98 protein-coding genes and 1 pseudogene (1 of these 99 cut by a window edge) are annotated in these 115,343 nt (G+C 69.2%); 47 read left to right on the plus strand and 52 right to left on the minus strand.

Annotated features, from left to right (window positions below; translation table 11 throughout):
* The first annotated feature begins 401 nt into the window (after positions 1-401).
* Positions 402-1,163, plus strand: coding sequence for a phosphotransferase (locus tag C8D81_RS17030; RefSeq protein WP_133626449.1), 762 nt, complete (start codon positions 402-404; stop codon positions 1,161-1,163).
* Here the strand turns inward: C8D81_RS17030 and C8D81_RS17035 are convergent.
* Positions 1,111-2,361 carry an MFS transporter gene (locus tag C8D81_RS17035; protein ID WP_133626450.1) on the minus strand — a complete coding sequence of 417 codons (1,251 nt, stop codon included), beginning with the start codon at positions 2,359-2,361 and terminating at the stop codon, positions 1,111-1,113. The genes C8D81_RS17030 and C8D81_RS17035 overlap by 53 nt on opposite strands.
* An 82-nt stretch (positions 2,362-2,443) precedes the next feature.
* Here C8D81_RS17035 and C8D81_RS17040 point away from each other — a divergent pair, with 82 nt between their 5' ends.
* The 5 genes from C8D81_RS17040 to C8D81_RS17060 all read left to right on the plus strand — a co-directional run bounded on the left by C8D81_RS17040 (position 2,444) and on the right by C8D81_RS17060 (position 8,872).
* Positions 2,444-3,313: a LysR family transcriptional regulator gene (locus C8D81_RS17040; protein WP_166646865.1), complete on the plus strand. Its 870-nt coding sequence runs from the start codon at positions 2,444-2,446 to the stop codon at positions 3,311-3,313.
* Positions 3,314-3,430: 117 nt separating this feature from the next.
* Complete coding sequence (mptB, locus tag C8D81_RS17045; RefSeq protein WP_094432450.1) at positions 3,431-5,038, plus strand: polyprenol phosphomannose-dependent alpha 1,6 mannosyltransferase MptB; 1,608 nt, start codon at positions 3,431-3,433, stop codon at positions 5,036-5,038.
* A gap of 24 nt (positions 5,039-5,062) precedes the next feature.
* Positions 5,063-5,962, plus strand: a complete 900-nt coding sequence (locus C8D81_RS17050; protein ID WP_094432452.1) for a TIGR01777 family oxidoreductase — start codon at positions 5,063-5,065, stop codon at positions 5,960-5,962.
* A 300-nt stretch (positions 5,963-6,262) separates the two neighbouring features.
* A complete protein-coding gene (guaB, locus tag C8D81_RS17055; RefSeq protein WP_094360107.1) occupies positions 6,263-7,747 on the plus strand; it encodes an IMP dehydrogenase in 1,485 nt (494 codons plus the stop codon).
* Between the two features lie 21 nt (positions 7,748-7,768).
* The gene (locus C8D81_RS17060) at positions 7,769-8,872 is read left to right on the plus strand and encodes a GuaB3 family IMP dehydrogenase-related protein (RefSeq protein WP_094432454.1); all 1,104 of its coding nucleotides are present in this window, start codon (positions 7,769-7,771) and stop codon (positions 8,870-8,872) included.
* Positions 8,873-8,899: 27 nt separating this feature from the next.
* On the opposite strand, the gene C8D81_RS17065 is transcribed toward C8D81_RS17060, so the two are convergent.
* The 3 genes from C8D81_RS17065 to C8D81_RS17075 form a co-directional block, all read right to left on the minus strand.
* Positions 8,900-9,940 carry an aminotransferase class V-fold PLP-dependent enzyme gene (locus tag C8D81_RS17065; RefSeq protein ID WP_094432456.1) on the minus strand — a complete coding sequence of 347 codons (1,041 nt, stop codon included), beginning with the start codon at positions 9,938-9,940 and terminating at the stop codon, positions 8,900-8,902.
* Between the two features lie 665 nt (positions 9,941-10,605).
* Entirely contained in the window at positions 10,606-11,154 is a 549-nt protein-coding gene (locus C8D81_RS17070) for a universal stress protein (RefSeq protein WP_094432458.1), read from the minus strand.
* Between the two features lie 33 nt (positions 11,155-11,187).
* Positions 11,188-12,708, minus strand: coding sequence for an MFS transporter (locus C8D81_RS17075; protein WP_094427426.1), 1,521 nt, complete (start codon positions 12,706-12,708; stop codon positions 11,188-11,190).
* A gap of 126 nt (positions 12,709-12,834) precedes the next feature.
* Here C8D81_RS17075 and C8D81_RS17080 point away from each other — a divergent pair, with 126 nt between their 5' ends.
* Positions 12,835-13,134, plus strand: a complete 300-nt coding sequence (locus tag C8D81_RS17080; protein WP_094432460.1) for a chorismate mutase — start codon at positions 12,835-12,837, stop codon at positions 13,132-13,134.
* Positions 13,135-13,150: 16 nt separating this feature from the next.
* Here C8D81_RS17080 and C8D81_RS17085 read toward each other — a convergent pair whose 3' ends face one another.
* The 3 genes from C8D81_RS17085 to C8D81_RS17095 form a co-directional block, all read right to left on the minus strand.
* A complete protein-coding gene (locus tag C8D81_RS17085) occupies positions 13,151-13,879 on the minus strand; it encodes a FadR/GntR family transcriptional regulator (protein ID WP_094432462.1) in 729 nt (242 codons plus the stop codon).
* Positions 13,880-14,004: 125 nt separating this feature from the next.
* Positions 14,005-14,793, minus strand: a complete 789-nt coding sequence (locus tag C8D81_RS17090; RefSeq protein WP_094432464.1) for a DNA-formamidopyrimidine glycosylase family protein — start codon at positions 14,791-14,793, stop codon at positions 14,005-14,007.
* The gene (locus C8D81_RS17095) at positions 14,780-15,301 is read right to left on the minus strand and encodes an HXXEE domain-containing protein (protein WP_094432467.1); all 522 of its coding nucleotides are present in this window, start codon (positions 15,299-15,301) and stop codon (positions 14,780-14,782) included. The genes C8D81_RS17090 and C8D81_RS17095 overlap by 14 nt, the downstream gene beginning before the upstream one ends.
* Before the next feature lie 75 nt (positions 15,302-15,376).
* Between C8D81_RS17095 and C8D81_RS17100 the strand changes: the two genes are divergently transcribed.
* Entirely contained in the window at positions 15,377-15,937 is a 561-nt protein-coding gene (locus tag C8D81_RS17100; protein WP_094432469.1) for a TetR/AcrR family transcriptional regulator, read from the plus strand.
* Positions 15,938-16,013: 76 nt separating this feature from the next.
* Here the strand turns inward: C8D81_RS17100 and epsC are convergent, their stop codons facing one another.
* Together epsC and cysK are read right to left on the minus strand one after the other, a co-directional pair.
* Positions 16,014-16,661, minus strand: a complete 648-nt coding sequence (gene epsC / locus C8D81_RS17105; protein ID WP_229119675.1) for a serine O-acetyltransferase EpsC — start codon at positions 16,659-16,661, stop codon at positions 16,014-16,016.
* A gap of 32 nt (positions 16,662-16,693) precedes the next feature.
* Positions 16,694-17,623 (minus strand): cysteine synthase A, encoded by a 930-nt coding sequence (gene cysK / locus C8D81_RS17110; RefSeq protein WP_094432471.1) that lies wholly within the window; start codon positions 17,621-17,623, stop codon positions 16,694-16,696.
* 132 nt (positions 17,624-17,755) lie between these two features.
* Here cysK and C8D81_RS17115 point away from each other — a divergent pair, with 132 nt between their 5' ends.
* Positions 17,756-19,906: a hypothetical protein gene (locus C8D81_RS17115; protein ID WP_094432473.1), complete on the plus strand. Its 2,151-nt coding sequence runs from the start codon at positions 17,756-17,758 to the stop codon at positions 19,904-19,906.
* Between the two features lie 97 nt (positions 19,907-20,003).
* On the opposite strand, the gene C8D81_RS17120 is transcribed toward C8D81_RS17115, so the two are convergent.
* On the minus strand, positions 20,004-20,687 hold the full coding sequence (locus C8D81_RS17120) for a TetR/AcrR family transcriptional regulator (protein ID WP_166646866.1): 684 nt from the start codon (positions 20,685-20,687) through the stop codon (positions 20,004-20,006).
* Positions 20,688-20,751: 64 nt separating this feature from the next.
* On the opposite strand from C8D81_RS17120, the gene C8D81_RS17125 reads away from it, so the two are divergent.
* Genes C8D81_RS17125 through C8D81_RS17135 form a run of 3 tightly spaced genes read left to right on the plus strand, consistent with a single transcriptional unit; the run spans position 20,752 to position 23,349 of the window.
* Positions 20,752-21,153: an HIT family protein gene (locus C8D81_RS17125; protein WP_094360111.1), complete on the plus strand. Its 402-nt coding sequence runs from the start codon at positions 20,752-20,754 to the stop codon at positions 21,151-21,153.
* Positions 21,154-21,175: 22 nt separating this feature from the next.
* A complete protein-coding gene (gene guaA, locus C8D81_RS17130; RefSeq protein WP_094359906.1) occupies positions 21,176-22,771 on the plus strand; it encodes a glutamine-hydrolyzing GMP synthase in 1,596 nt (531 codons plus the stop codon).
* Positions 22,772-22,785: 14 nt separating this feature from the next.
* Positions 22,786-23,349, plus strand: a complete 564-nt coding sequence (locus C8D81_RS17135; protein WP_094432477.1) for a dihydrofolate reductase family protein — start codon at positions 22,786-22,788, stop codon at positions 23,347-23,349.
* 74 nt (positions 23,350-23,423) lie between these two features.
* On the opposite strand, the gene C8D81_RS17140 is transcribed toward C8D81_RS17135, so the two are convergent.
* From C8D81_RS17140 to C8D81_RS17155, 4 genes are all read right to left on the minus strand, one after another.
* Complete coding sequence (locus C8D81_RS17140; protein WP_208109364.1) at positions 23,424-25,085, minus strand: DUF885 domain-containing protein; 1,662 nt, start codon at positions 25,083-25,085, stop codon at positions 23,424-23,426.
* A 27-nt stretch (positions 25,086-25,112) separates the two neighbouring features.
* On the minus strand, positions 25,113-26,018 hold the full coding sequence (locus C8D81_RS17145) for a DUF4862 family protein (RefSeq protein ID WP_094432479.1): 906 nt from the start codon (positions 26,016-26,018) through the stop codon (positions 25,113-25,115).
* Positions 26,019-26,177: 159 nt separating this feature from the next.
* The gene (locus tag C8D81_RS17150; RefSeq protein ID WP_094432481.1) at positions 26,178-26,954 is read right to left on the minus strand and encodes an SDR family oxidoreductase; all 777 of its coding nucleotides are present in this window, start codon (positions 26,952-26,954) and stop codon (positions 26,178-26,180) included.
* A 20-nt stretch (positions 26,955-26,974) separates the two neighbouring features.
* Positions 26,975-28,057 (minus strand): 2,3-butanediol dehydrogenase, encoded by a 1,083-nt coding sequence (locus tag C8D81_RS17155; protein ID WP_208109365.1) that lies wholly within the window; start codon positions 28,055-28,057, stop codon positions 26,975-26,977.
* Between the two features lie 76 nt (positions 28,058-28,133).
* Here C8D81_RS17155 and C8D81_RS17160 point away from each other — a divergent pair, with 76 nt between their 5' ends.
* Positions 28,134-28,571, plus strand: a complete 438-nt coding sequence (locus C8D81_RS17160; RefSeq protein WP_133626451.1) for a DUF6153 family protein — start codon at positions 28,134-28,136, stop codon at positions 28,569-28,571.
* 129 nt (positions 28,572-28,700) lie between these two features.
* Entirely contained in the window at positions 28,701-29,333 is a 633-nt protein-coding gene (locus tag C8D81_RS17165) for a DUF305 domain-containing protein (RefSeq protein ID WP_094359916.1), read from the plus strand.
* 127 nt (positions 29,334-29,460) lie between these two features.
* Here the strand turns inward: C8D81_RS17165 and C8D81_RS17170 are convergent, their stop codons facing one another.
* The 3 genes from C8D81_RS17170 to C8D81_RS17180 are packed head-to-tail and all read right to left on the minus strand — an operon-like array spanning position 29,461 to position 31,428.
* The gene (locus C8D81_RS17170) at positions 29,461-29,814 is read right to left on the minus strand and encodes a PspC domain-containing protein (RefSeq protein ID WP_094359918.1); all 354 of its coding nucleotides are present in this window, start codon (positions 29,812-29,814) and stop codon (positions 29,461-29,463) included.
* A gap of 55 nt (positions 29,815-29,869) precedes the next feature.
* Entirely contained in the window at positions 29,870-30,085 is a 216-nt protein-coding gene (locus C8D81_RS17175) for a hypothetical protein (RefSeq protein ID WP_094359920.1), read from the minus strand.
* On the minus strand, positions 30,082-31,428 hold the full coding sequence (locus C8D81_RS17180; RefSeq protein ID WP_166646867.1) for a PspC domain-containing protein: 1,347 nt from the start codon (positions 31,426-31,428) through the stop codon (positions 30,082-30,084). The genes C8D81_RS17175 and C8D81_RS17180 overlap by 4 nt, the downstream gene beginning before the upstream one ends.
* A gap of 128 nt (positions 31,429-31,556) precedes the next feature.
* Between C8D81_RS17180 and C8D81_RS17185 the strand changes: the two genes are divergently transcribed.
* Entirely contained in the window at positions 31,557-32,942 is a 1,386-nt protein-coding gene (locus tag C8D81_RS17185; protein ID WP_094359924.1) for an ATP-binding protein, read from the plus strand.
* Positions 32,939-33,679, plus strand: coding sequence for a response regulator (locus tag C8D81_RS17190; protein ID WP_094400552.1), 741 nt, complete (start codon positions 32,939-32,941; stop codon positions 33,677-33,679). Before C8D81_RS17185 ends, C8D81_RS17190 begins: the two co-directional genes overlap by 4 nt.
* Positions 33,680-33,703: 24 nt before the next feature.
* Here C8D81_RS17190 and C8D81_RS17195 read toward each other — a convergent pair whose 3' ends face one another.
* From C8D81_RS17195 to C8D81_RS17220, 6 genes are all read right to left on the minus strand, one after another.
* Positions 33,704-34,960 carry a hypothetical protein gene (locus C8D81_RS17195; protein WP_133626452.1) on the minus strand — a complete coding sequence of 419 codons (1,257 nt, stop codon included), beginning with the start codon at positions 34,958-34,960 and terminating at the stop codon, positions 33,704-33,706.
* Positions 34,957-36,171 carry a hypothetical protein gene (locus tag C8D81_RS17200; protein ID WP_133626453.1) on the minus strand — a complete coding sequence of 405 codons (1,215 nt, stop codon included), beginning with the start codon at positions 36,169-36,171 and terminating at the stop codon, positions 34,957-34,959. Before C8D81_RS17200 ends, C8D81_RS17195 begins: the two co-directional genes overlap by 4 nt.
* A gap of 104 nt (positions 36,172-36,275) precedes the next feature.
* Positions 36,276-36,548, minus strand: a complete 273-nt coding sequence (locus C8D81_RS17205) for a GlsB/YeaQ/YmgE family stress response membrane protein (RefSeq protein ID WP_094359932.1) — start codon at positions 36,546-36,548, stop codon at positions 36,276-36,278.
* A gap of 72 nt (positions 36,549-36,620) precedes the next feature.
* Positions 36,621-37,856, minus strand: coding sequence for a phospholipase D-like domain-containing protein (locus tag C8D81_RS17210; RefSeq protein WP_133626454.1), 1,236 nt, complete (start codon positions 37,854-37,856; stop codon positions 36,621-36,623).
* 41 nt (positions 37,857-37,897) lie between these two features.
* Complete coding sequence (locus C8D81_RS17215) at positions 37,898-38,914, minus strand: LacI family DNA-binding transcriptional regulator (protein WP_133626455.1); 1,017 nt, start codon at positions 38,912-38,914, stop codon at positions 37,898-37,900.
* A 10-nt stretch (positions 38,915-38,924) separates the two neighbouring features.
* On the minus strand, positions 38,925-40,469 hold the full coding sequence (locus C8D81_RS17220) for an alpha-amylase family glycosyl hydrolase (protein WP_133626456.1): 1,545 nt from the start codon (positions 40,467-40,469) through the stop codon (positions 38,925-38,927).
* A 30-nt stretch (positions 40,470-40,499) separates the two neighbouring features.
* Between C8D81_RS17220 and C8D81_RS17225 the strand changes: the two genes are divergently transcribed.
* Both C8D81_RS17225 and pcrA read left to right on the plus strand, forming a co-directional pair.
* Positions 40,500-41,684 carry an MFS transporter gene (locus C8D81_RS17225; RefSeq protein WP_166646868.1) on the plus strand — a complete coding sequence of 395 codons (1,185 nt, stop codon included), beginning with the start codon at positions 40,500-40,502 and terminating at the stop codon, positions 41,682-41,684.
* Positions 41,681-44,167, plus strand: coding sequence for a DNA helicase PcrA (gene pcrA, locus C8D81_RS17230; RefSeq protein ID WP_133626458.1), 2,487 nt, complete (start codon positions 41,681-41,683; stop codon positions 44,165-44,167). The genes C8D81_RS17225 and pcrA overlap by 4 nt, the downstream gene beginning before the upstream one ends.
* Positions 44,168-44,281: 114 nt before the next feature.
* Here the strand turns inward: pcrA and C8D81_RS17235 are convergent, their stop codons facing one another.
* Together C8D81_RS17235 and C8D81_RS17240 are read right to left on the minus strand one after the other, a co-directional pair.
* A complete protein-coding gene (locus C8D81_RS17235) occupies positions 44,282-45,010 on the minus strand; it encodes a YceI family protein (RefSeq protein WP_133626459.1) in 729 nt (242 codons plus the stop codon).
* 143 nt (positions 45,011-45,153) lie between these two features.
* Entirely contained in the window at positions 45,154-46,314 is a 1,161-nt protein-coding gene (locus tag C8D81_RS17240; protein WP_094359948.1) for a M23 family metallopeptidase, read from the minus strand.
* A gap of 276 nt (positions 46,315-46,590) precedes the next feature.
* Between C8D81_RS17240 and C8D81_RS17245 the strand changes: the two genes are divergently transcribed.
* The 3 genes from C8D81_RS17245 to sucD all read left to right on the plus strand — a co-directional run bounded on the left by C8D81_RS17245 (position 46,591) and on the right by sucD (position 49,341).
* Positions 46,591-47,001, plus strand: a complete 411-nt coding sequence (locus C8D81_RS17245; protein ID WP_094359950.1) for a cobalamin B12-binding domain-containing protein — start codon at positions 46,591-46,593, stop codon at positions 46,999-47,001.
* A 228-nt stretch (positions 47,002-47,229) separates the two neighbouring features.
* Positions 47,230-48,435 carry an ADP-forming succinate--CoA ligase subunit beta gene (gene sucC / locus C8D81_RS17250; RefSeq protein ID WP_133626460.1) on the plus strand — a complete coding sequence of 402 codons (1,206 nt, stop codon included), beginning with the start codon at positions 47,230-47,232 and terminating at the stop codon, positions 48,433-48,435.
* An 18-nt stretch (positions 48,436-48,453) separates the two neighbouring features.
* Positions 48,454-49,341, plus strand: coding sequence for a succinate--CoA ligase subunit alpha (sucD, locus tag C8D81_RS17255; protein ID WP_133626461.1), 888 nt, complete (start codon positions 48,454-48,456; stop codon positions 49,339-49,341).
* Between the two features lie 93 nt (positions 49,342-49,434).
* Here sucD and C8D81_RS17260 read toward each other — a convergent pair whose 3' ends face one another.
* The 3 genes from C8D81_RS17260 to C8D81_RS17270 form a co-directional block, all read right to left on the minus strand.
* Positions 49,435-49,941 carry a VOC family protein gene (locus C8D81_RS17260; RefSeq protein ID WP_229117868.1) on the minus strand — a complete coding sequence of 169 codons (507 nt, stop codon included), beginning with the start codon at positions 49,939-49,941 and terminating at the stop codon, positions 49,435-49,437.
* Positions 49,942-50,001: 60 nt separating this feature from the next.
* Positions 50,002-50,274 carry a helix-turn-helix transcriptional regulator gene (locus C8D81_RS17265; RefSeq protein ID WP_133626462.1) on the minus strand — a complete coding sequence of 91 codons (273 nt, stop codon included), beginning with the start codon at positions 50,272-50,274 and terminating at the stop codon, positions 50,002-50,004.
* A gap of 96 nt (positions 50,275-50,370) precedes the next feature.
* The gene (locus tag C8D81_RS17270) at positions 50,371-52,056 is read right to left on the minus strand and encodes a hypothetical protein (RefSeq protein WP_133626463.1); all 1,686 of its coding nucleotides are present in this window, start codon (positions 52,054-52,056) and stop codon (positions 50,371-50,373) included.
* A gap of 130 nt (positions 52,057-52,186) precedes the next feature.
* On the opposite strand from C8D81_RS17270, the gene C8D81_RS17275 reads away from it, so the two are divergent.
* Positions 52,187-53,701: a cell division protein PerM gene (locus tag C8D81_RS17275; protein ID WP_133626464.1), complete on the plus strand. Its 1,515-nt coding sequence runs from the start codon at positions 52,187-52,189 to the stop codon at positions 53,699-53,701.
* 51 nt (positions 53,702-53,752) lie between these two features.
* On the opposite strand, the gene C8D81_RS17280 is transcribed toward C8D81_RS17275, so the two are convergent.
* Together C8D81_RS17280 and C8D81_RS17285 are read right to left on the minus strand one after the other, a co-directional pair.
* Complete coding sequence (locus tag C8D81_RS17280; RefSeq protein WP_133626465.1) at positions 53,753-54,865, minus strand: substrate-binding domain-containing protein; 1,113 nt, start codon at positions 54,863-54,865, stop codon at positions 53,753-53,755.
* Positions 54,865-56,844 carry a heparinase II/III domain-containing protein gene (locus C8D81_RS17285; protein WP_133626466.1) on the minus strand — a complete coding sequence of 660 codons (1,980 nt, stop codon included), beginning with the start codon at positions 56,842-56,844 and terminating at the stop codon, positions 54,865-54,867. Before C8D81_RS17285 ends, C8D81_RS17280 begins: the two co-directional genes overlap by 1 nt.
* A gap of 179 nt (positions 56,845-57,023) precedes the next feature.
* Between C8D81_RS17285 and C8D81_RS17290 the strand changes: the two genes are divergently transcribed.
* The 5 genes from C8D81_RS17290 to C8D81_RS17310 all read left to right on the plus strand — a co-directional run bounded on the left by C8D81_RS17290 (position 57,024) and on the right by C8D81_RS17310 (position 62,225).
* On the plus strand, positions 57,024-58,307 hold the full coding sequence (locus C8D81_RS17290; RefSeq protein ID WP_133626467.1) for an ABC transporter substrate-binding protein: 1,284 nt from the start codon (positions 57,024-57,026) through the stop codon (positions 58,305-58,307).
* A gap of 135 nt (positions 58,308-58,442) precedes the next feature.
* Positions 58,443-59,315 (plus strand): carbohydrate ABC transporter permease, encoded by an 873-nt coding sequence (locus C8D81_RS17295; RefSeq protein WP_208109366.1) that lies wholly within the window; start codon positions 58,443-58,445, stop codon positions 59,313-59,315.
* A gap of 1 nt (position 59,316) precedes the next feature.
* Positions 59,317-60,222, plus strand: coding sequence for a carbohydrate ABC transporter permease (locus tag C8D81_RS17300; RefSeq protein WP_133626469.1), 906 nt, complete (start codon positions 59,317-59,319; stop codon positions 60,220-60,222).
* A 92-nt stretch (positions 60,223-60,314) separates the two neighbouring features.
* On the plus strand, positions 60,315-60,950 hold the full coding sequence (locus C8D81_RS17305) for a hypothetical protein (protein WP_133626470.1): 636 nt from the start codon (positions 60,315-60,317) through the stop codon (positions 60,948-60,950).
* 57 nt (positions 60,951-61,007) lie between these two features.
* Complete coding sequence (locus C8D81_RS17310; protein ID WP_208109367.1) at positions 61,008-62,225, plus strand: glycoside hydrolase family 88 protein; 1,218 nt, start codon at positions 61,008-61,010, stop codon at positions 62,223-62,225.
* Between the two features lie 21 nt (positions 62,226-62,246).
* Here C8D81_RS17310 and C8D81_RS17315 read toward each other — a convergent pair whose 3' ends face one another.
* Together C8D81_RS17315 and C8D81_RS17320 are read right to left on the minus strand one after the other, a co-directional pair.
* The gene (locus C8D81_RS17315) at positions 62,247-63,494 is read right to left on the minus strand and encodes an MFS transporter (protein WP_133626471.1); all 1,248 of its coding nucleotides are present in this window, start codon (positions 63,492-63,494) and stop codon (positions 62,247-62,249) included.
* Positions 63,495-63,498: 4 nt separating this feature from the next.
* Positions 63,499-64,095: an ArsR/SmtB family transcription factor gene (locus C8D81_RS17320; RefSeq protein WP_133626472.1), complete on the minus strand. Its 597-nt coding sequence runs from the start codon at positions 64,093-64,095 to the stop codon at positions 63,499-63,501.
* Positions 64,096-64,256: 161 nt separating this feature from the next.
* Between C8D81_RS17320 and purN the strand changes: the two genes are divergently transcribed.
* The 7 genes from purN to C8D81_RS17355 all read left to right on the plus strand — a co-directional run bounded on the left by purN (position 64,257) and on the right by C8D81_RS17355 (position 69,112).
* The gene (purN, locus tag C8D81_RS17325) at positions 64,257-64,835 is read left to right on the plus strand and encodes a phosphoribosylglycinamide formyltransferase (protein WP_229117869.1); all 579 of its coding nucleotides are present in this window, start codon (positions 64,257-64,259) and stop codon (positions 64,833-64,835) included.
* Positions 64,832-66,388, plus strand: coding sequence for a bifunctional phosphoribosylaminoimidazolecarboxamide formyltransferase/IMP cyclohydrolase (gene purH, locus C8D81_RS17330; protein ID WP_094405624.1), 1,557 nt, complete (start codon positions 64,832-64,834; stop codon positions 66,386-66,388). The genes purN and purH overlap by 4 nt, the downstream gene beginning before the upstream one ends.
* A gap of 51 nt (positions 66,389-66,439) precedes the next feature.
* The gene (locus C8D81_RS17335) at positions 66,440-66,643 is read left to right on the plus strand and encodes a DUF6290 family protein (protein ID WP_172421935.1); all 204 of its coding nucleotides are present in this window, start codon (positions 66,440-66,442) and stop codon (positions 66,641-66,643) included.
* Positions 66,640-67,014 carry a type II toxin-antitoxin system death-on-curing family toxin gene (locus tag C8D81_RS17340; RefSeq protein WP_133626474.1) on the plus strand — a complete coding sequence of 125 codons (375 nt, stop codon included), beginning with the start codon at positions 66,640-66,642 and terminating at the stop codon, positions 67,012-67,014. Before C8D81_RS17335 ends, C8D81_RS17340 begins: the two co-directional genes overlap by 4 nt.
* A gap of 112 nt (positions 67,015-67,126) precedes the next feature.
* Complete coding sequence (locus tag C8D81_RS17345; protein ID WP_133626475.1) at positions 67,127-68,026, plus strand: bifunctional methylenetetrahydrofolate dehydrogenase/methenyltetrahydrofolate cyclohydrolase; 900 nt, start codon at positions 67,127-67,129, stop codon at positions 68,024-68,026.
* 10 nt (positions 68,027-68,036) lie between these two features.
* Positions 68,037-68,342 carry a DUF3017 domain-containing protein gene (locus C8D81_RS17350; RefSeq protein ID WP_208109368.1) on the plus strand — a complete coding sequence of 102 codons (306 nt, stop codon included), beginning with the start codon at positions 68,037-68,039 and terminating at the stop codon, positions 68,340-68,342.
* A gap of 20 nt (positions 68,343-68,362) precedes the next feature.
* On the plus strand, positions 68,363-69,112 hold the full coding sequence (locus C8D81_RS17355) for a PIG-L deacetylase family protein (protein WP_229117870.1): 750 nt from the start codon (positions 68,363-68,365) through the stop codon (positions 69,110-69,112).
* Between the two features lie 30 nt (positions 69,113-69,142).
* Here C8D81_RS17355 and C8D81_RS17360 read toward each other — a convergent pair whose 3' ends face one another.
* The 6 genes from C8D81_RS17360 to C8D81_RS17385 all read right to left on the minus strand — a co-directional run bounded on the left by C8D81_RS17360 (position 69,143) and on the right by C8D81_RS17385 (position 76,675).
* On the minus strand, positions 69,143-69,742 hold the full coding sequence (locus C8D81_RS17360; protein WP_133626476.1) for a DUF4190 domain-containing protein: 600 nt from the start codon (positions 69,740-69,742) through the stop codon (positions 69,143-69,145).
* 96 nt (positions 69,743-69,838) lie between these two features.
* A complete protein-coding gene (locus C8D81_RS17365) occupies positions 69,839-72,025 on the minus strand; it encodes a sialidase family protein (protein WP_166646869.1) in 2,187 nt (728 codons plus the stop codon).
* 139 nt (positions 72,026-72,164) lie between these two features.
* Positions 72,165-73,154 (minus strand): malate dehydrogenase, encoded by a 990-nt coding sequence (locus tag C8D81_RS17370; protein WP_094432522.1) that lies wholly within the window; start codon positions 73,152-73,154, stop codon positions 72,165-72,167.
* Between the two features lie 143 nt (positions 73,155-73,297).
* On the minus strand, positions 73,298-74,920 hold the full coding sequence (locus C8D81_RS17375) for a solute symporter family protein (protein WP_094359981.1): 1,623 nt from the start codon (positions 74,918-74,920) through the stop codon (positions 73,298-73,300).
* Complete coding sequence (locus C8D81_RS17380; protein ID WP_229119677.1) at positions 74,917-75,243, minus strand: DUF485 domain-containing protein; 327 nt, start codon at positions 75,241-75,243, stop codon at positions 74,917-74,919. Before C8D81_RS17380 ends, C8D81_RS17375 begins: the two co-directional genes overlap by 4 nt.
* A gap of 154 nt (positions 75,244-75,397) precedes the next feature.
* Positions 75,398-76,675, minus strand: a complete 1,278-nt coding sequence (locus C8D81_RS17385; protein WP_094405630.1) for an MFS transporter — start codon at positions 76,673-76,675, stop codon at positions 75,398-75,400.
* A 98-nt stretch (positions 76,676-76,773) separates the two neighbouring features.
* On the opposite strand from C8D81_RS17385, the gene C8D81_RS17390 reads away from it, so the two are divergent.
* Positions 76,774-77,082 carry an ArsR/SmtB family transcription factor gene (locus C8D81_RS17390; RefSeq protein ID WP_094359987.1) on the plus strand — a complete coding sequence of 103 codons (309 nt, stop codon included), beginning with the start codon at positions 76,774-76,776 and terminating at the stop codon, positions 77,080-77,082.
* A gap of 10 nt (positions 77,083-77,092) precedes the next feature.
* Here C8D81_RS17390 and purU read toward each other — a convergent pair whose 3' ends face one another.
* Positions 77,093-77,971: a formyltetrahydrofolate deformylase gene (gene purU, locus C8D81_RS17395; RefSeq protein WP_094405631.1), complete on the minus strand. Its 879-nt coding sequence runs from the start codon at positions 77,969-77,971 to the stop codon at positions 77,093-77,095.
* A gap of 105 nt (positions 77,972-78,076) precedes the next feature.
* Between purU and C8D81_RS21045 the strand changes: the two genes are divergently transcribed.
* A complete protein-coding gene (locus C8D81_RS21045) occupies positions 78,077-78,892 on the plus strand; it encodes a hypothetical protein (protein WP_094432524.1) in 816 nt (271 codons plus the stop codon).
* 9 nt (positions 78,893-78,901) lie between these two features.
* Here the strand turns inward: C8D81_RS21045 and C8D81_RS17405 are convergent, their stop codons facing one another.
* From C8D81_RS17405 to C8D81_RS17415, 3 genes are all read right to left on the minus strand, one after another.
* Positions 78,902-79,489, minus strand: coding sequence for a hypothetical protein (locus tag C8D81_RS17405; protein ID WP_094359993.1), 588 nt, complete (start codon positions 79,487-79,489; stop codon positions 78,902-78,904).
* A gap of 138 nt (positions 79,490-79,627) precedes the next feature.
* A complete protein-coding gene (locus tag C8D81_RS17410; RefSeq protein ID WP_094432526.1) occupies positions 79,628-80,818 on the minus strand; it encodes a nucleotide sugar dehydrogenase in 1,191 nt (396 codons plus the stop codon).
* Positions 80,819-82,006: 1,188 nt separating this feature from the next.
* Complete coding sequence (locus C8D81_RS17415; RefSeq protein WP_133626477.1) at positions 82,007-83,140, minus strand: GNAT family N-acetyltransferase; 1,134 nt, start codon at positions 83,138-83,140, stop codon at positions 82,007-82,009.
* A gap of 118 nt (positions 83,141-83,258) precedes the next feature.
* Between C8D81_RS17415 and C8D81_RS17420 the strand changes: the two are divergent.
* From C8D81_RS17420 to C8D81_RS17430, 3 genes and pseudogenes are all read left to right on the plus strand, one after another.
* Positions 83,259-84,621 (plus strand): annotated as a pseudogene (locus tag C8D81_RS17420) (hemolysin family protein); the annotation flags it as partial.
* Positions 84,622-84,667: 46 nt separating this feature from the next.
* Positions 84,668-85,687, plus strand: a complete 1,020-nt coding sequence (gene trpS, locus C8D81_RS17425; protein ID WP_324252526.1) for a tryptophan--tRNA ligase — start codon at positions 84,668-84,670, stop codon at positions 85,685-85,687.
* Between the two features lie 16 nt (positions 85,688-85,703).
* Positions 85,704-86,942, plus strand: coding sequence for a phosphotransferase (locus C8D81_RS17430; RefSeq protein WP_094405635.1), 1,239 nt, complete (start codon positions 85,704-85,706; stop codon positions 86,940-86,942).
* Positions 86,943-87,132: 190 nt separating this feature from the next.
* On the opposite strand, the gene C8D81_RS17435 is transcribed toward C8D81_RS17430, so the two are convergent.
* Together C8D81_RS17435 and C8D81_RS21985 are read right to left on the minus strand one after the other, a co-directional pair.
* Positions 87,133-88,071, minus strand: coding sequence for a type IV toxin-antitoxin system AbiEi family antitoxin domain-containing protein (locus C8D81_RS17435; RefSeq protein ID WP_094432530.1), 939 nt, complete (start codon positions 88,069-88,071; stop codon positions 87,133-87,135).
* Between the two features lie 210 nt (positions 88,072-88,281).
* Complete coding sequence (locus C8D81_RS21985; protein WP_133626478.1) at positions 88,282-91,725, minus strand: ExeM/NucH family extracellular endonuclease; 3,444 nt, start codon at positions 91,723-91,725, stop codon at positions 88,282-88,284.
* Between the two features lie 166 nt (positions 91,726-91,891).
* Here C8D81_RS21985 and C8D81_RS17445 point away from each other — a divergent pair, with 166 nt between their 5' ends.
* The 7 genes from C8D81_RS17445 to C8D81_RS17480 all read left to right on the plus strand — a co-directional run bounded on the left by C8D81_RS17445 (position 91,892) and on the right by C8D81_RS17480 (position 104,148).
* Positions 91,892-93,472 carry an acyl-CoA mutase large subunit family protein gene (locus C8D81_RS17445; RefSeq protein ID WP_094360007.1) on the plus strand — a complete coding sequence of 527 codons (1,581 nt, stop codon included), beginning with the start codon at positions 91,892-91,894 and terminating at the stop codon, positions 93,470-93,472.
* Positions 93,462-94,772, plus strand: a complete 1,311-nt coding sequence (locus C8D81_RS17450; RefSeq protein ID WP_094405638.1) for an amidohydrolase — start codon at positions 93,462-93,464, stop codon at positions 94,770-94,772. The genes C8D81_RS17445 and C8D81_RS17450 overlap by 11 nt, the downstream gene beginning before the upstream one ends.
* Positions 94,773-94,884: 112 nt before the next feature.
* A complete protein-coding gene (locus tag C8D81_RS17455; RefSeq protein ID WP_133626479.1) occupies positions 94,885-97,419 on the plus strand; it encodes a hypothetical protein in 2,535 nt (844 codons plus the stop codon).
* Between the two features lie 138 nt (positions 97,420-97,557).
* Complete coding sequence (locus tag C8D81_RS17465) at positions 97,558-99,141, plus strand: hypothetical protein (protein ID WP_166646870.1); 1,584 nt, start codon at positions 97,558-97,560, stop codon at positions 99,139-99,141.
* Between the two features lie 236 nt (positions 99,142-99,377).
* Positions 99,378-100,577, plus strand: a complete 1,200-nt coding sequence (locus tag C8D81_RS17470) for a TerC family protein (RefSeq protein ID WP_094360015.1) — start codon at positions 99,378-99,380, stop codon at positions 100,575-100,577.
* A gap of 13 nt (positions 100,578-100,590) precedes the next feature.
* The gene (locus C8D81_RS17475; RefSeq protein ID WP_094432540.1) at positions 100,591-101,823 is read left to right on the plus strand and encodes a DUF2207 domain-containing protein; all 1,233 of its coding nucleotides are present in this window, start codon (positions 100,591-100,593) and stop codon (positions 101,821-101,823) included.
* Between the two features lie 735 nt (positions 101,824-102,558).
* Positions 102,559-104,148, plus strand: coding sequence for a TROVE domain-containing protein (locus tag C8D81_RS17480; RefSeq protein ID WP_133626481.1), 1,590 nt, complete (start codon positions 102,559-102,561; stop codon positions 104,146-104,148).
* Between the two features lie 46 nt (positions 104,149-104,194).
* Here the strand turns inward: C8D81_RS17480 and C8D81_RS17485 are convergent, their stop codons facing one another.
* Genes C8D81_RS17485 through C8D81_RS17495 form a run of 3 tightly spaced genes read right to left on the minus strand, consistent with a single transcriptional unit; the run spans position 104,195 to position 107,058 of the window.
* Positions 104,195-105,688 carry a CYTH and CHAD domain-containing protein gene (locus C8D81_RS17485; RefSeq protein WP_133626482.1) on the minus strand — a complete coding sequence of 498 codons (1,494 nt, stop codon included), beginning with the start codon at positions 105,686-105,688 and terminating at the stop codon, positions 104,195-104,197.
* Positions 105,685-106,449 carry a 3-hydroxybutyrate dehydrogenase gene (locus tag C8D81_RS17490; RefSeq protein WP_094360027.1) on the minus strand — a complete coding sequence of 255 codons (765 nt, stop codon included), beginning with the start codon at positions 106,447-106,449 and terminating at the stop codon, positions 105,685-105,687. Before C8D81_RS17490 ends, C8D81_RS17485 begins: the two co-directional genes overlap by 4 nt.
* A gap of 9 nt (positions 106,450-106,458) precedes the next feature.
* A complete protein-coding gene (locus tag C8D81_RS17495) occupies positions 106,459-107,058 on the minus strand; it encodes a DNA-3-methyladenine glycosylase I (RefSeq protein WP_133626483.1) in 600 nt (199 codons plus the stop codon).
* A gap of 52 nt (positions 107,059-107,110) precedes the next feature.
* On the opposite strand from C8D81_RS17495, the gene C8D81_RS17500 reads away from it, so the two are divergent.
* Complete coding sequence (locus C8D81_RS17500; RefSeq protein ID WP_094360029.1) at positions 107,111-107,806, plus strand: DsbA family oxidoreductase; 696 nt, start codon at positions 107,111-107,113, stop codon at positions 107,804-107,806.
* A gap of 606 nt (positions 107,807-108,412) precedes the next feature.
* Here C8D81_RS17500 and pntB read toward each other — a convergent pair.
* From pntB to C8D81_RS17525, 5 genes are all read right to left on the minus strand, one after another.
* Entirely contained in the window at positions 108,413-109,840 is a 1,428-nt protein-coding gene (pntB, locus tag C8D81_RS17505; protein ID WP_094427478.1) for a Re/Si-specific NAD(P)(+) transhydrogenase subunit beta, read from the minus strand.
* A gap of 9 nt (positions 109,841-109,849) precedes the next feature.
* Positions 109,850-111,385 (minus strand): Re/Si-specific NAD(P)(+) transhydrogenase subunit alpha, encoded by a 1,536-nt coding sequence (locus tag C8D81_RS17510; protein WP_094427480.1) that lies wholly within the window; start codon positions 111,383-111,385, stop codon positions 109,850-109,852.
* Between the two features lie 6 nt (positions 111,386-111,391).
* Positions 111,392-111,766, minus strand: a complete 375-nt coding sequence (locus tag C8D81_RS17515; RefSeq protein WP_094427482.1) for a GNAT family N-acetyltransferase — start codon at positions 111,764-111,766, stop codon at positions 111,392-111,394.
* Complete coding sequence (locus C8D81_RS17520) at positions 111,763-112,263, minus strand: carboxymuconolactone decarboxylase family protein (protein WP_094355956.1); 501 nt, start codon at positions 112,261-112,263, stop codon at positions 111,763-111,765. Before C8D81_RS17520 ends, C8D81_RS17515 begins: the two co-directional genes overlap by 4 nt.
* A 76-nt stretch (positions 112,264-112,339) precedes the next feature.
* Positions 112,340-115,343, minus strand: the 3' portion of a protein-coding gene (locus C8D81_RS17525) for a cytochrome P450 (RefSeq protein ID WP_208109370.1). It continues 80 nt past the right edge of the window; 3,004 of the gene's 3,084 nt are visible here — the last part of the coding sequence; its start codon lies beyond the right edge, outside the window; its stop codon occupies positions 112,340-112,342.

Raw genomic sequence — 115,343 nt, forward strand, 5'->3', positions numbered from 1 at the left:
GCCCTGCTGTTTCTCGTCGGCTCGCGCGCGGCGCGCCCCATCACCCCCACCCCCGCCGCAAGATGTCAGGGGTTATGCACACTTCCGCTGCCGCACACTGTCAGATCGGCCGTAAGCGTTCGCCGGCTCGAATCGCGATCGATCGACAACGAGGGGCTGCAGAACCCGTCCTGGCAGACCGTGCTGGATCGGCCCCACGATCCCCGGCCGGAGAATCATCTGGTGATTGACACCTGGAGGCTTCGCCGACCGAGACCGTCCTGACCGCATGGTCGAACCCCAGAATGCGTCCCTCGTGATCCACGTCCGACGAGAGCATGCGGGTCTGCGGCTTGCGGCGGAGTACGCGGGGTGGATTCTGGGGTTCGACCACTCGGTAACTGCGGCCTAGCATGGCGACGGTGGACGAGGAGGAGGGCGTACGCCTGCCCGGCGGCAATGTTGCCGGGGCGTACCGGGTCGGCGACACGGTACGCCGGGAGATCGGCCCGTGGACCCCCGCGGTGCACGCGCTCCTGGACCACCTCGCGGCCCGGCGTACCCCATGCGTGCCGCGGGTGCACGGGATCGACCACCGGGGCCGGGAGATCCTCGACTTCCTGCCCGGCCGCATCATCGACGTCGACCAGGACCGGCTCACCGATGCCCAACTGATCGAGCTCACCCGGTTCGCCGTGCGCCTGCACCGCGACACCGCCGACTTCACCCACCCCGGCCCCTGGCGATTTCCCGGGCCGCCGCAGGCGAGCGGTATCGGACACAACGACCTGGCGCCCTACAACGTCTGCTTCGACGGGGACCGGCTCACCGGGGTGTTCGACTGGGACCTGGCGGGCCCGACCACCCCGGCGCTGGAACTGGGCATGATCGCCTGGACCGCGGTCCCGCTGTTCACCCCGGACCCGCTCGAGGAGCAGGCGTACCGGCTCCAGCTGATCGCCGACACCCACGGCGGGATCACCGCCCACGAACTCATCGACGCGACCTTGGAGCGCACCCGGCTCGCGATCGAGGGCATCACCGCCGCGGTCGCTGCCGGTGATGCGGGGATGATCCACCTGGCCGAGACGGCCGGTGAGCCGACCCGGATGAGCCGGGCGCGCCAGGCACTCATCGAACGGTGCCCGCAGCTTCGCCGCGCGCTCGGCCGCCGCGGACGCTGAGCAGCGTGAGCCAGCCGGCGACCAGGGCGCCCAGCCCCGCGAGGCCGGCGGCGGCCGTGATGAACCCCGCCGACCCGAGGGCGAGGGTGCCGAGCAGCGCGGTGCCGACCGCGACACCGGCGTTCATCGAGGCGTTGTTCCAGCTCACCGCGGCGGCCCGGCGGTCGCTGAAGGTGATCCCCAGCATGGCCTGCGCGGTGCTGTAGCACGCCCCACCGGCTGCGCACCAGATCAGCAGACCGAGCACCGCCGGTACCACCGCATCGACCGCCAGCGTGCCGACGATCGCGGCCGCGAGCAGCACCGCCCACCCGATCAACGGCGCAGCCAGCGGCCGGCCGGTGGTACGCCACCGATCGATCACCGGGCCGGCCAGCAGCGACCCGGACATCGACCCCGCACCGACCGCCGCACCCAGCGCACCGAGGGCGGCCAGGCCGAAGCCGTAACGCTGACCGAAGATCACCCCGACATAGCTGTACGCCCCGATCCGCGCCGCCTGGGTCAACGTGGTGGCGGCCAGTGTCCCGAGGAAGTCCCGGTACCGCCACAGCCCCAGCGAGGCCCGGATCGCCGCGCCCCGGGTCCGTCGCGGGCGCGCGGCACCGGCCGGGTCGCGGAGGCGTACCGCGATCGCCAGCCAGCTGATCGCCAACCAGCCGGCGATCACCACGAACGGCAGCCGCCACCCGGTGGCCGCCGCCAGCAGGCTGCCCAGCGGGACACCGACGATCTGCCCGCCGGCATACAGCGCCGCACCGACCGAGATCGCCCGACCCTTCTGGTGGGCGGCCGCGGTCTCCCCGAGCAGGGCCCAGATCGCCGGCGCGGCCAGCCCGCCACCGATCCCGCTGACCGCATGGGCGGCCACCAGAACCGGCAGGGTCGGCGCCAGCGCACAGCCGAGATCGCCGAGGGCGAAGATGGCGACGCCGGCCAGGATCACCCGGCGGGGGCTGAGCCCCTCGGTCAGTGCGGCGAGCAGCGGACTGGACACCGCGTACCCGAGCACGTAACCGCTGATCACCCAGGCCGCGCTCGCCTCACCCACCCCGAAATCGCGGGCGATCAGCCCCAGCAGGGGAGGGACCAGGAAGAGCTCGGCGCCCATCGCGAAGAAGACCGCATGCACCAGCGCGTGCTGTGGCCAGGGGGTCCGCTCGGCGGCCGTGGGGGCATTCGACGCAGTGAGTTCCATGCCTCAACCGTGTGCCGGTGACACCGCCCGATGCCAATACCGATTGCTACCGCTGCGATTAGCTGTGCTTATCATGGCGCTCATGCAGCTGGAACGCCTGCAGTACTTCGTCGCCCTTGCCGAGGAGCTGCACTTCTCCCGCGCGGCCGAGCGCCTGCAGCTCAGCCAACCCGCGCTTTCCCAACAGGTGAAGCGATTGGAGCGCCAGCTCGGCGTGCAGCTGTGCGAGCGCGGTCCGCACGGGGTCACCCTGACCGCCGCCGGACAGCGGCTCGCCGACGGCGCCCGGGATCTCGTCACCTCCTACGAGGCGCTGATCGCCGAGGTGACCGCCGTGGGTCACGGCGAGGCCGGCGTGCTGCGGATCGCCCACACCCGCTCCGACGGCGCCGGTGTCGCCCGGGCGGCGCTCGCGGCCTTCGGCCGGCAGCACCCCGGTGTCGAGGTGCGCGCCGAGGTCGGTTGGACGGCCTGGAATCTGGACCGGCTGGCCACCGGTGATCTCGACGCCGCGATCGTGCGTACGCCGATCGAGCGGCCCGGTCTTCGGGTCGAGCCGCTCGCCGAGTCCGAGGTGGTCGCGGTCCTGCCCACCGGCCACCGGCTGGCCCGCTCACGGCGGATCCGGTCTGCATGGTTGCTCGAGGAGGTGGTGCTCTGCTGGCCGCGCCGACAGGCCCCCGCCGCCCATGCCGCGCTGCTGGCCCAGCTCTTCGGGGCCGGGCCGTTCCCCACACTGCACGACGAACCGGATGCCGACCATCTGCTCGCGGCCGTTGCCGAGGGGGCCGGGATCGGGCTGCTGGACCGCGCCCGGGTACCCCGCCTTCGCGGCCTGCTGATGCGACGCTTCACCGCCCCCGAACCGCACCTCGGCATCGGGCTGGCCTGGCGCCCGGACCACCCCAGCCCCCAACTCCGGGCCCTCCTCGCCACCCTGCGACGCGCCTGATCCGGCGTACCCCCAGATTGCAGTTCCGACACAGAATCGGTGCGAGACCCGCGGCCGCTCGAACCACCGGCGCGGCGCGGCTAGCATCACAGGCGGGAGCGGACAGGAAGGAAACACGTGCAGCAGTCGGGGTCGGTGCAGACGGTTGACGCGCGCCCCCCGGGGCTGGTGGCCACCTTGCGCATTCCCGGTGTGCTGCTCGGCATGCTCGGCATGCTGTGCATCGGCATCGCGGTGATGACCCCCGGTTTCGTGCCGAACGCCTCCCTGGACCAGATCGCCCCGCTGCGGATCCTGCGCAGCGTCCTGAAATATCAGGTCGGCCGGGCGCTGATGGCGATCGGCCTGGCGCTGCTGATCTGGGCCTGGCTCAAGCTCCGCCCCGCCCGCGTGCCGCTGCTGAACCACTCCTGGGTCCTGGTGCTGTGGAGCCTGCCGGTGCTGCTGGCGCCGCCGATCTTCTCCTCCGACGCCTTCCTCTACGCCGACCAGGGCTGGATCATCCATCAGGGCCTCGACCCCTACAAGGTCGGGTTGACCGAGGCCGGCGGGCCGTTCGCGATCAACGTGCACAAGGTCTGGCGCGGCACCACCTCGATCTATCCGCCGTTCGCGCTGCTGGTGCAGTACTGGGTCGCGGTCGCGACCGGGTTCCAGGGGCTGATCTCGGTGATCGCGATGCGCATCCCGATCCTGATCGCGGTGGCCGTGATCGCCGCCTTCGTGCCCATGGTCGCCCGGCAGCTCGGCGCCGATGTCCAGCTCGCGAAGTGGTTCGCCATCCTCAACCCGCTGCTGCTGATCCACTTCGTCGGCGGCATGCACAACGACGCGATGATGGTCGCGCTGGTGCTGGTCGCGATCTGGTGCACCCTGCGCTTCGGTACGCCCGGGATGATCGTCGGTGCGCTGCTGGTCGGCGTCGGCGCCACCTTCAAGCAACCCGGCATCATCGCCGCGTTCGCGATCGGGCTGCTGCCGGTGGCGGCCCGGCTCAAGGACCTCGCCCCCGGCCGCCGGTTGCTGGTGATCATCGGTCGCAGCCTGGTCAGCTGCGGCCTGGCCGCCGCCTCGTTCACCGCCGTCTCGCTGGCCATCGGTTTCGAGTTCATGGGCTGGCGGCACGCGGCCAACATCGGTGAGCTGACCTGGGGAATGTCACCGGCCAGCATCGTCGAGCAGTTCATCGGGCCGGTGCTGAACTGGGTCGGGATCCGCCACGGCCTGCTGCCGTTCCTGTCCCGGGTGACGACCGTGCTCAGCGTACTGATGCTGGGGGTGCTCGCCTGGCGCTACTTCTTCCCCGACGTCTGGATCGGACGGCGGGTACGCAACCATTCGGTGCAGCAGGTCGCCGGTGCCGAGCTGCCGGAGACCGACCGCAGCTGGCGCGACCACCCGATCCGCTGGCTCACCTGGGGCTTCTCCGCGATCGCCTTCAGTGGTGCCGGATATCACGTCTGGTATCTGCTCTGGGGCGGTATCTATGTGGGCATGCTGCGGTACCCGAATCGGCTGTTCCGGGCGCTCATCGGGGTGATGATCCTGTTCATCGTCGTCGAGGGCGGCCTCGAGTACTACGGCATGCGCCCGATCGTCGGCTACCTGGTCGGCGCGGCGCTCGGCTGGATCTTCTGGGCCAACAGCACCCGGTTGCAGATCGTGCCGGAACCGGCCCCCGAGGCCGAGACGGCCGAGGAGCGGCCGGCCGCCGTCGTGGGATGAGGTCGTGGGGATGAGGAGTGTCGGATGAGCATCGAACGGATCGCGATCGCCGGTGCCTCCGGGCTGATCGGCACGGCGCTGGCATCTCGGCTGGAGAACCGGTTCGAGGTGGTACGCCTGGTCCGCCGGCCCGCGTCGACGACCACCGAGCGCCGCTGGGATCCGACGGCGGGTTACGTCGAGGGCCTCGGGCTGTCCGACATCGACGCGGTGGTGAACCTGTCCGGGGCCGGGATCGCCGACCGCCGCTGGACCGCCAGCCGGCGCCACGAGTTGCTCGCCAGCCGACTGAACAGCACCCGTACCCTGGCCAGGCTGATGGCGACCGAGGATCGGCCCTCGGTGCTGCTCTCCGGTTCCGCGGTCGGTTTCTACGGCAACACCGGTGACCGCGAGATCGATGAGTCCGCGCCCGAGGGGGAGGGTTTCCTCGCCGATGTCTGCCAGCGCTGGGAGGCCGCCACCGCCGAGGCCGTCCGCGCCGGCGTACGCACCGCACTGCTGCGCACCGGGCTGGTCCTCGACCGCCGCGGCGGGTTCCTCGGCAAGCAGCTGTCGCTGTTCCGCGCCGGGCTCGGCGGCCGGCTCGGGGACGGCAGCCAGTGGCTGCCCTGGATCACCCTCGCCGACCACGTCGCGGCCTGCGAGCATCTGCTCATCAATGACGTCTCCGGGCCGGTGAATCTGACCGCGCCGTTCCCGGTGACCAACGCCGAGCTGACCGACGAACTGGGCCGGCAGCTGCACCGGCCCACCAAGCTGCCGGTCCCGCTGCCGGCGCTGCGGCTCGCCTTCGGCGACCAGCTCGTCGAGGAGGCACTGCTGACCAGCAACCGGATCCGCCCGGCGGCCCTGCACGCGAACGGATTCGCCTTCCGGCACCCGAAGCTGCCGGAGGCCCTGGCGGCCGTGCTCGCCGTCTGATCTGGCCTGCCTGTCGGCTCGCGCCCGCGCGCCCAATCCCCGCTCTTCATCGCAGTCGTCGAAATCCACGCGGGATTCGGCGTCGCGGAGGATTGCTACGCGGGATTTCTCCTTGGTGCTCTTCCAGAGCGGGGGCGCGCTTGCCGACGCTCGCCGACTCGGCGACGCGCGGTAGGATGGGTTGACACTGTTCTCCAGGCCGCAGCGTCAGCGGTCTCCCCACTGATCGCGTGAAAGGGTGCTCGCGTGGCTGATGAGCTGTCCGCCGGCAATGTTCTGGATCCGACGGGCGTGCCGTCGATGTTCGCCGAGATCGGCCTGACCTTCGACGATGTGCTGCTGCAACCCAACGAATCCGATGTCATCCCCTCGGGTGCCGACACCACCTCCAAGGTGTCCCGGAACGTCTCGGTGAAGATCCCGCTGCTGTCCTCGGCGATGGACACCGTCACCGAGTCCCGGATGGCGATCGCGATGGCCCGTGAGGGTGGCCTGGGCATCCTGCACCGCAACATGTCGATCGCCGAGCAGGCCTCGCAGGTCGATCAGGTGAAGCGGTCCGAGGCGGGCATGATCGCCGAGCCGATTACCATCTCCCCCGACGCCACCATCGGTGAGGTCGACGAGATGTGCGGCCACTTCCGCATCTCCGGTGTCCCGGTCGTCGATGAGAACCTGAAGCTGCTCGGCATCGTCACCAACCGTGACATGCGCTTCGAGAGCGACCCCAACCGGCTGGTCCGCGACGTGATGACCAAGATGCCGCTGGTCACCGGTGAGGTCGGCATCAGCAGCGACGAGGCGATGAACCTGTTGGCCGCCAACAAGATCGAGAAGCTGCCGCTGGTCGACTCTGACGATCGGCTCAAGGGCCTGATCACGCTCAAGGACTTCGTGAAGTCCGACAAATATCCCAATGCCAGCAAGGATTCCCAGGGCCGGCTGCTGGTCGGTGCCGCGATCGGCTTCTTCGGTGACTCCTGGGAGCGCGCGATGGCGCTCGTCGAGGAGGGTGTCGACGTGATCGTGGTGGACACCGCCCACGGCCACTCCCAGGGTGTGATCGAGATGATCCGCCGGTTGAAGGCCGAGAAGGCGGCGGCCGGGGTGGACATCATCGGCGGCAATGTCGCGACGTACGCCGGGGCGAAGGCGCTCTGCGAGGCCGGTGCGGACGGGGTGAAGGTCGGTGTCGGGCCGGGTTCGATCTGCACCACCCGGGTGGTCGCCGGTGTCGGCGTACCCCAGGTGACCGCGATCCACCACGCCGCCCGCGCTGCGCGCGAATACGGGGTGCCGGTGATCGGCGACGGCGGCCTGCAGTATTCGGGCGACATCGCCAAGGCGATGGTGGCCGGCGCCGACACCGTGATGCTCGGTTCCCTGCTCGCCGGCTGCGAGGAGTCCCCGGGTGAGCTGACCTTCATCAACGGCAAGCAGTACAAGACCTACCGCGGGATGGGTTCGCTCGGTGCGATGGCCGCCCGTGGCCGCAAGGCCTCCTACTCCAAGGACCGCTACTTCCAGGGCGATGTCACCTCCGATGACAAGCTGGTGCCCGAGGGCATCGAGGGGCAGGTCGCCTACCGCGGTCCGCTCGCCGCCGTGGCGTACCAGCTCGTCGGCGGCCTGCGGCAGTCGATGTTCTACACCGGCGCCTGCTCGATCCCCGAGCTGCACGCCAAGGGCCGGTTCGTGCGGATCACCTCCGCCGGGCTGCGGGAATCCCATCCGCACGACATCCAGATGACCGTCGAAGCCCCGAACTACACCGCCAACAACTGAATCTCTGCGAGGATCTCCTTCATGTATGACATCGGTCGCAGCAAACGTGCCCAGCGCGCCTTTGCCTTCGACGACATCACCATCGTCCCGTCCCGGCGCACCCGGGGGATCGAGGAGGTGTCGCTGCGCTGGAAGATCGATGCCGTCGAGTGCGACTTCCCGATCCTGGCCGCGCCGATGGACTCCATCATGTCGCCGGAAACGGCGATCCTGATGGGAAAACTCGGTGGTCTGGGGGTGCTCAACCTGGAGGGTGTCTGGACCCGCTACGACGATCCGGTGCCGCTGCTGGCCGAGGTGGTCGCGGACAAGGACCCGATCGCCGCGACCCGTCGGATGCAGCAGATCTATGCCGAACCGATCAAGGCCGAGCTGATCACCGAGCGGATGAAGCAGATCCGCGATGCCGGCGTACCGGTCGCGGGATCGCTGTCCCCGCAGAACACCGCCGAGTTCGCGCAGACCGTCGAGGCGGCCGGCGTGGACTTCTTCGTGATCCGTGGGACGACGGTCTCGGCCGAACACGTATCGAGCCGCAGCGAACCGTTGAACCTGAAGAAGTTCATCGGCGCCCTGGATGTGCCGGTGATCGTCGGCGGCTGTGCCACCTATCAGGCCGCCCTGCACCTGATGCGGACCGGGGCCGCGGGCGTGCTGGTCGGCTTCGGTGGCGGCGCCACCCACACCACCCGTGACGTGCTCGGCATCTCGGTGCCGATGGCGACCGCGGTGGCCGATGTGGCGGAGGCCCGGCGGGACTACATGGACGAATCCGGTGGGCGCTATGTGCACCTGATCGCCGACGGTGCCGTCGGCCGCTCCGGCGACATCGCCAAGGCGATCGCGTGCGGTGCCGATGCGGTGATGGTCGGTTCCCCGTTGGCCCGCGCCAGCGAGGCGCCCGGCCGCGGCTGGCACTGGGGCGCGGAGGCCTGGCACGCCGACCTGCCGCGCGGTGAGCGGACGCACTTCGGCACCCTCGGTTCGCTCGATGAGATCCTGCACGGCCCGAGCACCGTCGCCGACGGGTCGATGAACCTGGTCGGCGCGCTGCGGCGTACCCTCGCCACCACCGGCTACACCGAGGTCAAGGAATTCCAGCGCGTCGAGGTCGTCGTCAACTGACGGTGCCCGGTGAGTACGCCCGATGAATCAGTACGCCGCCCGGAGCGCGCGGACCGCGGCGTCCACATCGGCCTCGGTGTTGTAGAGGGCGAAGGAGAATCGGAGCCGGCCACTGCGCGCGGTGCCGACGACACCGGCCTCCCGGAGCCGCTCGATCGCCGCCGGGTCGGGGGAGTCGATCGCCACGATCGCCGAGCCCTGCGGCGGGAGATCCAAGCGGGCAAGGAAATCATCGGCCAGGCCTACACAGTGATCGCGGACCGCGGGGAGGTCCAGACCGGCCAGCCAGGGCAGTGACACACTCGCCCCGACGTGGCTGTACCAGGCCGGTGAGACGTCCAGCCGTCGGGCGTCGTCGGCCAGTCGCAGCGGCATCCCGTACATCGAGGTGGCCCGGTCCGCGCCGGCGTACCAGTTGGCGGCCACCGGACGAATCCGGTCCAGCCGTTCGGAGAAGGCGCCCCAGGCGCAGCCGCGCGGGCTGAGCAGCCATTTGTACCCGGCCGCGATCACCGCATCGGCCCAGTCCAGCGGGTCCGGCAGCCAGCCCACCGCCTGGGTCGCGTCCAGGACGACGATCGTGTCGGTATCACGGACGGCCGCCCGCAGCCCCTCGAGGTCGACGACCCGCCCGTCCAAGGACTGCACCACGCTGACCGCGACCACGTCGGCCTCCCGAGCCGCCTCCGCAATGGCGTCCAGCGGCACCTCCCGTACGCCGATCCCGCGCTCGGCCTGCGCGGCGAATGGCCAGGGCACGCTGGTGAAGTCGCCCTCGGCGACCACCACCCGGGCCCCGTCGGGGAGACTGGCCGCGACCAGACCGATCAGCGCGGACGCCGACGGCCCGATCGCCACCCGGTCCACCGACACCCCGACCAGGTCGGCGTACGCCTGCCGCGCGACCCGGACCGGTTCGTCGAAATCACCGGACAGGGCGCCGCCGCGACCCCAGGCCGCGACGGCCTCGGTGACCGCGGCCAGGGTCTGCTGCGGCGGGATCGCGATGCTCGCCGAGTTCAGATAGCCGACCCCGACATCGAACCGCGCTCCGAAGGCCTCTCGCATGCGGCTCACGATAGGCCCCTGCCCACGCTCCTCGAGTAGTACGCGCAGCGAGCGGGTCAGTGATCACTGGTCGAGCACCGGTTTGCACCCCTGGAGCAGCGCACGGGACCACCGGGGGTCACGCGGACAGCCCGCGGACGCACATTCTCGCTCGCTCAGCCCACCGAAATCTGCGGCTCGATTCCCAATCGGCGCCCAGATCGGTCGATCCTGCGATCGAGCCGCAAATTTCACAGGCCCGCTGATCGGGGTGGGTCCCGCCCGCCGGGGCCGGCCGATCCCACTCCGCGGCTCATCTCCCACTTCGCGGACTGTATGCAGGCCGCAGAGTGAGAGTTGAACCGCGAAGGGGAGCGAACCCGATCAGACCTGCCCCCGGTAGCCGACCTCGGGGCACCGGGATGAAGTTGGTGGGAGGGGCTCTGCTTCATCTCGACACGGCCGCCATTGCTCCGCTCCGCTGCGCATGGCGGCCTACTCGATGAGCGTGGGAACACGGCCGGCATTGCTCCGCTCCGCTGCGCATGGCGGCCTACTCGATGAGCGTGGCGACACGGCCGCCATTGCTCCGCTCCGCTGCGCATGGCGTCCTACTCGATGAGCGTGGGAACCCGGCCGCCATTGCTCCGCTTCGCTGCGCATGGCGGCCTACCCGCTGAGCGTACTCAGCCGCGCGGTGGCACCCGATAACCCGGCCGACCGGCGGTGCCCGCGGCCCGCAGTGCCGCCGAGCCGACGGCCCGGCCGAACCGGCTGAGCGCCGAGGGTGGGGTGTCGGCGCTGGTGAGGGCCGGCGGCATCACCACCACCGGGCAGTCGGCGGCGTACACCAGCCGGTGCGCGAACATCGGCCCGGCGATCAGCTGCCGCGGCGCGTCGACGACCAGCAGATCCGCATCCCGCGAGGATTCCAGCAGCACCTCTAAGGTGCTGCCGCGGCGGACCAGGGTCTGCACCCCATGCTGGGCGCCGAGCACCTCCTCGACGTCGCGGGCGAGCTGCACCTCGGCCTCGTGCCCGACCCCGGCGGGATCCTCCAGCAGGCCGGTGGCCGGCCCCGAGGGTGTCGCCATCGGCGAGTGCACCCGCCAGGCACGGACCGCCAGCACCCGCCCACCGGCGGCCGCCGCCTGGGCCACCGCCCACTCCAGTGCGTGCGGTGACTTGGAGGTGGCGCTGACCCCGACCACCACCAGATAGGGCTTGTCGATCATCGCGAACTCCTGCCTGTGAAGGGATTCATGGGATCAGACGGGCAACCGGGTGGTCTCATTGCCGTGCTCGTCATAGGAGCTCAGTGGGGGAGCGATCTCCTCCAGCGCCTTGCCCTCGGCGTCCACCCCGAACCGGAAGGCCACCAGCGAACCGATCAACGTCACCACCGAGGCGGCGATGTAACCCCAGAACATCGGGGTGCGGCTGTTGGCCTCCTCCGAGGCGGTGATCAGTGCACCGAAGATCGCCGGACCGGTCGCACCGACCGCCTGGGCGACGGAGAAGAAGTAGGAGATCGCCTGCCCGCGTACCTCCAGCGGAAAGATCTCCGAGACCGTCAGATAACCGGCCGAGGCACCCGCGGAGGCGAAGAAGAAGGACACGCACCACAGCGCCACGTGCCCGCCCGCGCTCAACATCTCCGCGCGGAACAGGAACGCCGAGATCAGCAGCACGATCGCCGCCACCGCGTACGTGCCACCGATCATCTTGCGCCGACCGATGGTGTCGAAGAAGTGCCCGAGCAGCAACGGGCCGAGCAGGTTGCCGGCCGCGAAGGGCAGGAAATAGACCGCCGCGATGTTCGCCGGCTTGCCATAGAACTGATCCAGCACTCCCTCGTAGGTGAAGAAGAATGCGTTGTAGAGAAAGGATTGCGTGATCATCAGCGTGATGCCGAGCACCGTGCGAGTGGGGTAGAGCTTGAAGAAGACGTACGCCAACTGCTTGGGCTTCAGGCCCTCGCGCGGCTTCACCCACTCGGCGGTGGAGTCGTCGATCTTCGGCAGCTGCCGCCCGGAGGAGGTGACCTCCGACTCGATGCCGGCGACGATCCGCTCGGCCTGCTCGGCGCGACCGTGGGTCACCATCCAACGCGGGCTCTCCGGGATGTGTCGGCGCATGAAGATGATGATGATGCCGAGCACCGGGCCGATGAAGAAGGAGATCCGCCAGCCCCAGTCGTGCGGCACGTAGTCGGGGTTGAGCAGGAAGAAGCTGGCCGCGGCGGCGATCAGCGCGCCACCCCAGTAGGTGCCGTTGATGGCCAGATCGACGCGGCCGCGGTACTTGCCGGGGATCAGCTCGTCGATGGCAGCGTTGATCGCGCTGTACTCGCCGCCGATGCCCATGCCGGCGATGAACCGGCAGATCAGGAAGATCCAGATCCCCAGATGCGGGCCGGAGGTCTGTCCGGGGGGCGCGGCCGGGGCGAGGCCGGCGAGTCCGGAACCGATCAGATAGACCGCCAGGGTCAGGCTGAACAGCTTCTTGCGGCCGAGGGTGTCGGCCATCCGGCCGAAGATCAGCGCGCCGCTCACCTGACCGAGCAGATAGGCGGTACCGGCGAATCCGACCCAGGTCGGGTCCATCCCGAGGGTCTGCTTGTAACCGGCCAGGGAGACGAACTGCACCTCCAGGCCGTCGAGGATCCAGGCGGTACCCAGGCCGAGGATCACCATCCAGTGGAACCTCGACCAGGGCATGTTGTGCATCCTGGCTGGGATCTGACTCTTGATCGGGCGGTCGCTCGTGGTGCTGGCCGTCGATGACATCCGCGTCACCTCCTGTGGGGCTGGTTCGGGACGCTTGTTGCCCATTACATTGACTGACTATAAGTCTGTGTCGAGGCATTTGGGCAAGCCCCCCGATTCCGGGACCCGGGGCCTACAGTGGCGTCCATGAGTGACCCGTACGCCGAGCTGCACCGACTGCGCGGCAGCATCGACAACATGGACTCCGCGCTGGTCCATCTGCTGGCCGAGCGCTTCAAGGTGACCCAACGGGTCGGCGAGCTGAAGGCGGCGTACGGTCTGCCCCCCGCCGACCCGGAACGGGAGCAGCAGCAGATCGCCCGGTTGCGGGCACTCGCCGAGGAATCGAAGCTCGACCCGGAGTTCGCCGAGAAGGTCCTGAATTTCATCGTCGGCGAGGTGGTCCGCCACCACCAGAAGATCGCCGCGGAACTCCGGCCGGACTGATCGCCGGTATCGCCCCTCAACCGGTCGGTCGTCGGGTGAGCTGCTCGGGATTCTCGGTCGCGGCGGCCCGGGCGGCCTGGATGTGTGCGTATGAGGCGGCCGCGGCGGCCTCGGGGTCGCCCGCCTCCAGTGCGGCCAGGATCGCCGCATGGTCGGCGCGGGAGGCCTCCAGTCGGCCGGGTGCCAGCAGGGTGGAGCGCATCCCGTCGAGGATGAGGTCGTAGATCACCGATTGGGTCTGCACCAGCAGGTTGTTGCCCGAGGCCTGCACGATCCGGGTGTGGAAGGTGATGTCGAGCCGCTGCAGCTCGTCGAAGTCGATCGCGTCGCTGCGGGTGTAGCTGTCCAGGGCGTCGAAGGCCCGGCGTACCTCGGCGAGCTCGGGCAACTGGCGCTCGGCCGCCCACCGGGCCGCCGGCACCTCCAGCACCTCACGCATGTCATAGAGCAGGTCGAGATCGGTCGCGGGGGAGAGCTGCCGGCGCAACCGCTCCTGGGTCTCCGGTTCGGTGACGAAGACGCCGGATCCGTGCCGGACATCGAGCCGACCCTCGGCCTGCAGCAATCTGATCGCCTCGCGTACCGACGGCCGACTGACTCCCAGCAGGGCCGCCAGCTCCCGTTCGGCCGGGAGTCGGTCACCGGATCTGAGCCGGCGTTCGGTCATCACTCTGAGGATCTCACCCTTGATTCTGGCGGTCAGCCCGCGCTGGCCGACAATCCGCCAGGCGTTCTCTTCAGCCATGGTCCTCCTTGGTGAGCCGGCGGGGGGTGTGCGCGGCTCGATCAGATCAGCCTAGCCGCGGGAGAGGGCCGATACCCCGAGATTCACACAGATCGTTGGTCACACGACCCACTTGCCTGTGGAGCTCAGCGACGATCCGGCTGGCAGCTCGGGCACCAGTAGCTGAGCCGCTCCTTGCCCACCGGGCCGAACCGTTCCTCGGCGATCCGGGTGCCGCAGCGTCGGCAGGCCCGGCCCGTTCGTTCGAAGACCCAGGTCCGCTCACCGGATCGGTTCCGGCCGGTGGTCACCTGGTAGGGCCGGGCCGCGTTTGCCTGCAGCAACTGCCGGGCGCGGGTCACCAGCCGCGGCAACCGCTCGATGTCAGCGACCGGCGTACGCGGATGGATTCCCTGCAGGAAAAGGACTTCCGCGCGATAGAAGGTGCCGATCCCGGCCAGATTCCGCTGGTCCAACAGGGCCTCGCCGATCGGCACCGCGGGGTCGGCGCGCAGCCTGCGGAGCGCCTCGTCGGCGTCGAAATCGTCGGCGAGCAGGTCGGGGCCGAGATGCCCGACCACCCGGTCCTCGTGGGCGGTCTCGATCACCTCGGTGACCCCCAGGCGCAGCCCGAATGCCGTCTGGGTGGGGTTTCCAAGGATCGCCCGGATCTGGTACGCCGGATCGCGCGGGGTGCGGCCGGTCCGGACGACCCGCCAGCCGCCCTCCATCCGCAGATGGGTGTGCAGGGTGAGCCCGTTGTCGAAGCGGGTCAGCTGGTGCTTGCCGCGCGCGACCACCTCGAGCACCGTCGCTCCGACCAGCGGCACGGTCGCGTACTCGGGTACGCGCAACTCCGCGCGGGTCAGCTGCTGCCCGGCCAGTGCGGCATGCAGGGCCGCGCAGGAGCGCTTGACGACATCACCCTCGGGCACCGGCCCAGCCTAGGCGGGACCGGCTGGCGAGCTGCCCCAGGGTGTGCGCGCCGACCAGTGCTCCCAGGAGCAGGGCGACGGCCCGACCGTGGCGCGGTCGCTGAGTCGCGCCCGCGGTTTCGAGGGTGCGGGTGGCCCACCACCAGAAGGGGATCACCACGGTCGGTGCGGTCAGCACGCCGGTGGTGTAACCGCGGGTCAGCGCGCTGAGGGCCAGATGCCCGAAACCGTGCATGCCGAATGCCCACAGGGAATCCTGGAAGAACTGTGACCTGCCACCGGTGCGTACGCCCTGTACGGCGGCAGCCGACACGACCGTCCCCATCGCGGCCACTGCGACGTTCACCTGGAGCTGGTCCGGAACCGGCGGGGTCGGCAACCAGCCGGGCAGTCGCCGGTGCAGCCGGCGGGTGCTCTCGACGTAGGTGATGACTTCTTCGAGGTCGTGGGCGAGCCAGGCGAGAAAGAACCCGGCGGTGCTGGTGGTGCTGCGGTTCATGGCTTTCATGGCGACCTCATTTCGCGACCATTAGTAGCGCTACTGACAGTAGCGTAAATCGTCGCGCGGTTCTAGGGTGGACCGGTGACGTCTCCAGCTGGCCGGCCACGTGACCCCGGTCTCGATGCCAAGGTGATCGATGCCACGGTGGACCTGCTGCGGGAGAAGGGATTCCGCGGGTTGCGGGTGGCCGACGTGGCGCGCCTGGCCGGCGTACCGAAGTCGAGCATCTATCGACGTTGGCCGTCGCTCACCGAGCTGGCGGTCGATGCGATGGCGCACACGGTCGGACATCTGGACCCCACACCCAGCACCGATCCCGGTGCGGACCTGGATGCGCTGCTGGTGGCCGTGCACGCCGCGCTGACGGCTCCGCTGGGGCCGGCGCTGCTGCAGGTCGGCATCGATCTGCTCGATCGACCGGAGGTTGCCGCGAGCTATCGGCGGCGCCTGATCGACCCGCTCCGCGATGCCGCGATCGATGCGCTCCGCCGGGGCAATGACCAGGGCCGGTGGCAGGTCGCCGACCCGGCGCTGACGGTGGACATGGTGGCCGGCGCGCTGGTCTACCGGCTCCTGGTCCTGCACGAGGAGCCCGCATTGGACGAACTGAGGGCAGGACTCCAGCGACTCACCCAGGGGTGAGCGCGATCATCTCGACACGCGAGCCACTGCTCCGCAGGCTCCGCATGGCTCGCTACTCGATGAGCGTGAGTGTGGCTCAGATGATGTATTCGGGCTCCGCGAGCGCCATCTGGGCACGGCTGCGGGCGCTGGCCGGGACACCGACCGCGGTGTGCTCGGCCGGTACGTCCCGGGTCACCACGGCGTTCGCGCCGACCGCGGCGCCCTTGCCGACCACCACCGGGCCGAGGATGCGGGCGCCGGCGCCGACGACCACGCCGTCCTCGAGGGTGGGGTGCCGCTTCACCTTCTGCAGGGTGCGGCCGCCCAGGTTGACGCCGTTGTAGAGCATCACGTCATCGCCGATCTCGGCGGTCTCGCCGATCACCACGCCCATCCCGTGGTCGATGAAGAACCGCCGACCGATGGTGGCGCCGGGGTGGATCTCGATCCCGGTCAGCCCACGATTGACGTGCGAGAGCACGCGCGCCGGCAGCTTGCCGGACTCGCCGGACTGCCAGAGCGCATGCGCCGCGCGGTGCATCCAGATCGCGTGCAGCCCGGGATAGGCCAGCACCAGTTCCGCGGTGGAACGCGCGGCCGGGTCGTTGCGCCGGGCCGCCTGCAGGTCCTCGGTGAAGCGGTCCGCGAGCCGCCGCAACAACCCCGGGCGCGGGGTCTGCTCGCCCGCGTTCGAGGCGCTGGGGCGGCCGGGGTCGCCGTCTGCTCGCTGGTGCATGGTCATGTCCGCTCGTCAGGCTGCGTCGGGCTGATGGGTCACTCCACCAGGCCCTCGAAGAGGACCGTGGACAGGTAGCGCTCGCCGAAGTCGGGCACGATCACCACGATGGTCTTGTCGGCGTTCTCGGGCCGGTTGGCGACCTCGACGGCGGCCGCCACCGCGGCGCCACCGGACAGGCCGGCGAGGATGCCCTCGTCGGTGGCGAGCTTGCGCGCGTACTCCTTGGCGGTCGCCACGTCCTCCGGGATCACCTCGTCATAGATGTCGCGGTCCAGGATGTCGGGCACGAAGTTGGCGCCGATGCCCTGGATCTTGTGCGGGCCGGGCTGGCCGCCGGACAGGATCGGCGATTCCTTGGGCTCGACGGCGATCATCTTGACCTCGGGCTTGCGCTCCTTGAGCACCTGGCCCACGCCGGTGATGGTGCCGCCGGTACCGATACCGGCGACGACGATGTCGACCTTGCCGTCGGTGTCGGACCAGATCTCCTCGGCGGTGGTCTTGCGGTGGATCTCGACGTTGGCCGGGTTGGCGAACTGGCGGACCAGCACCGCGCCCTCCTGGGCGCCGAGCTCCTCGGCCTTGTTCACCGCGCCCTTCATGCCTTCGGAGCCCGGGGTCTGCACCAGTTCGGCACCGTACGCCCGGAGCAGCGCCTTGCGCTCGGCGGACATGGTCTCCGGCATCGCCAGCACGACCTTGTAGCCGCGGGCGGCGCCGACCATGGCCAGCGCGATCCCGGTGTTGCCGGAGGTGGCTTCGACGATGGTGCCGCCCGGCTTCAGTTCACCGGAGGCCTCGGCGGCGTCGATCATCGCGACACCGATCCGGTCCTTCACGCTGTTGGCGGGGTTGTAGAACTCCAGCTTGGCGACCAGGTTCGCCTGGGAATCGCCGGCCACCCGGTTCAGCTTCACGAGCGGGGTTCGTCCGATGAGCTTGGTCACGTCCTCGAAGATCGTCATAGCTCCATAAACAACCGCAATGACGGGTGCTATTCCAAGTCCGTCCGGAATCTGGACATTTTCTGCCCGCGGTGCGGTGGGCAGGCCCCTGTCGGATGGGTTCGGTGGGGGTCGTTTGGTTCACTGGAGCGCGTGCGTTCTCCCGGTCTGCTTCCCCGCCGGCTGCTGCTGGTGCTGTCGGTGCTCGCACTGTTCGTCGCCGGCTGCACGATCACCCCGCCGACCCCGCCGGACCAGGGGCTGATCGACCCGGCCACCTGGGCCGCCCGGCAACGGGCGTACCTCCAGCAGGCCACGCAGCGACTGGACCGATCGAATCTGGAGAGCGTCACCGCCAACCTGGCCCGGGCGGCTCTCGAACCAGACTTCCGGATCGACCCGGCCGAGTTCCGACCGGCCGACCTGCGCGAGATCTTCGCCAAGATCGACCAGAACCAGGACACCAGCGACTTCGACCTGATGCGGGTCTTCCTGCTCTGGCGCAGCCAGGGGGACAAGCTGTCACCCGAACTGTCGGATGCGCTGAAGCAGCGGCTGCTGGGATTCCGCTACTGGTACACCGATCCGCGGCCGAACGGGATGATCGACCACAAGTGGTTCTGGTCGGAGAACCACCGGATCATCACCCACACGCTGGAATACCTGGCCGGCTCCGCGCTGCCCGAGGAACGGTTCGCGGTCACCGGGGAGACCGGGCGCAGCCACGCCGATCGCGGCCGGGAGCGGGTCGTGCGCTGGCTGGATGAGAAGGCCCGCTGGGGGTTCAGCGAGTGGCGCTCCGATGTCTACTATCCCGAGGACATCCAGCCGCTGCTGCTGCTCGCCGAATACGGCGACCCCGAGATCGCCGCCCGCGCCACCGCGATGCTGGACGTCTTCTTCCTCGATCTGGCGACCGGGCAGCTGCAGGGCAACTTCGGCGTCACCCACGGCCGCTCCTACATGAAGGACAAGTCGCGGGCCGCGGATCAGAACACCCGCGACATCGTCCACTTCCTCTTCCAGAGCAATCCACAGGGGTACGCCGACTGGGTCGATTTCGGCGCGCTGCTGCTGGCCACCGGCACGAAGTATCGGCTGCCGATCGCGATCGAGCGGATCGCCCGCACACCCCAGGCGTTCACCGACAAGCAGCGGATGGGGGTGGCGCTCGACCCGTCGCAACCGGTGACGACCACCCCGAAACCGCCGCCGGGGACGAGCTTCTCCCGGCCCGAGGACGTCGAGTTCTGGTGGGACCGGGGGGCGATGACGGCCTGGCAGGTCGTGCCGATCTCGCTGCAGACGATCCGTGAGCAGGAGCTGTGGCGGACCCAGCTGTTCGAGCCGATCCGGCCGCTGCTGCGCCAGCCCGGTACCGCGAATGTCGAGGGCGCGCAGTACGTGGCATACGCGCTGGCCTGTCAGGTCAACGCCGGTCTGCTGTCGGAGGTCTCGACGGTGACCTGGCGCAGTGCGAACGCGATGCTCTCCTCCGCGCAGGACTATCGGCCCGGCTGTGTCGGGCGGCAGTACCACGCCTGGCAGGCGACCCTCTCGCCCGATGCGGTGGTCTTCACCACCCAGCCGGGCAATCCCGACCGGGCGGGTGCGAACCGCGGCCGGTGGGCCGATGACGACCTCTACTGGAACGGCGGGCTGACGATGCCGCGCACCGCCCAGCAGGATCGCGCGGCGATCAACATCTATGCACCGCGGTTCCCGCCCGGGCAGGACGCCGCGAACGCCGATGCGAACTATCTGCCGATCACCCACGCCTACTTCCCGACCCAGCATTTCGAGGAGGTACGCCGGGTCGGCGGTTGGACGATCGGCCGGGTCGGCGACGGCTACGTCGGGCTCTGGTCCTATCGGCCCACCGAGTTCGCCCCGGTCGCCCCGAACCCCGCCGGGCTGAACCGGCCCTACGACCTGGTCGCCGCGGGCGGTGCGGACAACGTCTGGATCACCGAGGTGGGGGACCGGGGCCAGTGGGGGTCCTTCGACGCGTTCGTCACCGCCCTGGAGAACTCCCAACCCGCGGTGACCCCGCGCGGGTCGGCCAATGGCGTCGCGCTGGGCTTCGACGTGCAGTTCCGCTCACCGTCGGCCGGGTTGATGGCCTATGGCAGCAGCGGCTTCTTCACCGTCGACGGCCGCTCGGTGGACCAGCGGGCCCCCGGCCGGATCGACAATCCCTTCGTCAAGGTGGCCTCCGGGGATCCGGTGTGGAACGTCTCGATCGACGGTGCCACGCTGGAGATCGACCTGCAGCGCGGTACCCGGACGGCCCGCGTCTCCTGAGCGACCCCACCCGTCGGCTGAGCGAGCGCCAGCGAGTCGAAGCCCGGGTGCGTGGGTCACCAAGTGGTCGAACCGACCGGGCCGGTGGCGGGCAGACTCAGCCGTCCGGATCGGCGAGTCCCAGTTCGTGGGCGAGCTCCTCGACCAGCCAGGACCAGTACGCCTCGGCGGGCTCGGCGGTACCGACCAGGTGGCCGGAGAGCTCCAGGCTCAGCGTGCCGACCAGTCGGGTGAGCGCCGAGATCAGGGCGAGCATGGTGGCACCGTCCAGTTCGGTGTCGAAGAGCGCCGCCGCCTGCTCGAGATTGCCCAGCAATCGCCGTTCGGGTCGGGCCATCGGCGGTCTCGGCCGGGCCCCGGCGTCCTGCAGCAGCATCGCCAGCACCCGCGCGACCCGGCCGGCGGGGGCCAGGGTGTCCTGCGGGGCCTGGTAACCGGGCACCGGCGACCCGTAGATCAGCGCCCAGCGGTGCGGGTTCTGCTCGGCCCACTCGCGCATCGCGGCACAGCAGCGGCGCCAACGGGCCGACGCACTGCCACGGCTCGCGCCCGCGTGCTCCACCGCCTCCCCGAGGGAGTCATAACCGTCGACGATCAGCCGGGTCAACAATTCGTCGCGGTTCGCGACATAGCGATAGACGGCCGAGGAGGACACGCCCAGCTCCCGGGTCAGCGCGCGTACCGACAACCCGGCGGCCCCGACCTCGGCCAGCTGGCGGCGGCCGAGCTCCAGGATCCGCTCGTTCATCTGCTCCCGGGCGAGCTCCCGTGCGGTTGCCATGTCGGCGATCCTGCCATGCCGGGCGGGTGGCGTAGGCGGGGATGCTCGGGCATAGGCTCGGGCCATGGCAACGATCTTCAGTCGCATCATCAACGGCGAGCTCCCCGGCCGCTTCGTCTACCGCGATGACCGCGTCGTGGCGTTCCTCTCCATCCAGCCGATGTCGCTGGGCCACACCCTGGTCGTCCCGATCGAGGAGATCGACCAGTGGACCGACTGCGATCCCGAGCTCTGGCAGCACCTGAGCGCTGTCGCCCAGCGGGTCGGTCAGGCGGTGAAGCCGGTTGCCGGCACCGCACGGGCCGCCACCCTGGTCGCCGGCTTCGAGGTGCCGCACCTGCACATCCATGTGTTCGGCGCCGACGACATGTCCGGATTCCAGCTCAGCGAGTCCGCCGCGAAGCAGTTCGACGACGCCGAACTGGACCGTGCGCAGGCCGAGATCGCAGCGGCATTGGAGCGGTGAAACCTTCACTAGACTGACCGCCATGTCGGTCCCCGAGAACCAGCCCGCACCCGAGCAGGCAGTCGCCGAGCAGAACCACGACCTGGTGATCGTGGTCGACTTCGGCGCCCAGTACGCCCAGTTGATCGCCCGCCGGGTCCGCGAGGCCCGCGTCTACTCCGAGATCATGCCGTCCACGGCGACGGTCGAGGAGATCCTGGCGAAGGGACCCAAGGCGGTCATCCTCTCGGGTGGACCGAGTTCGGTGTACGCCCCTGGGGCGCCCCAGGTGGATCCGGAGCTGTTCGGCCAGGGCGTACCGGTCTTCGGCATCTGCTACGGCTTCCAGGCGATGGCCCTGGCCCTCGGCGGCGACGTCGCCAAGACCGGACTGCGGGAGTTCGGGCGTACGCCTGCTGCCATCACCGACGCCGGCCGGCTGCTCGCCGACCTGCCCGCCTCGCTGAACGTGTGGATGAGCCACGGGGACTCGGTTTCCGTGGCACCACAGGGATTCCGCACGCTCGCGAAGAGCGAGGGTGCGGAGGTCGCCGCGTTCGAGGACACCGAGAAGAAGCTCGCCGGCGTGCAGTGGCACCCCGAGGTCGGGCACTCCGAACGCGGCCAGGACGTGCTCGAATCCTTCCTCTTCGACATCGCCGGCTGCAAGCCCGACTGGACCCCGGCGAACATCGTCGCCGACACCGTCGAAGCGGTGCGCGCCCAGGTGGGCGACCGCAAGGTGCTCTGCGCGCTCTCCGGCGGTGTGGACTCCGCGGTCGCCGCGGCGCTGGTGCAGAAGGCGATCGGCGACCAGCTGACCTGCGTCTTCGTCGACCACGGCCTGCTCCGCAAGGGCGAGGCCGAACAGGTCGAGCAGGACTACGTCGCCGCGACCGGGGTCGACCTGGTGGTCAAGGAGGTCGCCGACCAGTTCCTCGGCAAGCTGGAGGGGGTCAGCGACCCGGAGCAGAAGCGCAAGATCATCGGCACCGAGTTCATCCGGACCTTCGAGGCCGCCGCCCGCGAGATCGCCGACGACCAGGGCATCGACTTCCTGGTCCAGGGCACCCTCTATCCCGACGTCGTCGAATCCGGCGGCGGCGAGGGCGCGGCCAACATCAAATCCCACCACAACGTCGGCGGCCTGCCCGACGACCTGCAGTTCACCCTGATCGAGCCGCTGCGGGCGCTGTTCAAGGACGAGGTGCGCGCGGTCGGCGCCGAGCTCGGCCTGCCCGAGGCGATGGTCTGGCGGCAGCCGTTCCCCGGCCCCGGGCTGGCGATCCGGATCGTCGGTGCCGTCACCCGCGACCGACTCGAACTGCTCCGCGATGCCGACGCGATCGCCCGCGAGGAACTCACCCGGGCCGGCCTGGACCGCGACGTGTGGCAGTTCCCGGTGGTCCTGCTCGCCGACGTCCGCTCGGTCGGGGTCCAGGGCGACGGGCGCACCTACGGGCACCCGGTGGTGCTCCGCCCGGTCTCCTCGGAGGACGCCATGACCGCCGACTGGAGCCGGCTGCCCTATGAGTTGCTGGAGAAGATCTCCACCCGGATCACCAACGAGGTCCCTGAGGTGAACCGGGTCGTCCTGGACGTCACCTCCAAGCCGCCGGGCACGATTGAATGGGAGTGAACAGGTAGCCGGCCATGGGCACCTTGAGCTACACCGCAACGATGTCGATCGACGGGTACGCCGCCGACGCCAGCGGTGACTTCCAGTGGTCGGCGCCGAACACCGAGGTCTTCGACGTCCACGTCGAGCGGATCGCCGCAGTGTCCACCGAGGTGCTCGGCCGCAACACCTACCTGCTGATGAAGTACTGGGAAACCGATCCCAGTGACGAGACCTGGCAGCCCGCCGAGCAGGAGTTCGCCCGTCGCTGGCGCGACCTGGAGCGGGTCGTGGTGTCCTCGACGCTGACCGATGCCGACCTCGCGCCCGAGCGGGTACGCCTGCTGCCGACCCTCGAGCCGGGTGAGTTGCAGCGGATCGTGGCCGCGGCCCCCGGTGAGGTGGAGATCTTCGGACCCACCACCGCCGCCCCGGCGATCCGGGCAGGCCTGGTGCAGGATTTCCGGTTCTTCATCGTGCCCAAGGTCGTCGGCGGCGGGCTGCGCGCGCTGCCGGAGGATGTCCGACTCGACCTCGAACTCGTCGAACAGCGGATCTTCGGCAACGGCACGGCGTACGTGCACTACCGAGCGAGCTGACGGGTTCATCTCGACACGCTCCGCATTGCTCCGCTGCGCTTCGCATCCGGAGCTACTCGATGAACGTCGGTGGGTCAGACCCGGGCGCGGACCACCTGATCGAGCACGTTCAGCGGGAGCGCGCCGCCGTCGAGCACGGCGGAGTGGAACTTCTTGATCTCGAACCCCTCCCGGGATTCGGCCTCGGCGCGCATCCGCTGGATCTCCAACCGGCCGATCATGTAGGAGCAGGCCTGGCCGGGGGAGACGATGTAGCGGTCGACCTCCGGTCGACAGATGCCCTCGGTCATCGGCGAATTCTCAACCATGTAGTCGATCGCCTGCTGCCGCGACCAGCCGAGCGCGTGCAGGCCGGTGTCGACGACAAGTCGGCAGGCCCGCAGCGAATCCGCCGACAGCATCCCGAGCCGCTGCACCTGCGATGAATAGAGTCCCATCTCGTCGGCGAGCCGCTCGGTGTAGAGACCCCAGCCTTCGGCGTACGCCGCATTCTCGCTGTACCTGCGGATCGCCGGCACCGAATCCGGCAGCTCGGAGGCGATCGTCAACTGCAGGTGATGCCCGGGAATCCCTTCGTGGAAAGCCAAAGACTCCAGCTCGAAGATCCCCCACGAGGTCGGATCGTCGATGTTGATGAAGAAGGTGCCACCGCGACTGCCGTCCGCGGCCGGCGGGAAATAGTACGCCTTCGCACCGGTGGTCACCCCCTCGACCGCACACGGCGCCTGGGGCAGCGTCTCGAACCAGTCCGGCATCGCTTCCCAGGCGCGTGCCATCGCGACCCTGGACTGTTCGACCAGTTCCTCACCGGTCTTGAAGTGCAGCGCCGGATCGGTCCGCATCGCGTCGAAAATCCCTTGCAGGTCGTCGGTTCCGGCGACCTCCGGCCCGAGTGCCCGGTACTCGTCGGCGAGCGCTGCGATCTGATCCAGCCCGATCTGATGGATCTCCTGCGGCGTCTTGTCGGTGGTGGTGAAGAACCGCAGCGTGCGGGCGTACGCATCGTCACCGCCGGGAAGAAATGTGAGGCCGACCCGGTCGTCGGGCCGCGCCACCGGGAGCACCTCGTCGCGGAGCACATCGCGGTAGGCCGCCAGCCCCGGGCGTAACTGCTCCTCCAGCACCTGCGCGAAGCGGCGCCGCCAGTGCTCGGCGTCGACCTCCGCGGGCAGGTTGATCGCGGTCAGCACCGGATCCTCGGCGACCGGGGTGGCCAGCAGGGCATCGAGCTGCTCGATCGTCGCCTGCACGGCAAAAGCCGGCGACACGCGCCCTGCCGCGACGCCCTCGCGCTGCCGTTCGGCGAGCTCGGTGAAGTAGCGGCCCACACCCTCGGCCTTGGTCAGCATCGCCTCGGCCACCGTCGCATCGGGTACGCCGAGCATCCCGGCGACCACCGGCAGCGACGCCTGCATGCCGAACACCGGGTCGGCCGCATGCTCGGCCAGTCGGGCCTCCAACAGATCGGCCCGGGTGCCCGCCTCGAAGATCAGGTTCTCCCGAGTGACCCGCTGGTCATCGCTGAGCCCGTCGGTCGGCACCGCAGCGGCCCGTTCGGCGAAGTCGCGGAACGTCGTGACGTGCTCGTCCTCGGCCTGGCGGCCGGCGGACTCGAAATCGCCGACATGGGTGAGCTCACCCTGCAGATGCCGCCAGGTCGGTTCGGCGACCATCAGCGCCTCCCAGTAGTCGGCCGCCAGCTGGTCGATGTCCTCGGACGTGGGGTTCTCGCTCATGGCCGCAGCCTAGGGGAGGGGTACGCCTCAGCGGCTGCCGGCCTGCGCGACCAGGTCCAGCGCCTGCTCGAAGCGCCGCACCCGCTCACCGATCTCGATCCCGTCGGGGTCCCCGCTCACCCGGATCTTCAACCCGAGCAGGGCATCGGCGGGCAGCTCGGCGAGGCAGCGGGTCATCTCCGCGGCATCCATCAGCGAGGCCGCCTCCATCGCTGCCGGTGGCAGATGGCCGTCGGTCCAGGCCGCCCCGAACGGATTGTCGATCGCGGCCGCACCGGAGAGGACCAGCCCGGCTAGCTTCCCGGCCTGCTCCGCCGACCGCAGGTGGGCGAGCGGGGTCCCGACACTGCGGCCCTCCAGTGCGGAGCGCCCCCAGTTGATCAGCATCCCGACCTCCGGATGCTTCGCCAGCACCGTCAGTTCTTCGGCCAGGCCGAGGAATCCCTTCTCCGCCGGGTGATCCGGGGCCGCGGCATCGCAGTGTTCGATGGCCAGCCGGGCCCCGCTCCAGTCGAATTCGGACAGCTCACCCAGCGAGCGGTCGAGAGCCTCGGCGCTGCCACCCCGGGGTGCCGAATGCAGCAGCACCCGGCTCACCGTGCCACCCCGCGCCACGAAGTCGGCGATCTGGTCGGCCAGCCGCCGCGTCGCGTCGACCGCTCGCCGGCGACCGGTCTCGTCGGCTGATGCCAGCCCGACCACCGGATCTGCGGCCATCGCGAGCATGGTCTCGGGGAAGCTGGTCACCACGTGCCGCCAGGTCGGCGGGCAGACCGCGGCCAGCACCGCGCGGGCGGCCGGGTCGGCCAGGTGATGTGTGGGCAGCTCCAGGCCGGACACCCGCGTCAACCCGGTGAGCAGTCGGTGGAACTCCGCGAAGTCGTCCGAATCCGGCGCAGGGCTCGCGGGATAGGCCCCCAGCACAATCGTCATGGAACTTCATTCCACACCATCGGGCGGGATCGGCCAACCCTGCCCCACGCCCTCGGCGATCCAGCGAACCCTGGGTCCATCCAGCGAGCCCTGTAGGACTGGGGGCATGCACTCAGGATTCGCTGGATCGCGATGAGTGGGCGAGGTGGGGGCTCCGACTCAGACGAAGAGCATCCCACCGTCCACCAGGATCGACTGACCGGTGACGTAGTCGGAGTCGGGGCCGGCGAGATAGGAGACCAGGCCGGCGACGTCCTCACCCGTGGACACCCGGCCGAGCGTGATCCCAGCTGCCATCGCGGCCATCGATTCACCCTTGCCGACCTGATTGATCGCACCCAGGTCGGAGTCGATCTGCTCCCACATCGCGGTGTCCACGATGCCGGGGCAGTAGGCGTTGACGGTGATGCGGTGCTCGGCCCATTCCTGCGCGGCCGCCTGGGTCAGCGCCCGCACAGCGAACTTGCTGGAGCAGTAGACACCCAACAGCGGGAATCCTTTGTGGGCGGCGATCGACGCGGCACCGATGATCTTGCCGCCGGTGCCCTGCTGGATCATCTGGCGGGCGGCTTCGGTGTAGCAGAGGAAGACCCCGCGACCATTGACCGCATGCACCTGGTCGTACTCCGCCGCGGACACCTCCAACAGCGCCTTGGTCTGTGCGATACCCGCGTTGGCGACCATCACATCCAACGAGCCCAGCGCCGCCGCGGTGTCACTGACCAGCGCCCGCACCGAATCGGGGTCGGATACATCCCCGGTCAGCGCGACGTGCTCGCCGTTCTCGACGGTGGGCAGCGAGGCGCGGGTCGCCTCCAACTCCTCACTCATCGAGGGCAGGTCGGAGACGGCGACGCGATGCCCGTCCCGGGCGAGGCGGGTGGCGATCGAGCGGCCGATGCCGCGGGCCGCTCCGGTGACGTGGACATTGCTCATCGGGGGTGGTCCTCTCGGGGTCAGGGGTGGACGAGGATCTTGACGTTCTCGTCCTTGTTCTCGATCAGCTGGCGGAAACCGCCGTCGACGATGTCCTCGACGCCGATCCGGCCGGTGATGAACTGCTCGGCGTCGATCCGCCCCTGCTGGAGCAGCTCGATCACCGCGGCGTGATCGCCGCAGTAGGCGCTCGTGCCGATCAGGTTCAGCTCGCGCATCACCAGGCCGAACATGTCGATCTCCGCCTTGTGACCCCAGATCGACACGTTGACCACCGTGCCGCCGTTGCGGGTCGAGTCCAGTGCCGCCTGCAGGGCCGGGGAGAGCCCCACGCACTCGAAGGCGACATCGGTACCGAGGCCACCGGTCTGCTCCCTGATCCGGGCGGGGATGTCGTCGGTGCTCGGGTCGAGCACCAGCGTCGCACCCGCGGCGGGCGCTTTCTCCTTGCGGATCGCCGACATCTCCACCGAGATCACCTGCTCCACCCCGATCGCCCGCAGGCAGGCCATCGTCACCAGTCCGATCGGACCCGCGCCGAAGACGACGGCGGTCTGGCCGGGTTCGATCCCGGAGCGTCGGACGGCGTGGTAACCGACCGCGATCGGTTCGACCAGCGCACCCACCTCGGTCGACAGGTCGCCCAGCGCGTACACCCGCTCGACCGGCGCGACCACAAACTCACTGAACCCGCCACCGCCGCCGGAGAGCCCGATGAAACCGCCCCGCACGCACAGGTTGTAGTCACCGGCGGTGCAGAACTCGCACTCGCCGCAGACGATGAAGGGTTCCACCACCACCCGATCACCGGGGCTGAAGCCCTCCACCCCGGCACCGACCTCGGCCACCACCCCGGCGAACTCATGGCCCAGGGTGAGCGGCACCGACTCCCCGGAGATCGGGTGCGGTGCGTCTGGCGTCGGCGCGAAGATCGGACCGTCCTCGAACTCGTGCAGGTCGGTGCCGCAGATGCCGCACCACTCGACGCGCACCTTGACCGTGCCCGGCTGCACGGCGGGCACCGGCACCTCCTCGATCCGCAGGTCGCGGTTGCCGAAGTAGCGGGCGGCGCGCATGGTGGCGGGTGCTGTGGTGGTGGTCATGCCGCGACGTTAGGCAGTGCCGCCGTCGCTGGGGAGGGTTGCATCGGGTTGCGTGGCCGGTCACTAGACTGGCCGGGTGCCGATCCGCCCCAGCCGTCGCCCCGGGAACCGTTCCCGGTTGGTGCTGCTGGCCGGCGGCATCATCGCCGCCCTGGTGTTCGGGCTGCTGGCCATGCACCAGCTCTCCAGCCATCACCGGATGGTGACCGGTGACACTGCGGCCGCATCGACCGGTACGCACGGGTCGATGGCGATGTCGATGGTGGGCGAGTCGGCTCCGATGGCGATGCCCGCCACGGACGCTCCCGCTCCCGAGCAGGATCATCAGCAGTCCGGCGGGATGTTCTGGAGCTGCCTGCTGGTGCTCGTGCTGGGTCTGCTGCTCTGGCTGGTACGCCCGCGGCTGCGGGTGCTGACCCGGCTCCACCCGGTACGCCTCAGTCGGCACCTGCCGGCGTACCGACTCCTGCTGCGGCCACGCAGCCTGGCCGAACTCTGCGTACTGAGGACCTGAGGGGTCGCGCTGTTGCGCGCAAAACCGTTCGCGCTGTCGCGCGCGAAAAGTTTCGCGCCGGCACGCGCGCAACACCCTCGCCCGGCTGGGCGTACCGGCCAGATCCTCAAGCACACAAGGAGTTTTCCCATGTTCGATCGTTCCCGATCCACCCGACCCCGGACGCTGCTGGCCGGCGGTCTCATCGGTCTCGCCCTGCTCGGTGCGGGGTGCAGTTCCGGCGAATCGGCCCAGCCCGGATCCGGTGGTGGCGGTCACTCGATGCCGGCCAGTGCGGCCCCATCGGCGAAGCCGCTGCCCTCCGACGTCGCGCCGAGCGATGTGATGTTCGCGCAGATGATGATCCCGCACCACAAGCAGGCGGTGCAGATGAGCGACATCCTGCTCGGCAAACCCGGCGTCCGCCCCGACCTCGCCGAGCTGGCCAATCAGATCAAGGGTGCCCAGCAGCCCGAGATCGACCAGATGACCGGTTGGCTCAACGACTGGGGCCAGCCGCTGGAGATGGGCCACTCGATGGGCGGCATGGAGGACGGCATGCTGTCCCCGGAGAAGCTCGATGAGCTGCAGAAGGCGGACACGGCGACCGCGCAGCGGCTCTATGTGGAGGGCATGATCGCCCATCACCAGGGCGCGGTGAAGATGGCCGAGAATGCGCGCCGCACCTCGAAGAATGCCGCCGTGCAGAAGCTGTGCGACGACGTCATCCGGACCCAGAACGCGGAGATCCAGACCATGCAGGGAATGCTCCCCACGCTCTGATCGTCGACGCTCTGATCCTCGCCCCTCGACACGGGCGCGGAGCGCCCTGCTCGGGGATCGTGGGAGATGAGGAGGCGCCCGGTGCGAGTGCACCGGGCGCCTTCGTCATCCGCGGGATCGCAGGCCGTCAGCGCAGGTCGTCACCGTTGTAGACGCCCTGGCCCGGCTGGGTGCCGGTGCCGGTGCCGCCGTAGGGCTGGCCGCCGCCGTTGGCGTTCTTCTTCTGCTGCTGCTGGGAGTACCAGCTGTTGGCCTTCTTGCCCCAGTCCTCGGCGATCGCCTTGCCACCGTCGGCGGGCATCAGCACCCAGGCGAGCAGATAGACCAGCGGCCCGATGCCGGTGAAGATGATCAGCGCGGCCGCGACCAGCCGGACGATGGTGGCATCCACGCCGAGGTACTGGGCGAGGCCCCCGCAGACGCCGCCCAGCATCTTGTCGGTCGAGCTGCGCGTGAGTCGCTTGGATCCGAAGTTGTTCATTGGTGGTGTCCTCTCGATTCGGTTGTCCGGGTGGATCTTCGGGGGATCGGGGAAATCAGTTGCCGCGGCCGCGCACCATCAGGCAGCCGGCGCCGACGAGCACCAGCAGCAGCGGGATGGCCACGCCGAGCACGCCACGGTCCATCCGGCCGCCGTAGGCGCCCCACAGGACCATCGCGGCGACGGCGATGCACAGCGCACCCGCGGCGAGGGGGACGACATCGGGAGTACGCCCGGGGCGGCGCTGCGGTTCCAGCTGTTGTGCACTCATCGTCGCACCTCCAGTTCGCCGACATCGACATGGGTGTCCAGGGTCAGGGTGGGGGAGCCGGGTGGCCCCTGCTGCACGGTCGAGGACCCCTTCAGATCCACCCCGCGCTGCGGACCGCTGGGCAGGGTGGCGGCGCCGGCGTCGACCGACCACTGCAACCGGACCGTGGTGTCCTCGGGCAGGATCACCTGCAGCTGACCGGCGTCGACCGCGATCGTGTGGCTGGTGTCATCGTTCATCCGGAACTCGGACAGATCGACGATCATCGGGCCGACATCGGCCCGCGTCCCACCGGGGGGCAGGTCCGCGGCGCTGCGATAGACGATCTGTGTCGGTTCGGTGGTCAGTTCCTGATTGCCGGCGGCGGTACCGACGGTGGACACCGCGAGCAGCAGGCCCAGGGCGATCAGCCCACGCGGCCGCGGCCGCCAGGCGCCGAACACCAGCGCCACCCCCGTACCGAGCAGGGCCGCCGCCAGGTAGGCGTGGAACGGCGGGTTCAGCCAGACATCGCTCGCTGCTACACCGATCACGGGCAGCAGGATCAGCAGCAGGGTCCGCCAGCGGGCGCGCCGGCGGTCGCGGCGGGTCGGCCGGGTCGGGGCCACCTTGGTGGCGACCGGTTCGGTCGCCGGTTCGGGATCGGCGGGCCCGTAGAGCCCGACCGGATCCGGGTGGGCCAGGAAGGCCTCCAGCGAATAGCCCGGATCCTGCTGCGGCGGCAGGCCGAGGGTGGGGTCTTCGGGCTCCTCGACCGGGCGGCTGGGGCGTACCGGCTCGGCGGGCGGGAAATCGGCGGGATCCACCGGCTGCGACCGACCGACCCGGTCCAGATGCTCCTGGACGCGGACCTGCCAGGCGTACGCCGCCCGGGTGAAGCGGGTCTGTTCGCTGAACGGCGCCGGCGGGATCGCCGTCCGGTCGTCGGGTTGCTCGGTGACCTCGGCCTGCCTGTCCCGGCGGCCGAGCCGCCCGGAGCGCTGCAGACCCAGATAGCAGACCACGCCGACCACGATCGCCGGGCCGATGCCGAACGGGAGCAGGCTGCCGACCGCCATCGCGGTGAGCAGGGCCGCGACGGCCAGCGCGAGCAGCCACAACGTCCGCGGGGCGCGCCGGGCGCCGGGGATGAACTGATCGATCGCGGCCCGGTCGCTGCCCTGGCGGGGCACCGAGAGCCACGCGGCGGCGTACAGCACCAGGCCGATGCCGCCGGAGAGGGCGAGCAGCACGGTCATCAACCGGACCAGCAGCGGGTCGACCCGCCAGCGATCGGCGAGTGCCACGCACACCCCGGCCACCCGGGCCTCGGTGGTGCTGCGGCGCAGCGTGCTCAGGTCCATGGGTGCCATCCTCCCCGCTCAGCGAAACCCAGACCATCGGGGATCACCCCCAAAAGGCTCGGACTCAGGGCCGGGTCGGGGGAGTCCCGGTTGGCAGGGGGCGGTACGCGTGTGAGGCTGGATGCATCATGGCCACAGAACCGTCCGACACCGTCCCCGGCGGCCGGGACAAGCTCCCCGAGCCGACCGTGCCGGTGTCCACCGACGGCTCCTCGACCAGGCCCGGTGAGCACCCGGCCGACGGTTCGACGGCGCTGCTGCCCACCGAGGACAAGGGCCGTCGCCGCGCCACCCGGGTCGCCGACGGTGCCTGGCTGGGCGGGGTCTGCACCGGACTCGCCGCCCACCTCGGCTGGCCGGTGATGGTGATCCGGATCGGATTCGTGGCGCTCACCCTGCTGCAGTTCATCGGGGCCGTGGTCTATGCGGTGCTCTGGCTGACGATGCCGCCGGCGCCGACCGAGGAGAAGGCACCCGGTCTCGAATCGGCCAGTCGCAGCAACATGCGCCCCGGCAAGCGCCGGCACGGTGCCGATGTGGGGGCCGTGGTCGCGCTCGGCCTCTTCGGTACCGGGTTGCTCTGGTTGGTCCAGGGCAGCGGACTGGGCGTCTCGCAGAAGATCTTCTGGCCACTGGCCTTCGCCGGCGCCGGTGTCGCGCTGGTCTGGCGGACCGCCGACAACCCCGCCGACACCGACGGCAAGGACTGGCGTCGGGAGACCGAGGGCCGGGTCTGGCTGGCTCCGCTGGTCGCCCGCGGCCGGTTGCTCTCCCTGGCCCGGATCATCTTCGGGATGGCGCTGGTCGGCGCCGCGGTCGGCATGGTGATCGCCTCCCAGGCCGGGCTGGCGGAGATTCCGCGGATCCTCGGTATGGCGGGGTTGGCGCTCGCCGGTATCGGGCTGGTGATCGCACCCTGGGCGTACCGCTCCCGGATCGCCCTGCAGACCGCCCGCGAGGAGAAGGTCCGCGCCGACGCCCGCGCCGACATGGCGGCGCACCTGCACGACTCGGTGCTGCAGACCCTGGCGCTGATCCAGAAGCGCGCCGACGAACCCAAGACCGTCGCCACCCTGGCCCGCAAGCAGGAACGCGAACTGCGCACCTGGCTCTATGGCGACGAGATCCGCGAGCAGACCCTGAAGGCGGGGCTGGCCGCGGCCGCCGCCGAGATCGAGGACGAGCGCGGGGTGCCGATCGAGGTCGTCTGCGTCGGCGATCTCGACCTCGACGAGCGGATGGAGGCGTTGCTGCGCGCCACCCGCGAGGCGATGATGAATGCGGCCAAGCATTCCGGTGCGGCGCGCATCGATGTGTACGCCGAGGTGGACGATGAGTTCGTGGAGATCTTCGTCCGCGACCGGGGGCGTGGCTTCGACATCAACGCCATCGGGGATGATCGGATGGGCGTGAAGGGCAGCATCATCGGGCGGATGGAACGGCACGGCGGCAAGGCGCGGATCCGTTCCTCGGCCGAGGATGGCACCGAAGTGAAACTGGAGATGAGTAGATGACCGAGCAGACCGGACCCGAAGCAGACCAGCCCTCCGGGTTGGGCAGCGGCAACACCAGCGCCTCGCCCACCCCGACCGGTACCGACTCGGGGTCGACCCAGGGCCTGCGGGTCGTGATCGTCGATGACCACGCGATGTTCCGCGCCGGGGTGAAGCACGAGATCGGCAGCGCAGTGACCGTCGTCGGCGAGGGCGAGGACGTGCCCACCGCGGTGAAGGCGATCACCGAGACCAGACCCGATGTGGTGCTGCTCGATGTCCACCTGCCCGGCGGCGGTGGTGCCGAGGTGATCAAGCAGGTGCATGCCGTCGACTCGGACCAGAAGTTCCTGGCGCTCTCGGTCTCCGATGCCGCCGAGGACGTGATCGGCGTGATCCGCGCTGGCGCCCGCGGCTATGTGACCAAATCGATCAGCGCCGATGAACTGATCGACGCGATCCGCCGCGTCGCCGATGGGGACGCGGTCTTCTCGCCGCGGCTGGCCGGGTTCGTGCTGGACGCCTTCTCCGGTTCGATCGACATCGCCTCGGTCGATGAGGATCTGGACCGGCTCTCCCAGCGCGAGCGCGAGGTGCTGCGGCTGATCGCCCGCGGGTACGCCTACAAGGAGATCGCCCGGGAGCTGTTCATCTCGATCAAGACCGTCGAGACCCATGTCTCCTCGGTGCTGCGCAAGCTCCAGCTCTCGAACCGGCACCAGCTCACCCGCTGGGCCACCGACCGCCGGCTCGTCTGAGCCGACCGTCGGGCCGCGCGCTGCTCACGACCGCTGCGCGTCCAGCAACTCGGCGATGGTGACGGCCTCCGGCAGCGTCCAGGTCGCTGCCTCGTCGGCGAGCAACTCCTGCCACGACGGGGCGCCGTCGACCGCGCGGGCCCGGTCCGCGCGGACCTGCAGCGCCAGCATTCCGATCCGGAGCAGCACCGGCAGGTTGAGATGCCTGATGGCGAAAGCGGTTTCGCCACCCACCGCCGCGGCGGCGGTCCGGGAGACGCTGACCGCGCCTGCGGCGGCATGTGCGGCCAGGAGCATCTCGGTACGCCGGGCCACGCCGGCAGCGCTGAGACGTGCGTTCCCGGTGCTGCGGTACCCCGACAGCTGCGCATGGGTGCGGACGATCACCTCGGTCGCGACCATCCCGAGACCAGGGGTGAGGGCACCCGAGCGCAGGTTCAGACCGTCACCGGGCTTCGTACCGGCATATGCGGCGTGGGCGAACTTCCGCAGTTCGCGGTCGGGCAGTTCGTAGAGCAACGACCAGCCCGGAAGCGGGAGCCCCATCGGAGTGACGAAGTCGGCGGCCCAGTGCTTGAGCAACAGGGCGATCGCGAGGTGCGGATCGGGAGCCCGGGCGAACGGTGCCCCGCTGCGGGTGGTCGACACCCGCTCGATCATCCGCTGACCGTCCTCCCACCAGGTCCCCTCGAACGTACCGGTTCGGACCTGCTGCAGGGCGGCGAAGAAGCGGCCGATGTCGTGGCCTGGGGAGCGCAGCCGGTGGGCGGGACCACCGAACTTCGGGCCGGTGTAGTCGATCGACAGGCGCGCCGCATCTCTCTCCCAGCCGCGCAGCAACTCGCTCGTCTTCAACCAGGACAGGCCCTGCAACACGGCCGTGTCGACCTGCGAATCGAAGATCGTCGCGACCGCACCGAGCGTTCCAGCGAGGCCCACCACCAGGAGATCGGTGCGCTCCCACGGGATCCGCTGGGCCGTCCGCCAGCCGTCCAACTGGCTCAGCGCGCCCGGGTCGAGGAGGTCCGCGAGCTGGGTTTCACTCCACCCCTCGGCCACCCGCCGTTGCCGATGGTGGTCGGTGAGTTCGGCATGGTCGAGCCCACCCGGGGTGTTCGCGATGCGCTCCAGCACCGTCTGGTCCACCGGTTCGCCCGCGAGAGCCGCATCGGCCAATGACTCGATGTCGGTCAGATCGCGGGACAGTGCGTCCAGATTGGTCACGAGGTCATCGTCGACCGGGGAATCTCGCTCGCTGCGATCCTCCCCGGGTCGGGTCATGATGCCGCCTTCTCCAGGTCGTCCGCCAACCCGGTGACGCCCTTGGCCAGGGTCTCGAAGGTTTCTTTCTCACCCTCCAGCTCGTCCAACTCCGTGAGCAGTTCCTTGACCGCATCGTTGTCGGGACCGGTGACCCGCTGCTTGAGCCGGTCGGTCGCGGCCCGCAACCGCGTGGCCCGAGCCTCGGTGTCCAACCGTAGCGCGCGTTCGGCCTCCAGTTCGGCCTGCGTGCTCGCCAGCTCCGCCCGCAACCCGTCGATCCGCGCGGCCAACGTCGCAACAGTTCGGCCGAGGGTGGTCACCCGCTCCCGGAGGCTGACGATGACCGCCTTGGCCGCCTCCTCGTTGCCGTCCACATCCCGCAGCACCAGCTGGGTCACGACATGCAGCTCGATGGCGTCGGCCGCCACTCGAGCCGCGGTGAAACCAGCGAGCCGGCCGCCCAGGGTTGCGGCACCGATACCGGCCGCTCCGCCGACACCGGTGATCAGGGCGGCCCCGCCGGCCATCCCCAGACCCCCGGCGGCGATCGAACCGCCGCCGAGTGCGGCCATCCCGGCCGAGGTGGCGACCGCTCCCGAATAACCGAGAACCAGAGTTCCGTACGCTCCCGCTATGGCTGGTGCCGCCAACCCACCGGTCAGTACTCCGAGACCCAGACCGGCCCCGGCCAGGATGGCGTACCTGGTCCAGCGGCGGGATCGGGCGGTCAGCGACCGGGACAGTTTCTTGCGGGCGTCCCGATAGGCCCTGTCGACCGCGTCCAGATCCTCCGGGTGCAGCTGATCCAGCGCGCGATGGGCCTCGGCGAGTGTGTCGGCGCGGGCCGACTTGTCCCACTTGCCTTCGATCCACGGCTCGAAACCGTAGAGGTCGATCAGCAGCAGGAGCGCCCGGGAGCGCTTCCCCACGACCGCGGAGATCTCGGGTCCGGCGTCCTCCAGCTCTCCCAGATCCGGCCGACCGTCGGTCGGAACGACCCGGCGTACCCGCTCGGCCACGACCGGGGATGACCACTCGGTGCCGGGGCGTGCGGCGAATGCGGACACCGCGGCGGTCCGGAACGCGTTTCGCACCTCGCGCTTCGCCAGCAGGTGCCGGGTCTTCGACGCGGCGATATCGCGCTGCATCATCCGGTATTCCCAAGCGGTGAGTACGAAATCCTCGTCCGCGGAGAGTTCGAGCTTCTGCTGGATCTGCGCACCGTCCACGCGCCTGACGCTAGCGCCAAACAGCGGTCGGTGGGTGGGAACGGGAATGCGAAAAGGGCCCGACTCCCGCAGGAGTCAGGCCCTTTTCCGGGTCGGGGGACCGATCAGGCAGCGGTTCCACGCCGCTTGGTGACCAGCCCGTAGATGATCAGGATGATGAGCGCGCCGATGATGGAGGTGATCAGGCCCTGCCAGGAGAAGACACTGGAGTAGCTGACCCCGAACAGGGCGCCGCCAATGAAGCCACCCAACAGGGCACCGACGATGCCCAGGATCATGGTGACGACGATGCCGCCACCCTGCTTGCCCGGCAGGATCGCCTTGGCGATTGCGCCACCGAGGAGTCCGATAACGATGTAAGCGATGATGGTACCCATGTCTCAAATGGTACCCAATGTCGATCTGGACATACGGAGACCACGCGGTGGCCACTGCCCTCAAAAATATGGTCAGAAGAGCGGACCGAGGGGTTTCAGCAGGGCCTCGGAGAACTTCACCATCAGCGGCCGGCGCACCCATTCCTCGAGCGTCAGTTCGCGGCAGTTGGTGAGGTCCAGTTCGAACACCTCGGCCATCTTGGAGTTCATGTCGGCGTCGGTCACCTCGAGGTTGACCTCGTAGTTGCCGATCAACGACAGATTGTCGAGGTTCGCGGTGCCGACGGTCGACCAGGCGTCATCGATCAGGGCGGTCTTCGCGTGCACCATCGCACCCTGGTAGAGGAACAGGCGTACCCCTCCGGACAGCAGCGCGCGGTAATAACCCCGGCTGATCCAGTCGGCGACGATGTGGTTGGAGCGCTCGGGCACGATGATCCGGACATCGACCCCCCGCCGGGCCGCCTCCGTGAGCGCGTGCACCATGTCCTCATCCGGGATCAGGTACGCGTGGGTCATCCAGATCCGCTCGGTCGCCCGGTCGATCGCCTCCAGGTACATGTAGCGGATCGGATAGACCAGCTGCCGCGGCACATTGCGGTGCACCTTGATCGGCGAATACCAGGAGCGGGGCGCGATGGACTCCAGCTCGTGACGGTTCCGGCCGACCACCAGATTCCAGTAGTCGACGAAGGCGTTCTCCAGCTCACCGACCGCCTCACCGGTGACCCGGCAGTGGGTGTCGCGCCAGTCGGTGGCGTAGAGCGAGCCGATGTTGTAGCCGCCGATGAAGCCGACCTTGGCGTCCACGATCAGCAGCTTGCGGTGATTGCGGCCGGTGTTGCGGGGATGCAGGAAGTCCCAGGTGGGGAAGACCAGCGGGTGCTTCAGCACATGCACCCGGTCGCCGCCGAACCGGTAGAACCGCCGCGGCACGACCAGGTTCGCGAACTCGTCGACCACCACATAGACCTCGACGCCGCGCTGCGCCGCGCGCAGCAGTGCCCGGCGGAACTCGCGGCCGGTGCGGTCACCCTTGAAGATGAACGACTCCAAGTAGATGTGGTCCTGGGCCGAGTCGATCGCGGCCAGCATGTCGGTGTAGAGGTCCTGGCCGTAGGTGTAGACGGTCAGCTTCGAACCGCCCGCGGTGACCGGAACCGGTGGGGACTTGGGGAAGACGACCGGCTTGCGATCCCGTTTGCGGTGGTTGTCGATCAGCAGCAGCACCAGCATCGTGCCCAGCTGCGCTCCGAAGAAGCCGAGAAGCACGCGGCGCGTCCATTGTCTGATTCCGCGCCACCACATGGCACCAATGTATAGGGCAGCACCGACCAAGTGGCGCGGCATCACCACCGACGCCCGGCCATCAGGCTCCAGGACACCTCACCGGCCGGTCGGCCCAGCAGCACCTCGACCGCCTGCCGCCCCTGATCGTGCAGGTCCTGGCTGATCGTCGGAATGCCCTGCGCGGCGGCCTCCGGGCTCCCGTCGAAGCCGGTGACCAGGACCATCTCGAGCCGGTCGCGCTCGGCCAGCGCGGTCAGCGCACCGAGGGCGATCTCGTCGCTGAGGCAGATCAGGGCGTCGAGGCCTGGCCGGCCGGCCAGCAGCTCATGGGTCGCGGCGGTGGCCTGCTGCCGGTTGTTCTCGGTGAGCACGGCGCAGGGGGTGCTGGCGGGGTCGAGCCCCTGGTCCCGGTGCGCGGCGCGGATCCCGGCCAGTCGATGGGCGGTCACCGGCAGGGTTGCCCGGGCCTGATCCAGCGGGATGGTCCGGGCCTGCCGGGATGGGTGGGTGGGGAAGCTGATCACCCCCGGATGCCGGGCGGTGGCCAGGGCCACGGCCGCGATGGCCCGGGCTGCGGCCCGGTCGTCGATGCTGAGGCAGGTGAGCCCGGGCAGGTCGGGCCCACCCTGGACGACGATCGGCAATCCGGTGGCCAGGGCGGCCGCCAGGGCCGGGTCGTCGGGGGCGGTGGTCCAGAAGACAAAACCGTCGACATCGGCGGCGCCGACGGCGGCGACCGGTTCCAGCTGGCCGCCCGTCGGCAGCAGTACCATCCCCCGGCCCGCCGCGGCACAGGCGTCGGCGACCCCGGACAGGAAGCTGGTGGCACCCGGGTCGCGGAAGGCATAACCGAGGTGCTCGCTGACGACGATCCCGATCAACCCGCTGCTGCCGGTACGCAGGCTCTGCGCGGACCGGTGCGGTCGATAGCCCAGGTCCGCCGCGGCACGCAGGATCTTCTCGCGGCTGGCTGCGGAGACCCGCTCGGGGCGGGAGAAGGTGTAGGAGGCGACCATCACCGACAGGCCGGCCCGGGCCGCCACATCCTTCAGCGTGGGTCGGCGAACGGGCGGCACGGGTGCCACCCTAGTCCGCGCGCAGCACGACGCCTTCCAGCGGCTGCAGGTCCAGCCGCTCGATCCGTCCGTGCGGTCGGAGTCGGTCGGTGCCGAGCAGCAACTCACCCCCCGGGCAGCACACCGGTTCCGCGCCGAGGTTGAGGATCGTCTGGTAACGCCCGGTGGCGGTGGTGTTGGTGACCTGCAGCGCACCGGGCGGCAGGTACGCCACGCGGTGCGGTGCGGTGGGGGTGTGCAGGTGCTCCCGCCGGAAGGCGATCAGGTCGCGATAGAGGTGCAGGGTCGAAGCCGGGTCGGATCGTTGGGTCGCGACATTGCGGGTATCGGCCTCGGGTGGCATCGGCAACCACGGTTCGCCGGTGGTGAAACCGGCCCCCGGGCCGCTCTCGGCGGGTGGCAGCCAGGGGATGGGGGCCCGTTGCGGATCCCTGCCGTTGCGGTCCACCACCCGGTCGGCCGGGACGCAGGCATCGGCGAGGCCGAGTTCCTCGCCCTGATAGAGGAAGGTGGTGCCGCGCAGTGACAGCAGCAGCATGGCCAGCAGCTCCGCGCGGGCCAGGCCGAATCCGTCGTCGTTGAAGCGGCTCACCAGTCGGGGTTCGTCATGGTTGGAGAAGAACCAGGCGGCCCGCTCGGGATGCGGCACCAAACCGGCGTATTCCTCGATCACCGATGCCAGCAATCGGGCGTCGGCCCGGGCCCGGGCGAAGACGAAGTTGTGGGCCAGGTGCAACTCGTCATCGACCAGATAGGGCACCAGCTGGGCCTGGTCGAACAGCCAGGTCTCCCCGACGGCGACGGTCCCGGGATAGTCGGCCAGGATGCGGCGGACCCCGGCCAGCCGCGGGTGGATGCTGGGCCAGTCCTGCTGCCGCAGCGGCAGCCCGTCGACGTTGTCACGCAGCTGGGGATCCTTGCCGAGCCGATTGATCGAGTCCAACCGGACCCCGTCGATCCCGCGGTCCAGCCAGTGCCGCAGCACCCGTTCCTGAGCCGCCACCACCGCCGGGTTCTCCCAGTTGAGATCGGGCTGCTCGGGCAGATGGGAGTGCAGATACCACTGGGCGGTGGTCTCATCGAAGGTCCACGCCGGGGCTCCGGGTGGGAAGCCGGCGACCCAGTTGTTGGGTCGCCCGCCGTCGGCGGAACCGGGGACGGGGCCGTCCCGCCAGACATAGAAGTCGCGCAGCGGGTCGGTCCGCGAGGACCGCGACCGCCGGAACCACTCATGCTGGTCACTGGTGTGGCCGAGCACGATGTCGAAGAGCACCTTGATGCCCCGCTCATGTGCCTGCGTGATCAGGGTCTCGGCGTCCTCATCGGTCCCGAAGAGCGGATCGATCGCGCAGTGGTCGCTGATGTCGTAGCCGAAGTCGGCCATCGGCGAGGCGAAGATCGGCGACACCCACACCGCGTCCACTCCCAGCCACTGCAGCTGGTCCAGGCGGCTGGTGAGACCGGGCAGGTCGCCGATCCCATCGCCATCGGAGTCGGCGAAGCTGCGCGGATAGATCTGATAGACGACGGCCTGCCGCCACCACTCATCATTCATATGTGTAACGATACATGTATCGTTACGCAGGTGGCCAGTAGACCTTCCGTCGCACCGGTGGTGCTGATGTACAGCGCATTCGTCTTCGTCTCGTCCGAACTGTTCCCGCTCAGCGCCCTGGCCACGATCGCCGCGGACCTCGGCGTCAGCGAGAGCCGCGTGGGTCTGCTGCTCAGCGGGTACGCCGTGGTGGTCGCGGTGACCGTGGTTCCGGTGACCCGATGGGCCAGCCTGCTGGACCGGCGTACCGCCCTCGGGTTCACCCTCGCCTGCCTGGCCCTCAGCGGCCTGGGCAGCGCACTGGCGCCGTCCTATGCCGTGCTGATCGTCTGCCGACTCGTGATGGCGCTCGGGCACGGGTTGTTCTGGGCCAGCGTCGGCTCGGTCGCAGCCCGGTTGGCGCCCGCGGGCCGCCAGGGCCGCGCCACGGCCACGGTCTTCACCGGTAACGCCCTGGCCCTGATCCTCGGCGTACCCCTGCTCAATGCCGGCGCCACCGCTCTGGGCTGGCGCTGGGCGGCCGGGCTCAGCGCGGTCGCCGCCGGAATCGCCGCGATCGCCCTGTGGCGTGCACTGCCGAGCCTGCCACCGGTCCGGCGTACCGACACTCCGAATGAGCCGACCCGCGCGGGCCGGCGGCAGGTGTTCGCGCTCAGTGCCTCGACCCTGCTGGTGGTTGCCGCCTACTTCGCCACCTATACCTTCGTGACCCCGCTGCTGGACGGCGCCGGCATCCGCGGGGCCGCCCAGTCCGGTGTGCTGCTGGGACTCGGCGCGCTCGGGCTGGCCGGGATCCGGCTCACCGCGGCGGTCGCCGACGGGTGGCCGCTGCCGACCCTGGTGATCCAGTCGCTGGTCACCACCGCCGCCTTCGGCTGGGCCCTGGTCGCAGCTGGTCAGGCCTCGACCCTGGCTTGGCTCGGGTTGCTGGCCCTGAGCTATTCGGGGTTGGCGGTGAGCTGGCAGGGCATCGTGCTGAAGCTGGCCCCCGATTGGCCCGACGAGGCCTCGTCCATCTATATCGTCGCCTTCCAGATCGGCATCGCCACCGGCCCGGCCGTGGGTGGCCTCGTCCGGGTGATGGGGGACTGGGTGATGTTCGCGATCTCGCTGGCGCTGGCCGCCGGGGGCGTCCTGGCGGCGGCTCTGATCCGGCACCCCGGGTTGCGCTCGGTCGGCCGTCGGTCCGGGGACGTAGGCTGCCGGGTGAGATGAACGCGTCCGAGATCGAGTCCCTGTTCCCGCAGCTACCGGCTGATCCACAGCAGCAGTCCGAGGCCCCCGCGTCGGTCGCCGAGGGCGGTGAGAAGCGCCGCCGAGGCGTACCCAGGGCCGAGCGTGAGGCCACCCTGCTGGAGGGGCTGAACGAGCCCCAACGGGCCGCCGTGCTGCACACCGGCGCCCCGGTGCTGGTGGTCGCCGGCGCCGGCTCCGGCAAGACCCGGGTGCTGACCCGCCGGATCGCGTACCTGGTCTCGATCCGCGACGTCCATCCCGGCTCGATCCTGGCGATCACCTTCACCAACAAGGCCGCCGCCGAGATGCGGCACCGGGTCAGCGAGATCGTCGGCAACCGGGCGAAGCTGATGTGGGTCTCGACCTTCCACTCGGCCTGTGTCCGGATCCTGCGCGCCGAGATCGCCCGGTTCGGCTATCAGCGGCAGTTCTCGATCTATGACGACACCGACGCCAAGCGGCTGGTGCAGCTGGTCTGCAGCGATCTCGAGCTGGACCCGAAGCGATTCCCGGTGCGCACGGTGATGAACTGGATCTCCGACTGCAAGAACGACCTGGTCGACTTCGAGTCCACCGCCTCCCGGGTGAACACCGTCGACGACCAGTCACTGGCCGAGGCGTACGCCGAGTACCAGCGCCGGCTGAAGGCCGCCAACGCCGTCGACTTCGACGACCTGATCATGCTCACGGTGCATCTGCTGCAGGCCTTTCCCGAGGTCCGCGAGCAATACCGGCGGCGCTTCCGGCATGTGCTGGTCGATGAATACCAGGACACCAACCACGCCCAGTACGCCCTGATCCGCGAGCTCTGCGGGGAGCCCGCCGGTGCCCCGGTCCCGGGGCAGGAGGGTCACGAGATCGACCCCCCGGAACTGATGGTGGTCGGTGACTCGGATCAGTCCATCTATGCCTTCCGCGGGGCCACGATCCGCAACATCCTCGACTTCGAGCACGACTTCCCCGGGGCCGAGACGATCCTGCTGGAACAGAACTATCGCTCCACCCAGACCGTGCTCAGCGCCGCCAACGCGGTGATCTCACACAACCCGAACCGGCCGGCCAAGAACCTCTGGTCCGAGGCCGGCGACGGGGACCGGATCGTCGGCTACGTCGCCGACAGCGAGCACGACGAGGCCACCTTCATCGCCGCCGAGATCGACAAACTGTCCGATGCGGGTGTCTCCCGCTATGGCGACACCGCGGTCTTCTATCGCACCAACAACCAGTCCCGGGCGCTGGAGGAGGTCTTCATCCGCGTTGGCCTGCCCTATCGGGTCGTCGGCGGCGTACGTTTCTATGAACGCAAGGAGATCCGGGACGCGATCTCCTATCTGCGGGCGATCGCCAACCGCGCCGACGACGTGTCGGTACGCCGCATCCTGAATGTGCCGAAGCGGGGGATCGGGGACCGGGCCGAGGCGACCATCGAGGCGCTCGCCCAACGCGAGCGGATCCCCTTCGCCGAGGCGCTGCGTCGGTGGGACCAGACCCCGTTGGCGACCCGGTCGGCCAACCAGATCGCGAGTTTCGTCGAGCTGATGGACGAGCATGAGTCGCTGGTCACCGAGGGCCGGCCCGCCAACGAGGTGCTCGCCTCGATCCTGGAGCGTTCCGGATATCTGGCAGAGTTGCAGGCCTCGGAGGACCCGCAGGCCGAGACCCGGCTGGAGAACCTGGCCGAGCTGTTGTCGGTGGCCGAGGACTTCGTCCGCAGCGCCGCCACCGTCGACCTGGCGCCGGAGACCGGGGCCGCCGACCGCGGCGACGAACTGCTCGGGGCGCCCGAACCGGACCCGTCGCTGCCGGCCTTCCTGGAGCGGATCGCGCTGGTCGCCGACTCCGACCAGATCCCCGACTCACCCGATGCCGAGCATGCCGGCACGGTCACCCTGATGACCCTGCACACCGCCAAGGGGCTGGAGTTCGACACCGTCTTCCTGACCGGGGTCGAGGACGGGGTGTTCCCGCACCAGCGCGCCCTCGGCGACAGCAAGGAGCTGGAGGAGGAACGCCGGCTCGCCTATGTCGGGATCACCCGGGCCCGCAAGCGGCTCTACCTCTCCCGGGCGATGACGCGGACCGTCTGGGGCGCGCCGCAGCAGAATCCGCCGAGCCGGTTCCTGGAGGAGATCCCCGCGCACCTGCTCGACTGGCGCCGGCTGCCGTCGGCGGTGACCAGCTGGCGGAACACCTCGGCCACCTCGCAGTGGCAGAACCGCCGCCGGGACCGGGCCGGTTCCGGTGCCTCGGTGGGCGGCTTCGCGCAGCGGGTGGAGTCCACCCGCCGGCCCAAGGAGGTCGGCAACTTCGCGATCGGCGACAAGGTGCTGCACGACAGCTTCGGGCTGGGCACCGTGATCGCCAGCACCGGCAGCGGCGACGGGGTACGCATCGACGTCGACTTCGGCTCCGCCGGGTTGAAGCGGCTGGCGCCACGGTTCGCCCCGCTCGAGAAGCTCTGACCCGGAACCGCGATCCATCGAACCCTGGGTGCATCCATCGCGTGCTGCGGGGCTCGATAGATGGCACGAAGGATCGATGGATCGCCGCCCAGCGCGTACGCCGCCCAGCCGCGCTCAGCCGCGGGCCAGCTGCAGTGAGAACTCGATCTGCCCGGTGGGCTCCACCTTCACGAAACCGAGATCAGGTGGTGTGACACCGAAGTCGGCGAAGGTGATCGGGGCGGTTCCCGCGACCTGGACCCGGCCGTCGGCGTGCGCGGCCTGCAGCTCGAGGGTGACCGGGCGGGTGACCCCGTGGATCGTCAGCTCACCGGGCACCTGGACCCGGCTCGTCCCGCCGCTGGTCATCGCCGCCACGTCGACCGGGGTGGTGCTGGCGAAGGTGGCCTGCGGGAACCGGTCGGTCTGCAGCGCGGTGGAGCGGAAATAGTTGTCGCGGCGCGAGGAGTCGGTGCTGATCGAGGCCATGTCGACGGTGATCCGCGCCGAGGTCAGCTGGGTCCGGTCGACCTGGACCTCGGCGGTCACCTGCTCGGTACGCCCGGTGACGGTGACATCGGCACCGTTGAGCACCTCATCGACCCGGTAGCCGGCGTACGAACCAGGCTGGGCGGTCCAGCGACCCGACAGCGCCTCCACCGAGGCCGGGGTACCGGTCGCCGCATCGGGCGCGACGGTGGGGGAGGCCAGCGAGACCGCCGGGGCGGCCTCGGCGTTGCTGTTCTCGGACGCGGCATAGATGCGCGGGCCGATGATCGCCGCGAGGAGCAGCACCACCAGCAACGGCAGCCCGATCAACAGGGCGGTCCGTGATCGGCGTCGGTTCGGGTTGGACTCGGACATCGGCGCTACCTCCGCGGCGGAAATGGGTCAGGCGTTCAGAAAGTTGAACGCTCAAGTTCCACCGCGAGTTCCGCCGGCAACGCAGCGGGCCCGGAACTCCGCGAAGAGTTCCGGGCCCGTGCTGGGTCCCCGTGGACCGAGGCTCAGAGGCGTACGCCGAGGCGCAGCATCCAGCTGTAGGGGTCGTCGGTCACGTACGGGTTGCCGACGACACCGCCTGGGTAGTGCTCGAAGTGCAGGTGCGGGCCGAAGGTGCGCCCGGTCATGCCGACCGCGCCGATCTGCTGACCGGCCTGGACCATCTGGCCCGGCCGGACCAGGCTGGTGGACATGTGCGCGTAGAGGGTCGCGGAGCCGTCGGCGTGCTTGATCACCACGTGGGTGCCGGCCCAGCCGCCACCGTTCGGGGCGAGCACGACGCCACCGGAGGCGGCGCGGATCGGCGTACCGATCGGGGCGGGCAGGTCCTGACCGGTGTGGTAGCGCGACCAGGAGCCGACGGCACCCCAGCGGGCTCCGAGGGTGTAGCCGGAGGCGATCGGCTTGGCGCCGCCGCCACCGCTGACGCCGGCATCGCCGCCGCCCACCTGCGGTGCCGGGGCCGGGGCGGCAGCCGGAGCCGGCGCCTCGAGGCTGCCCGCGCCGGTGCCGGAAGCGGCATTCGCCGACGCGGCGTCGGCCTCCTGCTTCTTCTTCAGCGCCTCTTCGGCCTTCTTCTTCTCCTCGGCCAGTCGGGCCTGCTCACGCTTGGTGGCCTGCTGGTTGTTCACCAGGTTGGTGGAGCGGGCATCGGCGATCGCGTTGCCGGAGGCCTCGCTGGCCTGCTCGCCGGTGGCGACCAGCTGGTCGCCGCGCTCCTTGGCCTTCTGATCGGCGACCGCGCCGTCGATGGCCGCGCGGACCGCGTTGCGGGAGGTGCCGTCGGCCTGGCGGGCGAAGACGTCGAGCGCGCCGTCGACGGACTCGTCGTTCTGCTGGGTGTTGGGCTTCGGGTCGTTGACCGCGGCCGGCTGCTGCTGCTGGGCGGCGACCGGGGCCGGCTGGGCCTGGGTCTGATCCTGACCGGTGGCGGCGGTGGCGCTGGTGGCGGTCTCGACGGCCTGCGCGGACGAGGTCATGGCGACCGATCCGGCCACTGCGAGGCCGAGCGCGGAGATCGCGAGGGCGGCGAGGCCGTGTGTGACGAGGCCCCGGATGGAGAGGTCCTCATCGATCGTCGAGCGGTTGGCTGCGAGTGCGTCCTCTTGGGACTCGACACCCAGTGCCCGACGGGCCTTGGCCCTGCGGAACGAGCGTTGTGACACCGTGTGAACTCCTAGACACCCAGACTTGGTCTGACGCCCAGGGTGATGGACGCCTTCACGAACATAACGGATGGATAACCGGTCCTCAACCTGAAGTTGGGAATTTTCCTTAAGAAATCTCAGCAACTCCCGGTCTGACTGGGGTCATCGGGGCCCTTTGTGAGCAAGGTCACTCAGGAAACCCCTTAATGGTCCTCAGTGAAACCGCTCGGTAGGGAACCCCTCCGATGATCCTTGTGATGGTAGCTCGGCGACCCTGATGAGTACGCTGAGCGGGTGGATAACAACGCCCCGATCCGAGTGGTCGTCGCCAAGCCCGGACTGGATGGGCACGACCGTGGCGCCAAGGTTGTCGCCCGCGCCCTGCGTGATGCCGGCATGGAGGTGATCTACACCGGGCTGCACCAGACCCCGGAGCAGATCGTCCAGACCGCCATCGCGGAGGACGCCGACGCGATCGGCATGTCGGTGCTCTCCGGAGCGCACATGACCCTGTTCGCCAAGGTGCTCGAACTGCTCAAGGCCGAGGACGCCGACGACATCGTCGTCTTCGGCGGCGGCATCATCCCCGAGGACGATCGGGAGCCGCTCGCCGCGCTCGGTGTCGCCCAGGTGTTCACCCCCGGTGCGACGATGGCCGACATCGTCGAGTGGGTGCGCGCCAACGTGCGCCGCGCCGCCGTCTGATCCCGGCGTACGCCCGCACCCGCGTCGGCGTACCCGTTCCATGGGCCGGTATGCACCCGACCGCCTCGACCCACTAGGCTCCATCGCGGGTGCGCCACGACGAATCGGGCGGCATCGCCCGGGGTGACGCGCCCGGCCGGGTCGATCCGGCCTACCCATTCCGCAGTTCGCGGGAGTGCACACCCCGTCGGGGAGACCCGGCGGACTGAAACCAAGGATGGAGCCGTCGTGGATCTCTACGAATACCAGGCGCGCGACGTATTCGAGTCGCATGGCGTCCCGGTGCTTCGGGGCATCACTGTCACCACAGCAGAAGAGGCCGGCAAGGCCGCCGAGACCCTGGGTACGCCCGTCGTGGTCGTCAAGGCGCAGGTCAAGACCGGTGGCCGTGGCAAGGCCGGCGGCGTGAAGATCGCCAAGAGCCCCGCCGAGGCCGCGGAGAAGGCCGGCGAGATCCTGGGCATGGACATCAAGGGCCACACGGTCAACAAGGTGATGATCGCCGAGGGTGCGGACATCGCCGAGGAGTACTACTTCTCCATCCTGCTGGACCGCGCGAACCGCTCCTACCTGGCGATGGCCTCCAAGGAGGGTGGCGTCGAGATCGAGCAGCTCGCCGTCGAGCGCCCCGAGGCGCTGGCCCGCATCGAGATCGACCCGGTCAAGGGCCTGGACGAGGCCAAGGCCCGCGAGATCGCCGAGGCCGCCGGCTTCGACGCCGCCGACATCGACCAGCTGGTGACCGTGTTCACCAAGCTCTACGACGTCTACACCGGTGAGGACGCCACCCTGGTCGAGGTCAACCCGCTGGTGAAGACCGGTGAGGGGAAGATCATCGCCCTGGACGGCAAGGTCACCCTGGACGACAACGCCGAGTTCCGGCACCCCGAGCACGCGGAGCTGGACGACAAGTCCGCCACCGATCCGCTGGAGATCAAGGCCCAGGAGAAGGGCCTCAACTACGTGAAGCTGGACGGTTCGGTCGGCATCATCGGCAACGGTGCCGGCCTGGTCATGTCCACCCTGGACGTGGTGGCGTACGCCGGCGAGGAGTTCGCCGGCCAGCCCAGGCCCGCCAACTTCCTCGACATCGGCGGCGGTGCGAATGCCGAGGTGATGGCCGGTGGCCTCGAGGTGATCCTCGGCGACGAGCAGGTCAAGTCGGTGTTCGTGAACGTCTTCGGCGGTATCACTGCTTGTGATGAGGTCGCCAACGGCATCGTGCAGGCCTTCGGGATCCTCTCCGCCGACGGCGTCGAGCCCAAGCCGCTGGTGGTCCGCCTGGACGGCAACAATGCCGAGCTCGGCCGCCAGATCCTCGACGATGCGAAGCTGCCGAAGCTGGAGCGGGTCGACACGATGGACGGCGCGGCCAAGCGGGCCGCCGAGCTCGCAGCAAGCACAACGGCCCCGGCTGACGCCGACCGGAACTGACAAGGGGACGACGAACAAATGGCAATCTTCCTGAACAACGATTCCAAGGTCATCGTCCAGGGCATGACCGGCTCCGAGGGGATGAAGCACACCCAGCGGATGCTCAACTCCGGCACCAACGTGGTCGGCGGGGTGAACCCGCGCAAGGCCGGTCAGACCGTCGAGTTCGACGGCGGCATCCAGGTGCCGGTCTTCGGCACCGTCGCGGAGGCGATGCAGGAGACCGGTGCGAATGTCTCGGTGATCTTCGTCCCGGCCAAGTTCACCAAGGCCGCCGTCGAGGAGGCGATCGAGGCCGAGATGCCGCTGGTGGTCTGCATCACCGAGGGCGTCGCGGTCAAGGACACCGCCGAGTTCTACACGATGACCAAGGGCTCCAAGACCCGGCTGATCGGCCCGAACTGCCCGGGCCTGATCTCGCCCGAGCAGTCCAATGCCGGCATCATCCCGGCCGACATTGCGCCCAAGGCCGGCAAGATCGGGCTGGTGTCCAAGTCCGGCACGCTGACCTATCAGATGATGTATGAGTTGCGGGACTTCGGCTTCTCCACCGCGGTCGGGATCGGCGGTGACCCGGTCATCGGGACCACCCACATCGACTGCCTGCAGGCCTTCCAGGACGACCCGGAGACCGCGGCGATCGTGATGATCGGCGAGATCGGCGGCGACGCCGAGGAGCGGGCCGCCGAATACATCAAGGCCAACGTGACCAAGCCGGTCGTCGGCTACGTCGCCGGCTTCACCGCCCCCGAGGGCAAGACGATGGGCCACGCCGGCGCCATCGTCTCCGGCTCCTCGGGCACCGCGTCCGCGAAGAAGGAGGCCCTCGAGGCCGCCGGGGTCAAGGTCGGCAAGACGCCGTCGGAGACCGCGGCCCTGATGCGGGAGATCATGCAGGACCTCTGATCGTCCTCGTCCCCGCTCCCTGAGCGAGGAGCGCAGTACGCGGCCCCCACCGGTTTCCGGTGGGGGCCGCGTACGTGTTCCGGGTCGGGGGGGTCACCCCTGCCAGTCGGGCTGGGCCGGTACCTGGTCGGCGGGCAGGTCCTGCTTGAAGCGGACCATGTTGCCGACCGGGTCGCGGAAGGCGCAGTCGCGTACCCCGTAGAACTGGTCGGCCGGTTCCTGCAGCACCTCCGCACCCGAGGACTGCACGTGGTCGAAGACGGCGTCGACGTCCTCGACGTGGAAGATGAGCGCCGAGAGCAGACCCTTGGCGAGCAGATCGTGGAGGGCGTCGGCGTCGCCGTCGGACATCGGCATCGCGCCGCCGCCGGTGTAGTTGTGCAGGGTGATCTCGAGGTTCGGCTGGGCCGGGGGTGTGAGCGTGACCCAGCGGAAGTCGCCGTTGGTGACATCGGTGCGGATGGCGCAGCCGAGGGCGTCGCGGTAGAAGCCGAGCGATGCCTCGGTGTCGTTGGTGAAGACGAAGACATTGGCGATGGCGAGCGAGGCCATCGCGGCCGCGGGAGCGGTGTTGCCGGTGGTGTTCTGTGTGGTGGTCATGGCACCGACGGTAGGGCGCCCGAGCGCCCCGGCGCTTCTCCGATCCTGATCGGTTGCCGATCAGCTCCGGCGTGGCCGGGTGACCTGTTTGGCGATGCACCCGGGAACGCCGACGAGCCCGTCATGGGAGCGTGCCGCGTACGCGCTGGGCGTCTCGCCGACGAGCTCGGTGAAGCGCGAACTGAACGAGCCCAGCGAGGTGCACCCGACCTCCATGCAGGCATCGGTGACGCTCATGCCGCCCCGCAGCAGCCACATGGCCCGCTCGATCCGTCGGGTCATCAGCCAGGCGTACGGCGTCTCGCCGAAGGCGCTGAGGTCAGCACGGTCCATACCGGCAGTGACCCATCCGGTTCGGCCGAACGGAACGACCGCGGCCCCCACCGGAAACCGGTGGGGGCCGCGTACCGCTTCGGCTGCGGGACCGACTCAGCGGACCTGGGTGGCGCGCTCACCGGCGCGCAGGTTCACCCCGATCCAGGAGTCGTCGGTGAAGTCGAAGGTGTCGGTCGGGTTGGCGCGGAGGTAGATGACCTTCTGACCGGCGGAGAAGATGCCGACGCGGTACTTCTGCGTCTTCGTCTGGTCCAGCTTCTGGGTGATGATGTACCAGTTGCCCTTCACCGTGGTGCCCTGTGCCGGGGTCTCCAGGGCGGCCTGCTTGGTCACCTTGGCGGTCAGCACCCGGCTCTCACAGCCGCGGATGTTGGTGGAGATCTTGTCCACCAGCTCGGTCGCGGCACCCGGATTCTCCATCTGCAGCACGATCTGGTCGATGCCGAACTGCGGCGGCGCCTGCGGATCGTTGCGCAGCAGGTAGGTGCGCTGCTGGCGGTTCTCCGCACCGCTCACGGTGCCGAAGTCGATCGCCTCACACCCGGTCCCGTCCTGGATGTCGACGCGGGTGGCGGGGGCATTGCCCTTCCACTGGCCGACACCGGGGGAGACCCGCGGGATGTCGCCGGAGGCCAGCAGACCGGGCTGGTCGCCACCGGGCGGCGGGATGGTGATCGACACCGAGGTGTTCGGTGCGGTGCACAGTCCGACCGCGGGGCCGCACTGCCGGTTGACCACCTGGCTGAGCGCCTTCACCATGCCGTCCATCTCGACCGGCTTGCCCTGCCGGGCGACGTCCAGGATGTTGAGCACGCGGCCGGTGCGGACCAGCACGATCGAGTGGTACTCGTTCACCTTGTCCTGCAGCACCAGGCGTACGCCGATCGCCTGGTCGCCGATCCCGGTCACCTGCATGCCCTTCTCGACATACAGCGGGGAGTCGACGCAGCCGCCGATCTCGGTGCTGCGGAAGTTGAACATCTGCGCCGCCTCTTCCGGGGTGGCGTACGCGTCCGCGCGGTGCAGCGCGGCGGTCTTGTCGTCGCCGCTGGCCGAGATCTGGCGCAGCTCGGTGATCTGCGGGCTGGGCTGGCCGCTCGGCTGCGGGTTGATGCAGGCCGCACCGGGGGAGGAGTCGTTGACGCCCTCCTGGGTCAGACCCTGGGTCCAGGTGCGGGAGGGATCGATGTCCTTGGCCATCCCGTCGGTGAGCAGCCCGTTCTGGGACAGCACCGGTCCGGGGGTGGCGGCGACGCCGGCCATCGGGGTGGACTGCTCGGTGGGCCGGTTCAGTGCCCACAGGGCGTACGACACCAGCACCGCGACCACGCAGATGGCCGAGATCCCGGCGATGGTGAGGGCGGTGGTGTTGCGCCGGTCGAAGCGGCGCTTCGCCTTCGGCTCGGCGGCCCGCCGGCCCACCGGGGCCTCCTCGACGGGCTGCTTGCGGCCCAGGATGCCCTTGCGCTCGGTGCTGGTGGCCTTCGGGGCGAACGGGTTCTCCGGTCGCTCGGCCGGCTCGTCCGCGGTGGACTGCTGCTCGGGCGCCTCCTCGCGGGCGACCAACTGCTCGCGGGAGAAGGACGGCCCGGGGTGGTCGGCCTCCTGGTTCCCGGTCACGGTCTCCGCCGAAGCGTCCTCCGAGGCCCATCCGCGGCGTGCCTGATCGCCCTGCGGTTCGGTCGACGAATCGCCCTCCGGACGGGGGCCCCGATCCGGGGTCTCCTCCTCCGAGGGCAGCGCCGCCCGCTTGGGCCGGTACTCCGCGTCGTTCGACAAACTCTCTCCTCCCGAAACCTGACCGGAATGGTCCCCGAGCCGGTCAGTGGTCACAGATCACCAAACTTTACCTGCTGCTCGCGTGTCTTTGCGATTCGCGAAGGTCGGATGGGGGAGCATGGTCCAGATCATGCCCAGCCTGCTGTCGAGTCGCCGCGCCACATCCGCACTCACCCTGCGGGTGCGCTCCGCCGACGAACTCGACGATCACGACGCCGGGCCGGAGGAGCCGCCGCAGCCCCAGCTGCCGTGGTACGCCGCCGGGGCACTGGCGGGTGCGTTGGCCGCCGTGGGTGGGTGGCTGCTGCTCTGCGGTCTGGTCGTGCTGATCTGGTTCACAGCCCGTGCTGGCGCGGTTCTGGACGCCGTGCGGGCCGGTACCGAGGTCTGGCTGCTGGCCAACGGCGGGGGACTGGAACTCGGCGGACAGCGATGGACCTTGACACCTCTGCTGCTGACCGCTCTGTTGGGAGTGTTGATCGCCCAGGGGGCCGGGCACACGGCCCGGCAGGGGCTGCGCGCGGACGTCGCAGCAGGCGTACAGCACGAACCGCGCGACCTCGCACGAATTGTGCGCAATGTCACGTTCGTGACCGCGGCCGGGTACGCGGTGCTGGTCACGATCACCGGCAGCATCCTCGGCGGTTCCGATCAGGGGGTGCGGGCGCTGGTCGGTTCGGCGGTGCTCGGGGTGCTGGCCGCCTATCTGGGGGCCGCCCGCGCGGTCGGGCATCGGCTCGCCGATGTGCTGCCCGGTTGGGCGAAACCCGTGCCCGGTGCGGTCGGCTGGGCGCTGCTGGTGATGACGGTGGCCGGCATCGCGGTGCTGGTCACCGCACTGGTGCTCGGATTCGACCAGGTGCGCACGATCACGACCGGTCTGGGTGCCGGTGCCGGGATCGGCGCCATCATCGTGCAACTGCTCTATCTGCCCAACCTGGTGCTGTGGGGCGGGTCGTGGGCGCTGGGCGCCGGATTCCGCTTCGGCGAGGGCAGCGTGATCTCGCCGCGGAACACCGACCTCGGACTGCTGCCCTCGATCCCGGTCCTCGGGGCGCTGCCGGCGGAGGGGCCGGGCAGTCCGTGGAGCCTGTGCTGGTTGGCCTCGGGTGCGGTCGCGGGTGCGATCGCGGCCTGGTGGGTGATGCGCCGTCGCCCCCGGGCGCGGTTCGACGAGACCGCGATCGTCGGCGGACTGAGCGGCATCCTGGCCGGCTTGGCCTACACCCTGCTGGCGGCCTTCTCCGGTGGCGACCTGGGCACCGACCGGTTGCGCGGGGTCGGGCCCCGATTGACCGAGCTGGCGGTGATGTCGGGTGCGCTGATGGGTATCACCGGACTGGCCGTCGGGCTGGTCTGGGGACTGGTACGCCGCCCCGGTGCCGAACCGGATGCGGATGAGCTGGACGATGACGGGCCCGACGAGACCGACGACGATCCGACCGAGGTCGTCGGTGACGAACCGACCACGCAGTTGGGACGCCCGCGGGCCGCCGAGCGGCCGGCGACCGACGCGATCGATCCGGATGACGACCTCGACCCCGACGATGAACCCACCGAGGTGGTCGAGGAGGAGACGGTGGTCGTCGACGAGGAGACCGAGGTCATCGCACCACGGAAGCGCTGGAATCCTTTTTCTCGGTAGATCCCGAGCAGGTCAGCACCGATCACCAGGGCAGGACCTGTACCGCCCGATTCACCCGCGGTTGAGCGGTGCGGCGGTCGTCGACGCCCGGATGGTCAACGACGGGGTCAGGGTCATGCGTCGCACCGGGCGACCGGCCTCGTTGACCCGCTGACTCAACAGGTCGACGGCCGCTGCACCGAGTGCGGAGCGTGGCGGACAGACTGCGGTCAATGCCGGGGTGAAATTCTCGGCGACCACGTCGTCGTAGGCGACGATCGACAGGTCCTCGGGCAGTGAGATTCCTTGGGAGAGCGCGAGATCGGCCAGTGCCATCGCCTGGTGATCGGAGTGCACGAGCAGACCGGTCACCTGCTCGGTCTGGATCCGTTCCAGCACGGCCTGCAGCTCGTCGGCGAACCGTGGATCACGCAGTGGCGGGAACTCGCTCTCGAAATGGTCGGTCGGCGTCAGGTCGAGGTCAGCACAGGCCTGCTGCCATCCGGTGAAGATCTTCCGCGAGGTCGGTGAGTCACTGGTCACCACCAGCCCCACCTTGCGGTGTCCGAGTCGAGCCAGGTGACGAGCAGCCAGGATGGCTCCGAACCCATGATCGGTGACCACCGACTCGAGCGGGGTGTGATCCTCCCCGGTCACCCCTTCACGTTCGATCAGGACGCTCGGGATCGTGTTCTCAGCAAGGAAATCAATGACCTCCTGGGCGTGTGCGCTCTCGGAGTTGGGGGCGACGATCAGCCCCCGGATGTCACCGGACTCCATCAGTCTGGTGAGCAACGGCCGCTCATCCTGCAATTCGTAGGAGGCCGACCGCACCACCAGCTCCCAACCGAGCGCCCGCGCGTGCTGACGCATCCCGGACACCACCTGTGGCCAGTAGTTCTCCAACGAGGGCAGGAGAACTCCGAGGCTGCGCGGAGGTTTGGCGGAGTTGCTGGTGAGCGACACCCCATAGCTGGTGGCCGCCGCCGCTGGCACCGCACCGCCATGCACCCGGACCAGTCGCCCGGCGCGCTCCAGTTGTGCCAGGTCCCGGCGGAGGGTGATGCTCGAGGCGCCCAGCTCGGCACTCAACTCGGAGATCCGCACGGCACCGTTGAGTGCCAGGGCGTCCAGAATCTTCGCCCGCCGGGCCGGCGCGAGGAGCGAGGGCTTCGGCTCGGGCATCACGCCACCTCCTGGTCATCGATCTGTTCGATCTGCACCGTGCACGAGCGTGCCCGATCGACGTGGATCTCGATCCTGCTCAGTCGGTCACCCCAGACTCGGGTGAGCAGCGGGTCGTCGATCGTCATCTCGGTGATGGTCATCTCCAATCCGGCGGGCCAACGCAGCAGCACCCTGGGCGCACCGTGCAGCGGATCGATCCGCACGGCCGATTCAGTCTCGCACCGGATGAGCCGACCGGCCACGATGTAGTGGATTCTGGTCCCGGCGCCGACGTCCGCCGAGGGGTCGGCCTCGGCGAAGGCCCAGTCGTCGTCGATGGTGACGGTGCCGGTGGTCCGGTCCAATCGGGCGCTCCGGGACCAACGCAGCAATGCATCGACGGGGTACGCCGCGGTGAGGTCGGTCTCGAAGCTGGCCTCGGCATCAGTGATCTCAGCGCCCGTTCCGCGAGCGTGGTACTCGCGTCCCGGGGGTTGTGCCGTCCCGGCCACCTCGGGGGTCGAGTGCCATGAGCTCTGCATCATCCACAGTTGATAACGATCGGGGCCGAAAGTGGCCGCGGTGTACCGCGGCCGTCCCGGATCGACCAGAACCGGGATGCCGTCACTGGCCACCATCACCGAGCCCAGGTCGTTGTGATTGTGCTGTTCGTCGTTGTGGCCACCCTTGGCTGCGAGTGTCAGGCCGCGCGAACTGCCGGCATCGCGACGCGCCAGGAACACTCCGAGCGAGGGATAGAAGACGTCGCGGGGCAGTGGGGGACCGTGGTCTTCGGGCTGCTGCCAATCGGGGTCGATGATGGCCTGCAGCAACCGGCCGAAGCCGAACCGTTCACCTGCGGCGTGACCGGGAATCCGTTGCCCGGCGGCAAAACTCGCGGCATCGGTTGCCCCGCTGGCACGGGCGACGCGGTACAGGGAGTGCCATGGGTGCACATCGGGGGAGGTCGCCTGTCCATCGGCCACGCTGTAGTACCAGGCACCGCCCAGATGCATCGAATGCGGATAGGACAGCGTGGCGCGAAGAGCGGGCGATTCGGGGATCAGGTGCAGATCGCCCCCGGTGGCGTACCGCAGGATCTCCAACGCCTCCAGGGCGCGACAGGCTCCTGCCCACCAGTAGTCGATGCCCTCATCGATGGCGCCGTCGGTCGGCAGGGAGGCGATGTAGGGGTCCATCCCGGTGACCGCCCGCGTCACGACCCGATGGCGCAGCGCCTCCTCGGTGGGATCATCCAGCAGCCGCAATCCCGCGACCAGGAGATTCCCGAGGATCCACGGGTTCCAGTTGTTCACGGGGCGTTCGTGCCCCAGCCACCACCAGTCCTCGGTGGCCAGGAACGGATCGAAGATTCTGCGGCGCGCTTCGGCGCGGATCCGGGACCGGAGCCCCGGGATGCGTCGATCGAGTTGGGCACCGAGCAACTGATCGAGCCACGCCAGGGTTGCGACCATCTCACCGGCGCCGAGATCGATCCGCGGCCTGGCCACGTCGGTGAGGACGGTGCCCCCGGTGAAGAGATCGTGTGCCGGCCAACACCAGGTCGACTGCTCCAGCAGCATCCAGACCCCATCGGCCACCTCATCGACCCACTGGTCCTGCTGTGTCACCGCGGCAACCAGTGCGGCCCGGGCGGTGCGTTCGATGCGCTCGAAGGTGCGGTGCTCCCAGGCTGAGCGGTCCCCGGTGCGGTGGTACGCCGCGGCGAGGCTGGCGGTGGGTGTCGGCCACGCAGTGGCCCGGTCCTGTTCGGCGACCGCGGCGATCCGATCGAAGCTGAGCAGGTCGATCCTTCCGGAGTCGCGATCCCAGACCTTGCGATCGGTGGCGGCGGGGACCGGGAGCGCCGAATCCGGTGGTGACAGCCGGTGTGCCAGGGCTGCGGCCGGTGTTTCACCGGTGAGCCGTTGGATGGCGTGCGACAGCGGTCCGGAGGGATCGCCGTCGGTTCGGCTGGTCGGCTGGGCGGACGTCATCGAGCTTCTCTCCCTTGCAATCACCGCTGATCGCTTTTGATCGATTATGCCAGATAAGACTGATTTGATCGATAGCTATTGCTACGACTGTATCTGTTGGTTAGTGTCCTGACCACGATCCATCTTGGCGTCAGTGCTGACTACCGCGCGGGGCGCCAGGTCTGCAAAGGAGCAGCACTATGAAGCGCAAGTGGGGTGCGGTGCTGGCCGCAACCGCGGTGGTTGTCGCGAGTCTGTCCGCCTGCTCGAGTGACGGGGCCGGGCAGGACAGCAATGAACTGACCCTCTCGGCCTGGGGCGCGTCCAAGAGCGTCGAGTTCACCACCCTGGTGGACGGCTTCAACCGGTCCAACGCCGGTTTCACGATCAAGGTCAAGGACTACGACCCCGCCGAGTACAGCACCCAGCTGACCGCCGATCTTGCCGCGGGCACCGGAGCTGACCTGCTCACCATCAAGGAGCAGAAGTCACTGCCACCACTGATCGACGGGAAACAGCTCCAGGACCTCTCCGATGTCCAGGTCTCACCCAACCTGAGCCGCGTCAGTGACTACCGGATCGACGGTAAGGTCTATGCCATTCCCTACCGCTCCGATTCGGTGTATCTCTTCTACAACAAGGATCTCTTCGACCGGGCGAAGATGAGCTATCCCGACGGAAATTGGACCTGGCAGGACTACCAGGCCGCCGCAGTCAAGATGAGCGGTGCCCTGAAGGAGGGCGGGTCCGATGCCTCGGCAACCTATCTGCACCCGTGGGCGAACCTGATCCAGGGGTCCGCGAATGCCCAGGTCCCGGGTGCGGATGTGCTGTCCGGGAAGTTCGGATATTTCAAGCCCTATTACGAAACCGCGCTCGCACTCCAGGATCAGGGCGCCCAACCTTCGTTCAACACCGCCAAGGCCACCAAGCAGGATTACACCGCCACCTTCGCCAAGCAGAAGACCGCCATGATGCCGATGGGCAGTTGGTTGATCTCCGGGCTCGTCCGGGATCAGAAGTCCGGCGTCGCTGACAAGTTCGCCTGGGGAGTCGCGCCGCTGCCGCAGTACGACGCGTCGACCACGAACAGGGCGAAGGCCCCGGTGACATTCGGCGGCCCGACGGCGATCGCGGTCAATGCCAAGGTGAAGGGCCAGAAGCTGGAGAAGGCCAAGACCTTCCTTCGCTATGTCGCCGAGGTTCAGACCCAGCAGCAGTTGGCAGAACGCAGTGTCAGTCCGGCGCTGATCGAGGATGCCACCACCAAGGCGTATCTCGGTGTCCAGGGCATGCCCAATGATGAGGTGACCGCCTACACGCTGGGCAATCGCGATACCCGGCCGGAACTGCCGATCGCCACCAAGGCCTCCGCGGTGCAGACCATCCTCGACGACATGCACACCGCGATCATGTCCGGATCGACACCGATCGACAAGGCCATCGCCGATGCTGAGGCGCGCTATGCCAATGAGATCAAGTGACGCGGCCGTGATCGTCCGGTTGACCCGGTCCGGGAGTTGGCGATGAAGGCGGCGCCCGTATCGACCCCCCCACGGTCGATGGCCACCGCGCCACAGCCGAGGCCCGCCGAACCCCGGTCCCCGGACCGAGCGGGTATGTCACTGCGGGTGCGGAACGGGTTGGTCGGGTGGAGTTTCATCCTGCCCAACTTCCTCGGATTCGCGCTGATGACCCTGGTTCCGGTCATCGCCCTGTTCTATCTGTCATTGACCGACTGGAACATCTTCGGAACAGCTGACTGGGTGGGTCTGGACAACTTCACCCGGCTCCTGGGGGACAACAGTTTCCGGATCGCGCTGGTCAACACGCTGTACTACTCGGTGCTGCACGTGCCCCTCACCATCGCCGCATCACTCGGGCTCGCCCTGTTGCTGAACACCAGGCTCCGCGGGCGTACCTTCTTCCGTACCGCGGCCTTCTTCCCCTACATCACGTCGATCGTGGCGATCGCCCTGGTCTGGAATCTGATCTTCAGCCCCGATTACGGACCGATCAACTCGATCCTGCGACAGCTCGGCATGGCGAATCCGCCGGGCTGGCTCACCTCGACGACCTGGGCGATGCCCGCGGTGGTGATCATCGCCACCTGGCGGGACATGGGTTACTACATGATCCTCTTCCTGGCGGGACTGCAGACGATCCCCAAGGACCTCTACGAAGCAGCGAAGGTTGACGGAGCGAGCGCCGGACAACGGTTCTGGAACGTGACGCTGCCCGGGCTGCGGCCGACGATGTTCTTCGTGACCATCATCTTGACGATCAACTCGTTCAAGATCTTCGACCTGATCCTGGTGCTGACCGAAGGCGGCCCCGGTCAGTCGACCTTCGTGCTGTCCCAGTTCATCTACAAGAAGGGTTTCGCCGAACATCAGTTCGGGTACGCCTCCGCGGCGGCGGTGGCCCTCTTCGCCCTCTGCGTCCTGGTGACGATCGTGCAGTTCTCCATCAACAAGAGGCGGTCGAGCTGAGATGGCGATTCTCGAGAAGGGTCAGGAGCCAGCGGTGCGACCGGTGATCGACACGACCGGGCCCAGAACCCCGGCAGGTAGAGGAAAGCTGGGGATCCGATTCCTCGGATACGCGGCCCTGCTGGTGTTCGCGGCCACCTTGTTGCTGCCGTTCTTCTGGATGGTGACGAGCTCGTTGAAGGACAACAACGAGATCTTCTCCAACCCGGTGCGGTGGTTGCCTTCCCGGATCGTCTGGGAGAACTACGTCAATGTCTGGTCGCAGACCAACATCCTGGTCTGGTTGCGCAACACGTTGATCCTGTCGGTCGCGGTGACCGTGCTGCAGCTGCTGACCGGATCCTTCGCCGCATATGGCTTCGCGAAAGTACGGTTCCCCGGCCGGGACCTGCTCTTTGTCGCCTACATCGCGACGATCGCGGTGCCGTGGCAGTCCTACATGATCCCGCAGTTCATCCTGTTCTCGAAGATGGGCGTGGTCGACAATCTGGCGGCGATCATCCTCCTGCATGCGTTCAGCGCATTCGGAGTGTTCCTGATGCGCCAGTACTACCTGACGATTCCCGAGGAGTTGTCCGAGGCGGCCCGGGTGGATGGGTTGAGTGAATACGGCATCTGGTGGCGGATCATGCTGCCGCTGTCGGCACCAGCACTGGCGAGCCTGGCGCTGCTGTCCTTCGTCAGCACCTGGAACGACTATCTCGGCCCGCTGATCTACCTGCGGGAGCGGTCGCTGTGGACACTGCAACTCGGCCTGCGGAGCCTGGTCAGCAACCTCTACGATCGCGCCGATTATGCGGTCCTGTTCGCCGGGTTGACCCTGTCGGTGATCCCGATCGCCATCATCTTCGCCTTCGGGCAGCGCTACTTCGTGCAGGGCATCGCCGCCACCGGGGTGAAGGGGTGATGTCGATGCGGTCCACCCAGTCAACCCAGCGAACGTCCGTGATCGGGGGGACGTTCGCTGGGCTGGTGATGACACACGCCGCGGCGGTCCTGGTGACCAATCTGTTGCTGTGTCTGGTCTGTCTTCCCCTGCTCGTGGTGCTGCTGACGACCGACCCACGAGTCTCCTGGCCTCTGCTGGCGCTGCTGATGCCGATCGGTGGGCCGGCGCTGTCGGGTGTCTTCACGGTCTGTGCACTCATCGGTGACCGAGATGGACCTGATGGGGTGCGGTCGATCGTGATCGCCTTCTTCTCGGGCTGGCGCGCCGGCTGGCGTCGTTGCTTCGGTATCGCAGTCGGAGCGACAGCGCTGGTCACGATCGCCGTTCTCGATTTCGCATTCCTTTCCGGCAAAGGGATCGGGGCCCTGCTCGGACCGCTCCTGCTTCTCGTCGCCGGGTTGGCCGCATTCGGTGGAGTTCAGGCGATCGCCGTTCAGACGATGTTGCCGAGCGTGCGGCTCGGTGCGCTGCTGAAGCTCACCACGGCCGCCACCGGGTGCCAACCGTTGTTGATGCTGGTGAGTCTGATCGCGATCGGAACCCAGCTTGCACTGTTCTTCCAGTTTCCGGCACTGGCCCTGGGCATCTCGGGATCGCTCATGGCCTATCTCTGCTGGTCGCACGTGCGGCACGGGCTGGTCCACCTCAACGCCATCGAGCGTCCCGAACCCGCGGGTGACCACTGACGCCGCACCACTCCCTGGTCTCCACGAACGATCAATCAGTCCATCGAAAGGCGCAGCATGAGCATGCCCGGATCCCAGACCGCGGATCGACCTCGACCTCCGGTGGCGACGATGTCCCAGGCCGAGGTCCAGGCCGCGCTCGCCCGGGCCGTGGCGACGGTCCGGGCCACCATTCCCGCATTCCGGGAGGTGTACCCCGACGACACCACCGTGGGTGGGAGATACCTGCCGCGGTCGGCGCGGGACGGTTTCCCGCAGGGGGCGAATGTCGGTTGGACGACGGGGTTCGTTCCGGGCATGCAGTGGATCGCGGCCGAGATCGGTGACGACCCGGTCTTCACCGCGGCCGCGCTGGAGCATCTCGACAATTTCGAACAACGGGCCCGTGCTCACCAGGACCTCGATCACCACGACCTCGGGTTTCTCTACCACCTGGCGGCGGTCACCGCGTGGCGCCAGGTTCAGCAACGGGGCGGCCGAGAGGCCGGCCTGTTGGCGGCCGAGGCGTTGATGACCCGCTTCGTCGAACCTGCCGGGGTGTTCCAGGCCTGGGGATCGCTGCAGGATCCGCAGCAGTCCGGCCGGACGATCGTGGACAGCTTGATGAACATGCCGTTGTTGGTCTGGGCGTCGCAGACCACGGGCGAACCGCGCTATCGCGAAGCTGCCCTGCGCCACATCAACCAGTTGGCCACCCACATGGTCCGTGACGACGGTTCGACCTACCACACCTTCACCTGGGATGCCGTCACCGGTGTGCCGCTGCACGGCAACACCGCCCAGGGAGCTGGTGACGGTTCGTGCTGGGCGCGTGGGCAGGCATGGGCGATCTACGGATTCGCGCTCGCGTACCGGATCTTCGGTCTCCGTGAGTTCCGGGTGCTGGCCGAACGCTGCGCCGAGGTGTTCTGGGTGCGGTTGCCGCCGGATCTGGTTCCCTACTGGGACCTGGACTTCGGCGCCGGCAGTGGCGAACCCCGGGACAGCTCCGCCGGTGCCATCGCCGTCTGCGGACTGCTGGAGCTCGCATCGACCGCTGGGGATCCGGCCTCGGCCGAGTTGGCCCGGAACCGGGCCGGGCGGTTGCTGGCGGCGTTGGTCCGGGACTGCGCTCCCGCCGCCGAGCAATCCGACGCGCTGCTGCTGCACGGGGTCTACAGCAAACCGGGCAATGCCGGTGTCGACGAGGGCAACCTGTGGGGTGACTACTTCTATCTCGAGGCCCTGGCCCGAACCGCCGATCCGGGGTGGGAACCGATCTGGTGCGCCGACTGAAGCCCGCGGCGGGCACCGAGGTCATCGCACCACGGACGCGCTGGAATCCTTTTTCTCGGCGCTGAGTGCCGGCAGGTAGCAGAGCGCACCGAGCACGCTGAACAGGCCGCCGGCCACCATCGCGACCTGGGTCCCGGCGTACGCCGCCAGCTGGCCGAGCAGCGGGCCGATGGCGGCACCGGCGCCGAGGGCGACCAGTGAGTTGAGCGAGAGCACGGTGGCCCGGCTGCCCTGCGGGGCGCGGCGGTGCAGCAGCGCCCGGTGCACCGGACCGCAGGCGCCGTGCAGGCCGTAGGTGACCAGGTAGGCGCCGATCAGCCCGGCCGGTCCGTACGCCAACCCCATCACCACGGCACCCAGCCCGTTCAGGATCCGGGCGAGAATCGCCGCGCGGGCCACCCCGATCCGTCGGGCCGACCGGCCCACCAGCGCCGCACCGATCGCGAAGCAGCCCCAGCCGGCGGCCGCGGTCGGCCCGACCCAGGCACCGGCCCGTGCCGCGCCACCCAACAACTCCGCGAGTCGGATCGGCTGGAAGGTCTCGAAGACCGACATCGCAGCCACCCAGAACAGCTCCACCGCGACGATCCCGGCCAGCACCCGGTCGGTGCGCAGCAACCACAGGCAGGACGCGACCGCTGCCGGCGTACCCCGCACCGAGGCCAGGGCGGCACCGGGTTGCACCGAACGATCGGTGGGCAGCAGCAGCCAGGTCGCGAGCAGGTGCACGACCGTGGTGCCCAGCAGCACCAGCATCGGCAGCAGCAGCGCACTCTGCGCGGTGAACGGATGCCAGGCGGCGAGCAGGCCCGCGGCCAGGGCGCTGCCGGCGATCGCCAGGCCGACCAGCGTCGACTCCTTCGCCAGCAACTGGTCCGCGTCGGCCCGCGGATCCAGCTCGTGCAACCGGTCCACCGCCCAGGCCTCCAACGGCCCGGAGTCCAGGGCCCGGTAGACACCCATCGAGAACGCCGCCAGCGCGAACCCGGTGAAGCTGTCGGCGCGCAGATAGAGCAGGGCGGTACCGACGTTGATGACCGCCGCCACCAGCAGCACCGGCTTGTAGCCGAAGCCGTCGGCGAACCCGCTGGTCGGCAGTTCCAGCAGCAGCACACCGATGCCCTGGAAGGCCAGGTACGCGGTGATCTGGGCGGGGGAGAGACCGCGCTCCAGGGCCCAGAGGGTGAAGACGCCGATGCCCATCCCGGACGGCAGCCAGCGGGTCACGGTGAGGATCAGGAAGATCCGCGTGACCTCGCGGGTGGTCATCTGCTCAGCTCCAGCGCGGATCGGCGGGGCTGAAGATCAGATTCACCCGCACCCTGCGGGCCCGCGGGGTGTCGCTCGCGCTGCGGTAGCGGGCGACCACCTCGTCCAACTCGGCGTGCATGGCCCGGAGTTGCTCGGGCTCGACGACCACCGCGTCGTCGTTGACCGAGAGTGCGTCCCGCCAGTCCTGTGGCCAGTCCTCCTCGCGGTCCAGATAGCGCTCGTGCCCGTCGGCCGCCTGCCGCAGATAGTGCCGGCCCAGCCAGGCGACCGCGGCCTGGGTCTGCTCGTCGGCCGGGTAGTCACCCCCGGTGAAGGAGTGGCTCCGCGAGGCGGCCCGCCACTGCCGCCGCCGGCCCTCGCCCTCCCCGGTATCGGTGACCAGCCCGACCTCCGCCAGCTTGCGCAGGTGGTACGAGGTGGCGCCGGTGTTGGTGTCGAGTGCCTCGGCCAGCTCGGTCGCGGTCGCCGGCCCCTCCCCGCGCAACCGGGAGAGCAGTAGCGAACGCATCGGATGGGCGAGTACGCGGACAGCGGTCGCGTCGAGCCGCACGTTCTCCGGCCGCTCGTTGGGATCGGCCCGGTTCTGATCATCAGCCATGCGTACACAATTATCATGCACAACTTCTATGCACAATAGTTATGCATCCCATCCCGCGAAGATGTCAGCAGTTATGCACCCTTGCGCGCGCCGGAACTGGCACATCTCCCTCAAGAGTTCGGTTTGGGGGAGGACCGGTCGCCGTCGGTAGAGTCTTGGCCGTGACCTTCCGCCTCGCCGTGCTCGTCTCCGGTTCGGGCACCCTGTTGCAGGCGCTGCTGGACGCGATCGCCGCGGGGGAGTGCGCGGGTGAGGTGGTCGTCGTCGGCTCCGACCGGGCCGGCATCGAGGGGCTCGCGCGGGCCGAGCGCGCCGGCGTACCGACCTTCACCCACCCCTACGCCAAGGGTTCCGATCGGGCCGCCTGGGACCAGCAGCTCACCGCCCTGATCGCCGCCCACGAGCCCGACCTGGTCGTCAGCGCCGGTTTCATGAAGCTCGTCGGCCCGGCCTTCCTGGACCGCTTCGCCGGCGCGATGATCAACACCCACCCCGCGCTGCTGCCCAGCTTTCCCGGCATGCACGGCGTCCGCGACGCCCTCGCTTACGGGGTGAAGGTCACCGGTGCCACCGTCTTCACCGTCGACGCCGGTGTGGACACCGGCCGGATCCTCGCCCAGGCGCCGGTCGAGGTCCACCCGGGTGACACCGAGGAATCCCTCCACGAACGGATCAAGGTCGCCGAACGGCGGCTGCTGATCGACACCGTCAACCACCTGGCAACCAAGGAGCAGCAGTGACCGAAGCGCAGAGCCGACAGCCGATCCGGCGCGCCCTCGTCTCCGTCTATGACAAGACCGGACTGGAAGACCTCGGCCGGGCGCTGGTCGCGGCCGGTGTCGAGCTGGTCTCCACCGGTTCCACCGCCAAGCGGCTGGCCGACGCCGGTCTGCCGGTCACCGCGGTCGAGCAGGTCACCGGTTTCCCCGAATGCCTGGACGGCCGGGTGAAGACCCTGCATCCGATGGTGCATGCCGGCATCCTCGCCGACCGGCGACTGCCCGCCCACGTCGAGCAGCTCGAGCAGCTCGGGGTCGCGCCCTTCGACCTGGTGGTCTCCAACCTCTACCCGTTCGCCGAGACCGTCGCCTCCGGTGCCAGCACCGACGAGGCCATCGAGCAGATCGACATCGGCGGCCCCTCGATGGTCCGCGCCGCGGCCAAGAACCACCCGTCGGTGGCGATCATCACCGCGCCGGAGCAGTACGCCGAGCTGATCGACGCGCTGGACGCCGGCGGCACCACGCTGGCCCAGCGGCAGCGGCTCGCCACCGACGCCTTCCGGCACACCGCCGCCTACGATGTCGCGGTCGCGTCCTGGATGGGGCGTACGCTCGCCGGCGACGAGGGTGCCCCGGCCTGGACCGGCGCCACCTGGGACAAGGTCGCCGACCTGCGCTACGGCGAGAACAGCCACCAGTCCGCGACCCTCTACCGCAGTGCGAGCGGTGGCCTGGCCGGTGCGGAACAGCTGCACGGCAAGGAGATGTCCTACAACAACTACGTCGACACCGACGCCGCCCGCCGGGCCGCCTTCGACTTCGACGAGCCGGCGGTGGCGATCGTCAAGCACGCCAACCCGTGCGGGATCGCGGTCGACGACGACATCGCGGTGGCGTACGCCAAGGCGCACGCCAGCGACCCGGTGAGCGCCTTCGGTGGCGTGATCGCCGCGAACCGCGAGGTCACCACCCAGATGGCCGAGGCGGTCAGCGAGGTCTTCACCGAGGTGATCGTCGCGCCCTCGTACGCCGAGGGTGCGGTGGAGATCCTGCAGGGCAAGAAGAACATCCGGATCCTGGTCTGCCCGGCTGACGAGCATCCCGACCCGGTCGAGTTCACGATGATCTCCGGCGGCGTGCTGATGCAGGACGTCGACCGCTTCCAGGCCGAGGGTGACAACCCCGCCAACTGGACGCTGGCCGCCGGTGAGGCCGCCGACGAGCAGACGATGGCCGACCTGGCGTTCGCCTGGAAGGCCTGCCGGGCCGTGAAATCCAACGCGATCCTGCTCGCCCACGACGGCGCCTCGGTCGGTGTCGGCATGGGTCAGGTGAACCGCGTCGACTCCTGCCGGCTGGCCGTCGAGCGGGCCGGGGAGCGGGCCGCCGGATCGGTGGCCGCCTCCGATGCCTTCTTCCCGTTCTCCGACGGCCCGCAGATCCTGCTCGATGCCGGTATCAAGGCGATCGTGCAGCCGGGTGGTTCGGTACGCGACGAGGAGACCATCGAGGCCTGTCGGAAGGCCGGCGTGACGATGTACTTCACCGGGACCAGGCACTTCTTCCACTGATCACCCGCGAATCCACGTGCGGCCTGGTATCAGACTCGGTATCATGGGTTCATGGCCATGACACTTCGCCTGACCGAGGCCGAGACCGAAGCGCTCCGCAAGCGTGCTGAGCTTGAGCGCCGCTCGATGCAGGAGGTCGCTCGGGCCGCGGTGACCGAGTACATCGAGACCCACAGCCGGCGTGACCTGCTGGACCAGGTTCTGGATCGGGAGTTGCCGCGCTACGCCGAGGCGCTCGAACGTCTCGGCCAATGACGCTCTTTCTCACCACCGAGGAACTGATCCATATCGCGAACCGGGCGACCGGGATGACGATCGCGGTACGCGACATCGGTCTGCTCGAGTCGGCGGCAGCCCGCCCCCAGACCGAGGTCTTCGGCCAGGTCGCGTACCCGGATCTGGTCACCCAGGCCGCGGCGTTGACGCAGTCGATCGTGGGGAACCATGCCTTGGTGGACGGCAACAAACGGCTGGGACTGGCTGCCCTGCTGGCATTTCTCGGCCTCAACGGTCATCGACTCACGTTCAGCAATGATGAGGCCTACGAGTTCATCCTCGCCATCGCTGATGGATCGTTGGCAGAGGTGGAGAGCATCGCGGAGCAACTGCGCCGGGGAGTGCAGTGATCCGCTGCTCGTATCGGGAGTGATTCCGCCGAGTGGAATGCAGGTGTCGGGCGGGCGGCGCCGACGGTGCAAGAATGGCGGAGCCCTCAGGCGTACCCGCGAAAGGACTTCGATGACGGCGCAGACACTCGACGGCAAGGCCTGTGCGGCCGAGATCAAGGCGGAGCTCACCAAGCGTGTCGCCGCCCTGGCCGAACACGGGGTGACCCCCGGACTCGGCACCGTGCTGGTCGGTGACGACCCCGGTTCGCAGATCTATGTCAATGGCAAGCACCGCGACTGCGCCCAGGTCGGCATCGCCTCGATCCGGGTCGATCTGCCCGCCGAGACCAGCCAGGAGCGGCTCCGCGAGGAGATCGCCAGGCTGAACGCCGATGCCACCTGCACCGGCTACATCGTCCAGCTGCCGCTGCCCAGGCAGCTCGACGAGCACGAGGCGCTCGGCCTGATCGACCCGGCCAAGGACGTCGACGGGCTCACCCCGACCAACCTCGGCAAGCTGGTGCTGAACGAGCCCGGGCTGCTGCCGTGCACCCCGCGCGGCATCGTCGAGCTGCTGCGCCGCAGCGGTGTCGAACTGGCCGGTGCCGAGGCCTGCATCGTCGGCCGCGGCACCACGGTCGGCCGCCCGCTCGGGCTGCTGCTCACCCGGCGCTCGGAGAACTCCACGGTCACCCTGTGCCACACCGGCACCAAGGACCTCGCCGCGCACACCAGGGCTGCCGACATCGTGATCGGCGCCGCCGGCGTACCCGGGCTGATCACCGCCGAGATGATCAAGCCCGGCGCCGCCCTGGTCGATGTCGGGATCACCCGCAACGACGAGGGGAAGCAGGTCGGCGACTTCACCCCCGAGGTCTGGGAGGTGGCCGGTGCGGTCACCCCGAACCCCGGTGGTGTCGGCCCGATGACCCGCGCGATGCTGCTCGAGAACGTCGTCGAGGCCGCCGAGCGGCAGCTCGCCGACGCGCTGTCGGGCACCCGGTTCGTCCAGGACCCGGCGCGGGGCTGAGGCGTACCCGATGGGAGTCCGCGACCAGGGCATCCGGATGGCCGCCCGGGCCAAGGCGCGGTCGCTGAACCAGTGGCCGCTGCTGGTGGTGGTGGCGATCACCGCGATCGCGCTGATCGTCGTCGCCCGCGGCCACTGGCGCTGGGGCAGCGGCCTCTTCGGTGCCGCGCTCTGCCTCGGCGGGCTCGCCCGGCTCGTGCTCCCGCGCCGGATGGCCGGCCTGCTGCAGGTCCGGGGCCGCGCCTTCGACGTCACCGTCCTGCTGGGTGCCGGGATCGCGATCATCGTGCTCGCCCTGGCGGTGCCGCCCGGCTGAACCGGCACTACGGTGGTCGGGTGACGAGCCCCGTACCGGCCGGTGGATTCCCGGCGATCGAACCCCGCCCCGACGACCAGATCGAACGCGCCCTGGTGGTCGTCGCCCATCCCGACGACGCCGACTTCGGGGTGGCCGGCACGATCGCCGGCTGGACCGACGCCGGCATCGAGGTCACCGTGCTGTGCTGCACCCGCGGCGAACAGGGCGCCCGGCCCGATGCCGACATCGACGCCATCCCGGCGCTCCGCGAGACGGAGCAGCGGGCGGCCAGCGCCGAGCTCGGGGTGAGCGACGTACGCTTCCTCGACGGCCACCGCGACGGCTGGCTGGTGCCTGGCTTCGACCTGCAGCGCGACATCCTCCGGGTGCTCCGCGAGGTGCGCCCGCAGCGGGTGGTGACCCAGTCACCGGACCGCAACTGGGACCGGTTGCAGTCCAGCCACCCCGACCATCTGGCCGCCGGCGAGGCCGCCGTCCGTGCCTGCTATCCCGCCTCGGAGAACCCGTTCGCCTGGCCTGAGCTCGGCCTGGACCCGTGGCACGTCGGCGAGATCTGGGTGATGGGCCATCCCGAACCGAATCACGCGGTGGACATCACCGACCGGTTCGACCGCAAGCTGGCGGCGCTGAAGCAGCACGTCTCGCAGACCGGTCATCGCGCCGAACTGGAGACCTTCCTGCGTCGCGGGTCGGGGATGATGGCCGCCCGGATGGGGCTGCCCGAGGGCCGGCTGGCCGAACTCTTCCGGGTCTGTCCGCTGAACTGACCGGACGGGCTCACCCCACCGGCCACGGCCTCAGGACGCGAGCGCCAGAACCAGGTAGTAGACCAGCCACATCGAACCGAAGATGCCGGTGATCAGGCCGCCGATCGCCTGACCCCGACCGCCGTAGACCTGGGGTTCACGGCTGATCTGGCGCAGCGCTGCGACGGCGAAACCGATCGCCAGCGGCCCGGTGATCCCGCAGAAGAAGCCGATGATGCCGGTCACCAGCGAGACCGTCGCATACGGCGAGGTCGACAGCACCAGGCCATAGGTCTGGTACGGGTTGTAGGGGGCCGGATACGACGCCCCGGGATAGGGCTGCATCGACTGGCCCACCTGGTACGGCTGCGGCGGGTGGGGCTGCAGCACCGGCGGCTGCGGTTCGCCGTAGGGATAGCTCGGGAAGGCCTCGCCGGCGGGTTCGGCGTACGCCCGGTCCGGCGGGCCGCCGGCCTCGGACCACTGCCCTTGCGGCTGGGGTTGGGCCTGGGCCTGGGGCGGCTCGGTGGCGGGTACGCCGGATGCCTGCGGGGTGGCACCGTCGGCCAGCGTCTCGAACCGGTTCACCTCACCCAGCCCGTCACCGGGACGGGAGCCCTCACGGCTGAAGGGATTCGGTCCGACCGTCATCTCGACCACCTCGTGTTCGTAGTGCAGCAGCGTACGCCCACCACGACGGCATCCGGGGTGGCACCGGTTCCCCCCGGCCCTGACCCGGATGCCCGGTCAGCGGATCCGCACGTTGTCGAAGTAGAACGAGCTGCCCTTCGGGGCCGTCCCCGCGGAGCTGAACGCCAGGGCGTTCAACGCGGTCGGGGCGCCGGTCGGGGGCCTGGTGGTGAAGCTGGTGTCGCCGATCTTCAACGTCCCGCCGGCGGTGTCCGCGGTGATCTGCACCGCCGCCCAGACGTTCGGGTTGATCGGGGCCGGCAGCTGGCCGAGCGAGTTCCACGCCCGGCCGTCGTACTGGCGGATCTCCCGGCTGATCGGGTCGATCAGGAAGTGGTAGGCGTCCACCGAACGACCCGACGCGTCGGTGCCCTTCACCGTGACGATCGTGCCCGTCTGCCGGTTGACGCCCATCATCTGGTAGTCGATCGAGACCTGCTGGCGGGCCGGGAAGGCCCGCTGGGCGGTCGCGATGTCGTCGGTGGCGAAGTCGAGCAGCCGCAGCGCCCGCCGGGAACCGAAACCGGCGGTCCGCGGCGTACCGGTCTGCGGGGCGGTGTCGACGACCTGGGCGAGCGAGTTGCGCACCCAACCGCGCGGCGGCGCGTTCACCGGGTCGTTCTCGAAGGTGTCGGTGTCGGCGGCGTACGCCTCCAGCTCGGTCACCGCATCCAGCGGGGCGTTGCCGTCGGGGCCGATCTTGATGAACTTCGCCTCGGTCGGCTGGATCTCGGTGTAGGCGAGGGCGCTGTCCACCCGGTCCCGCAGCTTGACCTCCGGCTTCCCCCAGGCCCGGCCGTCGGTCGACAACTGGATGTTGGCGCTCTGCTTCACCCCGGGCGCCATCAGCAGCCCGAGCTTGTTCAACCGATAGACCTGATCGAGTTCGACGACCACGCTCGAACCGGGCCGGATCCGGGCGGCGGCGTGCTTGTCCGATGAACCGTCGACCGCGCCGGCGGCGCTGGTCTGCGGGAACAGCGGGTCGGTGAGCACGTCGGCGGTGATCCGGGCCCGCCCCTCGGCGAGCATCGTGGTCAGATCCAGCTTCCCGGTACCCGGGCCGACCGCGTCGATCTGCCGGGCCCAGATGGCGTAGGTCTCGTTGTAGGGCTGGCAGCCCCACGGGGCGCAGGTGTCGCCGGCGACCAGCGACCGGTTGCCGTCCAGCGGGACCATCGTCATGTTGGCGCTGGAGCCCCAGGTCGGTTCGGCATTGCGCGGCGGCACGTTGTTCTGCAGCAGCTGGTAGTTGCCCCAGTCGTCGCCGTTGCCGGAGGCACTGACCAGCGCATGGTTGCCCGGGCGGCCGTAGGCCAGCACCAGCTGACCGTTCGGTTGCAGCACCACCGAGGGCTCCACCGCGCCGCTCACCGTCGGGGTCGGCGCCTGCAGCCTGGTCGGGGCGGTCCAGGTCCGGCCGTCGTCGCTGGAGTACGCCTGCATCAGCCCGGCGGATTCGGGGCTGCCGCGCAGCACCGCGATCAACCGGCCGTCGACGGTCCGGGAGAAGCTGGGCTCGGAGGCGCCGACGGAGTTGTCGCCGTTGATCACCCCCCACACCGACCAGGACGAACCGCCGTCGGTGCTGGTGATCAGCATTGCGCTCCACCGCTGGTCCTCGGTGAACTTGCCGTAGGCGCCGACGATCAGCCGCCCGTCGGGCAGCTCCATGATGTTCTTGTGCACCCGGATGCCGCGGTCGAACCCGGTGCTGGCGAAGGTCTTGCCGGGTGGGGGAGTGACCACCGCCCGCCGTTCCTGCCAGGTGGCGCCCCGGTCGGCGGAGACCTTGGTGATCACCGCCGGCCCGCGATCGGTCCACTCCGGGATGAACTTCGGGGCGATGTATTCGCCGTTGCTGCGCCGCATCATCGCCAGGGTCTCGACACCGGAGTCGTCGCGGCGGTCGGTGTAGGTGGCGCCACCGTCGCGGGAGACCAGCACCCCGGACGGCACCGTATTGGTCACCGCGTCCGGGCCCTGGGCGAAGCTGAGCCAGACCTCCGGCGTACGCTGCCCGGTCCGGTTCACCTGGTCGATCAGCGCCAGGTGCGGGAAGGAGGCCTGCAGTCCCGGTGCCGGGCTGAACGGATAGAACATGTTGCCCAGGCCGATCGCGGCCCGATCCCCGGGTTGGCCGTCGATCGGCTGCGCCTGGGCCCGCATCGGGATGCTGGCCGGGACCACGAGTGCGACCGCGGCGGCGGTCGCCACCAGCGTCGATGTTCTGCGGAACTTCACGATGGCTCCTTCGCCGGACGTGGTGGAACGACGTTTCATCTAACCGCGAATGTCGACTCCTTGACAAGAGTCGGGCCCCGCCCTCGTGATGAGGACGGGGCCTGGGTCTTCCCGGGGTGTGGGGGAGCCCCCACGGTGCTCAGAGCAGGCCGAGGCTCTTCACGGTGTCGCGCTCCTCGGTGAGCTCGGCCACCGAGGCGTCGATCTTCCCGCGCGAGAATTCGTTGATCTCCAGGCCCTGGACGATCTGGTAGCTGCCACCGGAAACCGTGCACGGGAAGGAGGAGATCAGGCCCTCGGGGACGCCGTAGGAGCCGTCCGAGGGCACCGACATGGAGACCCAGTCGTTGCTCGGCGTACCGGCCACCCAGTCCCGCATGTGGTCGATGGTCGCCGAGGCGGCCGAGGCGGCCGAGGAGGCGCCGCGGGCCTCGATGATCGCCGCACCGCGCTTGGCCACGGTCGGGATGAAGGTGTTCTCGGTCCACTCCTGGTCGTTGACCTTCTCCGCGGCATTCTCACCGCCGACCTTGGCGTTGTAGAGATCCGGGTACTGGGTGGCCGAGTGGTTGCCCCAGATGGTCATGTTGGTGATCTCGGTGACCGGCACGTCGAGCTTCTCGGCCAGCTGCGAGATCGCCCGGTTGTGATCCAGCCGGGTCAGCGCGTTGAACCGCTCGCGGGGGATGTCCGGGGCGTTGTTCATCGCGATCAGCGCATTGGTGTTGGCCGGGTTGCCGGTCACCAGCACCTTGATGTCGTCCGCGGCGTTGTCGTTCAGGGCCTTGCCCTGCGGGCCGAAGATGCCACCGTTGTCCTTGAGCAGGTCGCCCCGCTCCATCCCCTTGCCGCGCGGCTTGGCGCCGACCAGCAGGGCGAGGTTGACCCCGTCGAAGACCTGGTTCGCGTCATCGCCGGTGACGATGTTGTTCAGCAGCGGGAAGGCGGAGTCGTTGAGCTCCATCACGACACCCTCCAGCGCCTTCAGCGCCGGGGTGACCTCGAGCAGGTGCAGGTCGACCGGCTGGTCCTTGCCCAGCAGGTCGCCGGCGGCGATGCGGAACAGCAGGCTGTAGCAGATCTGACCGGCGGCACCGGTGACCGCTACCTTCACGGGGGTCTTGCTCACGTTTTCTCCTTCTGGCGAACGGATGACTCGACCGACGCTATCAGTGTCGGTGCCCGGGTGTTCGTGGCGTACGCCACAGCGGAACCGACGCGAACGACCCCGCCCGGCGTGGCCGGACGGGGTCGTTGCGGACTACCGAGTGGTCAGTGGTCAAGCGCCTTGTGGGCGCCGGCACCGGTCATCGAGCGGACCTCCATCTCCGCCGACAGTGCGGTGTTGTCCTCCTTCGACAGCACCGAACCCAGCCAGCCGAGGAAGAAGCCGATCGGCACCGACACCAGGGCCGGGTTGTCCAGCGGGAACCAGGCGAAGTGCGCGTTCGGGAACATCGCGCTGGACAGCGGCTTGGTGCTGCCGATCATGCCGGACACGGCCGGGGAGAAGATGATCAGCACCAGCGAGGAGATCAACCCGCCGTAGATCGACCAGACCGAACCCTGGGTCTTGAATCCCCGCCAGTACAGGGAATACAGGATCGAGGGCAGGTTCGCGCTGGCTGCGATCGCGAAGGCGAGCGAGACCAGGAAGGCCACGTTCATGCTCTTCGCCGCGATGCCGCCGACGATCGCCAGGACCCCGATCACCAGCACGGTGATCCGGGCCACCCGGACCTCGGCGGCCGGGGTGGCCTGACCGTGCTTGATCACCGAGTTGTAGATGTCGTGCGCCAGCGAGGCCGAGGCGGTGATTGTCAGACCGGCCACCACCGCCAGGATGGTGGCGAACGCGACGCCGGCGATCAACGCCAGCAGGACGGTGCCACCGAGGGCGAAGGCCAATGCGGGGGCGGCGGCGTTCGCCTTGCCGGGCAGGGCGTTGATGGCGTCCGCGCCGACCATCGCGGCGGCACCGTAGCCGATCACGATCGTCATCAGGTAGAAGGCGCCGATCAGACCGATCGCCCAGGTCACCGAACGCCGGGCCTCCTTGGCGGTCGGCACGGTGTAGAAGCGCATCAGCACGTGCGGCAGGCCCGCCGCGCCGAGCACCAGCGCGATCGACAGCGAGATGAAGCCGAGCTTGTTGGTGCCGTAACGGCCCATCGGCTGGATCAGCTTCTCCCCGGTCCCGGGCTGGGTGGCATTGGCCCGGTCGATCGCGGCCTGGATGACCTGGCCGAGGTCGAAACCGTTCAGGGCCATCACCCAGATGGTCATCACCAGCACCCCGCCGACCAGCAGGATCGCCTTGATCATCTGCACCCAGGTGGTGCCCTTCATGCCGCCGATCAGCACGTAGGCGATCATCAGCAGGCCGACGATGCCGATCACGATGCTCTGCGCGGTGTCGCCCTGGACGCCGAGCAGCAGGTTGACCAGCGCGCCGGCGCCGGCCATCTGGGCGAGCAGATAGAAGAAGGAGACCAGCAGCGTGGAGATCGCCGCGGCCAGGCGTACCGGGCGCTGCTTCATCCGGAAGGACAGCACGTCGGCCATCGTGTAGCGACCGGTGTTGCGCAGCGGCTCGGCGACCAGCAGCAGGGCGACCAGCCAGGCCACCAGGAAGCCGATCGAATAGAGCAGGCCGTCGTAGCCGTAGAGGGCCACCGCTCCGGCGATGCCGAGGAACGAGGCCGCGGACAGGTAGTCACCGGCGATCGCGAAACCGTTCTGCCGGCCGCTGAACTGGGCGCCGCCGGTGTAGAAGTCACCGGCGCGCTTCTTGCCACCGGTGGACACCCGGATCACGATGGCCAGGGTGACCACGACGAAGGCGGCGAAGATCGCGATGTTGACCACCGGGTTGCCGAGCGAGGTCGGGTTCATGCCTTGCCCTCCGTCTCCAGCTGCTGCTTCAGCTCGTTCGCGACCGGGTCCAGCGACTTGTTGGCGTGCCGGATGTAGAGCCAGGTGATCACGAAGGTGGTGAGGAACTGGCCGAGGCCCAGCACCAGGCCGTAGGTGATCGCCGATCCGCCGATCCGGGTCGACATGAAGCCCTCCGCGTAGCAGGAGAGCAGCACGTAGACCAGGTACCAGAGGATGAAGAAGATCGTCATCGGGAACGCGAACCGGCGGAACCGGCTGCGCAGATCGGTGAATTCACTGCTGCGGGCCACCTCCAGGAAAGCTTCCGAGGTGGGCCCCACACGGGTGCCTCCCGGTGGCTGGCCAGTGGCTTCGGGGTCAGGCATTGGCATCCTCCCATTGGCATCGTTGCGCTCGGGCAGAGCTGCGCTGCTCAACATGACACAGAACACAGTGACTCGGCAGCAGCAGATTCCATACCCGATCAAATCGTTATCAACCGGCCGGGGCTTCACCCCGGTGGCGGAACAGCAGCAGGCTGGCTGCCCCCAGGAGGAACACCACGGCGGCCGCGATCAGTGCGACGGTGTGCAGGGCGTCGGCGTACGCCGCAGCGCCACCGGAACCGCCGGCGGCCACCCGGTCGGCCAGCCCGGGATCGGCGATCCGGCCGCGGACCAGCCCGGCCAGCGCGGCGGCGTACGCGGCGACGGCGACCGCTTCGGAACCGATCCGGGCCAGGTTCAGCAACCCGGCCGCGGTCCCGCTGGAGCTCACCGGCACCTGGCTCAGCGCCTCCCCGTCGACGATGCCGAGCGGGAGCCCGAAACCCAGGCCGATCAGGATCATCGGGGCGATGATCAGCGCGACCGGTCGGCCGGGGGCGAGCGCCAGCATCCCCACCGCGCCGAGCACCAGGCAGCCGATCGAGACGGCGATCACCGTGCCGATGCCGATCCGCCGGTGCCGCATCGCCGCCGCGGTGAGGCTCGGGGAGAAGATCACCGGCAGGGTGGCCAGCAGCATGGTGGCCCCGGCCCGTCCGGGTGACCACCCGTGGATCGCGGCGAAGGCGGCCGGCAGATAGGTCAGGAAGGTCACGAAACCGACGGCACCGGCGACCGGGACGAGCACCATCGCGGTGAACCCGGGATTGCGCAGCAGCCCCGGATCGAACAACCGGCGGTCGGTGCCGCCGACCCGGACCCGGGGCAGCGTGCGCGAGCCGAGCAGGGCGACGGCCAGCACCGCCGCCGGGAACCAGAAGGTGCCGCGCCAGCCCGCCAGTTGCACGATGATTCCGCAGACCGTCGGGCCGAGGGCCAGGCCGAGACCGTTGATGGTGCCGAAGAGGGCGAACGCCCGGGCCCGTGCGGTGCCCTGCCAGGCGTTGGACAGGATCGCCGTCGCCCCGGTGAGGACCGCCGCGGCGCCCACCCCGGCCAGCACTCGGGCGGCGTCGAGCAGCAGCAGGGTCGGGGCGAGCGCGCTGCCGACCGAGGCGACCAGCACGATCGTGATCCCGGCGGTGAAGATCCGGTCCTGACCGAACCGGTCGGCCAGCGCACCCCAGACGATGGTCAGCAGGGCGAAGGCGACGTTGAACCCATTGACCACCCATTGCAGCGGCCCGGGGGAGCTGCCGAGTTCACCGGCGATCTGCGGCAGGGCCACCGCGGTACCGGCGATGGACAGCGGGATGACGAGTTGCGCGGCGAGGATCACCGGCAGGGCGAGTCGGGACCGGGCAGGGGTCGCGGTGGCGGTGGTCATGCTCCTCCTAGGTACGATAGGTGTCGTACCTAGGGTGTGGTCGCTGTTGGTACGATGTCAACCGTACCTAGGGATCTGCCTGATCAGGAGGTGTATCGATGACCGACGCCGAGGGGCACCCGGAGACCGCGGAGATGGAACTCGCCGAGGTGCTCGGCGCACTCGCCGATCCGCTGCGCCGCCGGGTGGTGACCACACTGATCGACGAACCCATCGACACCGAACGGACCTGCGCCAGTTTCGAGCTGGGGGTGTCGAAGTCGACCCTGACGCATCATTTCCGGATCCTGCGCGAGGCGGGGCTGGTACGCCAGGTCGACCGCGGCAACAGCCGCAAGGTCCGGTTGCGCCGGGCGGAGCTGGAGGAGCGCTTCCCGGGGCTGCTCGAGCTGCTGGCGAAGGGCTGAACCGAAACCGTCAGCGGAAGATGATCGTCCGCGCACCGTCCAGCAGGACGCGGTTCTCGGCGTACAGCTTGACCGCCTGGGTGAGGGTGCGGGATTCCTCGTCCTGACCGATCGCGACCAGTTGCTTCGGTGAGCGGGTGTGGTCGACGCGGACCACGTTCTGCTCGATGATCGGCCCCTCGTCCAGGTCGGAGGTGACGAAGTGCGCGGTCGCGCCGATCAGTTTGACCCCGCGCTCATGCGCCTGCCGATAGGGGTTGGCACCCTTGAAGCCTGGCAGGAACGAATGGTGGATGTTGATCGCCCGCCCGGCCAGCGCCTCGCAGAGCTCGGGGGAGAGGATCTGCATGTAGCGGGCCAGCACCACCAGCTCGATGTCGTGCTCGGCGACCGCCTCCAGCACCCGCCGTTCGAAGTCCGGTTTCGTCTCCGGGGTGACCGGGTGGTGTTCCAGCGGTACGCCGTAGAAGCGGGCCAGGTCGCCCAGGTCGGGGTGGTTGGCCAGCACCAGCGGGATCTGCACCGGCAGCCAGCCCGAGTGCTGCCGGAACAACAGGTCGTTCAGGCAGTGCGCCGCCTTCGAGGCCAGCACCAGGGTGCGCACCGGCCGGCCCACCACGTCGAGCTGCCAGTCGGCATCCAGCTCGGCGCCGAGCGGGGTCAGCGCCTGCTCGATCTCCGGCCGGTCGGCCTCGGTCTCCACCTGCAGGCGCAGGAAGAACCGGCCCTCGGCGTTCGCGAACTGCTGCAGTTCGGTGATGTTGCCCCGGGCCGCCAGCACCGCCGCCGAGACGGCGTTCACGATGCCGGGCCGGTCGTTGCAGACGAGGGTGATCACCCACTGGTCGTTCTGGTCGCCCGGGTGCCGACTGGTCGTTCCTGTGCTCACGACGCCCAACCATAGGGCCGGACCCGAACCGGCCCCGCCACGTCCGGACGTGGGCCCGGTGCCGCGATAACCTCGGCGCAGTGCCGTCGAGCCGAGGAGACAGCGATGAGCATGCCGCCGCAGGGCCCACCGTGGCCGCCCGGACCGAACGGACCGCAGGGACCGCAGGGACCGCAGGGGCCGTATCCGCCGGGCGGTGGCTACGGGCCACAGGGCCCGCCCCCCTCAGGCGGCTACCAGGGCCCGCCCCCGGGCTACCCGCAGCCGGGTCATCCGCCGCAGGCCGGCGGGCCGGCGTACCCGCCGTCACCGGCACCGAGGAAGAAGTCGAAGCTGCCGCTGATCCTCGGGATCGTGCTCGGCGCGATCGCCCTGGTGGTGATCGTGATCGTCGTCCTCACCATGACCGTGTTCAAGACGCCGACCCTGCCCGCCGACCGGACCCGCGACCTCGGTTCCGGGTTGTCGGTCGGGTCGGATCAGATGACCAAGGTCAACGAGACCTCCGCGCAGAAAGCTTTTCCTGGCAGCGATTCCTGCAGCGCGCCGAGCCGGGAGGCGCTGACCGCGGCCGCCCCGGTGGTGACCGCCGGCGGCAACGATTCGGTGATCACCGTCGCCCGCTACGCCGACGAGAAGAGCGCTGGTGCGGCGTACCAGACCCTCACCGGTGCGCTGAAGGACTGCAGCGCCAAGAACTACCGGATCAACCAGCCGAACCTGAACCGGGCGAACTCCAACGGTGCCAGCTACCAGACCTTCAGGCTCACCCCGGTCGGTGGCAGCTCGACCACGCCGCGGGACATCCTGATCATCGACTACGGCAACACCGTCGCCATCGCCACCAGCAACGCGCTCGGCGACCCGAAGACCACCGTCGACGGTTACACGAGGCGCTACAAGGAGGTCGCGAAGGGCTGACCGGCGGGGTCAGTCCGCCGGCGCCGGCAGCGAGACGACGGCGACCCGGTTGCCGAGCTCGTCGTTCAGCACCACGGTGACCGGCCCGGGCGGGGTGTCGAAGGCCACGATGCCGCCGACGGATTCGCCGGGTTTGAGCGTCTTGGAGGCCAGCACCGGTTCATTGCCGTCGGCGCCCATCGTCGGCACCATCACCTGCTGGTCCGCGGTCAGGGTGACGAAATAGAGCGGGTTGACCAGCACGGTGCCCTCGCGTGCGGTGAGCAGCACATCCAGCACCAGATAGCGCTGTTTGGGCGGCGCGGAGCCCTGCCCGTTGCCGGTGCGCTGCCAGGAGAACGTCTTCACCGCGAGCGTCCCCGCGCCCTCCTGCAGCCGGTAGTCGACCGGCGCCGGGCCGGGCAGCAGGACCCGGTTCTCGGTCGGCGTCGCGGTCGGGGTCGCGGTGCGCTGCTTCGGTGTCGGCGGGGCGACCGAGGCCCGGTTCGCCGAGGCCACCGAGGTCGGCCGTCCGGTCGCGGTGGCACCCGAGCCGCACCCACCGAGCAGCAGTACGCCGATCAGCGCGGTGGCGATGGTGGGCAGTCGGCGAGGCACCCATCGAGTCTGCCATCCACCGGCCACCGATCGCAGCCGACGAGCCGATGGTGCCCGGATCGGTACGCCCATCGAGTGGGCAGCCATGCGCAGCGGAGCGGAGCGGTGGCTGCCGTGTCGAGCTGAGTCGCGGGCCGCTCAGTCGTGGCCGAACAGGTCGCGGGTGTAGACCTTCTCGGCCACCTCCGCGAGCTCGGCCGCGGGCCGGTTCGCCACGATCACATCGGCGCGGTCCTTGAAGTCGGCCAGATCGCGGACCACCTCCGAGTGGAAGAACTCGGCCGACTCCAGGGTCGGTTCATAGACGATCACCGGGATGCCCTTGGCCTTGATCCGCTTCATCACCCCCTGCACCGAGGAGGAGCGGAAGTTGTCCGAGCCGGCCTTCATCGTCAACCGGTAGATGCCGACCACCCGCGGGTTCCGGGCCAGGATGTCGGAGGCGATGAAGTCCTTGCGGGTGGTGTTGGAGTCCACGATCGCGCGGATCAGGTTCTGCGGCACATCGGAATAGTTGGCCAGCAGCTGCCGCGTGTCCTTGGGCAGGCAGTAGCCGCCGTAGCCGAACGAGGGATTGTTGTAGTGGCTGCCGATCCGCGGATCGAGACCCACCCCGTCGATGATCTGGCGGGTGTCCAGGCCGTGGTTCACCGCATACGAGTCGAGTTCGTTGAAGAACGCCACCCGCATCGCCAGATAGGTGTTGGCGAACAGTTTGATCGCCTCCGCCTCGGTGGAGCCGGTGAACAGCACCGGCACCTCGTCGTCCTCCGCGGCCTCGATGAGCAGCTCCGCGAACCGGTGGGCCGACTCGGTGTCGGAGCCGACCACGATCCTGGAGGGGTGCAGGTTGTCGTGCAGCGCCCGACCCTCGCGCAGGAACTCGGGGGAGAAGATCAGGTCCTGGTCGGGATGCGCCTCCCGCAGCCGACGGGTGTGCCCGACCGGAACCGTCGACTTGATCACCACGGTCGCGTGCGGCGCGGCCTCGGCCACCTCGGCGACCACCTTGTCCACGCTCGAGGTGTCGAAGTAGTCGGCATCCGGGTCGTAGTTCGTCGGCGTCGCCACGATCACCAGCTCGGCATCGGCGTACGCCGCAGCGGCGTCGGTGGTGGCGCTCAGCCGCAGCTCGCCACCGGCCAGCAACTCGGCCAGCTCGGCATCCACGATCGGGGACCGGCCCGCGGCCACCGCGGCCACCCGCTCGGCGTCGATGTCCAATGCCGTCACCTCGTGCCGCTGCGCCAGCAGGGTTGCCAGGGACAGTCCGACATAGCCGAGCCCGACTACGGTGATGTTGAGCGGTGACCCGCCGACGATCCGCATGGTGCCGACACTATCCAACGCTCGGTGAACAGACGGTTACGCATCCGCCGATGATGCCCAATGCGCTGGGGTGCCGATCACTTAAATATCCGGATTCTTGATCCTGGTTTTGCGAAAGTTCCAGCTGTGACGCCCGCGGCGACTGCCGCTACAATTCCAAAGGCCCCGAAACGGATCATTGAATTCGCCAATTCACCTGAGGCGACTCCAATCACGACAGCAAGCAAGAAGAAGAAGGAGAGAAAGGCAACGGTGGCAGTCAAGAAGCGTCTAGTGAAACTATTTGGCCATGTAAAGCTTCGATGCTTTGATTTGTTTAGATCATTCACATGAATCCTCCTCTCAATGCTTGTGTATATAGATGATATTCTAATTGCAAGCCCTGGTCCAATCTACTGCCTGGCCTGCGGTCCAGGCGAAGCCTGCGCAGGCAAATCCTGCCATGAAGGTGGCAAGGGAGACTGCCCCACAAATCGCTCCTGACCCAATGTAGTACAGGTATGCAGCCACCCAAGCTTTCGGGCACTGCAGGCCGGGGCCAGACTCGAGAGTGGCTGACGACATGTCGGTAGCAGGCAGGATGTTGATAGCTATATCATCGCCCCCGCCGCGAATCTCAAACCTTTTCCCTTCCGTGTTCGATTTGAACTGAGCGGCACTCTCGTTCGTTGTCACAGCTGCCAGTTGCTCAATCTGTTGAGAGACATTCGCTTTGCCATAGATCTGTGAGAGTCCGTCGACCAATGCGCTTGACTCATTGAGTGTGCGCACTCGGTAGTCGAATGCATCTGGGTTGTCAGACTTTGCCTTTTAGATTGCTTGGCCAAGTGTCGATTTGTATCCTGCTTATTGACCACGTTAGGTGGTGTCTCGGTGGCCGTCAAGGCATGGATGAAAAGTTGCTAATTCATGAGATTCTCATCGAAACAAGGAGGGGGTGCACCTACGTATGGGGTGTGCGATCACGTTGCGCTCGTTGATCGGTTGGGTGCCAATACGCCGTGCCAGCAAGGTTGCCAGCCGACAGCCGAATAGCCGATGGTTGGCTGCCCCCTCGACACGCGGCCATTGCTCCGAAGGGTCCGCATGGTCGCTACTCGGGGGTCAAGAGGTGCGTTCATCTCGACACGCCCGGCGCTGCCTTGGTTCGCGGCGGCACCGCCGGGCTACTCGATGAACGTATCGCGCTCACCCCGCGTACCGGGAGAACACCAGCAGGTCATCGCGGCTGCCGTCGCGGAACCGTTCGGCACCCGTCAGCCAACCGGTCTCGGCGAAACCGGCGGCCAGGGCCACCCGTTGGGAGCCGGCATTGCCGCGGGCGCAGCGGATCGTCAGCGCCTGGTGCGGGCCGTCCGGGCCCAGGGCATAGGTGGCGACCGCATCCACTGCGGCGGCGGTCAACCGTCGACCGCGCGCATCCGGGTGGGTCCAGTAACCGAGCTCGCCGTGTGCCGCGTCGTCGCGCAGCCGGAACAGCGTGACCGCACCCAGGCAGCGATCCGTGCCGGTGTCGGCGACGCACCAGGTCCACTGGTCCTGCCGCGACTCACCCTCCCGGCACCAGTCCAGGAAATGCTCGGCCGCCGGCATTTCGTACGGGTACGGCAATTGCGGCATCCAGTGCTGGGTCTGCGGATCGCTGTTCGCCTCGACGATCCGCGGCAGATCGGCCTCGCTGAACGGTCGCAACCGCAGCCCGCGCTCGGCCAGGTCGAGCGTCGGCATCCGCGGTACGCCGCCCCGCGGATCGCCGGCGCGCAGGATCGCGATCCAGCTGTCGACCAGCTCACCACGCTGCCCGCAGTACCCGGGCAGCGTGCCCATCACCCGGAAGCCGAGCGACTCCGCCAGCCAGCGCGAGGGCCAGTTGCCGACGAACGCCAGCCAGGTCGCGGTCCGCGCCCCGGCTTCGTCGAACGCCCAGTCCAGCACCAGCCGGCAGCCGGCAGCCATGATCCCGCGGCCGCGGGCCGAGGGGTGCGCGGCCAGCCCGAGTGCCACCCGCCCCGGTACCTCGAAGCGCACGTCGATCGTGCCGCAGTAGCGGCGTACCCCCTCGATCTCCGCCTCCACCGCCCAACTCATCGTCCCGCCCGCGTCGACCCGGGTGGCGATGACCCCGAAGACGAAGTCCCGGGCGTCGGAATCGGCGTACGGCGTGGGCACCGTCGTCCAGCGCACCGTCTCCGGATCCCGGGACTGCTCGACCATCCCGGGCAGATCGGCCTCGGTGTGGGCGCGCAGCGTGACCCCGCGCTCGGTGTCGATCAGCGTCGGTACGGTGTCCGGCCAACCCTGGGGTGCCTGTTCGGTTGCCATGCTGTGATTCAATCGCACGCCGCCAGCGGTTTATTCTTGGCGCCATGATCAGCGACCAGGAGTGTCATAGACCCGGTTCCGCCCAGAGCCTGACCGATGACGGGCCCGGGGTGGCCGCGTGCTGACCGATATCCTGCTGATCTTCGTCTTCATCGTCATCGGCGGCATCTTCGCCGGTGCCGAGATGGCGCTGGTCTCGCTGCGGGACAGCCAGATCAAACAGCTCGCCCATCGCGGCAAGCGGGGTGCCACGGTCGCCCGGTTGGCGGCGAATCCGAACACCTTCCTCTCCGCGGTCCAGATCGGGGTGACGCTGTCGGGTTTCCTGTCCTCGGCCTTCGGCGGCGCGACCCTGGCGAGTTCGTTGGCTCCCCAGCTGGTACGCCTCGGCCTGCCGGACAGTGCGGCGGACCTGACCGCGCTGGTGCTGATCACGATCGTCATCTCCTACTTCTCCATCGTGCTCTCCGAGCTGACCGCGAAACGGCTGGCGATGCAGCGCGCCGAGGGGTTCTCCCTCGCCCTGGCGCCGATGGTGAACGGCATCGCGACCGTGCTGAGGCCGGTGATCTGGTTCCTCGGCGTCTCCACCAACGTCGTCGTGCGGGTGCTCGGCGGTGACCCGCGGGCCGCCCGCGAGGAGGTCACCGACGAGGAGATCCGCTCGATGCTCGCCACCTCGCAGACGCTGGGCCCGGAGGAGCGACGGATCGTCGACGACGTCTTCGATGCGGGGGAGCGGTCGCTGCGCGAGGTGATGATCCCGCGCACCGAGGTCGACTTCATCGAAGGTGACCTGCCGGCGTACAAGGCGGTCCGGCTGATGGCCGACGCACCGCACAGCCGGTACCCGGTGATGCGCGATTCCGCCGACGACATCGCCGGTTTCGTGCACGTCCGCGACCTCTTCGACCCCGATGTCGCGACCCGCTCCACCCCGGTGATCGAGTACGCCCGGCCGGTGCTCGCCTTCCCCGAGACGGTCAAGGTGCTCTACGCGCTCAGCGAGATGCGCCGCAACGCCGCCCATCTGGCGATCGTCCGCGACGAATACGGCGGCACCGCCGGCATCGTCACCATGGAGGACCTGGTCGAGGAACTGGTCGGCGACATCACCGACGAATACGACGTGGTCACCCAGGAGGTGCCGGCCCCGGTGCACGAGCGCGTCGTCGACGGGTTGCTGTCGCTGGAGGACTTCGCCGACCAGACCGGGCTGCGGCTGGAGGAGGGCCCCTACGACACATTGGCCGGCTGGTTCATGGCCCGCCGCGGCCAGCTGCCGACCCTGGGCGCCGAACTCGAGACCGAGCTGATCCCGCTGGAGGACGCCGAGGTCGAGGAGCCGACCCCGCGGCGCTACCTGTTCACCGTCACCGACCTGGACGGCCGCCGGGCCGCCCGGATCCGGGTGAAGCGGCTGGAGAGCCCGCGCACCGACGCCCCGCGCACCGACCACCCGCGGACCGAGGGCTCGGCGACGAACTGATTGGCGACCCGGGCGGCGTACCCAGCAGAATGAGCAGCATGCAGAACGCCAAGCCCCGCGCCCTCTCCCTGGCCCAGCCCAGTGCCGACTCGATGCACCTGGGGAACTACCTGGGGGCGCTGCGGCAGTGGGTGGACATGCAGGACGAGTTCGAGGCGTTCTTCGGGGTGGCGAACCTGCACGCACTGAACGAGAACCCGAAGCCGGAGGTGCTGCGCGAACGCAGCCTGGTCACCGCCGCACAGATCATCGGCGCCGGGATCGACCCTGAGCGCTCGGTGGTGTTCGTGCAGTCGCAGGTGCCCGAGCACACCCAGCTGATGTGGGCGCTGGCCCCGCTGACCGGCTTCGGCCGCGCCGAGCGGATGACCCAGTTCAAGGACAAGGCGGCCCGGCACGGTGCCGACTCGGCGAATGTCGGGTTGTTCATCTATCCGATCCTGATGGCCGCCGACATCCTGCTCTACCAGGCCGACAAGGTGCCGGTGGGGGAGGACCAGCGCCAGCATCTGGAGCTGACCCGGGATCTGGCGGAGAAGTTCAACGGCAGCTACGGCGAGACCTTCGTGGTACCGGGCCCGCACATCCTCAAGTCGGTCGGCAAGATCCAGGATCTGCAGGACCCGCTGATCAAGATGTCCAAGTCCACCCCGTCGGTGAACGGCCGGATCGATCTGCTCGACGAGCCGAAGGTGATCACCAAGCGGTTCAAGTCCGCGGTCACCGATTCCGGTACCGAGATCCGTTTCGATGAGGCCACCAAGCCGGGGGTGTCGAATCTGCTGAACATCCAGGCGGCCATCACCGGTACGCCGATCGCGGAGCTGGAGCGGGACTACGAGGGCAAGATGTACGGCCATCTGAAGGTGGGTGTCGCCGAGGCCGTGCTCGATGTGCTGGGCCCGATCCGGGCCCGGACGATGGAGCTGCTCGACGACCGGGCCGAGCTGGAGCGGCTGCTCGACCGTGGTGCGGAGAAGGCACGCGAGGTCGCCGCCGCCACGTTGACCGATGTCTATGACAAGATCGGGCTGCTGCAGCCCCCGGCCCGGGGGTGAACGACCCGGAGAACAGATGAGCGCCACCCTGCACGACCCCGACGGCTCGCGGTTGTTGACCACCGATCAGGTGGCCCCACTGCTGGCCGCGGCGGTCTCGCACGCCGGCGGCACGCTGGTCAGCTGGTCGCTGGATCATGTGGACGCCAACCCCAGCCAGTCCACCACCGCGACCTACACCGCGGTCGTCGACTGGCCGTTCGGGCGGCGCAACGAGCTGCTCGGGGTGAGCGCCCGGGCGCATGGGCGTACGCCGACCGACGAGCGCGCGGAGATCTTCGCCGACGGTGATCGCGAGGCGGTGGTCTGGTTGTATCCGCGCGACCCGGATCTGCCGGGACTGGCGCGGGCGGCGTACCCGGAGGAGATGGCGAAGCTGCTGTCCGGTGTCGTCGGCGTACCGCTGCCCCCCGAACGCGTGCGGCTGGACATGATCGGTTATCGGCCCAGGCGGCGGGCGGTGCTGCGCGCCACCACCGAACTGCCCACCCCGCAGGGCCCGCGGCGCACCGTGTTCTATGTCAAGGTGCTGCGCGAGGCGCTGTTCGGCGAGGTGCGCCACCGCCACGAGATGCTGCGCGCGGCCGGGGTACCGGCACCGCGGGTCGCGGCCGCCACCGGTGACTGCCTGCTGGTGCTCGACGAACTGCCGGGAATCCCGCTGAGCAAGGCGATCTTCGATCCCGAACCGCCCTGCACCGCCGAGCAGCTGATCTGGGTGCTGGACTCGATGCCCCGGCAGGTCGCGGCGTTGCCGCGGCGGGCGCCCTGGTCGGATTCGGTGCGGCACTACGCCGAGATGGTCACCCAGGCGATGCCGACCCTGGAGCACCGGCTGCGCTGGCTGGCCGATGAGATCAGCAACGGGCTGGCCTCGGTGCCGCTCGGTGACGAACCCACCCACGGCGACTTCCACGAGGGGCAGATCCATGTGGCCGGTGGGCAGATCTGTGGGCTGCTCGATGTGGACACAATCGGCCCCGGTCGGCGCGCCGACGACCTGGCCTGCCTGGTCGCGCACCTGTCGACCGTGCAGCGGATGAACGCCCAGCAGGCCGCCCGGGTCCGGCACCTGCTCGCCACCTGGGTACCGGTCTTCGACGAGCGCGTCGACCCCACCGAACTGCGGCTGCGCGCCGCCGCCGTGGTGATCTCGCTCGCCACCGGCCCCTATCGCGGCCAGGAGCAGAACTGGCAGGCCGAGACCGTCGGCATCGTTGACGCCGCCGAGACCCTGGTCTCCCAGGTCCTCTGAGTTCGGGACCCCCGCTCATCGAGTAGCCCGCCATGCGGAGCGCCAGCGGAGCAATGGCGGGCGTGTCGAGATGAGGCGGCTGGTCGAGCGCAGCGATCTTGCACCCGTTCGGTCCACTGTGCACCCGTTCCTTGCGGGTGCAGTGGGTGCACGATGAACCGAACGGGTGCAAGATCGGCGATGCGGCTTTTCACGCCCCGGCGCGGAAGCCCAGCTGGCGGCCGCGGGTGAGCAGTTTGCGGAAGGCCTCGCGATCGTCGAGGTCGCGCCAGATCCACCGGATCACCCAGTACCCCTGGCGGCGCAGAGCTTCTTCGCGCTGCTTCTCGGACAGGATCACCTCGGAGATGTCCTGGCCCGGTTTCAGCATCCGGCCATACTTGATCTGTCCGTCGAACTCACCGACCACGCGGCAGTCGTCCCAGAGGAAGTCGGGGCGGGCCACGTAGTCGCCCTCCTCGTTGTAGATCTTCACCTGCAACCGTGGCGCGGGCACCCCGAGCTCATGCATCAGCCAGCGCGAGTGTGACTCACCGACCGACTCACTGGCCGCGTCCCCGAAGCGCACCACCTCGCGGGCCGTCACATTGCCGGGTGCCCGGTGCTCATCGAGGAGTTCGAGCACCTCGGCGCGGTCCAGCCCACGGGCCAGTGCCCTGTCGACGGCGGCAACGGCATGGATCGGAGGGAGTACGCGCGCCAGATCCATCACGGTCCAGGCGAGCGAGGTGATCGGTCCGTGCTCACCGGCCACGACATGGTCGGTCGGCACCCTGCCGCGGTGCAGATGCAGGGAGCCACCGACCTTGCCGCTGGCCCCCGGGCGGGTGATCTGCACCGGGCCGAGCATCGTGTCGGGCACCGGGAGATCGTGGGCCAGCGCCGCAGAGAGGTGGCTGAGACAGGCGCCCGGTCGTAATCGGGGCACCGTCGCTTCGATGCGCTGCAGGTGCTCGAGTTCCTTGGCGGTTCGGGCACCTGGCCCGGCATCGGACGAGCTGGCACCGTCCGACTCGGGGGTGCGATAGACACCGCGGCGCACCTGGATGAGCCTGCCCGCGGCGACCTCGATCCTGATCTCATGGGGTCGAAGCCCCTTGGCCGCGAGCTCTTTGCTGGTGATGAACATCCACCCAGCCCAGCGCAACTCCGGCGCCGATGGGGCGGTGGGACGGGTTTCGGCCCGAAATCTGTGGACAACTTCTGATCTTGCACCCGTTGGGTCCACTGTGCACCCAATCCTCGCGCGTGCAGTGGGTGCACGATGAACCGAACGGGTGCAGGAACGAACGGGCCCCGGAACCGATTGGTCCCGGGGCCCGCTCAGCGCGTCAACGGTTCAGCCGCTGATCCCGCGTGCGGAGTTCCAGGTGATCGTGCCGCCCTGGAAGTTCTGCTTGCACTCCCAGGCGCCGTTCACCGGCCCGCAGACCTCCCGGAAGGTCGGGTAGCCGTAGCGGCCGGTCTCCCAGCCGGTGGAACCCCAGTAGTCACCGATCAGGCCCCAGGTCGCCCAGGCGCCGGAGTAGGGCGAGTAGTGGATCATCCCGCCCTGGAAGCGCTGGGCGCAGCCGCCGTCACGCAGGCCGCAGAACTCGCCCTCGATCGGGTAGCCGAGCTGGCTGGTCTCCCAGCCCAGCTGGGCGTACCGGTCGTAGATCGCGCCGTAGACCGGCTGCGCACCGGTGGCCGGGCTCCAGGCGATCAGCCCGCCCTGGAAGCGCTGGGTGCAACCACCATCGCGCAGCCCGCAGATCTCATCGCCGGTCGGGTAGCCGAGGATGCTGGTCTCCCAGCGCATGCTCGCGTACCGCTCCCCGATGGCACCCCAGACCGGATGCGCACCGGTCGCCTGGGTGAAGTAGATCAATCCGCCCTGGAAACGCTGCGCGCAGCCACCATCACGCAGCCCGCAGAACTCGTCCGAGGTCGGGTAGCCGAGCTGGCCGGTCTCCCAGCCGAGGCTGGCCCACTTGTCCAGGATCGCGCCCCGCACCCACTGCGGAGCGGTGGAGTTCGAGTCATAGATCCCGCCGCCCGCGAAGTAGCGGAAGCAGCCGCCGTCGCGGAGCCCGCAGTTCTCCGGTCCCCGGGCCGGACCGACCGGTCCCTGCTCGCCGCCGAGCGACTTCCACTTGGCGGTGATCGGCGAGTCCGGCGTGGGCGTCGGGGTCGGTGTGGGCGTCGGGGTCGGCGTGGGTGTCGGGGTCGGTGTCGGCGTGGGTGTCGGGTTCGGACCACCGGCCGCCTGCAACCCGACCAGCGCCGGGTCGTGATCGGAGGCCGCCCAGACGTCGGGGGTGTAGAAGTCGGTCACGTTGTAGTTGCGCCGCGAATACTGCATCGCCACCGACTCCGCGGCGTTGATCGCCCAGATCCCGGCACCGGAGACCAGCTTCTGGGCCTCGGCATTGGCGAAGATGTGGTCCAGCGAACCGACCCGGCCACCGAACTGGTAGGTCGGCTCATCGGGGTTCTCGACGTTCTTGTATCCCGCCGCCTCGATGATCTGGACCGGTTCCTCCTTGCTGTAGGAGTTGAAGTCACCGATCAGCAGCACCGGCTTGCCGGCGAAGGTCTGCTCCGCCCAGCCGGTCACCGCGGTCGCCTGCTCCTTGCGGGCCGGGTTGGAGTTGCCCTGCCCGGTGCCGTCGTCGGGGCCGGAGCCCTTGGACTTGAAGTGGTTCGCGATCGCGACGAAGTTCAGCGAGGTGCTGGTCGAGCGGAACTCCTGCGCCAGCGGGTAACGGGCGTTGGCGAACGCATCGTCCAGCTGGATCTGCGAGGCCCCGACCGGGGCCACCTTGCCCTTGTTGTAGATGAACGCGGTCCGGATCACGTCCTCACCGCTGGGAGTGACCAGCGGGCTCGGTACCGCGGCCCAGTTGCCACCGGCGGCGTTCAGCTGTTCCACCAGGTGGTTCAGGGTGTAGTCCCGGTCGCGCTTGATCCAGGTCAGCCCGGCCGAGTTCTCCACCTCCATCAGCCCGATGACATCGGCCCCGGAGGTGTTGATCGCCTTCACCACCTTGTTCTGCTGATCGGTGAACGCGCTCGGGGTCCAGGCGCCGCGCACCTCGCAGTCCCGCGCGGTGACCGGCGTACCGTTCCGGTCGGTGTAGGCGTTGCACGGCTTGACCGCGTTCTCCTGCTCACCCAGATCGGTGAAGTAGTTGAGGATGTTGAAGGTGGCGACCTTCAGCTCACCGGGAACCTGCGGCGGTGCGGCGGGCCGGTCGTTCTCGCTGGTGATCGGGATCAGGTCCGAGCCACTGCCGACGACCTGCCCGGTCGGCTGGAAGTTCCACTGGAAGCGATAGTCCAGGATCACCGGCTTGGTGAACTCCAGCTGCGAGCCGACCCGGCGCGGGGTCTCCTGCGACAGGTAGGGCAGCGGCGATCCCTTCGCGGTGGCGTTGGTCTGGTAGTTCCAGCTGGAGCCGTCGTCGAGGGTGATCAGCTTCTTCACCTGCTCGGCCTCGTACGCCGCCGCCTGCTGGTAGGGCACCCGGTCGGTCGGGGTGTAGAGCGGCTTGTCGCCGAACGCCATCCCGAGCTGGCCGAACTGGTTCAGTTGGTAGTTGTCGGAGATCGTGTACGTCCCGGCGGGCTGCACCAGCATCCCCTCGTACGCCTCCTTGTCGGCATCGGTGACCGGCAGGGTGGCCAGCGGTGTCGGTACCACCGGCGCACAGCCCTCCACCGCGGACAGCGTGATCCCGGTCAGCTCGGTCAGCGACTGGGCGCCGCTGGTCGCGCTCCCCGGGTATTCGGTCACCTTGCCGGTGACGTCGTAGCAGCGGCCGACCTCGACCGAGGTGTTGCCGAACGCGAACACCCCGTCCGAGGCCTGGCCGGCGGCCTTCGGCGTACCACCCGAACCCGGGGTCTGCAGATAGAAGCCGTTGAAGCCACCGGTCGGGTAGTTGGCGGTGACCACCCCGCGCACGGTGACGGTCTGGTCGACCAGCGGCGAACGGTCACCGGGGCCCTGCACCTCGGCGATCGGCACCGGTGCACCCGGGGTGACCGGGGCCGTCGGGGTGGCGGTCGGGCTGGCCGTCGGGGTCGGGGTGGTGGTCGGCGGGGGCGTGCTGCCGCCGCCGTTGGTCGGGCTCGGGTCACCGGTCCGGAAATCGGCGGCATTGTTGTCGGTGTCCTCACCCGGGACGGTCCGGAACGCCGAGGTGGAGTTGGTCAGCGCCGGGGTGGCCGCACCCTCGAACCGGCTGGCGGTGCCGTAACCGACCAGGTCCACCACCGCACCGGCGGCATCGGTCAGCTGCACCGCGCCACTGGACGCCGACATCGCGAGCCCACAGGTCACCTCCGGGGTCGGCAGCGCCGCACCCCCACCGGTGCCGGCACCCTGCTGGGTGAGGAAGTACGCCGTCGGCTGCACGGTGCCGGTCAGCGTGCAGGTGCCACCGGAGCCGCCGCTGGCGGAGAAGTATTCGAGCTTCCACCCGGTGACGTCGATGGCGGCGGCCGTCGGGTTGTAGAGCTCGATGAAGTCGTTCTTCAGCGGGGCACCGGAGTTGCCGCCGCCGCCGTAGACCTCGTTGATCACCAGGTGATCGCTGGCCTTCGGGGCTGCCGGGGCCGCCGGGGCCGCAGCGGTGCCGCCGGTCGAGGTCGGGTTCGGAGTGGGCTGTGGCGCGACCGGTGCGGCGTACGCCGGTGTCGCGACCAGGGCCGAGCCGGCACAGAGCAGGCTGGCCACCGCCGCGAGCGCCGCGCGCGGTCTGATCCGCGTCGTGGGTCGGATCCGTGACTTGGTCATGGGTGAGGGCTCCCCGGGTCTGGTGGATGGGCGTGGAACAACCAGAAGCTATCGGCTCGGCGCCGGTCTGGGGACCCCGCAAGTTCCACGGTGCCAAAGATTCACCGGCGGTCCGTCAGGCCGTTACCTGAGTTCAACCGCCGGGGGCGCGAGTATGGTGCTCCCCATGAGCGGTCAGACCGAATCCGGAACCGAGTTCAAGTCCGTCTATGACGCGGACTCGCTCGCCGACTTCGATCCCGCGACCCAGCTCGGCGAGCCGGGCTCCTACCCCTACACCCGCGGTGTCTATCCGACGATGTACACCCAGCGACCCTGGACGATGCGGCAGTACGCCGGTTTCGGCACCGCGACCGAATCCAATGCCCGCTACAAAGAACTGATCGCCAACGGCACCATGGGCCTGTCGGTCGCCTTCGATCTGCCCACCCAGATGGGCCACGACTCCGACGCCCCGCTGAGCGCCGGCGAGGTCGGCAAGGTCGGGGTGGCGATCGACTCGATCGAGGACATGCGGATCCTCTTCGACGGCATCGATCTGGGCGAGGTGTCCACCTCGATGACCATCAACGCGCCGGCCGCGGTGCTGCTGCTGCTCTACCAGCTGGTGGCCGAGGAGCAGGGTACGCCGGCCGCCCGGCTCACCGGCACGATCCAGAACGATGTGCTCAAGGAGTACATCGCCCGCGGCACCTACATCTTCCCGCCGGAACCCTCGCTGCGGCTGATCTCGGACATCTTCGCCTACTGCAAGGCCGAGATCCCGCGCTGGAACACCATCTCGATCTCCGGCTACCACATGGCCGAGGCCGGTGCCACACCGGCGGAGGAGATCGCGTTCACCCTGGCCGACGGCATCGCCTATGTGCAGGCCGCGATCGACGCCGGGTTGGCGGTCGATGACTTCGCGCCCCGGCTCTCCTTCTTCTTCGTCTCCCGCACCTCGATCCTGGAGGAGGTGGCCAAGTTCCGCGCCGCCCGCCGGATCTGGGCGAAGATCATGACCGAACGCTTCGGTGCGAAGAACCCCAAGTCGCAGATGCTGCGCTTCCACACCCAGACCGCGGGGGTGCAGCTGACCGCGCAGCAGCCCGAGGTGAACATGGTGCGGGTGGCGGTGCAGGCACTGGCCGCGGTGCTCGGTGGCACCCAGTCGCTGCACACCAACTCCTTCGACGAGGCGATCGCGTTGCCGACCACCAAGTCGGCGCGGCTGGCGCTGCGTACCCAGCAGGTGATCGCCTACGAATCCGATATCGCCAAGACCGTCGACCCGTTCGCCGGGTCCTATGTGGTGGAGTCGCTGACCGACGACGTGGAGGCCCAGGCCTGGCAGCTGATCGAGCGGGTCGATGAGCTCGGCGGCGCGGTGAAGGCGATCGAACAGGGTTTCCAGAAGAACGAGATCGAGACCTCGGCGTACCGGATCGCGCAGGAGATCGATTCCGGCGAACGGGTTGTGGTCGGGGTGAATCGGTACACCATGGAAGAAGAGGACCGTTACGAGCCGTTGCGCGTCGACCCGGCGATCGGGGAGCAGCAGGCGGCCCGGTTGGCGACGCTGCGCGCCGGCCGCGACGATGCCGCGGTGAAGGCCGCGCTGGTGGCGGTCCAGGAGGCGGCCCGGGGGAGCGACAATGTGCTCTACCCGATGAAGGAGGCGTTGCGGCTGTCGGCCACCGTCGGCGAGGTCTGCAATGCGCTACGAGAAGTCTGGGGAGTCTACGAACCGAATGATGCGTTCTGAACAGGAGGCGGCCGCACCGGCCGGTGGCGGGGTGATCGAGGACCAGCAACCTCCGCGCGCCGGCCGGGAACGGACCGACCCCACGGCGGTGGCCGCCCGGATCGACGAGGTGGTCGCCGAGCTGGAACCACGGCTGATCGCCTACCGCCGGGACATGCACGCCCACCCCGAGCCGAGCCGCGAGGAGCACCGCACCACCGCCCGGATCCGCGGCGTACTCGAATCCCTCGATCTGGAACCCCAGGGGTTGGACGTGTCCACCGGGCTCTACGTCGACGTGCTGCCGCGTGGCCAGCGCCGGACCCCGCGGATCGGGCTGCGCGCCGACATCGACGCCCTGCAGCTGCTGGACACCAAGGACGTGCCCTACCGCTCGACCCACGAGGGTGTGGCGCACGCCTGCGGTCACGATGTGCACACCACGGTGCTGCTCGGTACCGCCGCGGTGCTGGCCCGGCTGCGTGACGAGGGACTGCTGCAGCGCGGGGTACGCCTGCTCTTCCAGCCCGCGGAGGAGACCATCGGCGGCGCCAGCGACATGGTCGCCCAGGGTCTGCTCGACGAGCTCCGCGAGGTGTACGCGCTGCACTGCGATCCGCGCACCGAGGTCGGCCGGGTCGCGCTGCGCACCGGCGCGATCACCTCGGCCTGCGACCGGTTCTCGGTCCGCTTCATCGGCCCCGGCGGGCACAGCTCCCGGCCGCACCTGTCGGCCGATCTGGTGATGGCGATCGGTGCGGTGATCACCGAGGTGCCCACCCTGTTGTCGCGGCGGATCGACCCGCGGGTCGGCGCCTCGATGGTCTGGGGTCAGGTGCGGGCCGGCAATGCCGCGAATGCGATCCCGGCCACCGGTGAGCTGTCCGGCACGCTGCGCTGCCTGCAGCTGGAGGGCTGGCAGCGGGCCCGGGACCTGGTGCCCGAACTGATCGCCCAGGTGGCCGCGCCCTACGGCGTCGAGGTCGAGGTGGACCGCTCCGAGGGCATCCCGCCGACGGTCAACCATCCCGGCGGCACGGCCCGGCTCGCCGAGGCGGTGCGCACCATGCTCGGTGTCGACGGGGTGGGGGAGACCGAGCAGTCGCTGGGCGGGGAGGACTTCTCCGAGATGCTGCTGCGGGTGCCGGGTGCGCTCGGCCGGCTCGGCGTACGCCCCCTCGGTCAGCAGGACTGGCCCGATCTGCACCGCCCGGAGTTCGACGTCGACGAGCAGTGCCTGGCGATCGGGGTGCGCGTGCTGTCCGCGCTGGTCGCGCTGCGCGGCGATCCGGCACCCCCGCGCAAGCGGCCCGCGAGCTGACCCCCGGGCTGAGCGCACTCTCACCGACGGGTCGAGGTCAGGCCTCGCCAGTCGACGAAATCCGGCTCTAGGCTGTGGGTGACACCACCCCCCGCTTCCCGAGGAGTCACCCATGTCCCGCTGGTTCGCCCGCGGCCTGCTCAGTCTGGCCGCCGCCGGCGCCCTCGCCGCCGGTCTCGCCGGTCAGGCGTACGCCGCACCCCCGACCCCCGAACCGACCGACCGCCCGGACCCGGCCCTGCAGCAGGCGGTCCGCCGCGATCTGGGCATCAGCTGGGAGGAATACCTGACGCGCGGCGCCCAGGCCGAACGGGCCAGCGAGCTGGACCGGCAGCTGGCCGGCACCCCCGGGTATCGCGGGGTGGTGCTGCAGGGCAGCCAGATCGTGGTCACCGGTGACGGCAGCAAGGTCGACGGTGCGGCCCGCGCCAAGGGGGCCCGGGTGACCGCCGCCGGTCGGCGCGCCGCCAGCGCGGACCCGATGCTGCAGAAGTACCTCACCGAGGTGGGCCCGGACGGGCTGGCCGCGCTGCAGGTCACCGCCGACGGCTGGACGGTCACCGTCGACCAGCCGGACCGGGCCCGGACCAACCGGTCCGGTCGTGCGGTCACCCCGCAGCAGTTCGCCGAGCAGAACCCGGGGGTCGAGGTGCGCGCGGGCCGGCCCGCCGAACGCCGCGCCGTGGTGCTCGGCGGCCAGGGCTGGGTCGGTACCCCGGCGGGGGTGCTCTGTTCGGTCGGTTTCGCCGGATTCGACACCAGCGGTCGGCAGGAGATGCTGACCGCCGGGCACTGCACCCGCGACAACAGCGTCGATCAGGCCTGGTTGGAGGCCGACCGCAGCCAGTTCCTGGGCAACCGCACCTTCTCCCAGTTCGGCGGGCCCAACAACGCCACCAACACCCAGTCCACCGCGGGCACCGACATCTCGATCTTCGGCGGCGCCCAGCAGGACCTCCGGCCGCTGGTGGACACCTACGGCGGCCAGTCCAAGGTCACCGGGGTGGTCACCCCGGTCGTCGGCGCCCCGGTCTGCGACTCCGGGCGGACCAGCCGATCCTGGCGCTGCAGCACGATCACCGGTGTCGGGCCGTTCGCGGTCTACGGCTTCCGCGGTGACGACGATGTCCGCTGGGTGAACGGCTTCGAGACCCCGATGACCACCCTGGGCGGTGATTCCGGCGGTTCGATGGTCAGCGGGCTGAAGGCCGTCGGGGTGCTCAGCGCCGGCGGCAACTACGGCGGTGTCGAATACTCCTTCGGCTCCGATCTGGCCGTCTACCGGCAGCAGCTGGGCCGCCAGATCGAGATCTATCTGGGTACGCCGTCCGCGCCGCCCGCCGCGCCGGGCAGCACGGTCACCGGCCGGGTACCGGTGGATCGCGGGGACACCATCGCCCCGGGTACCACCGTGCGGGTGGACGGGGCGAACGGGACCGTCGCCCAGGTGGCCGCCGACGGCAGCTTCACCTTCACCGCGCCGAGCAACGGCACCGCGGTCACGCTGACCGTGCAGAACGGTTTCAGCCGCTCCGGCAGCTTCACCTGGGACCCGCGCTACGGTTCGGCGACCGGCCCGCGCAACTGTGGGCTGCGCGACGGCGGCTGCTTCCAGAACTTCGCCACCGGGGCGGTCTACTGGTCGCCGAACTCCGGTGAGCACCAGGTCAGGGGCCGGATCTATGACAAGTGGGGTTCGCTCGGCTGGGAGAACGGCCGGCTCGGTTACCCGACCGGTGACGAACAGTGCGGACTCGCCGGTGGCGGCTGCTACCAGCAGTTCCAGGGCGGGCGGATCTACTGGAGCCTGCCGACCGATGCGCACCCGGTCTGGGGCGAGGTCGGCAAGGAATACCAGGCCGTCGGCGCCGAACAGAGCACCCTGAAGTATCCGACCGGTGATGAGATCTGCGGCCTGCGCGACGGCGGCTGCCGGCAGGAGTTCACCGGTGGCAGCATCGGTTGGAGCGCGAAGACCGGCGCGCACGCGGTCTGGGGCCGGATCGCCGAGCGGTGGAACAGTCTCGGCGCCCAGAACGGCATGCTCGGCTGGCCCACCAGCGGCGAGATGTGCGGGTTGAGCGAGGGCGGTTGCTGGCAGCGGTTCGGCGAGGGCCGGATGTACTACACCCCGCAGCTCGGCGCCAACCCGGTCAAGGGCGCCATCGGGCAGAAGTGGGATGCGACCGGTTTCGAGAACGGCACCCTCGGTTATCCGACCGGGCAGGAATACTGCGGACTCGCCGGAAACGGTTGCCTGCAACGATTCCAGCGCGGCTCGATCTATTGGAGCCCGGCCACCGGGGCGTACTGGATCCGCGGTGCGATCCGGGACAGCTGGGGTGCCAACGGCTGGGAGGGCGGCCGGCTCGGTTACCCGACCAGCGACGAGCAGTGCTGGATCGCCGGCGGCTGCTTCCAGACCTTCACCGGCGGTTCGATCTATTGGAGCGGCCCCTCGGGTGCCTGGCCGGTCTGGGGCGCGATCCGCGAATACTGGGGTGCGAACGGCTGGGAGGCCGGTCGCTTCGGCTACCCGACCTCCGGGGAGAGCTGCACCAACTCCGGTACGCCCCAGGCGGTCTGCCGGCAGAGCTTCCAGAAGGGCACCATCACCTGGGCGGCCAGCGGGGGTGCCAGCGGCTGATCCTGCCCGGACGGTCAGTCTGCAGGGCGGCTTGAGGGTCAGGTCACGGTTTGGCCAACTCCCGGCGGGTGGGGCGCCGGCGCTGATAGATCTTGCGCCGGCGTCGCGATCGGGCGCGCCGTTCGCTCAGGAGCAACCATGATCAGATCCACCCTGTCCGCGTTGGCGGTGGTGGCCACGCTCGCGCTGGCCGCCGCCCCGGCGTACGCCGTCCCCACGGCGACCCCAACCCCCACGGCCACACCGACCCGCACGGCCACACCGACCCGCACGGCCACCCCCGTCCAGCAGCGTCAGGCGACCGCGACGCCGACGGCGGAGCCGACACCGACCGCGGAACCCACACCCAGTGCTGAACCCACGCCGACCGCGTCCCCGACACCGTCCCCGACGCCCACGCCGACCCCGCTGCATCCGGTCGACCAGAAGTACGCCGACCTGGGCGGTGCCGCTGGTTTCCTCGGCCAGCCCACCATGGGCCTGGCCTGCGGGCTGAAGGACGGCGGCTGTTTCCGGCACTACCAGGGCGGCTCGATCTATTGGACCCAGGCCACCGGGGCACACTTCACCCGCGGTCTGATCAAGGATCTCTGGGCCCGGCAGGGCTGGGAGACCGGTGAGCTCGGCTATCCGACCATCGACGAGTTCTGCATGAAGGACGGCTGCTTCCAGGGATTCCAGGGCGGGGACATCTACTATTCGCCCGCCGGTGGCACCCATGTGGTGCCCCAACGGGTCTGGGGCACTTATGTCTCGGCCGGCGGAGCCAGCGGGATCCTCGGTTACCCGACCGGTGACCTCAACTGCGGCCTGGTCCGCGGCGGTTGTTTCCAGACCTTCCAGAAGGGCTCGATCTACTGGTCGCCGGAGACCGGGGCGCAGTGGATCCGCGGCGTGATCGCCCAGAAGTGGGGTTCGCTCGGCTGGGAGACCGGTTTCCTCGGCTACCCGACCAGCAATGAGCAGTGTTGGATCGCCGGGGGCTGCTTCCAGAACTTCCAGGGCGGCAAGATCTATTGGAGCCTGAGCAGCGGCGCGCACTTCGTCCGCGGCTCCATCTTCGACCGGTGGGGTCAGCTCGGCTGGGAGAACGGCTTCGGCTTCCCGACCAGCGATGAGAACTGCGGGCTGCGCGACGGCGGTTGCTTCCAGACCTTCGGCAAGGGTTCGATCTACTGGTCCCCGCGGACCGGCGCCCAGGAGGTACGCGGGGCGATCGCCGACAAGTGGAGATCGCTCGGCTGGGAGACCGGCTTCCTCGGCTACCCGACCAGCGGCGAGTTCTGCGGCCTGCGGGCCGGCGGCTGCGGCCAGCGGTTCCAGAACGGCTCGATCTACTGGTCGCCGAACACCGGTGCGCACTTCGTCAAGGGCGCGATCCGCGAGGAGTGGGGCCGCTACGGCTGGGAGCAGGACTTCGGCTACCCGACCACCGACGAGATCTGCGGGATGAAGAACGGTGGCTGCCGACAGGTCTTCGAGGGCAACGACCACATCTACTGGTCGCCGCAGACCCCTGCCTCGGCCGTGCCCCAGGAGTTCATGGAGCCCTGGGGACGCTACGGCTGGGAGACCGGCCGGCTCGGCTACCCGCTGAACCCCTATGTGCAGGATCTGCCGGACGGGCGCACCGAGTTCGGGGTCCAGTACCAGGGTGGCTGGATCTTCTACCAGTTCCGGGACTGGAACAACCTCGGCCCGGCGCAGGTCCAGTGGCGGTGACCTGCTGAACCGACAGCGACGGGCCGCCGGGGCGTACGCCTCCCGGCGGCCCGTCTCGCTGTTCGGGGAATATTCCCTCATGATTTGCCCGTTCCCGGCATGACCCGCGTATGATTGACAGGTCAACATCCGCTGCAACTTCACGCTGAAGGCAGCGGCCCCCATCCGGACGGCCGACCAACGAACTCAAGACACACCGGTGGCGTACTGCCTCTGCGCGCCGGTCGAGGAGAGCTGTGGTCCCCACCTGGGTCTGGATCGCGACCATCGTCGGCATCGTCGCGCTCCTGCTTTTCGACTTCTTCTTCCATGTCCGCAAGGCGCACACCCCGACGCTGCGTGAGGCCTCGATCTGGTCGGCGCTCTACGTCGGAATCGCGATCCTCTTCGGTATCGGCGTCTGGATCTTCGGCGGCACCGACATGGGCCAGGAGTATTTCGCCGGCTACGTGACCGAGAAGGCGTTGTCGGTGGACAACCTGTTCGTCTTCCTGATCATCATGGCGAGCTTCAAGGTGCCGCGCGCGGACCAGCAGAAGGTGCTGCTGTTCGGCATCGTGTTCTCGCTGATCGCCCGGACCGCGTTCATCGCCGTCGGCGCCGCGCTGATCAACAGCTTCGCCTGGATCTTCTACCTCTTCGGGTTGATCCTGATCCTGACCGCCGGCAATCTGCTGAAAAAGGAGGCGCAGGACGAGGACGACGACGATGAGGCCAACAACTTCATCATCCGGATCGCGCGCCGCTTCCTGCACACCTCCGACGAGTACGACGGCGACAAGCTCTTCACCGTCAAGGACGGCAAGAAGATGCTCACCCCGATGCTGCTGGTGATGGTGGCGATCGGTGGCACCGACATCCTCTTCGCGCTGGACTCGATCCCGGCGATCTTCGGGCTCACCCAGAACGTCTTCATCGTGTTCACCGCGACCGCGTTCTCGCTGCTCGGCCTGCGCCAGCTGTACTTCCTGATCGACGGCCTGCTGGACCGGCTCATCTACCTGTCCTACGGGCTGGCCGCGATCCTGGGCTTCATCGGCGTCAAGCTGATCCTGCACGCACTGCACGAGAACAACGTGCCGTTCATCAACGACGGCGAGAAGGTCAACGTCGTCGAGATCACCACCGGCCTGTCGTTGAGCGTGATCATCGGCGTCCTGGCCGTCACCGTGATCGCCTCCCTGCTCAGCCCCAAGGGCCGGGCACTGAGCATCGCCAAGAACGCCCGGCGCCATGCCCAGCAGTACCTGGATGCCGACTACGAGTCCGATCCTGCGCTGCGGGAGAAGAACTACCAGAAGCTGCTGGAGGAGGAGCGGCAGTTCCGCGAGCTCGATGAGAAGCAGCGGGTCTGGGTGAAGGATCACGAGCAGGAGACCGCGGAGCTGATCGCCGAGGCGCATCGCGAACACGATCGGGCCGAGACCCAGTCGTGAGATGATCCGGTAGGTGAACGTGGTCATCGTCGCCGTCGGCGTCCTGCTCCTGCTGGTCGCCGTCACGGTCGCCGTCGTCGCCTGGCAGCGGAGCCGGGATGAGATCTTCATCGGTCCCACTCCCGGCCTGCTGCCGGCGCCCGGCCAGCCGGTCCGCGTCGAACGGGTGCGGCCTGGCCGGGAGTACGCCGGGGCGGTGGCGGTGCAGTTCCAGCCGCCGCGCGATCTGGCGCCCGGGCTGGTCGGCACCATCGTCGACGGGCACGCCGAGATGCGCGATGTCACCGCCACCATCATCGATCTCGCGGTCCGCGGGTTCCTGCGGATCCAGTCGGTGGGTGCCCCGGAGGCGGGGCAGCAGGACGGCCGCGGCAGGGGCCGGAAGGCCAAGCAGGACTGGATTCTGGAGGCGCTGCCCAATCCGCCGGCCGATGCTCGGCCGTTCGAGGCGGCGCTGCTGCGCGGCCTGTTCCGCACCGGACCCAGGGTGCGGATGTCCGATCTGCAGGCGGGCGCCGGTCAGGCGATGCGCGAGGCCCAGGTGGACCTCTACCGGCAGGTCGTCGCCAACGGCTGGTATCCGCGGCATCCCGCCGCCTCCGGTGGCAAGCTGCGCATCTGGGGCACCCTGTTGCTCATCCTCGGTCTGATCGCGGGGCTGCTCACCGTCTCCCTGGCGCTCACCCTGCGGGCGGAGTGGTGGGCGCTGGCCGGCCCGATCGCGGCCGTCGTCGGCGGCCTGGTGCTGCTGCTGGTCGGGCGCCGGGCCCGGGTCGGGCGCACCGCCACCGGGACCGCGGTCGCGATCCAGGCCCGCGGGTTCAAGCAGTATCTGACCACCGCCGAGGCCGATCAGATCCGCTTCGAGGAGGCCTCGGAGATCTTCAGCCGCTATCTGCCCTACGCGATCGTCTTCGGCGTCGCGGACCACTGGGCGAAGGTGTTCGGCGAGGTCGCGAAGCGCTACCAGGCCCAGCTCGGGGTGGCCGGTGGTTACACCGCCGGCGACGCGCTGTTCGACCTGATGTGGTTCGATCTGCTCACCGACGGCGACCTCGACCTGTTCAACCTGCCGGAACTCTTCGGCGGTCTGGACATCGGTGACGCCGGGATCGGTGACGTGCTGAGCGGCTTCACCGACAGCGTGGACAGCTTCGTCGACTCCGCGAACGGTTTCGACCTCCCCGACCTCGGCGGCTGCGACGGCTGCGACCTCGACCTCGGTGGCTGCGACGGTTGCGGCTGAGCCCCCGCCACGTTCATCGAGTGGCTCGCGCAGCGAGCGCCCCACCACGTTCATCGAGTAGCTCGCGCAGCGAGCGGCCCCGCCACGTTCATCGAGTAGCTCGCGCAGCGAGCGTGTCGAGATGAACCCGTACGCCGGTTGAGCGAGCGAGGTACGAGCGAGTCGAAGCCAGCGCCCGTGGTGAAACCACCCCTACTTGCGTGAAACCCCCACTGCAGCAGGGGTTTCGAGCACCGGAGGGTGGTTTCACGGGAGCCACCGGTTGGTGCGGTTCATCTCGACACGCCGACCATTGCTCCGCTGGCGCTCCGCATGGTCGGCTACTCGATGAACGTGGGGGAGGCCGCTCGGCGTGGTCGGCTACTCGATGAACGTGGGTGCTGCGATAAATCGGATGCGCGGCCCGGGAGTGCGGCTCATACTGGATGAGTCGCGGAGCGGCCGGGCCGGAGGAGCTCGGTTACCTCTGTCACAGGATGAAAAGGCCGCGGGTTCGACTCCCGCCCACCTTCGGGTGCGTAGCTCAGTGGTAGAGCATTTCACTTCCGGGAGCCATCACCATGCCCGGCCGTTCGCGACAGGTGCGGGCCGACGATGATCGGTTATCTGGCATACCTGGTTCGATTCCACTCTCGCCCATTCGGCGGGGATTCCGGTCGTCACACCCATGCCCGCACCGCCCAACAATCCAAGCACCATTGACCAATCACCGAGCACCGTGGAGGAGGAACCACCATGGTCGACATCCTGAAGCTGATCAACCTGCGGCGTACCCCGCAGGCGATGCTCGCACACCCCGATCAGCGGCCGAACGCCGCGGGTGGCCACACCTTCGTCCTGGACGACGTGGCCCGGCTGCGCCGGTTCCTGGTGCTCGGTACCGACTCGGGCACCTACTACACCAACGCCCCCGAGCTCACGCTCGACAATGCCGAGGTGCTGCTCCGGCTCTGCACCGATGATCCGGATTCCTTGCTGGCAACGATTCGCGAGGTCTCGCTGTCCGGTGCCGCGCCGCGGCAGCAGCCGACGCTGTTCGCGCTGGCCGCCGCCACCGCGCGCTGCGACGAGCCGCACCGTCGGCAGGCGCTGGCGATGCTGCCCGAGATCGCCCGCACCGGCACCCAGCTGTTCCTGTTCACCGGTTACGTCGAGCAGTTCCGCGGCTGGGGTCGTGGGCTGCGTCGCGCGGTCGCGTCCTGGTACGCCGATCAGCCGCTGCAGAAGGTCGCGTACCAGACCGTCAAGTACCGTTCGCGGGCCGGTTGGACGCACCGTGACCTGCTCCGGCTGGCCCACCCGGCCACCACCGACGAGGCCCGTCGGGCGCTGTTCGAGTGGGTGGTCCGTGGCACCGACGTGTCCGGGATCGACGGGCTGCAGCAGGTGGCCGCGTACGCCGCGGCGCAGCAGGCGACCGGTGCCGAACTGGCCGAGCTGATCACCGCCGGTGACCTGACCTGGGAGATGCTCCCGGATCGGGCGCTGGCGCGGCCCGAGGTCTGGGAAACCCTTGTCCGCAAGGGGATGCCGATGACCGCGCTGTTGCGTCAGCTCGGCCGGCTGACCAAGCTCGGGGTGCTCGGCCAGGGGCGTGAGCTCACCGAGCTGGTGGCCGACCAGCTCACCGATGCGGATCGGCTGCGGGCGGCCCGGGTGCACCCGCTGCAGGTGCTGATCGCGCAGCGCACCTACGCCCGCGGGCGTGGGGTGCGTGGCTCGCTCACCTGGCAGCCGGTGCCGCAGCTGGTCGATGCCCTGGATCAGGCGTTCGACAAGTCCTTCGCCGCGATCCGGCCCACCGGCAAGCGGCTGCTGCTCGCGGTCGACGTCTCCGGTTCGATGGGCTGGGGGCAGATCGCGGGTACGCCGATCACCCCGCGGGAGGCGGCCGCCGCGATGGCGCTGGCCACCGCCCGGACCGAGTCGGCGTACCAGCTGCTCGGCTTCTCGCACCGCTTGGTGCCGTTGCCGGTCACCCCGCGGCAGCGACTGGACGACGCGCTGTCGGCCATGGGACGGGTGCCCATGGGTGCGACCGACTGCGCGCTGCCGATGCAGCACGCGCTGCGGGAGAAGTTGGCGGTGGACGCCTTCGTGGTCTACACCGACAACGAGACCTGGTACGGCAACGAGCACCCGCACCAGGCGCTGCAGCGCTACCGCGAGCAGACCGGGATCGACGCGAAGCTGATCGTGGTCGGGATGACCGCAACCGGTTCCACGATCGCCGTACCCGACGACCCGGGCATGCTCGATGTGGTCGGCTTCGACGCCTCGGCGCCCGCGGTGCTGGCCGACTTCATCACTGGTGACGCCGGCTGAGCAGGCGCCATCGGGTCGAAACCGGCGTCCCGGGTCGCTCGGAAACTCAACCCTGGATGAGTTTCCGGGCGGCCCGCAGGGCCTGCACACCGTCGGTGCGGGCGGTCTCTTCACGCTCAGACTGCAGTTGGAACAACACCCCGTGGGTGAATGCCGACTGCCCGGCAGCGGTCGCCGCGGCAGCCAGCCCCGGCAACTGCTCACGGACCAGCGCGCAGTCCTGGGCGATGCCGAGGGTCTGGGTCACCCGCTTCCAGGCGGTCGCGATCTCCGCCGCGTCCGCACCGAGCGTGGGTGCGGCAGCCTCCCAGGCGTAGCGGGCGGCCTTGGCCCGCTTGCGGACCAGATGCCAGGCCGGACCGGATGCCTCGTCCGCGCTCTTCCGCGCCTTCTTCCAGGCCTTCAGCACCCGCCGGTCCGCGCGCTCCAGGAACTCGGGCAGTGCCCCCTTGGCGCGCGCTCCGGCGTACTCACCGAAGGGCGGTTCGGCGATCAGCTCCATCAGCGCGGTGCCCAACCGGGCGTAGCGCGGCGAATCCATCGCCGCGAGGAGCAGCTGATGCGCCGCCTGCTGCTGCTCGGCCAGCGCCCGGTCGAGCTGGGTGTCGACGGAGCCGACGACCGCGGTCGCCGGCAGATCGGCCACCTCGGCCCGCAGCAGCTCGGCCAGCACCGCCGGGTCGCGGGTCGCGCCGAGCAGGCCCGCGTACCACTTCAGCTCATCGCGCAGCGGATCGGTGACCTCGCGATCCAGCACCGACCGGAAGGTGCGCAGCGTGCTCCGCAACCGCCGCGTCGCCACGCGTACCTGATGCACCGGCTCCACCTCACCGGCCCGGACCTGCGGTTCCAGCGCCTGCAGCACCCCGACCTGGGTGGCCAGGTAGTCACCGAGCACCCGGGCCGTGGACGCCTTGCGGGGACGCGGAGGCTCCTCCGCCTCGGCCAGCCGTTCACCCATCGCCTGCACCAGCTTCGACACCGATGCCGAAACCGGTACGCCACCGGCGGCCAGCACCTCGGTGACCCGCTCCAGCAGCTCCTCATCGCCGCGGGTCAGCTCGACCTCCAGCTCCCGCCAGGACTCCTCGGTGCCCCGGCGGGTCGCGGTCACCGTGTCATCGCAGAGCACGGCCAGCGAACCGCCGCGGGGCCCGGTCAGCTGGATCTCGGTGCGCCGGGTGCGCAGCTCGACGACCGGTACCAGGGGAGCCTCGCCGATCACCTCCGCGACCTGCGCGCGCAGCGCCTCGGGCACCAAGCGGGCCCGCGAGCCGGTGGTGAGTGGCAGCTGCATCTCGGTCCGGCTGTCACCGTCCCCGGGCAGCTTGAGATGCCAGCCGGAGTCATGGCCGCCGGTCCGCCGACGCAGGGTGCGGCGATTGCGCGCCAGCAGCAGATCCGGGGTGTCGTAGTAGACCGCGCTCAGCTGATAGGTCTTCCGCTTGCCGAGGGTGACGACCTCACCCAGCTCGGGGATCGGCTGGTCGGCGTCGATCCGGAACTTGCGCTCGGTCTCGGTGCTCCGCTTCGGGGTCATCGCGCGGTCCACCCGCCGTCGACGACCACATCGCTGCCGGTGATCATGCTGCCGTGGGGCCCGGCGAGGAAGGCGATCAGCTGGCCCAGATCACCCGGGTCGACGAACCGCTTCACCGCGTGCGGGGCCAGCATCACCTTCTCCACCACCTCGTCCTCGCTCATCCCGTGCGCCTTCGCCTGATCCGGCACCTGGTTGGCGACGATCCCGGTCCAGGCATACCCGGGATTCACGCAGACACTGGTGACACCGTGCTCGGCCCCCTCCAGTGCGGTCACCTTCGACAGACCCTCGAGTCCGTGTTTCGCTGCCACATAAGCGGATTTGTACGCCGAGGCGACCAGTCCGTGCACCGACGACACGTTGATGATCCGGCCGAAGGACTGGGCGTACATGTGGGGGAGGCAGGCCCGGATCAGCAGGAACGGTGCCTCCAGCATCACCCGGTTCAGCAGCCGCCAGCGTTCCGGGTCGAAGTCCTGGATCGGGGTGACCTGCTGCAAGCCGGCGTTGTTGACCAGGATGTCGGCCTCCAACCGCAGCTCCTCCAGCTGCCCGGTGTCGCCCAGGTCGACCACCCACGGTTCCCCGGAGATCTCCCCGGCGAGCTGTTCGGCGGCTGCTTCATTGAGGTCGGCGACCACCACCTGCGCACCGTGTTCGGCCAGGGCACGCGAGGTCGCGGCGCCGATCCCGGAGGCTCCGCCGGTGACGATCGCCCGCCGGCCGGCGAGGGGCTGGGTCGCATTCTGTTCCGACATGGGCACAGATTACCGGTCGGCCCAGACCCCCGAGCTGCCGCGTCGGTGCGAGTCGACCAGGTGGGTGTCGACCATCCCGACGGCCTCCATCAGCGCGTACATCGTGGTCGGGCCGACGAATCGGAAGCCGCGCTTCTTCAGTGCCTTCGACAGGGCGAGCGATTCGGCCGACCGGGTGGGGATCTCGGCGAGGGTACGCGGCCGCGGGGTGTCGGCCGGCTGGTGGGACCAGATGAACTCCTCCAGTCCACCGTCGGCGCGCAGCGCCACCGTGGCCGCCGCATTGCCAATGGTGGCGAGGATCTTGGCCCGGTTGCGGATGATGCCGGCGTCGGCCAGCAGGCGTGCCACGTCGCTGTCGTCGAAGGCGGCCACCCGGTCCGGGTCGAAACCGGCGAACGCGGCACGGAAGTTCTCCCGCTTGCGCAGGATCGTCGCCCAGCTCAACCCGGACTGGAAACCCTCGAGGCTGAGCCGCTCGAACAGCCCGTGCTCGTCGCGCACCGGCATGCCCCACTCGGTGTCGTAGTAGTCCCGCAGCAGCGGATCGCGGGCCGCCCAGGCCGGGCGGGCCAGGCCGTCGTCACCGATCACCACATCGCTGCTCATGTCGGCCGAGCGTACCGGGAAGAAATCTCGGCCGCGCGGGGTTGCACCGATCATGGAGATCGAGATCTGGTCCGACATCGTGTGCCCGTTCTGCTACCTCGGCAAGCGCGAGTTGGAGAACGCCCTGGCCGGCTTCGAGCATGCCGACGACATCACCATCAGCTGGCGCAGCTTCGAACTGGACCCCTCGATCGAACCGGTCGTCGAGGGCAGCCTGGTCGACAAGATCGCCGCCAAATATGGGATGCCGGCCGAGCAGGCCGAGCAGTCGCAGCGTCAGATCGCCGCCCGCGCGGAGTCCCTGGGGCTCACCTTCAACTGGCAGCAGGCCCGGTTCGGCAACACCTTCGACGCGCACCGGCTGGTGCACCTGGCCGCCGAGCTCGGGCTGCAGCAGGAGGCGTACGAGCGGTTGCTGCGGGCCTACTTCACAGAGGGCGTCGCGGTCGGTGACAAGGCCGAACTGCAGCGTCTGGGTGAGGAGATCGGACTGCCCGCCGACCGGGTGCGCTCGCTGCTCGCCTCCGACGAGTACGCCGAGCAGGTGCGCGCCGACGAGCAGCGCGCCGCGAAGCTGCGCATCCAGGGCGTGCCGTTCTTCCTCTTCGACGGCCGCTTCGCGGTCTCCGGGGCGCAGCCGCAGGAGGTCTTCGAGGCCGCCCTGCAGAAGGCCTGGGACGCCCACCGTCCCGATCAGCTGATCGACATCGGCGGCTCCGGTGAGGCCTGCGGCCCCGACGGCTGCTGACCTGCCTCTCCCTCCGCCGGCTGAGCGGTGCCAATCACGTTCATCGAGTAGCAAATCCCGGCAGAGCGAAGCGGAGCCGGGATTGCGTGTCGAGATGAAGCTTCTCGGGCGGGGTTCATCTCGACACGCAGCCCATTGCTCCGCTTCGCTGCGCATGGGCTGCTACTCGATGAGCGGAGGTGGCGCAGCCTGCGGAATTTGCGGCTCGATCGCGGGATCGGCCGATCTGAGCACCAATCGGGAATCGAGCCGCAGATTTCGGAGGGTTCAGCGAGGCGGGTTCAGCGGGCCGACGGTTTCCGAGAGCCGCGCAACCACGTTCATCGAGTAGCAATCCCGGCATAGCGAAGCGGAGCCGGGATTGCGTGTCGAGATGAACGCCCTGGGTTTTCGCATCGAACTTCGGTTCTCGCATCGCACACCATGCGAGAACCGAACTTCCATGCGAGAACCGGCGCGCCGCCTCGGTATACATCACTCGGCTGGTTCATCTCGACACGCAGCCCATTGCTCCGCTTCGCTGCGCACGGGCTGCTACTCGATGAGCGGAGGTGGCCGCAGCCCATTGCTCCGCTTCGCTGCGCATGGGCTGCTACTCGATGATCGTCAGAGGGCGGCGAGGATGTCGTCGACGCGTTGTTTCGCGTCGCCGAAGAGCATCTGGGTGTTCTCCTTGAAGAACAGCGGATTCTGCACCCCGGCGTACCCGGGCGCCATCGAGCGCTTGAAGACGACCACATCAGCGGCGTTCCAGACCTCGAGCACCGGCATGCCGGCGATCGGTGAACCGGGCTCGTCCTGGGCGGCCGGATTGACGGTGTCATTGGCGCCGATCACCAGGACGGTGTCGGTGTCGCCGAAGTCGTCGTTGATCTCATCGAGCTCCAGCACGATGTCATAGGGCACCTTCGCCTCGGCGAGCAGCACGTTCATGTGCCCGGGCAACCGGCCTGCCACCGGGTGGATCGCGAACCGGACCCTGACCCCGGCCTCGCGCAGCCTGCGGGTCAGTTCGGCCACCGGATACTGCGCCTGCGCGACCGCCATCCCGTATCCCGGGGCGATCACCACCGAGCTGGAGTTCTTCAGCAGTTCGGCGACCTCGGCGGCCTGGATCTCCCGATGGGTGCCGTAGTCGCGGTCCTCACCACCGGCGGTCACCTCGGCGCCGAAGCCGCCGGCGATCACCGAGATGAACGAGCGGTTCATCGCCTTGCACATGATGTAGGACAGGATCGCGCCGGAGGAGCCGACCAGCGCACCGGTGACGATCAGCAGCGCGTTCTCCAGCATGAACCCGGCTGCGGCCGCCGCCCAGCCGGAGTAGGAGTTCAGCATCGACACCACCACCGGCATGTCCCCGCCGCCGATGCTGGCGACCAGGTGGAAGCCGATGGCCAGCGCGATCAGCGTCATCAGCAGCAGCGGGAGCAGTGCGGGCGCGGCGACGAACCAGATGCCCAGGCCGAGGCAGGCGATCAGGCCGAGCAGATTGAGCAGATGCCGGGCCGGCAGCATCAGCGGTGCCGACTTCATCCGCCCGCTCAGCTTCGCCCAGGCGACCAGCGAACCGGTCAGCGTGATCGCACCGATGAACACCCCGAGGAAGACCTCGACCAGGCCGACCGCATCGCTGCTTTCCCCACTGAGGAAGGAGTTCAGGCCGACCAGCACCGCGGCCAGGCCGACGAAGGAGTGCAGCAGTGCGACCAGTTCCGGCATCCCGGTCATCGGCACGGTACGCGCCCGCCAGGCTCCGATGACCGCGCCGATCGACATCGCCAGGGCGATCAGGATCGCGGTGATCAGCACATTGCGGGCACCACCGACGGCGTCGGCGTGCTGCAACCCGAGCACGATGGTCGCGCCGACCGCGAGCACCATGCCGACCACACCGGCTACGTTGCCGCGGCGCGCGGTCTCGTGCTTCGACAGCCCGGCCAGGGCCAGGATGAACAGCAGTGCGGCCAGGATGTAGACCACGCGAACGGCGCCGGACAGCACCGCGGAGGCGTCCAGGGGAAGCAACGACATTCTTCTGCCTCAGTCCTTCGAGAACATCGCCAGCATCCGGTTCGCCACCAGGAAGCCGCCGAAGATGTTGATGCTGGCCACGGTCAGGGCGATGAAGGCGAGGATCCGTACCACCAGGTTGTCCGAACCGATCTGCAGCAGTGCCCCGATCAGGATGATCCCGGAGATCGCGTTCGTCTCGGTCATCAGCGGGGTGTGCAGGGCGTGGGTGACGTTCGAGATCACGTAGTAGCCGACCACCACCGCCAACGCGAAGATCGTGAAATAGAGCAGGAAAGCCGACGGGGTGAACGCCAGGCCGACGGCCAGCAGCACCCCGAGCGTGCCGAGCGCGACCCGCGCCGGGCCGCGGCCGCGACGTACCGGTTCGACCTCGTGCGCCGGTTTCGCGGCGGGCACCGGAGCCGGTGCCGCCGACACCGTCACCGGTGGGGGTGGCCAGGTCACCTCGCCGCGGTCGGCGACCAGCATGGAACGCTGCACCGGATCGTCGAGATCGAGCACCAGCTGACCGTCCCTGGCCGGGGTGAGCAGCTTGACCAGATTGACCAGGTTGGTGCCGAACAGCTGGGAGGCCTGGGTCGGCAACCGGCCCGCCAGATCGGTGTAGCCGATGATGATCACCCCGTTGTCGGAGACCACCACCTGATCGCGCACGGTCAGCTCGCAGTTGCCGCCGTTCGGCGCGGCCAGGTCGACGATCACGCTGCCGGGTTTCATCGCCGCCACCATGGCGGCGGTGATCAACGTCGGTGCCGGCCGGCCGGGGATCAGCGCGGTGGTGATGACGATGTCGGCGGCCGCGGACTGATCGGCATAGAGCTCGGCGGTGCGCTGCTCCTGGTCGGCGGTCAGCTCCTTGGCGTAGCCGTCGCTGGATGCCTCGGCATCCTGCGCACCGGGCAGGTGGGTGAACTCCGCACCCATCGACTCGACCTGCTCGGCCACCTCCGGGCGGACGTCGAAGGCGTAGACCTGGGCGCCGAGCGAACTCGCGGTCCCGATCGCGGCCAACCCGGCCACCCCCGCACCGACCACGAACACCCGCGCCGGCGGCACCTTGCCGGCGGCGGTGACCTGGCCGTTGAGCAACGAGCCGTAGCTGTTCGCGGCCTCGATCACCGCCCGGTAGCCGGCGATGTTGGCCATCGAGGACAACACGTCCAGCGCCTGGGCCCGGGAGATCCGCGGCACGGCATCCAGCGACAGCGCGGTCTCACCGCGGTCGGCCAGTTCGGCGAGCAGTTCGGGGGAGCGGGCCGGGTCGAGCAGGCAGGCCAGCAGCTGCCCCTCGCGGAGCTGCGGAAGTTCCTCCGGCAGCGGGGCACGGACCTTCAGCACCAGATCGCTGCGCCAGACCTCGTCGGCGTCGGCGAGTTCGGCGCCCGCTGCGGCGTACTGCTCGTCGGGGAGTCTGGCCGCCCGGCCGGCACCGGCCTCGAACACGACCTGATGGCCGAGCGCGATCAGCTGGCCGACCGTCTTCGGGGTGGCGGCGACCATCGTCTCCCCGGGCCGCAGTTCTGCCGGTACGCCGATCCGCATCTGCCGTCAGCCCATCCGCTCGGCTGCCACGCGCAACTGCTCCGGCTTCGGCTTGACGACGTGGTCGGCGTACTCGGGATGCTTCGGCAGCCACTTCACCACGTAGGGGCAGACCGGCACGATCTTGTATCCCCTGGCGATCACGTCCTCGACGACGCTGCGGACCAGGGTGGCGGCGAGACCCTGACCGCCGTAGGCCTCGGAGACCCCGGTGTGCACCAGGATCCGGCCGGTCCCGTCGGTGAGTTCGGTGTCGACGTAGAGCTCCTCACCGATCACCTGGTCCGCCGGGTCGGCCCGGTGGTCGATCAGCACATAACGCTGCTCGTCGGCGCGGTCCTGCACCTCGAACTGCTCGGCCTGGTCGGTCTGCTCGGTCATCGGTGGGCTCCTTCGGGTCGGGTTCGGATCACCTTGCCGTCCGCGTCGCGCGGCCGGACGGCGTGTTCGCTGAGGATCGAGATGCGGTTGAAGGCGTTGATGGTGACCGCGATCCATTCGGCCGCGACGAAGGTCTCCTCACCGAGTACGCCGTGGGCGGCGTAGAGGTCGGCGTCCGAGTCGTCGGTGATCGGCAGTCTCGTCGCGGCCTCGGCGATCGCGAGCACCGCCCGTTCGCGTTCGGTGTAGATGTCGGCCTCCCGCCAGGCCGGCAGCAGATCGAGCTGCTGCTGGGTGATCCCGGACTGCCGGGCCTGCCGGGAGTGCAGGTCCAGGCAGAAGGTGCAACCGTTCAGCTGGGAGGCGCGCACCTTGATGAACTCGGTCTCCTGCGCGGTCAACCCGTGTGCCAGCGCGGCCTCGCGGATCGCGGCCGAATAGTCCTGCGCGGCCTGCCAGGCGCCCGGCATCACTTTGTCCAGCAGCGGTCGTCCCATGGCAGAACCATAGGCGGTGCGGTCCTTCGAACCGGGTCGACCCGCGCCGGCGGGGTCTCGTCAGGCGGGCGTCTCGTCAGGTGGGGGCGAGCTGCAGGGTGCCGAGTACGCCCTCGGCCCACTCGCCGGCGGCCTCGGCGGCCGGGACGGTCCCGCCGGCGTCGTGCCGGCCGTATTCACCCACCCGGGTCGCCCCCCGGGCCTCGAGGGCCTCGGTGAGCAGTTCGCTGCCCCGCGAATAGGTCTTGGTGTAGCTGGCATCGCCCATCCCGAACATGGCGAACCGCACCCCGGTGAGATCGATCGGTTGCTGCCGCAGCTGTGCATGGAACTCCGCGGCGGAGGTGGGGACCTCACCGTCACCGTAGGTCGAGCAGACGATCAGGTGGAACCGGGTCGGGTCGAGGTCGGCCGGGCCGATCGAACCGAGGTCGGCGACGACCAGATCCTCGCATTCCCCGAGCAGGGTGCTGAGTTCCTCGGCGACGAGTTCGGCATTGCCCGATTCGGTGCCGAACAGGATTGTCACCGGTACCCCGGCAGCCAGTGCGTGGCCGGTGCCGGCCGGTGCGGCGGTGAGGTGCTCATCGAGGCTGTCGTCGCGGGCCGCCGCGAGCAGCGCCGCCCGGGTGGTGAGCTTGGCCCGGCAGCGCCCGGCGGCGGCGCCGAGCCGCTCCCGCAGGTCGATGCGGCGCCAGCCGTCGAAGTCGGTGGCGTGGTCGGGTGGGTCGATTCCGGTGGCGCCGGTGCTCATCGTGCCGGCGTGCACCTCGGCGGCGATCATCGCCGCCAACGCCTTGGCGTCGACGCGCTGGTCGGGGATGGTGCCGCGGCCGTTGCCCCGGAGCCAGCCGATCGCGAACAGGCCGTCCTCGATCCGGCCGTCACCGGGAATCGGTGAGACCGGGCAGATGCCCTGGCGGGCGATCGCTGCGGGGTCGCGGACGAAACCCATCGCGGTGACGACCGAGTCGGCGGGCAGGCGTACCGACTCGCCGGCCTGGTCGATCTCGACCCCGGACACCGCGCCGTCGGTGCCGAGGATCGCTCGCGGCGTGGCCCCGAACCACCAGTGCAGCTCGATCCGGCCGGTCCCGGCGCTCGGTTCGACGAGGTCCCGCAGCGCATCGAGTTTGGCATCCTTGCCCGGTTCGGTGGCATCTAGTTCGACACCGTGCAGCACATGGGTCACCCCCGGTACCCGGGCGAGCTCGCGGATCATCACCGGATCGAACTTGGCCGCGGTCGCCGCCGAGCGGCCGATCACGTCGAGTCGGGTGATGCCCTCGCGCAGCGGTGCGTGCACCAGGTCGTCGATGTCGCTGCCCTCGAGCGCGCCCGGTTCGCAGATGAGCAGCCGGAGGATGTCGACGGCGACATTGCCCTGGCCGATCACCGCGATCCGGGAGCCGAGCCGCGGGCGGGCTGACTGGTGGCCCGGTGCCTCATCGGGGTGGCCGTTCAGCATCCGGGTGAGGGGACCGGCGGCGTAGACGTGCGCCAGGTCGGCGCCCGGGATGTCCAGGGCCCGATCGGTGGCCAGCCCGCTGGCGAGCACGACGGAGTCGTAGTTCCGCCTCAGGGTGTCCAGGCTCAGATCGCGGCCGAGTTCGGTGTTGCCGATGAACCGCGCCCTGGGGTCGGCGAAGAGCCGGTCGAATTGCGTGCTCACCGACTTGGTGCCCTGGTGGTCGGCGGCGACGCCGTAGCGCAGCAGCCCGTAGGGGACCGGCAACCGGTCGAAGACGTCGACCGAGGAACCGGAGACCTGGCGCAGGATCTCCTTGGCGGTGAAGCAACCGGCCGGCCCGGCCCCGATGACGGCCACCTTCGGCCCCGGGCGCTCGTCGGCCGCGGCGGTGGCCGTGCCCTGCGCCGCGCCGTCGTCGGCGCGGAGACCGTAGTCGGGCGTACCGCTGGTCGAGGTCCAGGTGACGGGCAGGGTGAGCATGCCCCGGAACACCCAGCCGCCCATGGTGGCCGGCTGCGTGGGGTCGGCGGACAGCCCGCGCAGGCTGGTGAACAGCAGCGGGAGAGCGACCTCGGCGATCTGGGCGCGGGCGGCCCAGTTGCCGAGGCAGACATGGACGCCCTTGCTGAACGCCAGGTGCGGCTTCACCTCGCGGTGGATGTTGAACTTCTCCGGATCGGTCCAGATGGTGCGGTCGCGGTTGGCGGAGAGCACGCAGATGCCGAGCTTCGCCCCGGCGGGCAGCGGCGTACCGGCGAGCACCGTGTCCCGGGTGACCTGGCGGGAGTAGAGGCCGATCGGCGCGACCCAGCGGATCGTCTCCTCGAACACGGTCGGCCACAGCCCCGGGTCGGACAGCACCGCGGCCCGCTGCTCGGGATGGGTGAACAGCGCGTGCGCGGCCACCCCGAGGGCATCGCGGGGTTCGTTCAGCCCGCCGCCGATCGTCATCTTGATGTTCGCGCGGATCTTCTCGATCGGCATCCGCTCACCGGGCATCGACAACAGCGCGGAGAGCAGCGAGTCGTCGCGGTGGGTGAGGTGGTACGCCAGCATCTCGTCCAGGGCGGTGTCCACCTCGGTGAACGACCGTTCCCCCTCCGCCCAGACATCCGGGTCGTCGGCGTAGTTGCCGGTCGCATCGATCAGGGTCTGCGACCAGCGCTGCAGATCGGCCTGGTCGGCGTTGTACAAGCCGAGCATCCGCCGCAGCGTCTCGGCGGCGTACGGTGCGGCGAAATCCCAGAGCAGGTCGGCACCGGGCCCCTTGGCGATCAGGTCGGCGAGCAGGTCCTCGGCGACCTCGCGATACATCGACAACCAGACCCGCTTGACGTAACCGGGCTTCAGGATCGGCTGCCAGGCGCGGCGTTCGGCGTAGTGCTCGGGATCGTCGCGGCGGAGCATGGAGTGCCCCATCGCCCGGATCTGCAGCGAACCCTCCTCGTTGGCCGAGAAGGTCTCCTGATCGTGCTCGGTGACACTGATCGCCTCGTAACTGGTGATCAGGTAGCGGTTGACCGCCGGGACCCAGTGCACGCCACCCTCGTCCCGGAGGCGTTCATAGATCGGGAACGGGTCGACCTGCAGATCCGGGATCCGGACCCAG

Source organism: Enemella evansiae (assembly GCF_004362375.1).
Classification (GTDB): Bacteria; Actinomycetota; Actinomycetes; order Propionibacteriales; family Propionibacteriaceae; genus Enemella; species Enemella evansiae.

Bases quoted from the DNA above. Each gene is read 5' to 3' on its own strand.
- C8D81_RS17035 (WP_133626450.1), bottom strand. From the start codon at position 2,361: ATGGAACTCACTGCGTCGAATGCCCCCACGGCCGCCGAGCGGACCCCC.
- C8D81_RS17040 (WP_166646865.1), top strand. From the start codon at position 2,444: ATGCAGCTGGAACGCCTGCAGTACTTCGTCGCCCTTGCCGAGGAGCTG.
- C8D81_RS17050 (WP_094432452.1), top strand. From the start codon at position 5,063: ATGAGCATCGAACGGATCGCGATCGCCGGTGCCTCCGGGCTGATCGGC.
- guaB (WP_094360107.1), top strand. From the start codon at position 6,263: ATGTTCGCCGAGATCGGCCTGACCTTCGACGATGTGCTGCTGCAACCC.
- C8D81_RS17060 (WP_094432454.1), top strand. From the start codon at position 7,769: ATGTATGACATCGGTCGCAGCAAACGTGCCCAGCGCGCCTTTGCCTTC.
- C8D81_RS17065 (WP_094432456.1), bottom strand. From the start codon at position 9,940: ATGCGAGAGGCCTTCGGAGCGCGGTTCGATGTCGGGGTCGGCTATCTG.
- C8D81_RS17070 (WP_094432458.1), bottom strand. From the start codon at position 11,154: ATGATCGACAAGCCCTATCTGGTGGTGGTCGGGGTCAGCGCCACCTCC.
- C8D81_RS17075 (WP_094427426.1), bottom strand. From the start codon at position 12,708: ATGTCATCGACGGCCAGCACCACGAGCGACCGCCCGATCAAGAGTCAG.
- C8D81_RS17080 (WP_094432460.1), top strand. From the start codon at position 12,835: ATGAGTGACCCGTACGCCGAGCTGCACCGACTGCGCGGCAGCATCGAC.
- C8D81_RS17085 (WP_094432462.1), bottom strand. From the start codon at position 13,879: ATGGCTGAAGAGAACGCCTGGCGGATTGTCGGCCAGCGCGGGCTGACC.
- C8D81_RS17095 (WP_094432467.1), bottom strand. From the start codon at position 15,301: ATGAAAGCCATGAACCGCAGCACCACCAGCACCGCCGGGTTCTTTCTC.
- epsC (WP_229119675.1), bottom strand. From the start codon at position 16,661: ATGACCATGCACCAGCGAGCAGACGGCGACCCCGGCCGCCCCAGCGCC.
- cysK (WP_094432471.1), bottom strand. From the start codon at position 17,623: ATGACGATCTTCGAGGACGTGACCAAGCTCATCGGACGAACCCCGCTC.
- C8D81_RS17120 (WP_166646866.1), bottom strand. From the start codon at position 20,687: ATGGCAACCGCACGGGAGCTCGCCCGGGAGCAGATGAACGAGCGGATC.
- C8D81_RS17125 (WP_094360111.1), top strand. From the start codon at position 20,752: ATGGCAACGATCTTCAGTCGCATCATCAACGGCGAGCTCCCCGGCCGC.
- guaA (WP_094359906.1), top strand. From the start codon at position 21,176: ATGTCGGTCCCCGAGAACCAGCCCGCACCCGAGCAGGCAGTCGCCGAG.
- C8D81_RS17135 (WP_094432477.1), top strand. From the start codon at position 22,786: ATGGGCACCTTGAGCTACACCGCAACGATGTCGATCGACGGGTACGCC.
- C8D81_RS17140 (WP_208109364.1), bottom strand. From the start codon at position 25,085: ATGAGCGAGAACCCCACGTCCGAGGACATCGACCAGCTGGCGGCCGAC.
- C8D81_RS17145 (WP_094432479.1), bottom strand. From the start codon at position 26,018: ATGACGATTGTGCTGGGGGCCTATCCCGCGAGCCCTGCGCCGGATTCG.
- C8D81_RS17150 (WP_094432481.1), bottom strand. From the start codon at position 26,954: ATGAGCAATGTCCACGTCACCGGAGCGGCCCGCGGCATCGGCCGCTCG.
- C8D81_RS17155 (WP_208109365.1), bottom strand. From the start codon at position 28,057: ATGACCACCACCACAGCACCCGCCACCATGCGCGCCGCCCGCTACTTC.
- C8D81_RS17165 (WP_094359916.1), top strand. From the start codon at position 28,701: ATGTTCGATCGTTCCCGATCCACCCGACCCCGGACGCTGCTGGCCGGC.
- C8D81_RS17170 (WP_094359918.1), bottom strand. From the start codon at position 29,814: ATGAACAACTTCGGATCCAAGCGACTCACGCGCAGCTCGACCGACAAG.
- C8D81_RS17175 (WP_094359920.1), bottom strand. From the start codon at position 30,085: ATGAGTGCACAACAGCTGGAACCGCAGCGCCGCCCCGGGCGTACTCCC.
- C8D81_RS17180 (WP_166646867.1), bottom strand. From the start codon at position 31,428: ATGGACCTGAGCACGCTGCGCCGCAGCACCACCGAGGCCCGGGTGGCC.
- C8D81_RS17185 (WP_094359924.1), top strand. From the start codon at position 31,557: ATGGCCACAGAACCGTCCGACACCGTCCCCGGCGGCCGGGACAAGCTC.
- C8D81_RS17190 (WP_094400552.1), top strand. From the start codon at position 32,939: ATGACCGAGCAGACCGGACCCGAAGCAGACCAGCCCTCCGGGTTGGGC.
- C8D81_RS17195 (WP_133626452.1), bottom strand. From the start codon at position 34,960: ATGACCCGACCCGGGGAGGATCGCAGCGAGCGAGATTCCCCGGTCGAC.
- C8D81_RS17205 (WP_094359932.1), bottom strand. From the start codon at position 36,548: ATGGGTACCATCATCGCTTACATCGTTATCGGACTCCTCGGTGGCGCA.
- C8D81_RS17210 (WP_133626454.1), bottom strand. From the start codon at position 37,856: ATGTGGTGGCGCGGAATCAGACAATGGACGCGCCGCGTGCTTCTCGGC.
- C8D81_RS17220 (WP_133626456.1), bottom strand. From the start codon at position 40,469: ATGAATGATGAGTGGTGGCGGCAGGCCGTCGTCTATCAGATCTATCCG.
- pcrA (WP_133626458.1), top strand. From the start codon at position 41,681: ATGAACGCGTCCGAGATCGAGTCCCTGTTCCCGCAGCTACCGGCTGAT.
- C8D81_RS17235 (WP_133626459.1), bottom strand. From the start codon at position 45,010: ATGTCCGAGTCCAACCCGAACCGACGCCGATCACGGACCGCCCTGTTG.
- sucD (WP_133626461.1), top strand. From the start codon at position 48,454: ATGGCAATCTTCCTGAACAACGATTCCAAGGTCATCGTCCAGGGCATG.
- C8D81_RS17260 (WP_229117868.1), bottom strand. From the start codon at position 49,941: ATGACCACCACACAGAACACCACCGGCAACACCGCTCCCGCGGCCGCG.
- C8D81_RS17265 (WP_133626462.1), bottom strand. From the start codon at position 50,274: ATGGACCGTGCTGACCTCAGCGCCTTCGGCGAGACGCCGTACGCCTGG.
- C8D81_RS17275 (WP_133626464.1), top strand. From the start codon at position 52,187: ATGCCCAGCCTGCTGTCGAGTCGCCGCGCCACATCCGCACTCACCCTG.
- C8D81_RS17280 (WP_133626465.1), bottom strand. From the start codon at position 54,865: ATGCCCGAGCCGAAGCCCTCGCTCCTCGCGCCGGCCCGGCGGGCGAAG.
- C8D81_RS17285 (WP_133626466.1), bottom strand. From the start codon at position 56,844: ATGACGTCCGCCCAGCCGACCAGCCGAACCGACGGCGATCCCTCCGGA.
- C8D81_RS17290 (WP_133626467.1), top strand. From the start codon at position 57,024: ATGAAGCGCAAGTGGGGTGCGGTGCTGGCCGCAACCGCGGTGGTTGTC.
- C8D81_RS17295 (WP_208109366.1), top strand. From the start codon at position 58,443: ATGTCACTGCGGGTGCGGAACGGGTTGGTCGGGTGGAGTTTCATCCTG.
- C8D81_RS17300 (WP_133626469.1), top strand. From the start codon at position 59,317: ATGGCGATTCTCGAGAAGGGTCAGGAGCCAGCGGTGCGACCGGTGATC.
- C8D81_RS17310 (WP_208109367.1), top strand. From the start codon at position 61,008: ATGAGCATGCCCGGATCCCAGACCGCGGATCGACCTCGACCTCCGGTG.
- C8D81_RS17315 (WP_133626471.1), bottom strand. From the start codon at position 63,494: ATGACCACCCGCGAGGTCACGCGGATCTTCCTGATCCTCACCGTGACC.
- C8D81_RS17320 (WP_133626472.1), bottom strand. From the start codon at position 64,095: ATGGCTGATGATCAGAACCGGGCCGATCCCAACGAGCGGCCGGAGAAC.
- C8D81_RS17335 (WP_172421935.1), top strand. From the start codon at position 66,440: ATGGCCATGACACTTCGCCTGACCGAGGCCGAGACCGAAGCGCTCCGC.
- C8D81_RS17340 (WP_133626474.1), top strand. From the start codon at position 66,640: ATGACGCTCTTTCTCACCACCGAGGAACTGATCCATATCGCGAACCGG.
- C8D81_RS17345 (WP_133626475.1), top strand. From the start codon at position 67,127: ATGACGGCGCAGACACTCGACGGCAAGGCCTGTGCGGCCGAGATCAAG.
- C8D81_RS17350 (WP_208109368.1), top strand. From the start codon at position 68,037: ATGGGAGTCCGCGACCAGGGCATCCGGATGGCCGCCCGGGCCAAGGCG.
- C8D81_RS17360 (WP_133626476.1), bottom strand. From the start codon at position 69,742: ATGACGGTCGGACCGAATCCCTTCAGCCGTGAGGGCTCCCGTCCCGGT.
- C8D81_RS17375 (WP_094359981.1), bottom strand. From the start codon at position 74,920: ATGAACCCGACCTCGCTCGGCAACCCGGTGGTCAACATCGCGATCTTC.
- C8D81_RS17385 (WP_094405630.1), bottom strand. From the start codon at position 76,675: ATGACCACCGCCACCGCGACCCCTGCCCGGTCCCGACTCGCCCTGCCG.
- C8D81_RS17390 (WP_094359987.1), top strand. From the start codon at position 76,774: ATGACCGACGCCGAGGGGCACCCGGAGACCGCGGAGATGGAACTCGCC.
- C8D81_RS21045 (WP_094432524.1), top strand. From the start codon at position 78,077: ATGAGCATGCCGCCGCAGGGCCCACCGTGGCCGCCCGGACCGAACGGA.
- C8D81_RS17410 (WP_094432526.1), bottom strand. From the start codon at position 80,818: ATGCGGATCGTCGGCGGGTCACCGCTCAACATCACCGTAGTCGGGCTC.
- C8D81_RS17415 (WP_133626477.1), bottom strand. From the start codon at position 83,140: ATGGCAACCGAACAGGCACCCCAGGGTTGGCCGGACACCGTACCGACG.
- trpS (WP_324252526.1), top strand. From the start codon at position 84,668: ATGCAGAACGCCAAGCCCCGCGCCCTCTCCCTGGCCCAGCCCAGTGCC.
- C8D81_RS17430 (WP_094405635.1), top strand. From the start codon at position 85,704: ATGAGCGCCACCCTGCACGACCCCGACGGCTCGCGGTTGTTGACCACC.
- C8D81_RS17435 (WP_094432530.1), bottom strand. From the start codon at position 88,071: ATGTTCATCACCAGCAAAGAGCTCGCGGCCAAGGGGCTTCGACCCCAT.
- C8D81_RS21985 (WP_133626478.1), bottom strand. From the start codon at position 91,725: ATGACCAAGTCACGGATCCGACCCACGACGCGGATCAGACCGCGCGCG.
- C8D81_RS17445 (WP_094360007.1), top strand. From the start codon at position 91,892: ATGAGCGGTCAGACCGAATCCGGAACCGAGTTCAAGTCCGTCTATGAC.
- C8D81_RS17450 (WP_094405638.1), top strand. From the start codon at position 93,462: ATGCGTTCTGAACAGGAGGCGGCCGCACCGGCCGGTGGCGGGGTGATC.
- C8D81_RS17455 (WP_133626479.1), top strand. From the start codon at position 94,885: ATGTCCCGCTGGTTCGCCCGCGGCCTGCTCAGTCTGGCCGCCGCCGGC.
- C8D81_RS17465 (WP_166646870.1), top strand. From the start codon at position 97,558: ATGATCAGATCCACCCTGTCCGCGTTGGCGGTGGTGGCCACGCTCGCG.
- C8D81_RS17480 (WP_133626481.1), top strand. From the start codon at position 102,559: ATGGTCGACATCCTGAAGCTGATCAACCTGCGGCGTACCCCGCAGGCG.
- C8D81_RS17485 (WP_133626482.1), bottom strand. From the start codon at position 105,688: ATGACCCCGAAGCGGAGCACCGAGACCGAGCGCAAGTTCCGGATCGAC.
- C8D81_RS17490 (WP_094360027.1), bottom strand. From the start codon at position 106,449: ATGTCGGAACAGAATGCGACCCAGCCCCTCGCCGGCCGGCGGGCGATC.
- C8D81_RS17495 (WP_133626483.1), bottom strand. From the start codon at position 107,058: ATGAGCAGCGATGTGGTGATCGGTGACGACGGCCTGGCCCGCCCGGCC.
- C8D81_RS17500 (WP_094360029.1), top strand. From the start codon at position 107,111: ATGGAGATCGAGATCTGGTCCGACATCGTGTGCCCGTTCTGCTACCTC.
- pntB (WP_094427478.1), bottom strand. From the start codon at position 109,840: ATGTCGTTGCTTCCCCTGGACGCCTCCGCGGTGCTGTCCGGCGCCGTT.
- C8D81_RS17510 (WP_094427480.1), bottom strand. From the start codon at position 111,385: ATGCGGATCGGCGTACCGGCAGAACTGCGGCCCGGGGAGACGATGGTC.
- C8D81_RS17515 (WP_094427482.1), bottom strand. From the start codon at position 111,766: ATGACCGAGCAGACCGACCAGGCCGAGCAGTTCGAGGTGCAGGACCGC.
- C8D81_RS17520 (WP_094355956.1), bottom strand. From the start codon at position 112,263: ATGGGACGACCGCTGCTGGACAAAGTGATGCCGGGCGCCTGGCAGGCC.